The organism is Pseudanabaena sp. FACHB-1998, from assembly GCF_014696355.1.
Classification (GTDB): Bacteria; Cyanobacteriota; Cyanobacteriia; order Pseudanabaenales; family Pseudanabaenaceae; genus Pseudanabaena.
Genome location: NZ_JACJQA010000027.1, coordinates 1 through 115343, shown reverse-complemented (window position 1 = coordinate 115343; position 115343 = coordinate 1). Strand labels below are relative to the sequence as shown.

102 protein-coding genes (1 of these 102 running past the window's edge) are annotated in these 115343 nt (G+C 43.0%); 57 read left to right on the top strand and 45 right to left on the bottom strand.

All coding sequences use genetic code 11. The annotated features are described in order from the left end of the window. A protein-coding gene (locus H6F42_RS10770) for a tetratricopeptide repeat protein (RefSeq protein ID WP_190399358.1) crosses the window boundary here: on the top strand, positions 1-3600 show its 3' portion. Its footprint begins 987 nt before the window's first position; 3600 of the gene's 4587 nt are visible here — the last part of the coding sequence; its start codon lies off the left edge, out of view; the stop codon is at positions 3598-3600. Then, on the top strand, positions 3597-4115 hold the full coding sequence (locus H6F42_RS10765; protein WP_190399357.1) for a methyltransferase domain-containing protein: 519 nt from the start codon (positions 3597-3599) through the stop codon (positions 4113-4115). Before H6F42_RS10770 ends, H6F42_RS10765 begins: the two co-directional genes overlap by 4 nt. On the opposite strand, the gene alr is transcribed toward H6F42_RS10765, so the two are convergent. Then, positions 4092-5261: an alanine racemase gene (gene alr, locus H6F42_RS10760; RefSeq protein ID WP_190399356.1), complete on the bottom strand. Its 1170-nt coding sequence runs from the start codon at positions 5259-5261 to the stop codon at positions 4092-4094. The two genes, H6F42_RS10765 and alr, sit on opposite strands and share 24 nt — an antisense overlap. A 403-nt stretch (positions 5262-5664) precedes the next feature. Here alr and H6F42_RS10755 point away from each other — a divergent pair, with 403 nt between their 5' ends. Further along, positions 5665-7080, top strand: a complete 1416-nt coding sequence (locus tag H6F42_RS10755; protein ID WP_242018402.1) for a glycoside hydrolase family 10 protein — start codon at positions 5665-5667, stop codon at positions 7078-7080. A gap of 28 nt (positions 7081-7108) precedes the next feature. On the opposite strand, the gene H6F42_RS10750 is transcribed toward H6F42_RS10755, so the two are convergent. Then, positions 7109-9073: an ATP-binding protein gene (locus H6F42_RS10750; protein WP_190399354.1), complete on the bottom strand. Its 1965-nt coding sequence runs from the start codon at positions 9071-9073 to the stop codon at positions 7109-7111. A 76-nt stretch (positions 9074-9149) separates the two neighbouring features. On the opposite strand from H6F42_RS10750, the gene H6F42_RS10745 reads away from it, so the two are divergent. The 3 genes from H6F42_RS10745 (at position 9150) to H6F42_RS10735 (ending at position 11807) form a co-directional block, all read left to right on the top strand. Continuing rightward, complete coding sequence (locus H6F42_RS10745; protein ID WP_190399353.1) at positions 9150-10334, top strand: peptidylprolyl isomerase; 1185 nt, start codon at positions 9150-9152, stop codon at positions 10332-10334. A 132-nt stretch (positions 10335-10466) separates the two neighbouring features. Continuing rightward, on the top strand, positions 10467-11447 hold the full coding sequence (locus H6F42_RS10740; protein WP_190399497.1) for a PhoH family protein: 981 nt from the start codon (positions 10467-10469) through the stop codon (positions 11445-11447). 75 nt (positions 11448-11522) lie between these two features. Next, positions 11523-11807: a MoaD/ThiS family protein gene (locus H6F42_RS10735; RefSeq protein ID WP_190399352.1), complete on the top strand. Its 285-nt coding sequence runs from the start codon at positions 11523-11525 to the stop codon at positions 11805-11807. A 10-nt stretch (positions 11808-11817) separates the two neighbouring features. Here the strand turns inward: H6F42_RS10735 and H6F42_RS10730 are convergent, their stop codons facing one another. Then, on the bottom strand, positions 11818-12051 hold the full coding sequence (locus H6F42_RS10730; RefSeq protein WP_190399351.1) for a DUF2949 domain-containing protein: 234 nt from the start codon (positions 12049-12051) through the stop codon (positions 11818-11820). Between the two features lie 469 nt (positions 12052-12520). Here H6F42_RS10730 and H6F42_RS10725 point away from each other — a divergent pair, with 469 nt between their 5' ends. Next, positions 12521-14533, top strand: a complete 2013-nt coding sequence (locus H6F42_RS10725; protein ID WP_190399350.1) for a PAS domain-containing hybrid sensor histidine kinase/response regulator — start codon at positions 12521-12523, stop codon at positions 14531-14533. 178 nt (positions 14534-14711) lie between these two features. Here H6F42_RS10725 and H6F42_RS10720 read toward each other — a convergent pair whose 3' ends face one another. Continuing rightward, positions 14712-14975: a hypothetical protein gene (locus H6F42_RS10720; RefSeq protein WP_190399349.1), complete on the bottom strand. Its 264-nt coding sequence runs from the start codon at positions 14973-14975 to the stop codon at positions 14712-14714. 769 nt (positions 14976-15744) lie between these two features. On the opposite strand from H6F42_RS10720, the gene H6F42_RS10715 reads away from it, so the two are divergent. The 5 genes from H6F42_RS10715 (at position 15745) to H6F42_RS10695 (ending at position 21969) form a co-directional block, all read left to right on the top strand. Further along, on the top strand, positions 15745-16485 hold the full coding sequence (locus tag H6F42_RS10715) for a thioredoxin domain-containing protein (RefSeq protein ID WP_242018401.1): 741 nt from the start codon (positions 15745-15747) through the stop codon (positions 16483-16485). An 84-nt stretch (positions 16486-16569) separates the two neighbouring features. Continuing rightward, a complete protein-coding gene (locus H6F42_RS10710; protein WP_190399347.1) occupies positions 16570-17916 on the top strand; it encodes a phospholipid carrier-dependent glycosyltransferase in 1347 nt (448 codons plus the stop codon). Positions 17917-18082: 166 nt separating this feature from the next. Further along, positions 18083-19063 (top strand): J domain-containing protein, encoded by a 981-nt coding sequence (locus H6F42_RS10705; RefSeq protein WP_190399346.1) that lies wholly within the window; start codon positions 18083-18085, stop codon positions 19061-19063. Between the two features lie 50 nt (positions 19064-19113). Then, positions 19114-19596, top strand: coding sequence for a CRR6 family NdhI maturation factor (locus tag H6F42_RS10700; RefSeq protein WP_190399345.1), 483 nt, complete (start codon positions 19114-19116; stop codon positions 19594-19596). A gap of 402 nt (positions 19597-19998) precedes the next feature. After that, the gene (locus H6F42_RS10695) at positions 19999-21969 is read left to right on the top strand and encodes an amino acid transporter (RefSeq protein ID WP_190399344.1); all 1971 of its coding nucleotides are present in this window, start codon (positions 19999-20001) and stop codon (positions 21967-21969) included. A gap of 57 nt (positions 21970-22026) precedes the next feature. On the opposite strand, the gene H6F42_RS10690 is transcribed toward H6F42_RS10695, so the two are convergent. The 3 genes from H6F42_RS10690 to H6F42_RS10680 are packed head-to-tail and all read right to left on the bottom strand — an operon-like array spanning position 22027 to position 23982. Further along, positions 22027-22533, bottom strand: a complete 507-nt coding sequence (locus H6F42_RS10690; RefSeq protein WP_190399343.1) for a tetratricopeptide repeat protein — start codon at positions 22531-22533, stop codon at positions 22027-22029. Continuing rightward, the gene (gene mutT, locus H6F42_RS10685; protein ID WP_190399342.1) at positions 22533-22982 is read right to left on the bottom strand and encodes an 8-oxo-dGTP diphosphatase MutT; all 450 of its coding nucleotides are present in this window, start codon (positions 22980-22982) and stop codon (positions 22533-22535) included. The genes H6F42_RS10690 and mutT overlap by 1 nt, the downstream gene beginning before the upstream one ends. Beyond that, the gene (locus H6F42_RS10680) at positions 22975-23982 is read right to left on the bottom strand and encodes a cysteine synthase A (RefSeq protein ID WP_190399341.1); all 1008 of its coding nucleotides are present in this window, start codon (positions 23980-23982) and stop codon (positions 22975-22977) included. Before H6F42_RS10680 ends, mutT begins: the two co-directional genes overlap by 8 nt. A gap of 240 nt (positions 23983-24222) precedes the next feature. Between H6F42_RS10680 and H6F42_RS10675 the strand changes: the two genes are divergently transcribed. Then, positions 24223-24675 carry a universal stress protein gene (locus tag H6F42_RS10675; protein WP_190399340.1) on the top strand — a complete coding sequence of 151 codons (453 nt, stop codon included), beginning with the start codon at positions 24223-24225 and terminating at the stop codon, positions 24673-24675. 1 nt (position 24676) lies between these two features. Continuing rightward, on the top strand, positions 24677-24991 hold the full coding sequence (locus H6F42_RS10670) for a (2Fe-2S) ferredoxin domain-containing protein (protein WP_347272301.1): 315 nt from the start codon (positions 24677-24679) through the stop codon (positions 24989-24991). A 118-nt stretch (positions 24992-25109) separates the two neighbouring features. Here the strand turns inward: H6F42_RS10670 and H6F42_RS10665 are convergent, their stop codons facing one another. Beyond that, entirely contained in the window at positions 25110-25589 is a 480-nt protein-coding gene (locus tag H6F42_RS10665) for a single-stranded DNA-binding protein (RefSeq protein ID WP_190399339.1), read from the bottom strand. 291 nt (positions 25590-25880) lie between these two features. Here H6F42_RS10665 and H6F42_RS10660 point away from each other — a divergent pair, with 291 nt between their 5' ends. Both H6F42_RS10660 and H6F42_RS10655 read left to right on the top strand, forming a co-directional pair. Then, positions 25881-26471, top strand: coding sequence for a hypothetical protein (locus H6F42_RS10660; RefSeq protein ID WP_190399338.1), 591 nt, complete (start codon positions 25881-25883; stop codon positions 26469-26471). Positions 26472-26690: 219 nt separating this feature from the next. After that, positions 26691-27704, top strand: a complete 1014-nt coding sequence (locus H6F42_RS10655; RefSeq protein WP_190399337.1) for a zinc-dependent alcohol dehydrogenase family protein — start codon at positions 26691-26693, stop codon at positions 27702-27704. Between the two features lie 82 nt (positions 27705-27786). Here H6F42_RS10655 and H6F42_RS10650 read toward each other — a convergent pair whose 3' ends face one another. Together H6F42_RS10650 and H6F42_RS10645 are read right to left on the bottom strand one after the other, a co-directional pair. Beyond that, positions 27787-28164, bottom strand: a complete 378-nt coding sequence (locus tag H6F42_RS10650; RefSeq protein WP_190399336.1) for a response regulator transcription factor — start codon at positions 28162-28164, stop codon at positions 27787-27789. Between the two features lie 242 nt (positions 28165-28406). After that, the gene (locus H6F42_RS10645; RefSeq protein ID WP_190399335.1) at positions 28407-29558 is read right to left on the bottom strand and encodes an NAD-dependent epimerase/dehydratase family protein; all 1152 of its coding nucleotides are present in this window, start codon (positions 29556-29558) and stop codon (positions 28407-28409) included. Between the two features lie 367 nt (positions 29559-29925). Here H6F42_RS10645 and H6F42_RS10640 point away from each other — a divergent pair, with 367 nt between their 5' ends. After that, the gene (locus tag H6F42_RS10640) at positions 29926-31080 is read left to right on the top strand and encodes a hypothetical protein (RefSeq protein ID WP_190399334.1); all 1155 of its coding nucleotides are present in this window, start codon (positions 29926-29928) and stop codon (positions 31078-31080) included. Positions 31081-31437: 357 nt separating this feature from the next. Continuing rightward, entirely contained in the window at positions 31438-32079 is a 642-nt protein-coding gene (locus tag H6F42_RS10635) for a hypothetical protein (protein ID WP_190399495.1), read from the top strand. A 64-nt stretch (positions 32080-32143) separates the two neighbouring features. Here H6F42_RS10635 and H6F42_RS10630 read toward each other — a convergent pair whose 3' ends face one another. Further along, complete coding sequence (locus tag H6F42_RS10630) at positions 32144-32434, bottom strand: hypothetical protein (protein ID WP_190399333.1); 291 nt, start codon at positions 32432-32434, stop codon at positions 32144-32146. A gap of 27 nt (positions 32435-32461) precedes the next feature. Beyond that, positions 32462-33826: a DUF3084 domain-containing protein gene (locus tag H6F42_RS10625; RefSeq protein WP_190399332.1), complete on the bottom strand. Its 1365-nt coding sequence runs from the start codon at positions 33824-33826 to the stop codon at positions 32462-32464. A 186-nt stretch (positions 33827-34012) separates the two neighbouring features. On the opposite strand from H6F42_RS10625, the gene H6F42_RS10620 reads away from it, so the two are divergent. Then, on the top strand, positions 34013-34951 hold the full coding sequence (locus H6F42_RS10620; protein WP_190399331.1) for a MoxR family ATPase: 939 nt from the start codon (positions 34013-34015) through the stop codon (positions 34949-34951). 56 nt (positions 34952-35007) lie between these two features. Here the strand turns inward: H6F42_RS10620 and arsS are convergent, their stop codons facing one another. The 3 genes from arsS to H6F42_RS10605 form a co-directional block, all read right to left on the bottom strand. Further along, positions 35008-36000: an arsenosugar biosynthesis radical SAM (seleno)protein ArsS gene (gene arsS, locus H6F42_RS10615; protein ID WP_190399330.1), complete on the bottom strand. Its 993-nt coding sequence runs from the start codon at positions 35998-36000 to the stop codon at positions 35008-35010. A gap of 17 nt (positions 36001-36017) precedes the next feature. Continuing rightward, positions 36018-36461 carry an Hpt domain-containing protein gene (locus tag H6F42_RS10610; protein ID WP_190399329.1) on the bottom strand — a complete coding sequence of 148 codons (444 nt, stop codon included), beginning with the start codon at positions 36459-36461 and terminating at the stop codon, positions 36018-36020. Positions 36462-36790: 329 nt separating this feature from the next. Next, positions 36791-37948 carry an aminotransferase class I/II-fold pyridoxal phosphate-dependent enzyme gene (locus H6F42_RS10605; RefSeq protein WP_190399328.1) on the bottom strand — a complete coding sequence of 386 codons (1158 nt, stop codon included), beginning with the start codon at positions 37946-37948 and terminating at the stop codon, positions 36791-36793. A gap of 354 nt (positions 37949-38302) precedes the next feature. On the opposite strand from H6F42_RS10605, the gene H6F42_RS10600 reads away from it, so the two are divergent. From H6F42_RS10600 to H6F42_RS10590, 3 genes are all read left to right on the top strand, one after another. After that, the gene (locus tag H6F42_RS10600) at positions 38303-40318 is read left to right on the top strand and encodes an NAD(P)H-quinone oxidoreductase subunit 5 (protein WP_190399327.1); all 2016 of its coding nucleotides are present in this window, start codon (positions 38303-38305) and stop codon (positions 40316-40318) included. 245 nt (positions 40319-40563) lie between these two features. Further along, positions 40564-42012 (top strand): aminotransferase class V-fold PLP-dependent enzyme, encoded by a 1449-nt coding sequence (locus H6F42_RS10595; RefSeq protein WP_190399326.1) that lies wholly within the window; start codon positions 40564-40566, stop codon positions 42010-42012. Between the two features lie 247 nt (positions 42013-42259). After that, positions 42260-43195, top strand: coding sequence for an aldo/keto reductase (locus tag H6F42_RS10590; RefSeq protein ID WP_190399325.1), 936 nt, complete (start codon positions 42260-42262; stop codon positions 43193-43195). Positions 43196-43355: 160 nt separating this feature from the next. On the opposite strand, the gene alaS is transcribed toward H6F42_RS10590, so the two are convergent. The 8 genes from alaS to H6F42_RS10550 all read right to left on the bottom strand — a co-directional run bounded on the left by alaS (position 43356) and on the right by H6F42_RS10550 (position 51385). Then, positions 43356-45992: an alanine--tRNA ligase gene (alaS, locus tag H6F42_RS10585; protein WP_190399324.1), complete on the bottom strand. Its 2637-nt coding sequence runs from the start codon at positions 45990-45992 to the stop codon at positions 43356-43358. 362 nt (positions 45993-46354) lie between these two features. Beyond that, complete coding sequence (locus H6F42_RS10580; protein WP_190399323.1) at positions 46355-46837, bottom strand: SRPBCC family protein; 483 nt, start codon at positions 46835-46837, stop codon at positions 46355-46357. Between the two features lie 232 nt (positions 46838-47069). After that, positions 47070-47273, bottom strand: coding sequence for a type II toxin-antitoxin system RelE/ParE family toxin (locus H6F42_RS10575; RefSeq protein WP_190399322.1), 204 nt, complete (start codon positions 47271-47273; stop codon positions 47070-47072). After that, positions 47270-47512, bottom strand: coding sequence for a hypothetical protein (locus H6F42_RS10570; RefSeq protein ID WP_199288981.1), 243 nt, complete (start codon positions 47510-47512; stop codon positions 47270-47272). The genes H6F42_RS10575 and H6F42_RS10570 overlap by 4 nt, the downstream gene beginning before the upstream one ends. A gap of 562 nt (positions 47513-48074) precedes the next feature. Next, complete coding sequence (locus H6F42_RS10565) at positions 48075-49163, bottom strand: hypothetical protein (protein WP_190399321.1); 1089 nt, start codon at positions 49161-49163, stop codon at positions 48075-48077. 101 nt (positions 49164-49264) lie between these two features. Beyond that, positions 49265-49954 carry a hypothetical protein gene (locus H6F42_RS10560; RefSeq protein ID WP_190399320.1) on the bottom strand — a complete coding sequence of 230 codons (690 nt, stop codon included), beginning with the start codon at positions 49952-49954 and terminating at the stop codon, positions 49265-49267. Between the two features lie 38 nt (positions 49955-49992). Then, positions 49993-50448, bottom strand: a complete 456-nt coding sequence (locus H6F42_RS10555) for a DUF29 domain-containing protein (RefSeq protein ID WP_190399319.1) — start codon at positions 50446-50448, stop codon at positions 49993-49995. A gap of 85 nt (positions 50449-50533) precedes the next feature. Further along, positions 50534-51385 (bottom strand): ABC transporter permease, encoded by an 852-nt coding sequence (locus tag H6F42_RS10550; protein ID WP_190399318.1) that lies wholly within the window; start codon positions 51383-51385, stop codon positions 50534-50536. Between the two features lie 158 nt (positions 51386-51543). Here H6F42_RS10550 and hisA point away from each other — a divergent pair, with 158 nt between their 5' ends. Beyond that, on the top strand, positions 51544-52308 hold the full coding sequence (hisA, locus tag H6F42_RS10545) for a 1-(5-phosphoribosyl)-5-[(5-phosphoribosylamino)methylideneamino]imidazole-4-carboxamide isomerase (protein ID WP_190399317.1): 765 nt from the start codon (positions 51544-51546) through the stop codon (positions 52306-52308). Positions 52309-52416: 108 nt separating this feature from the next. Here the strand turns inward: hisA and H6F42_RS10540 are convergent, their stop codons facing one another. After that, on the bottom strand, positions 52417-54267 hold the full coding sequence (locus H6F42_RS10540) for a C39 family peptidase (protein ID WP_190399316.1): 1851 nt from the start codon (positions 54265-54267) through the stop codon (positions 52417-52419). A 104-nt stretch (positions 54268-54371) separates the two neighbouring features. On the opposite strand from H6F42_RS10540, the gene H6F42_RS10535 reads away from it, so the two are divergent. The 3 genes from H6F42_RS10535 (at position 54372) to petE (ending at position 55624) form a co-directional block, all read left to right on the top strand. Next, entirely contained in the window at positions 54372-54560 is a 189-nt protein-coding gene (locus H6F42_RS10535; RefSeq protein ID WP_190399315.1) for a translation initiation factor IF-2, read from the top strand. A gap of 86 nt (positions 54561-54646) precedes the next feature. Further along, positions 54647-55144, top strand: a complete 498-nt coding sequence (gene psbV, locus H6F42_RS10530) for a photosystem II cytochrome c-550 (protein ID WP_190399314.1) — start codon at positions 54647-54649, stop codon at positions 55142-55144. Positions 55145-55249: 105 nt separating this feature from the next. After that, positions 55250-55624, top strand: a complete 375-nt coding sequence (gene petE / locus H6F42_RS10525) for a plastocyanin (protein ID WP_190399313.1) — start codon at positions 55250-55252, stop codon at positions 55622-55624. 74 nt (positions 55625-55698) lie between these two features. Here the strand turns inward: petE and H6F42_RS10520 are convergent, their stop codons facing one another. From H6F42_RS10520 to metH, 3 genes are read right to left on the bottom strand one after another with little or no spacing between them, the layout of a single operon-like run. Next, positions 55699-56337 (bottom strand): DUF3226 domain-containing protein, encoded by a 639-nt coding sequence (locus H6F42_RS10520; protein ID WP_190399312.1) that lies wholly within the window; start codon positions 56335-56337, stop codon positions 55699-55701. A 3-nt stretch (positions 56338-56340) separates the two neighbouring features. Beyond that, positions 56341-57411, bottom strand: a complete 1071-nt coding sequence (locus tag H6F42_RS10515; protein ID WP_190399311.1) for an ATP/GTP-binding protein — start codon at positions 57409-57411, stop codon at positions 56341-56343. A gap of 17 nt (positions 57412-57428) precedes the next feature. Beyond that, a complete protein-coding gene (gene metH / locus H6F42_RS10510) occupies positions 57429-60989 on the bottom strand; it encodes a methionine synthase (protein ID WP_190399310.1) in 3561 nt (1186 codons plus the stop codon). Between the two features lie 155 nt (positions 60990-61144). Between metH and H6F42_RS10505 the strand changes: the two genes are divergently transcribed. After that, entirely contained in the window at positions 61145-62443 is a 1299-nt protein-coding gene (locus tag H6F42_RS10505; protein WP_190399309.1) for a DUF58 domain-containing protein, read from the top strand. 65 nt (positions 62444-62508) lie between these two features. On the opposite strand, the gene hemW is transcribed toward H6F42_RS10505, so the two are convergent. After that, entirely contained in the window at positions 62509-63684 is a 1176-nt protein-coding gene (hemW, locus tag H6F42_RS10500) for a radical SAM family heme chaperone HemW (RefSeq protein ID WP_190399308.1), read from the bottom strand. Positions 63685-63925: 241 nt separating this feature from the next. On the opposite strand from hemW, the gene H6F42_RS10495 reads away from it, so the two are divergent. Further along, positions 63926-66226 carry a caspase family protein gene (locus H6F42_RS10495; RefSeq protein ID WP_190399307.1) on the top strand — a complete coding sequence of 767 codons (2301 nt, stop codon included), beginning with the start codon at positions 63926-63928 and terminating at the stop codon, positions 66224-66226. Positions 66227-66458: 232 nt separating this feature from the next. After that, positions 66459-67724: a histidine--tRNA ligase gene (hisS, locus tag H6F42_RS10490; protein WP_190399306.1), complete on the top strand. Its 1266-nt coding sequence runs from the start codon at positions 66459-66461 to the stop codon at positions 67722-67724. Positions 67725-67819: 95 nt separating this feature from the next. Here the strand turns inward: hisS and H6F42_RS10485 are convergent, their stop codons facing one another. The 7 genes from H6F42_RS10485 to bfr (H6F42_RS10455) form a co-directional block, all read right to left on the bottom strand. Next, positions 67820-68161, bottom strand: a complete 342-nt coding sequence (locus tag H6F42_RS10485) for a DUF5615 family PIN-like protein (RefSeq protein ID WP_190399305.1) — start codon at positions 68159-68161, stop codon at positions 67820-67822. Continuing rightward, positions 68161-68487: a DUF433 domain-containing protein gene (locus tag H6F42_RS10480; RefSeq protein WP_190399304.1), complete on the bottom strand. Its 327-nt coding sequence runs from the start codon at positions 68485-68487 to the stop codon at positions 68161-68163. The genes H6F42_RS10485 and H6F42_RS10480 overlap by 1 nt, the downstream gene beginning before the upstream one ends. Before the next feature lie 180 nt (positions 68488-68667). After that, a complete protein-coding gene (locus H6F42_RS10475; protein WP_190399303.1) occupies positions 68668-68901 on the bottom strand; it encodes a hypothetical protein in 234 nt (77 codons plus the stop codon). Between the two features lie 211 nt (positions 68902-69112). Beyond that, positions 69113-69868, bottom strand: a complete 756-nt coding sequence (locus tag H6F42_RS10470; RefSeq protein ID WP_190399302.1) for a hypothetical protein — start codon at positions 69866-69868, stop codon at positions 69113-69115. A 14-nt stretch (positions 69869-69882) separates the two neighbouring features. Continuing rightward, positions 69883-70434 carry a hypothetical protein gene (locus tag H6F42_RS10465; RefSeq protein WP_190399301.1) on the bottom strand — a complete coding sequence of 184 codons (552 nt, stop codon included), beginning with the start codon at positions 70432-70434 and terminating at the stop codon, positions 69883-69885. Positions 70435-70944: 510 nt separating this feature from the next. After that, the gene (bfr, locus tag H6F42_RS10460; protein WP_190399300.1) at positions 70945-71412 is read right to left on the bottom strand and encodes a bacterioferritin; all 468 of its coding nucleotides are present in this window, start codon (positions 71410-71412) and stop codon (positions 70945-70947) included. Between the two features lie 71 nt (positions 71413-71483). Then, positions 71484-71948, bottom strand: coding sequence for a bacterioferritin (gene bfr / locus H6F42_RS10455; protein ID WP_190399299.1), 465 nt, complete (start codon positions 71946-71948; stop codon positions 71484-71486). Positions 71949-72321: 373 nt separating this feature from the next. Between bfr (H6F42_RS10455) and H6F42_RS10450 the strand changes: the two genes are divergently transcribed. From H6F42_RS10450 to H6F42_RS10420, 7 genes are all read left to right on the top strand, one after another. Further along, positions 72322-72495, top strand: a complete 174-nt coding sequence (locus tag H6F42_RS10450; protein ID WP_190399298.1) for a (2Fe-2S)-binding protein — start codon at positions 72322-72324, stop codon at positions 72493-72495. 88 nt (positions 72496-72583) lie between these two features. Beyond that, positions 72584-73024 carry a hypothetical protein gene (locus H6F42_RS10445; protein WP_190399297.1) on the top strand — a complete coding sequence of 147 codons (441 nt, stop codon included), beginning with the start codon at positions 72584-72586 and terminating at the stop codon, positions 73022-73024. Between the two features lie 76 nt (positions 73025-73100). Beyond that, entirely contained in the window at positions 73101-73595 is a 495-nt protein-coding gene (locus H6F42_RS10440) for a DUF393 domain-containing protein (RefSeq protein WP_190399296.1), read from the top strand. Continuing rightward, positions 73592-74065: a tryptophan-rich sensory protein gene (locus H6F42_RS10435; protein WP_190399295.1), complete on the top strand. Its 474-nt coding sequence runs from the start codon at positions 73592-73594 to the stop codon at positions 74063-74065. The genes H6F42_RS10440 and H6F42_RS10435 overlap by 4 nt, the downstream gene beginning before the upstream one ends. Before the next feature lie 147 nt (positions 74066-74212). Then, complete coding sequence (gene egtD, locus H6F42_RS10430; RefSeq protein ID WP_190399294.1) at positions 74213-75226, top strand: L-histidine N(alpha)-methyltransferase; 1014 nt, start codon at positions 74213-74215, stop codon at positions 75224-75226. 57 nt (positions 75227-75283) lie between these two features. Next, complete coding sequence (gene ovoA, locus H6F42_RS10425; protein WP_190399293.1) at positions 75284-76603, top strand: 5-histidylcysteine sulfoxide synthase; 1320 nt, start codon at positions 75284-75286, stop codon at positions 76601-76603. 59 nt (positions 76604-76662) lie between these two features. After that, a complete protein-coding gene (locus H6F42_RS10420) occupies positions 76663-77154 on the top strand; it encodes a DUF427 domain-containing protein (RefSeq protein WP_190399292.1) in 492 nt (163 codons plus the stop codon). Between the two features lie 28 nt (positions 77155-77182). On the opposite strand, the gene H6F42_RS10415 is transcribed toward H6F42_RS10420, so the two are convergent. Both H6F42_RS10415 and ftsH read right to left on the bottom strand, forming a co-directional pair. Next, on the bottom strand, positions 77183-78403 hold the full coding sequence (locus H6F42_RS10415; protein WP_190399291.1) for an acetate kinase: 1221 nt from the start codon (positions 78401-78403) through the stop codon (positions 77183-77185). 282 nt (positions 78404-78685) lie between these two features. Continuing rightward, a complete protein-coding gene (ftsH, locus tag H6F42_RS10410) occupies positions 78686-80548 on the bottom strand; it encodes an ATP-dependent zinc metalloprotease FtsH (RefSeq protein ID WP_190399290.1) in 1863 nt (620 codons plus the stop codon). A 205-nt stretch (positions 80549-80753) separates the two neighbouring features. Between ftsH and H6F42_RS10405 the strand changes: the two genes are divergently transcribed. The 8 genes from H6F42_RS10405 to H6F42_RS10370 all read left to right on the top strand — a co-directional run bounded on the left by H6F42_RS10405 (position 80754) and on the right by H6F42_RS10370 (position 92332). Next, complete coding sequence (locus H6F42_RS10405; RefSeq protein ID WP_199288980.1) at positions 80754-81008, top strand: hypothetical protein; 255 nt, start codon at positions 80754-80756, stop codon at positions 81006-81008. A 43-nt stretch (positions 81009-81051) separates the two neighbouring features. Then, positions 81052-81633, top strand: a complete 582-nt coding sequence (locus H6F42_RS10400) for a hypothetical protein (RefSeq protein WP_190399289.1) — start codon at positions 81052-81054, stop codon at positions 81631-81633. 50 nt (positions 81634-81683) lie between these two features. After that, positions 81684-82592 (top strand): DNA polymerase III subunit delta', encoded by a 909-nt coding sequence (locus H6F42_RS10395; RefSeq protein ID WP_190399492.1) that lies wholly within the window; start codon positions 81684-81686, stop codon positions 82590-82592. A 319-nt stretch (positions 82593-82911) separates the two neighbouring features. After that, a complete protein-coding gene (locus H6F42_RS10390; RefSeq protein ID WP_190399288.1) occupies positions 82912-83358 on the top strand; it encodes a hypothetical protein in 447 nt (148 codons plus the stop codon). A gap of 99 nt (positions 83359-83457) precedes the next feature. After that, positions 83458-84705 carry a sulfite exporter TauE/SafE family protein gene (locus H6F42_RS10385; RefSeq protein ID WP_190399287.1) on the top strand — a complete coding sequence of 416 codons (1248 nt, stop codon included), beginning with the start codon at positions 83458-83460 and terminating at the stop codon, positions 84703-84705. A 1022-nt stretch (positions 84706-85727) separates the two neighbouring features. Next, positions 85728-86882 carry a DNA polymerase III subunit beta gene (gene dnaN, locus H6F42_RS10380; protein WP_190399286.1) on the top strand — a complete coding sequence of 385 codons (1155 nt, stop codon included), beginning with the start codon at positions 85728-85730 and terminating at the stop codon, positions 86880-86882. 331 nt (positions 86883-87213) lie between these two features. Next, positions 87214-89295 carry a DUF3769 domain-containing protein gene (locus H6F42_RS10375; RefSeq protein ID WP_190399285.1) on the top strand — a complete coding sequence of 694 codons (2082 nt, stop codon included), beginning with the start codon at positions 87214-87216 and terminating at the stop codon, positions 89293-89295. A gap of 115 nt (positions 89296-89410) precedes the next feature. After that, positions 89411-92332, top strand: a complete 2922-nt coding sequence (locus H6F42_RS10370; RefSeq protein ID WP_190399284.1) for a response regulator — start codon at positions 89411-89413, stop codon at positions 92330-92332. Between the two features lie 85 nt (positions 92333-92417). On the opposite strand, the gene H6F42_RS10365 is transcribed toward H6F42_RS10370, so the two are convergent. Beyond that, positions 92418-92696, bottom strand: a complete 279-nt coding sequence (locus H6F42_RS10365; protein WP_190399283.1) for a hypothetical protein — start codon at positions 92694-92696, stop codon at positions 92418-92420. Between the two features lie 183 nt (positions 92697-92879). Next, positions 92880-94304 carry a serine/threonine-protein kinase gene (locus tag H6F42_RS10360; protein WP_199288979.1) on the bottom strand — a complete coding sequence of 475 codons (1425 nt, stop codon included), beginning with the start codon at positions 94302-94304 and terminating at the stop codon, positions 92880-92882. A 107-nt stretch (positions 94305-94411) separates the two neighbouring features. On the opposite strand from H6F42_RS10360, the gene H6F42_RS10355 reads away from it, so the two are divergent. From H6F42_RS10355 to H6F42_RS10340, 4 genes are all read left to right on the top strand, one after another. Next, positions 94412-98164 carry an N-6 DNA methylase gene (locus H6F42_RS10355; protein ID WP_190399282.1) on the top strand — a complete coding sequence of 1251 codons (3753 nt, stop codon included), beginning with the start codon at positions 94412-94414 and terminating at the stop codon, positions 98162-98164. Between the two features lie 16 nt (positions 98165-98180). Continuing rightward, positions 98181-99176 (top strand): LdpA C-terminal domain-containing domain, encoded by a 996-nt coding sequence (locus H6F42_RS10350; protein WP_190399281.1) that lies wholly within the window; start codon positions 98181-98183, stop codon positions 99174-99176. 22 nt (positions 99177-99198) lie between these two features. Next, the gene (locus tag H6F42_RS10345) at positions 99199-99408 is read left to right on the top strand and encodes a hypothetical protein (protein ID WP_199288978.1); all 210 of its coding nucleotides are present in this window, start codon (positions 99199-99201) and stop codon (positions 99406-99408) included. 355 nt (positions 99409-99763) lie between these two features. Continuing rightward, a complete protein-coding gene (locus tag H6F42_RS10340) occupies positions 99764-101521 on the top strand; it encodes a R3H domain-containing nucleic acid-binding protein (protein WP_190399280.1) in 1758 nt (585 codons plus the stop codon). 181 nt (positions 101522-101702) lie between these two features. Here the strand turns inward: H6F42_RS10340 and H6F42_RS10335 are convergent, their stop codons facing one another. After that, on the bottom strand, positions 101703-102155 hold the full coding sequence (locus tag H6F42_RS10335; RefSeq protein ID WP_190399279.1) for a hypothetical protein: 453 nt from the start codon (positions 102153-102155) through the stop codon (positions 101703-101705). 148 nt (positions 102156-102303) lie between these two features. On the opposite strand from H6F42_RS10335, the gene H6F42_RS10330 reads away from it, so the two are divergent. The 6 genes from H6F42_RS10330 to crtH all read left to right on the top strand — a co-directional run bounded on the left by H6F42_RS10330 (position 102304) and on the right by crtH (position 109992). After that, positions 102304-102477, top strand: a complete 174-nt coding sequence (locus tag H6F42_RS10330) for a hypothetical protein (RefSeq protein WP_190399278.1) — start codon at positions 102304-102306, stop codon at positions 102475-102477. Further along, positions 102447-103010, top strand: a complete 564-nt coding sequence (gene pyrE, locus H6F42_RS10325) for an orotate phosphoribosyltransferase (protein ID WP_190399277.1) — start codon at positions 102447-102449, stop codon at positions 103008-103010. Before H6F42_RS10330 ends, pyrE begins: the two co-directional genes overlap by 31 nt. 179 nt (positions 103011-103189) lie before the next feature. Then, positions 103190-104209, top strand: a complete 1020-nt coding sequence (locus tag H6F42_RS10320) for a nuclease-related domain-containing protein (protein WP_190399276.1) — start codon at positions 103190-103192, stop codon at positions 104207-104209. Positions 104210-104739: 530 nt separating this feature from the next. Beyond that, positions 104740-107655, top strand: a complete 2916-nt coding sequence (locus H6F42_RS10315) for a response regulator (protein WP_190399275.1) — start codon at positions 104740-104742, stop codon at positions 107653-107655. Between the two features lie 68 nt (positions 107656-107723). Further along, positions 107724-108287: a bifunctional adenosylcobinamide kinase/adenosylcobinamide-phosphate guanylyltransferase gene (cobU, locus tag H6F42_RS10310; protein ID WP_190399274.1), complete on the top strand. Its 564-nt coding sequence runs from the start codon at positions 107724-107726 to the stop codon at positions 108285-108287. Between the two features lie 190 nt (positions 108288-108477). Beyond that, positions 108478-109992, top strand: a complete 1515-nt coding sequence (crtH, locus tag H6F42_RS10305) for a carotenoid isomerase (protein WP_190399273.1) — start codon at positions 108478-108480, stop codon at positions 109990-109992. A gap of 48 nt (positions 109993-110040) precedes the next feature. On the opposite strand, the gene H6F42_RS10300 is transcribed toward crtH, so the two are convergent. The 4 genes from H6F42_RS10300 to H6F42_RS10285 all read right to left on the bottom strand — a co-directional run bounded on the left by H6F42_RS10300 (position 110041) and on the right by H6F42_RS10285 (position 111659). Beyond that, positions 110041-110265 (bottom strand): type II toxin-antitoxin system HicA family toxin, encoded by a 225-nt coding sequence (locus H6F42_RS10300; protein WP_190399272.1) that lies wholly within the window; start codon positions 110263-110265, stop codon positions 110041-110043. After that, positions 110262-110477 (bottom strand): type II toxin-antitoxin system HicB family antitoxin, encoded by a 216-nt coding sequence (locus H6F42_RS10295; protein ID WP_190399271.1) that lies wholly within the window; start codon positions 110475-110477, stop codon positions 110262-110264. Before H6F42_RS10295 ends, H6F42_RS10300 begins: the two co-directional genes overlap by 4 nt. 140 nt (positions 110478-110617) lie before the next feature. Continuing rightward, entirely contained in the window at positions 110618-111301 is a 684-nt protein-coding gene (rnc, locus tag H6F42_RS10290) for a ribonuclease III (protein WP_190399270.1), read from the bottom strand. An 85-nt stretch (positions 111302-111386) separates the two neighbouring features. Next, positions 111387-111659 carry an HNH endonuclease gene (locus H6F42_RS10285; RefSeq protein WP_190399269.1) on the bottom strand — a complete coding sequence of 91 codons (273 nt, stop codon included), beginning with the start codon at positions 111657-111659 and terminating at the stop codon, positions 111387-111389. A 407-nt stretch (positions 111660-112066) separates the two neighbouring features. Between H6F42_RS10285 and H6F42_RS10280 the strand changes: the two genes are divergently transcribed. Next, positions 112067-112630 (top strand): Uma2 family endonuclease, encoded by a 564-nt coding sequence (locus H6F42_RS10280; RefSeq protein WP_190399268.1) that lies wholly within the window; start codon positions 112067-112069, stop codon positions 112628-112630. Between the two features lie 31 nt (positions 112631-112661). Here H6F42_RS10280 and H6F42_RS10275 read toward each other — a convergent pair whose 3' ends face one another. Next, complete coding sequence (locus H6F42_RS10275) at positions 112662-114065, bottom strand: protein kinase (protein ID WP_190399267.1); 1404 nt, start codon at positions 114063-114065, stop codon at positions 112662-112664. 230 nt (positions 114066-114295) lie between these two features. Between H6F42_RS10275 and H6F42_RS10270 the strand changes: the two genes are divergently transcribed. Then, on the top strand, positions 114296-114592 hold the full coding sequence (locus tag H6F42_RS10270; protein ID WP_190399266.1) for a hypothetical protein: 297 nt from the start codon (positions 114296-114298) through the stop codon (positions 114590-114592). Further along, positions 114592-115242, top strand: coding sequence for an HAD family hydrolase (locus H6F42_RS10265; RefSeq protein ID WP_190399265.1), 651 nt, complete (start codon positions 114592-114594; stop codon positions 115240-115242). Before H6F42_RS10270 ends, H6F42_RS10265 begins: the two co-directional genes overlap by 1 nt. Positions 115243-115343: the final 101 nt, after the last annotated feature.

Genomic DNA, 115343 nt, shown 5'->3' with positions numbered 1-115343 from the left:
AGACAAGAACCGATAGACGATCTTAACGAACTCTTTTATCTAGCTACTAATGCAATATTTTCTAATTATCTAATTGAAAATACTAAGGATAATCATGATTTCTTTGGTAAGTTAGGAACTTATTATCAAAGAGAAATACGCAAGCAATTAGGCACATTTTCATCTTCTTTTCAAGCAAGTAGATTAGTCAATAAGTCTAGAAAATTAAGAATTGGCTATATATCTGATTGTATTCGCCGTCATTCTGTCGGTTGGCTTAGTAGGTGGCTTCTCACAAATCACGATCTTGAGAAATATGATATTTTTGTCTATTCCATCAATCCAACTGAAGACCATATTCATTATGCAATTAAGAATTCAGTCACTCATTTTCATAGCTTAGTAATAGATGATGAATCTAGGGTATTAGGTGTTCGTTTAGTTGCCGAACAGATTCAGAACGATGCCATTGATATTCTCATTGAACTTGATATGCTTACCAGCATTAATGTTCTAGCAGTCTTAGCTCTCAAGCCTGCTCCAATTCAAGTTAGTTGGTTAGGTAGTGATGAATCAGGCATCCCTGCTATTGATTATTTTATAGCAGATCCATATGTTCTTCCTCCACAAGCTGAATCTTATTACAATGCTCAGATTTGGAGGTTACCTCGAACATATATAGCTATAGAAGGCTTTGAAGTAGGAGTATCTAATCTAAAGAGAGAAGATTTAGGCATTCCTAATGACGCGATTGTATACTTATGCGTTCAAGAATGTCATAAGCTAAATCCAGATTTTTTGCGATTGCAGATGCAAATCTTATCTCAAGTTCCTAACAGTTTTCTGCTGTATAAGAATAAAGCCAAAGAATCAGATTTTAAGCCCTATATTTCGGAAATTGCAACTAGTGAAGGGATATCTCCAGAACGCATACGTTTGCTATCAAAAACTCCTACTGAAGAAGTTCATCGTGCTAACTTGATGATAGCGGATGTCATTTTGGATACTTATTTCTATAATGGAGCTACAACAAACCTTGAAGCTTTATGGCTAGAAATTCCCATAGTAACTAAAGCTGGAGAAATGTTCACAGCCCGTAATGGATTTGCCCTAATGACTAATGCAGGAATCTCTGAGGGAATTGCATGGACAGATGAAGAATATGTAGAGTGGGGAGTGAAATTAGGTAAAGACAAAAACTTAAGACAACAGATCTCACAAAAGATAAAAAATGCAAAGCGGACGGCTCCTTTATGGAATTCCAAGCAATTCGCTAGAGAGATAGAAAACGCCTATTCAGAGATGTGGAATAGGTATATAAATCGAGAAGTCTCAAAATTAGAAATGTTACCTGAGAAATGGGAAAGTGTCATTGAAGCAGAAGAAAATAATTATCGAGGTATTGCTCTTGCTCAAACTGGTGACCTTAATTCCGCGATTATCCACTTACAAAGAGCGATCAATCTCGATCCTGCCTATATTGATGCTTATTACAACATGGGGATCGCCCTTAATCAGATGGGCTATCTAGATCGAGCTGTAGATAATTTACAAAAAGCAATAGCTCTTAATCCCGAACACAGCAATTCTATTTATAACTTAGGCGTTATTATGATGAAACGCCACAAAGTGGAAGATGCAATTGAATGTTTCTTAAAAGTTATTGAAATTTCCCCCTTTGACCTTGATACTTATCTTGCTTTGGGTAGTGCTTATCTAGAGATCAACTCTATAGAAAAAGCTGCTAAAAGCTATCGTAATGCTCTGCGTATTAATCCCAAATCAGCTTCTGCTCATTGTAGTTATGCTGTTGCTTTATCTGCTCGAGGAAAGTTTCTTGAAGCTATTTCTCACCTACAAAAAGCTATAGACTTGTCTCCTGATATGGCTTTAGCATATTGCAATATGGGTTGCACTCTAGCTAAATTTAAAGACAGATTATCTGAAGCAATATACTATTTTCAAGCAGCTATTAAGTTAGATCCAAGCCTTGGCGAAGCCTATTGTTATCTCATTGATATATTAAACACACCTGACTCTCCGATAGGGAGGGATTTGCCTTTGCAGAAGAACCTTGTAGAGAACTTTATGAGGTACTCACAAGATGATCGAGTCAGAGCTTTGTCTAACTATATTTCTGTGTACTGTAAAGCTGGGTTAGGTTATTTGGTCGAAGAGTTAGTGATTGAGCTAGAAGACTACATATATAACAATTCTGACAATTTAACAAAAGCAGAAATTGCTTGTATCTATTATCAGTCAGCATTTTATATAGTTAGTTTGAGAGATAATTTGAAATTAAATAGCAAACTATTCAAGCTTATTGGAAGTCTTTATTTTGAGAAATTTATTAAACCAGCAAATGTTCTATGGAGGAAGACAAGAAAAAATATTTTTGAGATAGATTATCAGAATAATATAACTATTTCTGGATTTCGCGAATCATTACAATCCCATCAATTGAGGATTGGAATAGTATCTTCAGGTTTTAAAAGACATTCTGTTGGATGGTGCAGTTTAGACAGTATTAAGGAATTATCTAAGCTCACTCCTCACATTTTTCTGTATAGCCTTGATAAGATCAATCCAGATGAACGAACTAAGAAATTTATTGAATGTGCAGAGGCATTTTACTTCTCTGAAATCGACAAGCTTGAAAATGACAGGATAAATTCAGATTTTAGTTCTTCTTCAAACGTTCTAGATACGAATTCTACTCTAGAGCAGATGTATCGAGACAAATTAGATGTACTAATTGATCTTGATTCCATTACAATACCTGCTAATATTGAAGCAATCTGTTTCCATTCAGAGAGTACGATATGTGTTACTTGGCTGGGATTTGATGCTCCTTATATTACTTCTAACAACTATTTCTTGGGAGATTGGTACACTCATCCAAAGGACGTTGAAACATTTTATACCGAACAAATACTTAGACTTCCAGATTCCCATATGGCTGTATCTGGATTTGACGCTGTAGAAATAGATCGAGACTTATATAGAAATTCTCTTAACATTTCCCCTGAACAAGTTGTATATCTATATTCAGCTCCACCAAGAAAATTTAATCTAGAAAGTGCTAATTCTCATATAAAAATTCTTAAGAGAGTCCCAGATAGCATTTTATTGATTAGGTGTGATGGAGAAATTGAATCAATAAGAGCAATTTATCTCGAAATTTGCCAATCGTTACTAGTTGATTTTGATAGAATTCGCACAGTATTTCCTGCAGAAACAGAAGAAGAGCATCGTTCTATATATTCCTTAGCAGATATATACTTAGATGCCTATCCTTACAATGGTGGCACTCATAACTTAGAGTCTCTATGGTTTAACTTACCAGTGGTAACAAGAAAAGGAGAACAATCTTTCTCTAGAATGGGATATTCGTTTTTACAATCTCTTGGTATTAATGAAGGTATTGCAAATAATTGGGAAGATTATATTGAGTGGGGAGTTAAGTATGGCATAGATCCATTACTAAGAAATTCAATCAAAGAGAAATTGATCAGTTCTAAATATACTGAGTCGCTAGCTCCGTTATGGAATCCTCAAAAACTGGCAAGTGATATGTATAATCTATTGAACACCTTAGTTGCAGAAAAGAAAATCAAATGAAGTTACATATTGGTGGACAAGAAGCACATCCAGATTGGAAGATATTTGATATTGAAAAGCGTCCAGAAGTTGACTATATCGGGGATGCAGGTGATCTAAGTCAATTTGAAGATGAGTCAATTGACGCGATTTACACTAGTCATGTTTTAGAACATTTTCATCATTCCCTCTACAATGAAGTTGTATTCACTTTGGGCGAATGGCATCGAGTCCTAAAAAAGGGAGGACAATTGATGATAAGTGTTCCTGACTTGCGTACTTTAAGTTGGCTATATTCACGACCCGACCTAGATGTAATGACTCGAATACATATTATGAGGGTTATGTTTGGTGGACAGACTAATCAATATGATGTTCACAAAGTTGGATTTGATTTTGACATCCTTTGTATGTATTTAGCTGAGATTGGTTTTGAAGGCTGCAACAGAGTATCTGAATTTAATCTATTTCAGGATTGTAGTAATTACTATATTTTGAATACTCCAATCAGTCTAAATGTGATCGCTACTAAATAGTCTTCTATCTGTCAAATCAACTGTTTTGGTGATATTGATTCTTGGTAGGCGATGCTTAAAACCACACAGGATTTCCCAAGAGATTGTGCCTACTAGATTTGCCCAATCATCGGCAGTATTTTCGGAATCGCTGCCTAAAAAGGTGACTACATCGCCCACATTTATATTGGGGACATGACTCACATCGATCGCACATTGATCCATCGTAATTGTGCCAATTTGAGCAACTTTTTGACCATTGACGGAGACGCGAATCCGATTGGACAAGCCTCGCGGAATGCCATCAGCATAACCGATCGCTACAGTAGCCATTTTCATATCCTGCGGGGCAATAAAGGATTGTCCATAGCTGACGCTTGTGCCAGCGCTGATTTCTTTGACTTGAGTGATCCGAGCTTTTACCGTGAGGGCGGGGCGCAGATCTAGGTAACTTTGTAGATGCGGTGCGGGATAAAGTCCATAGAGTCCTAGCCCTGTCCGCACGATGTCGTAATGCAGATGCGGCTCGCTCAACATGGCAGCCGTATTGCAAATATGAATGCGGGGCGCATGAAAATCTTCGGCTTTCAGGGCGGTGATGACCTGCTCAAATCTTTGGGCTTGCAAATGCATAAAGCGGCGATCGCGATCATCGGCAGTTGCAAAATGGGAATAGATACTCGTAATTTCTAAATTGGGCAAGTGCTGCACTAACTGTACAAAGGCCATCGCCTCTTGCCAATTCACGCCTAGGCGTGACATTCCCGTATCGATTTTGAGATGGACAGAAACCTGTTCTTGAATTGTAGCAAGCACTTCATGATAGATCAGCGCTTGCTTAGGGTTGCAGATGGTGGGTTGCAAACGATATTCGGCAATCGCCTTAATCTCATCAATTCCATTCGTTGCGCCTAAAATCACAATGGGAGCCGTAATTCCTGCATGGCGTAACTGAATCCCTTCGGGAATGGTCGCTACTCCTAACCAAGCAGCCCCCGCCTCGATCGCTACTTGACTGACATCGATCGCTCCATGCCCATAAGCATCAGCTTTCACGATTGCCATTAACTCTGTTGGTGCAGTTAAGAGGGATTTCAATTGCTGCACGTTATGTTTAATTGCCGAAAGATCGACTTCTACCCATGCGCGGTGATTTTGCTTGAGCATTAAGGCGCACTCCTCATGCGATAAAACGAACTTATACCAAAACTAAAAATGGCGCTGCCATTTTTAGTTTTTAAAACCTTACTGGGTGTGGGTTTTAATTCAGAAAAGTGTGTCTACACTTTTCTGAATTGTTATTACTGATTGAGGTTTTAATTTTGCGTAGGTAAAATCAAAACCTCAATATTACTTGGATGTTTCGGCAAAAAGACGCTTGCTGTGATACCAAGTTCCATCACACACTCAAACATATACTCAAATTAATTAGTTCCCACCAAAAGAGTAGGCGCTATAATCTGAGAATTTGCTGCTTTACAATGAGAATAGCGATCAGTATTTTTACTTAGCTTAATTATTCATATTTATGCAACTAATGCAACTCATGAAACGAATTCTCTTAAGTTTCATGTCTCAAAATTGGAGGAAATTTACTTTGAAACAGCGATCGCGCAAACGTTTTTTGTCAGCATTTTTTGCTTTGATATTTGCGATTGCTTTTGCCTTCACATTAGTTCTGCATAGCTTTTTGCCTAGTTTTATATTCAATGATCAAGCTGATCAAGCGATCGCCCAAACCTCTCCCCAATCGCAGCGCAAGCAATCCCAGAGTAATTCTCAGCGCAATCAATCTCCACGTAACCAGCAATCTAAACAATCCCCATCATCATCGCCAAAAAATGCCCAGCTTTTACCCCAGCCATTAATCCCACCCCTTCCGCCTGTTAATCCAACCATTGTTAATAAGAAGCAGGAAATTCGAGGTGTTTGGCTTACCAGTAATGACTTTACAATGTTTAGCGATCGCAAGCAGCTTAGCGAAGCCCTCCAACAGCTTAAGCAGCTAAATTTTAATACTATTTATCCTGTAGTTTGGAACGGCGGCTATGTGATGTATCCCAGTTCCGTGGCTCAACGCGAAGGGATTCAGCCCTTTGTCTATCGTGGTTCCGAAGGACAGGATATTGTGGCGGATATCATCGCACAGGCTCACCAGCATGACTTATTGGTCATGCCTTGGTTTGAGTTTGGGTTTATGGCTCCCCCCACCTCAGAGTTAGCCCTCACCCATCCCAATTGGCTCACCCAAGAACGCAATGGCGACACCACCTCAATTACAGCCGCAGGGGAGGTAGCTTGGCTAAATCCTTTCCATCCTGAAGTTCAGAAATTTCTGACGGAGCTGGTGCTGGAAGCTGTGACTAATTATGATCTTGATGGCATTCAATTTGACGATCACACCAGTTTGCCGAAAACCTTTGGATACGATCGCTACACGCTGAGTCTCTACAAACAGGAAACAAAAAAAGATGCGCCTGCCGATGTCGATGACCCTGCTTGGGTGCGTTGGCGGGCAAATAAGTTGACAGCATTTATGGCAAATCTCAACAAAGCCGTCAAACAACGCAAGCCCAATGTAATTTTCTCGGTATCGCCCAACTATTATGAATTTGCCTATAAGCAACAACTTCAGGACTGGTTAGGCTGGGTTCGCCAAAATATTGTGGATGAATTGATTGTGCAGGTATATCGCAATGATCTTGATGATTTTCGTTCGCAGGTGAGTCGCGCGGAAATTGTGGAAGTCCAAAATAAAATCTCGACAGGTATTGGTATTTTGTCGGGACTACGCAATAGCAATGTACCCATGTCTCGGGTCTATTCTCAAGTAATCACCGCCCAAGAACGGGGATTAGGCATTTCTTTCTTTTATTACAAGAGCCTCTGGGGATATGGTCCCGAGTCAGTTAGCGATCGCCAAAAGGACTTAAAATATCTATTCCGCAGTCCCGCGCCAAGGCTATTTGCTAGAGGTTCTTTCTAAAATACTGCGGTGCTTTGTACGGTAGTATTTATGATTTTGGAGAACCAAGGGGGATTTCTATTCTAAACTCCGATCCTTTGCCTAAAGTCGATAAACATTCCAATTTGCCTTGATGCTTTTCGACGACAATTTGATAACTAATGGATAAACCTAAACCAGTACCTTTGCCCACTGGTTTGGTGGTAAAAAATGGATCGAATAGTTTTTTGCGAATGTCTTCAGGAATTCCATGACCATTATCGCTAATCCGAATTAATACAATTGGTTCGGCATCATCCGTATTGGGTGGTTTTAAGGCGGTAGTAATGCAAATCTCACTGTTGTCTAATTGCTGGGTCTGCTCATCGATCGCATCGATCGCATTGCTGAGGATATTCATAAATACTTGATTAAGCTGCCCCGCATAGGCATAGACCAAAGGAATATCGCCATATTTCTTGGTGAGATTAATCGCAGGGCGATCGCCAAAGGCTTTAAAGCGATTTTGCAAAATTAATAGGGTGTTATCCAAACCTTCATGGATATTGAAAGGTTTGCGACCTTCTTGATCGGTACGCGAAAAATTTCTCAGGGACAGCACAATTTGTCTGATGCGCTCCGCCCCAATCTTCATGGAACTCAACATTTTCGGCAAATCTTGTTGCAGAAATTCAAAATCAACTTCTTCTAAGAAATTCTCAAGCTCAGGAATTGTTTCTGGGTAATTTTGGCGATAAAGCCCGATCACCTCTAATAGACTTTGAACGGAGCGACTAGCGTGATTGAGGTTGCCATAGATAAAGTTGACGGGATTGTTAATCTCATGGGCTACACCTGCGACTAACTGCCCCAAGCTAGACATTTTTTCGGTTTGAATTAGTTGAGTTTGGGTCTTTTGAAGATCGGCGATCGCTTGTTCGAGTTTTAAGGCTTGGGCTTGAGCTTTGGCGGCATTGGCTTGGGCGGAGTCAAATAACTCAGCTTGGTCAATGGCGATCGCCAATTGGTTCGCCACCGATTGCAATAGCTCCACTTCATCGGCATTCCAAGGACGACTACCTTGGCAATGGGCGGCGACAATTACCCCTAACTTTTGCGATCGGGTTTTGATCGGTACAAATAACTGAGAAGTAAAACCCCGTTGCGACAAAAGATCACGGCTAGTATCATCTAAGGTCGAATTAGTATAAATCGATTGAATTTGGACTATTTCCTGTGTAAGTAAGCGTTTGCCTACGGAGGGCAATTGCGAAAGGGGATAGGTATGCACATTTACAGCCTGTGGATTTTGGCTAGTCGCAAAATGCACTAGTTGAAATTCGGGCGGCTCTGTATTCGGCACATACCAAAAGAAATTGCAGAGATCGATCAGCAATAAATCCTGCACCTCATTGACCGCCGTGGCAATGATCGTATTAAAGTCGAGGGAATTGCGAATTTGGCTAGCCAGACGACGGTTTAGCATTTCCTCTCGCCGCACCAAATCCTTATAGCTTTGGCGCGATCGCTCTAGTTCTCTTTCGGCACGCCGACGTTCCCACTGCTCGATTTTGCGATCGCTAATGTCATGAGCAACTATCACGATATTCTGCACATTGCCCTGCTCACTGCGAATTACGCTCCCTGAAGACTCTAGAAATCGCCAAGTTCCGTCCTTATGCTGCATCCGATATTCTAAAATCTTGCCCACTCCCGTCTGTAAAGTCTCGGCGGCAGCTTCTAAAACCTGTTTGCGATCGTCGGGATGGATTTTGTCGTAAGCCCATGTGCCTTGGAGTTCGGCGGATGTATAGCCCAACACTCGCTCGTAGGAAGGACTGTTATAAATGCGATAGCCATTGGCATCAACTACCGCAATCAAGTCGGCGACATTTTCCATAATCGAGCGAAACAGGCGATCGCCCTTTAAGGCGGACAGATCGGACTGGTCAGGATCATGGGTTTTTATTAAAATATCTGTCTTATGGTCGATACTTGCGTCCGTCATGGTGAATGTTTTGGGAGGGGACAGCATGAAATCAAGATAAGTTTGCCTAACTGTGCAACCAAATGCAATAGCATTTTAATTGGCTAGTTTAGTTTTGGGTGCAATGTTGAATCTTAATTTAGATCGTAATTTAGATCGATTGAATAATCGATTACCAAGCCAAAAAGTGCAGGAAATAGGTCTTCTATTCCATAAAAATTGGCTCAAACTAAGTTTTAAACCTGTAACAATTTTTGTCTCTATTGTCCTGTTGACATCTTTGATGATGGTATTGGCGATCGCGCCGCAACCAACTTTTGCAGCCTTACCAACTAAAAGCGCGATCAAAGATCCACGGATCATTTTGCGAAATGCCCTGCCCATTGATAGCGAATCCCTCCGCGATGTGCAGCACACCCTAGAGCAAATGCCCCGTCAAGCTAATCTCAAGCGGTGGAGCAATCTTAAAAAAGATGTTGAAGAAATTACCTCAAGCCTTAGTCAAAATCAAGCAAATTTAATTGCCGAAGCCAATAGCGATCGCAAGTCCGCCATTACCGAACATTTAACCAGTTTAAATACGGCTTTAGTTCCATTACAGGAAGCGATCGCTATCAAAGATCGCAATAGCGTCAAATCCCTTTCCGAAAAAGCCTTAGATTATGTCGGTTTAGTAGAATCTGACTTAATCAAAGAATTTCCCTTTGAAATTCCTGCCAAGTATGCCAGCTTACCCAAGTTAAAGGGACGCGCCCTAGTGGAGCTAACTACCGAGAAGGGCAGCGCGATCATTACCGTTGATGGCTATAGCGCCCCCGTCAATGCAGGACAATTTGTTGACCTCGTTCAAAAAGGCTTTTATGACGGCTTGACCTTTACCCGAGCCGATGAAAATTATTATCTCCAAACGGGCGATCCTGATGGAGCCGCCGATGGCTACATCGATCCCAAGTCTGGCAAGTCTCGCAATGTGCCGATCGAAGTCCGTCTCCCCGATCAAAAACTCCCCGTCTACGGCAAGACCTTTGAAGAAATGGGTTTATATGGTTCCTTACCCGTCCTTCCCTTCGCAGCCTTCGGTACTGTCGCGATGGCTCATCCCAATGATGATCCTAACGCTGGTTCATCGCAATTTTTTATCTACCTCTTTGAGTCAGAGCTAACTCCCGCAGGCTTGAACCTGTTAGATGGTAACTATACCGTTTTCGGTTATGTCACCGAAGGTAAGGAAACTTTGGATAAACTAAGATTAGGCGACAAAGTAATCTCCGCCCGTGTGATCAGTGGCGCAGAAAACTTAGTTAAGTAATTAAGCTTTTGAATTTTGACTTTGCCTATGACAAAGTCAAAATTCCCTATTAAAAAAGCTTGCTTCGCAAGCTTTTTTAGTTTTAAGAAGATGCAAAGCGCTATAAAGACTAAATTAAGGATAACTAACTTGATGGGTACTACCCGCAACGAACCATATATTTTCAGTTTGCCAACTCCTAGCAGCGCGATCGCCTTAGCAGGAAATCGTGAGGAAAATCTCAAGCTCCTAGCCGAAGAACTCGGCATCAAATTAGTACTGCGCGGACAGGATCTGATCATCGATGGTACGCCTGAGCAAATTAGTCTTTGTGAACAGATTATCAAGGCTCTCAAGCCTCTATGGAGTGATGAAAAAGCGATCGCCTCTGTCGATATTCGGGCGGCTCGCCAAGCGATCGCCGAAGAGCGAACTAGCGAATGGCGCGATCGGGCTACTATTTCCCGCAATCGACGGGGCGACTCTATCCAGCCACGCACCTATCGCCAACAGCAATATGTCAAGGCGATGGAAACCCATGATCTCATTTTTGGGGTTGGACCCGCAGGAACGGGCAAAACCTATCTCGCGGCTGTGGCTGCTGTCAGCGCTTTGCAAAGCAATAAATTTGAACGCATTATCCTCACCCGTCCAGCCGTCGAGGCAGGGGAAAGTCTCGGCTTCTTACCGGGAGACTTACAGCAAAAAATTGATCCCTATCTGCGTCCCCTTTACGATGCGATGCATGAAATGATTGGTGCAGAAAAAGTCCCCCAACTCATGGAGCGCGGCATTATTGAAGTCGCACCCCTTGCCTATATGCGCGGACGCACCCTTAGCAATTCTTTCATCATCGTGGATGAAGCCCAAAACACTACAGCCGCCCAGATGAAAATGGTCTTAACCCGTTTAGGCTTTAGATCGCGTATGGTCGTTACAGGCGACATCACCCAAATCGACTTACCTCGCCATCAAAAATCGGGTTTAATTATCGCTATGAACATCCTCAAAAATGTGCGGGGTGTCTCTTTTAATATCTTTGATAAAAACGATGTCGTGCGTCATCCCCTAGTGCATAACATCATCGCCGCCTATGAAGATGCCGAAAATAATCTCAATCAAGAAGCTAACTAAAAACAACTCCAAAAGCTGTAGCGCACGCTGCGCGTGCGCTACAGCTTTTGGATTCCATCGTGAACCTGAAAAGCTATGACTCATAAAGCCATTTCTGAAAATATCGGAACCAATATTCAAGTCACCGTTAAGCTATTTGCCATTTTTCAAGAAGCCTTTGCCATTGATGAACTGCAAATGAGCCTTGAGTCTGGCGCAATCGTCTCCCAAATCTTCGATCGCCTAGTTAGCCAGCAACCTCACCTCGAAAAATGGCGATCGCTGACCCGTTATGCAATTAACTTAAATTTTGTAAATCCCCACACTGTAATGAAACATGGTGATGAAGTAGCCCTGATCCCCCCCGTCAGTGGTGGCTAGAAGCTAGCTATTAATAGCTAGTATCCATCCGACCTTGTCCTGACCAGTCCAGCAAGCCACTGAACTGTTGTAAATCAATAAAGCTTAATTGTAGCAACACCATCAGCAAGGGGCCCTCTTGCCTCTCTTGCCAACGTTTAGCCACCGCTAATTGCTCACGGTCAACTACCGAAGCCTCTAGCAGGTGTCGTTCTAAATCTTCTTGGCGACTAGCGATCGCGTATGTCTGGGATTGATAACTCATTGAGATCAAATAACTATCTACTTAAGCAATTTGGATTAATAGCGTAGCGCACCTTACCACATCTATCAACGTCCGTCAAAGTTATTTTTTGTGACAGTCCCTAATAAAGAACAAAGGCGACCAAAGATTCGCCTTTGTTCTTTGTTTTTAAGCCCGTTTGTGCAGATAACCACTAAATCTCTAGCTGTGGTCACTTACATTAAAACAAACCAAAACCCAAGAAGCGAGTTGAGGCGCAAAGCACCGAAACTCGCTTCTTGGGTGGGAAGGGAGTTGCAAGAATGAGCTATAAATGCTGAGACATCTATAGTGAGCTATCAAAAAGACTTTGCTATTTTGAGGATTAGTATAAAATTTAAAAATACAAAAGGACTACGCCATTTTGCGCTTTGGTATTATTCCTAGAACGCTGTAAAAACCAATTTTGGTCATTTGTAAAAAATTGCAGTGCTACACCAAGTTTGACTACATGAACAATCCCCCAATCTCTGAAGGCAAGTCGGTAAAAGATAGCCCCTCTCTTCAGCAAGAACTTACGGAATTACGAACTGAAGTCACCAAACTTCAATCAGAAAATTGTGACTTGGAAAATTCTTTACTCACTGCAATTGAACATGGCGACCTCATCGAAGCAGAGTTGCTAGAGGTCAACAAAAGACTTAAAAGTGAAATTATTGAGCGCAAAATGGCTCAAGCCACTTTGCAGTCCATCTTAGAAATTGTCTATCGCGATAAAAGCGATCTCGAAATTATGTTGGCGACCGCTACCGAACATGGTGATGCGATCGAGTACGAACAATATAATCGCGCTGTAGAAACTATGCGTCAGAGTGAAGAGCAGTTTCGCGTCATTGCTGAGTCTACCAGCATGGCCATGTTAGTTAGCCGCCTTGCTGATGGTGTAATCTCCTATGCTAATACTAGCGCTGGTTCCATGCTAAAAAGGGAATCCCGCGAATTAGTGCAACATTCTTTAGCCGATCTTTTTTATCTCAAGAGTGATTGGGAAAGCTTGCAACAGCAATTTCTGCGAACCCAGAGTGTTCGCGATTATGAAATACGTTTATGTACTGTTAATAATGAACCCATATGGGTGCTAGCTTCTCTCCATTTACTATGGCTGAAAGGAGAAAGAGTTCTCTTAAGTACTTTCTATGATGTTACTCTGCTGAAAAATACGGAAATTGCCCTACGCATATCCGAAGCAAAGCTAAGAGAGCAAGCTAACTTATTAGAACAACGGGTTGAAGAGCGTACTCGCGATCTCACACAGGCAAAAGAAGCGGCGGAAACGGCTAGTCGCTCTAAGGCGGCTTTCTTAGCAAATATGAGCCATGAGTTACGAACTCCTCTCAATGCCATATTGGGATTTGCTCAATTGATGCTCTACGATCAAGAATTGAATGATCAGCATAAAACGGATTTACAGACGATTTGCAATAGTGGCAATCATTTACTAGTCATGATTAACGACATTTTGGAAATGTCTAAACTTGAAGCTGGTAGCGTGATGCTGCGCGAGAAAGAATGTTATCTTTACGAAATTATTGATACTGCGCGAGATATGCTCGCTCTCAAAGCACAGGAAAAAGAACTCCAATTTGATTTTTCTATTCATCCTGATATTCCTCCCTATATATATATTGATGAAGGGAAATTACGCCAAATCCTGATTAATTTAATTAGTAATGCGATTAAGTTTACGGATGTCGGTCATATCTATGTGCGAGCTTATCCTGAAGTAGTTCAAGATGCTGTCGCTAGAGGTTTTACTAATCAGCACTACATTTGCTTTGATGTAGAAGACACGGGTATGGGTATTTCGGAAGCGGAAGTAAAAACGCTATTTCAGCCCTTTGTGCAAACTGATTCGGGCAGGCGATCGCAAGAAGGCACTGGCTTAGGGCTATCAATTAGTTATAACTACGTGCGGCTGATGGGCGGACAAATGACTGTAAATAGTAAAGTAGGCAAGGGTTCTACTTTTAGTTTTCATATACCTATTAAATCTCTGGAGCTATTTAAAGAAGATCCCGCAACAAAATTATTCCATCGAGTCATTGGGGCGCAGTCTGAGCAAGCCTATCGCATCTTGATTGCCGAAGATATGCGTTTAAATCGGCAGTTATTAATGAGAATTTTGGCTCCCCTTGGCTTTGAGGTCAAAGAAGTTAGTAATGGTCAAGAGGCGATCGCGCTGTGGCAATCTTGGTCACCGCATCTGATTTGGATGGATGTCAGGATGCCCTTATTAAATGGACATGAAGCAGCAGCAGCAATTCGAGAACTAGAAACTAATCTAAACATTTCCCCATCCCAGAAAGTACAGATTATTGCTCTCACCGCTAGTCTTGAGGATCTAAGAGAAGAAGATCTCTATCTGCATGGTTTTAATGGATTTGTCGCCAAGCCTTTTTCGGAGGATAAAATTTTCACTAAAATGTCTGAGCATTTAAACTTACGCTACATTTATAACGATTAATATCAAATGAAGAAATGTCTACGCCATTTCTTCATTTTAAAAACCTTACTGGGTTTGGTTTTTAAATCACAAAAGTGTTGTCACACTTTCGTGATTTGGTATAGTCCAACCACACAAAATTATGGTCACGCTTTGGTTTTGCTAAAAAAGAGGTTGGTGCTTTGCACCAACCTCTTTTTTAGCGAACATAGGCATGGAATGGAGAATCTCTTTCTGTAAGAAGCGATCGCATCAATGCCGAATGGTAAATTGGGTTGCTCTGGTAATTCCCGTAAAGAACAATATCTGCCAAAAAACCATTTATTCCCTGTAAGTCTTCAATTCTCTCTACATATTTGCAAGATCGAATTTCAGGATTTTCCTTTCGCCAATTTAAATATTCGTTATAGCTGCCTGCTATAACAAGGGTTTCAGTATGGGAGTAAGTATCGTTAACGTACATTTTTTATATCTGCGAAGAGTTTAATTAAGTATCAAAACAATCGCCTCGGGCATATTCCTTACAAATGTTAGTATAACTTAACACAATTTATTATCCCCCACTATGGTCTATATCAACCATAAGGACTTTACCCAAAAAATAAGAGTAGCGGCGCTTCGCGCCACCACTCTTATTTTTTGCTTAGGACTTACGTTTCGGGTAGATGTAGCGCGAGCCAAGCGCGAGCCACATCTACCCGAAATCTAATAAATTTGTTAGCTTTGCGTAAGTCCTATTGCTATAGCAAGGTAAGTTTTGCTTAGGACATAAAACCCAAAAAGCGAGTGGCGGCGCGAAGCGCCGCCACTCGCTTTTTGGGTTTTGGTTTGTACTGGCTAACTCTTGCTTGGCTATATATAGCTGTTGCCATTCTTGTTAGGACACAAAACCAGAAGACGAGTTGCGGCGCGAAGCACCGCAACTCGCTTCTTGGGTTTTGATTTGTCCTAATGCAAGTGCCCACAGCTATAAGTAGCTGGACATAGTTAAAAAACTGAAACCAAAACCTGTAGCGAACGCGCAGCGTTCGCTACAGGTTTTGGGGTTTTATATTTAATTTCGCATAGCTACTTAGGAAAAAATAAAAAATAAGGATCAGTTTTGCTGAAAGTCAGACATATACTGACTTTCAGCAAAACTGATCCTTATGGAGAATTGCTAGTGTAGACTAAACGGAAAGATTCCACTTTTTATTTGTGATATTTTTGCAATGCGCTTCCAAACTTACTTATTGTCAGCTCTCTTTGCTCTGTTGCTGATTGTCTCTAGTTGTGCATCTTCTGGACAGTCTGCTAGCGCTCAACTATCTGATACTCAATTTGAGACCAAAGTTTTAGAGATTATTCGGAAAAATCCTCAAGTTATTCTTGACTCCGTGCAGTCTTATCAAAAATCACAGGCGCAAAAAGAAGAAGAAGCTCGTGACAAAATCTTGTCACAAGTGCGGCAAGAACCTCGCCTATTGTTGCGGAATTCTCCAATTACAGGTTCTAGTAGCCAAAAAATCATTTTTGCGGAGTTCTCAGACTTTGAATGTCCTTATTGCGCTAAAGCCCATGCTGTAGTGAAGGAATTCATGGCAAGCAATCAGAATGATGTGACTCTGGTATACAAACATTTCCCGCTTAAAGATATTCACGCTCAGGCGGAACCTGCGGCTTTGGCTTCTTGGGCTGCTTTACAACAAAATCGGTTTTGGGAATATCATGATGCTCTATTTGAGCAACAGAAAAAGCTCGGCGAAGATTTTTATGTGGAATTGGCAAAAAGCTTAAACCTAGATCTAGCTAAATTTAATCGCGATCGCCAAAGTGCCGAAGCAAAAACTGCAATCCAGAAAGATGTGGAACTTGGTAAGTCTATCGGCGTTAGAGGCACACCATCCTATTTAGTTAATGGGGTCTTCTTCTCAGGTGTACCTGACATCAAGGATTTGCAAGGATTAATTAATCAAATCAAGTCAGGCAAATAATTCTCTCCCCAAACCTTGGCGCAGGGTGCGCCAAGGTTTGGGGAATTTTGGTATTAGATAAATCTTTAAAATAAACCTTTCCTAATGAGCATTTGGAGAGAATCCAAAATTATTACTCCCCTTGCTCGTTTGAGCGATCGCCTAATTTGGCTATCAGAGCATCCTATTTTTGGAGTGATGGCGATCGCCTTGGTTGCCTTTGCCTCTCGCTTTTGGAATTTAGACGGCACTGCCGATATCGTCTTTGATGAGGTTTATTATCCTAAGTTTGCCCAAAACTATCTGCGGGGTGAACCTTTTTTTGATGCTCATCCACCTCTAGCCAAGTACATTATTGCCCTTGGAATTAAGATTTTTGGTTATGCTCCCTTTGGCTATCGCTGCATGACGGCTCTAGCTGGCTCCCTCTTGCCCTTAGTGACCTATGAATTTGTGTGGCAGCTAAGTAATCGTCGTAGTTGGGCTTGGCTAACAGGGTGGTTTGTCGCGATGGACGGGTTGCTCTTAGTCGAGTCGCGTTTTGGCTTGATCAATACCTATATTCTGCTGTTTGGGATGTTGAGCCAGTTATGCATGGTGCTAGCCCTTAAGCGATCGCGACAACGTTGGATATGGGCGATCGCTACTGGCTTCATGCTGGGCGCTTCGGTGAGCGTGAAGTGGACAGGCTTAGCTTATATTGTCGGAATTGTGGCGATCGCAGGTTATGCATGGTCACGCTATCGGCAGACGCTAAATTCGCCGCAAATTATCATTGGCTTGATCATTGTGCCGATCGCTTTTTATTTCGCGCAGTGGATTCCCCATTTAATGCTCAATCCTGAGCGAGACATTTGGGAACTGCACCGTCAGATGATCGGCTTTCATCAAAATTTGGGAGTTGGCAAGACTGAACCCGTACATCCCTACTGCTCGCCTTGGTGGAGTTGGGTGCTATTAATTCGTCCGATCGCCTACTTTTTTGAAGTCAGACCAAATAGCATGGTGGAATTTGTCCATGCGATGGGCAATCCTTTTTTATATTGGCTTAGCGCGATCGCTTTATTAATTAGCCTTACCTATCTAGTTGCCTCAAAATTTCGATTTCCGCCCCAATTCATTACCAATATCCCCCCTAGAGAGCGATCGCAATTATTCTGGTTTGCCTTTTATGGAGTGAGCAGTTTCCTTGCCCATTGGTTACCTTGGAGCTTAAGTAAGCGCTGCATATTTTTGTATCACTATATGCCAGCTTCCTTATTTGCCTTTGCCACCCTTGCTTTGCTGGTATCGCTCACATGGCGATCAACCTACGCAAATATCCGTGCGATCGGTTCGATGATTTTTGTACTTGTGGCGATCGCCTTTTTATTTTGGTTACCGCTTTATATCGGTTTACCGATCTCCTCTGGTTATATGCCCGTGTTAATGTGGTTACCTAGCTGGATCTAAAATTCAAGAGATTGGGTAGGCATTCCGCGCCGCAACTATCTCTTGGGTCTAACACATTCTCCTACAGCCATGTTTTAGAAGCTTTGCTAAGCAAAGCCCCTATATCTGGGTTTGGAGATTGCTATAAGGTAAGCTAAGTTATCTCCTTGTTTGCAGTTCGGGAAATATGCAAAACTTTCGCAATTACTATGAAATCCTCAGTGTGCCAAAGACGGCCACAGCAGACGAAATTAAGCGCTCCTATCGCAGGTTAGCGCGGAAATATCATCCCGACCTCAATCCCAATGATAAGGCAGCCGAAGAACGTTTCAAAGACATCGGCGAAGCCTATGAAGTATTATCTGACACCACCAAACGTCAACAATACGATCGCTTTGGGCAATATTGGAAACAAGGTGGCTTCCAAGGCTCAGGCGGCGGTGGACGCGCTCCATCTTCTCGCGAACCCTACACCCCAGATTTTGAGCGTGGTGGCTACACAGGTGACGTAGACTTTAGCCAATACAATGATTTCCAAGAATTTGTCGATCAATTACTCGGTAAATTCCGCACCAATGAACGCGCCCAAGAAACAGGCGGCTCTTCCTCCTCCTATCGCACCAGCACCCAAGCTCCACCTCGCCCCACTCCTCGTCGTGACTCTGAAGCTTTATTAGAATTGCCCCTTGAGCGAGCCTATGTAGGCGGTCGCGAACGTATCCGTTTAGAAGATGGGCGATCGCTAGAGGTAAATATGCCCGCAGGTGTTCTCTCTGGTCAAAGAATTCGCCTCAAAGGACAAGGCGCATCGGGCGGCGATCTCTATCTCAAAATCACGCTCAAGCCCCACACTTTCTTTACCCTCGAAGGATTCGATATTCGCTGTCAACTGCCCATTTCTCCTAGTGAATCTGTCTTGGGCGTACAAGTAGAAGTTCCGACCTTAAGTGGTTTAGTCAAGCTCACCATCCCTCCTGCGGTCAAGTCGGGTCAGCAATTGCGGCTATCAGGCAAAGGATTCCCTAAAGATAGTAGAAGCTTTGGCGATCAATATGTGGAAGTCCAAATCGTCGTTCCCAAAAATCCGAGCAATCGTGAAAGAGAACTTTACGAACAGTTGCTCAAAATTCAATCCTTCGATCCTCGCGAAAACTTACCCAAGAAATAACCATTAATGCGGCGCTCTGTGTCGCATTAATTATCTATTCAGAAATTACTATGTCTACGATCATTTACATCAATCAAGCCTGCATTGAGTCCCTTGATATCTCGCCTGTCAAAATTGCGGTTGAGAAGTTATTAGCCCATTGGGACGAAACACCAGAAAGCGATCGCGCCTTTCAAATCGAACTTGTCTGGGATAAGGAAGATGGAGACCCTCGCGAATTGTCAGAAATCTCGGAAGTCCGTCTTTGGTTTGTGCGCGTCGATGCCACCTATCCTTGGTTTAGCTATGTCCTCGATTGGCGATCGGAACTCAGTCGCTATGCCGCGATGCTAGTTCCCCACGAGTTTAAGCGCGAAGGTGATGGCTATGTGTTGCAATACAATCCTGAAGCACTAGAGCTTTTTGTAATGCAGAAGGTATTTACAATTTCGCTCTGGCTCAAGTCACGCGGCATTGACAGCACTGCTAAGTTACAACAAATGACTCAAAGTCTTGGGTATGAAATAGATTCAGAATTTTTTAGCTTTTTGTAAATAAAACCCGTAGGTTCCCCACAATGCCGAAGTTCCAAAAATAGATCTATCAGGAGACATGGAACTCAAATTTTATCGCCTTGAGAAAGTCAGGGAAGACAGCATTAAATTAAATGATGGCGAATAATGATGGCGAAGCGGCAGCCTCACTCAAAAGATGCACAGCCGTCGGCTCTGGTTAGCAATGTAAGGTTTGCTTAGGACATAAAACCCAAAAAGCGAGTGGCGGCGCTTCGCGCCGCCACTCGCTTTTTGGGTTTTGGTTTGTACTGGCTAACTCTTGCTTTGTTATACATACATTAAAAGAGCTTCGCCTCGTAAATCTCTTTTACACTAGGGTTTGCAAATTTCTCTAAAAACTGCCTTAGACTTAAGAAATATTCTTCCAAATAAGCTTACTTTATGGCTTCACCTGTCCCTTCTCAGGAATCCGAGTTAATCCAAAGCCTAAAGCACTGGTTGCTCTCTACAAATCAGCAGCACAGGGATCAATCAGACCCAAATCACGATCCAACCCCCAAACACAGCGAACACAGCGAGAAACATAGCTGGTGGCAGGTGATGTGCTTAACAGGCGTTGACTATTTCTCTACCCTTGGTTATCAACCGGGGATCGCGGCTCTTGCGGCAGGGGCTTTATCGCCGATCGCCACTTTAATTTTGTTGCTGCTCACCCTCTTTGGAGCGCTACCGATTTATCGTAAGGTTGCGGCGATCAGCCCTCACGGCGAAGGCTCGATCGCCATGCTCGAAACACTATTGTCATGGTGGCAGGGCAAGCTGTTGGTACTGTGTTTACTAGGATTTGTGGCGACAGATTTTATTATCACGATTACCCTATCCGCAGCCGATGCTACGGCTCATATTGTCGAAAATCCTCTAGTGCCTGAGTTTTTTCGAGGGCAAGCTGTACCCATTACCCTGATATTAGTGGCGTTATTGGGAGCCGTATTTTTAAAGGGATTTCGCGAGGCGATCGGGCTGGCGGTATTTTTGGTAGCAGGCTATCTATTTTTAAATTTAATAGTCGTTTTCGTCGGTTTGAGAGAAGTCGTAACCCATCCCGAAGTCATCGCCAATTGGCAAAAAGCCCTATTTGCTCAACATCAAAGTCCGTTCATGCTGCTAGGAATTGCGATACTCGTATTTCCAAAGCTCGCTTTGGGATTATCGGGCTTTGAAACGGGGGTGGCGGTGATGCCTCTCGTGAAAGGATACCAAGAGGATACCGAAGAACTTCCCAAGGGTAGGGTTAAAAATACCTATAAGCTTTTGACTAGTGCGGCTTGGATTATGAGCTTTTTCTTGCTCACCAGTAGCGTGGTTACCACGATGCTAATTCCGATGGCTGAATTCGAGGCGGGAGGTAAAGCCAATGGTCGCGCCCTTGCCTTTCTTGCCCATAAATTCTTTGGCGATATTTTCGGCACAGTCTACGATCTCAGTACCATCTCGATCCTGTGGTTTGCGGGAGCGTCGGCTATGGCGGGCTTGCTAAATATCGTGCCTCGCTATTTGCCTCGCTATGGCATGGCTCCCAACTGGACTTTGGCGGTGCGTCCACTGGTGCTGGTTTATACAGCGATCGCCTTTATTGTCACCCTAATTTTTCAGGCTAATGTCGAGGCTCAGGGCGGAGCCTATGCCACAGGCGTATTGGTGTTGATGACTTCCGCAGCCTTTGCGGTGACCTTAGCTTCTTACAAGCAGAAAAAAAGGTTTGAAGTTTGGGTATTTGGCTTAATTACCTTGATCTTTGTTTACACCACGATCGCAAATATCATCGAAAGACCAGAGGGCATCAAAATTGCAGGTATCTTTATTGCCTCGATCGTAATTACGTCTTTAGGTTCGCGAGTGTGGCGATCAACGGAATTACGAGCCGATCGCGTGGTGATGGACGATCTTGCGCTGAGCTTCATTGAAGTCGCACCCCATCAAACCGTGCGAATTATCGCCCACCGTCCTAATCGTGGCGATGAGCAGGAATATAGCAAAAAAGAGCAAGATACGCGCCTAGAACATCATTTACCCCCTGAAGATCCTTTGATTTTCTTAGAAATTCAGGTTTCTGACCCTTCGGAATTTGCTGGCTCTATTTACATCGAAGGACATCAGGTGGGGAGTTACCAAATTTTGCGCTCCCGAGGAGCAGCCGTGCCAAATACGATCGCCGCAATTCTGTTAGAAATTCGCGAACTTACTAAAAAGCTACCCCATGCCTATTTTGGCTGGGCGGAAGGCAATCCGATTCAATATTTGATGCGGTTTATTTTGTTTGGTGAAGGTGATATTGCCGTTGTTACCCGTGAGGTGTTACGCACCGCCGAGAAAGATCCTAAAAATCGTCCGGGAATTCACGTTGGCGGTTAATTTAGAGCGCAAAGCGCTCTAAATCAATGGCGGCGCGAAGCGCCGCCATTGATCTACTTATTTTGCCCAAAGGACTAAGAGCATTAGGCAAAAAGCAATCGCAAACCAAAGAAAATTATTTTTGTTATTAAAATTCGGCTTTTCGAGGGGAACTTCGCGAAAGGGTTTCTGCTCAACACTATCGCCCTTGCTGCGGGCGATAGGCTTAGACTCATAGGTATCAGGGGATTCCAAAATCGGAACTTCTGACACCACCCCTTCTAATTTGCTAAGTTGCGGAGCCGTCAAAATTCCCAACATATAGCGAGATGCCTTGCGAATATCGCCAACAGGATGCTTTTTGAGACTTCGACAGAGGGCGATCGCCTCCTCAGTCCGCCCAATCGCATCATAGGAATTAGCCAGCCATACCAAAATATCGCCGCCTAGCTTCGTCTCTAACATACTCAAGGGACGGGCGCGTTCTAAGAGGGCGATCGCCTGTTGATAATTCCCACGCTCAAAATTGCTAACCCCTTGCTGGTATAGCTCCGCCGCCACTTGTTCGGCACTGATATCTTCCATCAGTAAAATCTGCTCTCCTTTAAAGCTTGGACAATCTGATAATTCGCCGCAGGTAATTGATAGGTATCTAGATCATCGACCGATACCCAGCGCATTTCCGTACAGGCAAGCGCCTGCGGTTCGCCTGACACATGCAAGCAATGATGCACGATCAGGCTAACTTTGAGGGTTTCATACTCATGGTCAATGGTGATCAAATGCTCACCAACTTCCACTTCGATCGCAATTTCCTCTAGCAATTCTCGCTTAATGCAAGCAGCCGCATCCTCATTTGGCTCAATCTTGCCTCCCGGAAATTCCCAGTAGCCCGCCAATTCCCCCTCTGGCAAACGGCGATCAATCAAAATCCTTTGGCGATCGCGATCCCACACCACACCCACACCGATGCGGCGATATTTTTTGGGAGATATACTTGGATTTATTTCTGGACTCGCCTCTGAATTACTCATCAATAAACTCCAAGCCCTTAGCCACAGGCGTTAAACCCTTTTCTGCTAACCATATTGGATTATACATTCGGCTCTGATATCTACCACCACCATCACAGAGAATCGTGGCGATCGTATGCCCCTTACCCAATTTTCGCGCCAGCTTCACCGCGCCCACCACATTCAGCGCCGCCGAACTGCCAATAAACAAACCATCGTGCTTGAGCAAATATTGAGACATCTCAATTACCTGTTGATCAGTACCTCTAAAAGCACCATCTAACCTAGCCCGATTAAAATTTGCCGTGGCGCGATTAATCCCAATTCCCTCTGTAATCGAATTACCCTCCGCCTTAAACTCACCCATAGTCAAATAACTATACAAACCCGAACCCGTCGGATCGATTAAATAGGTCGCTAGGCTGGAGTTCTGCTCTTTGAGATAAGCCGTCACTCCGCCAATCGTGCCGCCAGTTCCCGAAGACATCACAATGCCATCTAACTCGCCACCCGTTTGTCGCCAAATTTCAGGAGCAGTGGTTTGATAATGAGCATCGGAATTAGACAAATTCTCAAATTGATTTGCCCAAAACGCATTTTCTATTTCTTCAGATCTTTTTCGCGCCACATGATAGTAATTATCAGGGCTAGAGAAAGGCGCAGGATTAGTCAGTTCCACTTCTGCGCCGAGAGTTCTCAATAAATCAATTTTTTCCTGCGATTGATTGCTAGGCATCACAATCACACTGCGATAACCACGCGCATTTGCCACTAGGGACAGCCCAATGCCCGTATTTCCAGCCGTTCCTTCAACGATCGCGCCGCCAGCTTTGAGGAGTCCTGCTTTTTCTGCTTCTAAAACCATAAACAAAGCGGCTCGATCTTTAACGCTGCCTCCCGGATTGAGAAATTCCGCCTTACCTAAAATCGTGCAACCCGTTGCTGCCGATAAAGACTCAATTTCAATCAATGGGGTATTACCCACAGAATTTGCAAAACCAATACGAATATCGCGTGTCATGGAATATTAAAAGAAATTAACTACAGCAAAGATTTACAACTTGTTTAACAACATCAGTATATTTGGGTCTGTAATTAAGTTATGCAGGAATCTCCATTTAGTTGAAAAATTGCCAACTTCTAGAGATTTCTCAACTAAACCCTAAGCTACCCCTCTATTTTGCAGGTATTTAGTAAATTTGGTGTTACAAATTTGCTAAACCACAGCCAAGGGGATAAGCTCTATTTTTGTGATAAATATATGAAGTTCTTAGTTGCAATTGATGGTTCGCAAGCTAGTGACCATGCCCTTGACACCGCAATTAGCTTTGCAGCCCCTCTCAAATCGGAAATCATTCTGTTAAGTGTCGTGGAACCTCTCAGCAGCTATGTCCCTGAAGTCATGCTGCCCACAGGGGATTGGGTTGGTTGGCGGGGTCTGCCCGATGTGGAGCTAGAACACAAAATCTTAAATGCGGGGCAAGCTTTATTGCAAAAAGCCCAAGACACCTGCGCTAAGGCTCAAGTGGAAAGCCGCACCCGATTGGAAACGGGACAACCTCGCGATGTCATTTGTCTGGTTTGTAAAGACGAAAATCCTGATCTGTTAATCGTCGGTTCACGGGGATTGGGTTCGGTGGAACGCCTCATGCTAGGTAGTGTGAGTGATTATGTGGTGCATCATTGCGTCTCTCCCGTTCTAGTTGTGCGCTAGAGTGGAAGCAGCGATCGCCACTACAGCCATTGTCCCAGTGCGTCGAGTACTTGTTTGTCAAAATCGAACCTGTGCTAAAGATGGCGCAGCTAAAATTTTGGCAACATTTCAACAGCAGCAAGTTGTAAATGTTACCGTAGAAGCCTGTGGCTGTTTGGGCTTATGTGGCTCTGGTCCAATGGTTGTAGTAGATCCAGATCAGGTGTATTACTGGCACGTTACCCCCAAAAAAGTCGCCAAAATCATTGAATTACATCTAATTGGCAATAACCCAATTCCCGAAATGATGCATCCCAGATTAAATCACCAAAATTAAGCACAAAGAAAAATTGCCCCCGAAGGGGGCAATTTTTCTTTGTGCTTTGAGTTATCCAAATAGAAATGGCGGCGCAATGCGCCGCCATTTCTATTTTCGGTTTTGAGTAACTAGAATTTTAAAAAGGAATGTCATCGTAATCTGGGGCATCCGCAACAGGCGATGCGACAGGAACATAGGTATTTGCCATCGGCACAACATTAGTCTGGGCAGCAGGTGGATTCGATGCCGCAGTTCTAGAGCTAGTTTTGGCGGGAGCCGAGGCGGAGCTAATGGGAGCAGTTGCAGTAGAACCACCCGATCCAAAGCCATGAACCCGTTGGGCGACTAGTTCAGTGCGCTTTTCTTTGTATGTGCCGCGATCTACAACATCCAGACGTAGACGACCTTCTACTACTACTTGATCGCCTTTGTGATACTTTTCCATAATCTCATCGGCTAAGTTGTTCCAGCCTACAACCTTGATGCGATAGGGTGCGTCCTCGCTGCGTCCGCCTGCAAATTGGACAAGAAATGAAGCGATCGAGCTTTGATTATCAGGAGTACGGCGTAGTTCTGGATCGGTTAGCACTTCTGCCATCAAGACAATAGAGTTCATAGGGGATATATCAAAAGCTTATGGCTAATTTGGATTAAGTAGCTAGGCGCAAAGTCCAAAGCTGTGGCTCACGCTGAGCGTGAGCCACAGCTTTGGACTTTGTCTTTTGATTATGCCCAGCTATTTAGATATCATAACGCGATCGCCCAATAGTTACCCAGTAGTTACCCAGTAATTTTCATTAATGTACGCATTTATAGCCCTTAGGGCGGCAAAATGAAAACTGCAATAAGTGCAAGATCAAGCTATCCTAAATCCTAAACTCAGGTCTATGTTCCTAGTCACGCCCCCATGCTGACCGTAAATGCAATTATCATAAGTACGATCATTCTCGATATTGGGATTCAGTCCGTGATTATCGACAGGATATTTCGAGCAAAACAAGGTAATAAGCGGCGCGAAGAAGTGGAAGAAGAAAATCTCACTCGTTATGAGTCCAATACGTCTAGTGATCAGCCTAAGGGCTGGGAATTTAAAATTTTGCGTACTAGTAGCGGCGGTTTTCGTAGTCGGCGCGTTTTAAGTAAAGTCTGTGCCGAAGAAGCTCAGGCAGGTTGGATTTTATTAGAAAAACTAGACGATCATCGTTTACGGTTTCGCCGCCCTGTAACTGCTCGCGATCGCGATAATCAATGCAAAATCGATCCCTATCGCACTCGCTATGGCATCTCCGAGATGGTCGAGACATGGACAACCATAATTGTTTTATTAATAATTATGGGTGGCGCTACGGTTCTGGGATTTACCGCGATGAATCGCTTTTTTGGTGATTGGCAAACCCGATCAGTCCAAAGTGCGCCCCGTTCTGGTGATAGTAATAATGCCATTCGTCAACCTCCTTCGCCCTCTGCAAAACCCACATCGCCCAATGTATCTCAGTAAAGATTACCAAAATATAAAATGGCTAAGGCTGAGCCATTTTGTATTTTGGTAAGTACCTCGGCTTAATAAAACCAAGAACCCAAATAAGCGGATTCGCCCGCTTCGCGGGCGAATCCGCTTATTTGGGTTTTATATTTAATTAAGCCTACCTACTTATTAGGGTTGTGCAGCGAGTCTCACAACCCTAATAAGCGATTAAACTCATTATCGAAGCGTCCTATGAAAGCAATTTTGATGACCGCAGCAGGTGAACCCAATGTGTTGCAACTTGCGGATATTCCGACACCAACAATTCAATCACCGACCGACATTCTGGTGCAACTCAAAGCGGCAGGAATTAACCCCATTGATACGAAACTGAGAAGCCGTGGCACATTTCAGCCCGATCGCTTGCCATCAATTTTAGGTTGTGATGGGGCGGGAATTGTGGAAGCGATCGGCTCGGAAGTGACCAAGTTTAAAGTAGGTGATGCAGTTTATTTTTGTAATGGCGGCTTAGGCGCACATCAAGGTAACTATGCCGAACTAACCACCATTGATGAAAAATTTGCGGCTCATAAGCCCGAATCCCTAAGCTTTGAAGAGGCAGCGGCGGCTCCCCTTGTATTACTCACCGCATGGGAAGCCCTTTACGATCGCGGCAACTTGCAACCCAATAGCGATCATCGTGGCGAGCGCACCGTTCTCATCCATGCTGGCGCTGGCGGTGTTGGTCATGTGGCAATTCAGTTAGCCAAACTGCGCGGCGCAAAGGTTTGTACCACCGTTGGCTCGGAGGCTAAGTCCAGATTTGTCCGCGATCTCGGTGCAGATTTGGCGATCGCCTATAAGCAAACTGACTTTGTAGAAGCAGCGATCGCTTGGACAGAGGGTGCGGGTGTGAGCCTAGCCTTTGACACTGTGGGCGGTAACCTCATTGAGCAAACCTTCCCTGCGGTGCAAGTTTACGGGGATCTGGTGACAATTCTTGAACCACCCACCGATATTAGCTGGAAGGTAGCTCGTACCCGTAATCTGCGCTTTAGTTTTGAATTAATGCTAACCCCAATGCTATTAGGCGCTGTTAGTTTGCAAGTCCAGCAAGCCCATATTTTGACGGAATGTGCCGCCCTTTTTGATGCAGGAAAGCTAAAAATCCATGTGAGTGAGGTATTTAAGCTAGCTGATGCGGCTAAAGCGCATCAGTTACTAGAATCTGGTTCCATGACAGGAAAGCTAGTTTTATCAATCTAGACAAAAAATAAATGCGGCGCGATGCGCCGCATTTATTTGTTGCTTAAATAAGAAAAGCGGCGCATCGCGCCGCTTTTCTTATTTAAGCAACACTTTTGATGGCTTCGACAAGACTGCGAGTACAAGCCCCTTTGTCACAAAATGCATCAATCGCCGCCCCATTCGCGATCGCTTGAGACTTGCCCCCATCGGCAGCCGAGTAGGCAACAATCTTGACGTGGGGATATTGAGTTTTAATATAGCTAGAAGCTGTCCAACCATCCATGATCGGCATATGCAAATCCATAACGACAACATCTGGTTCGTAGTTCTGCACTTTAGTGATTGCTTCTTTGCCATTAGTTGCAACTTCTACATCGGTGATGCAAGATTGTAAGGAAAGCGCTAGTTGTAAAGTACAACGGGTGAGTTCGTGGTCATCCACCACCAAAACGCGCAAAGTTTTTGTAGAAGCTGTCATGGTTGGTTCGGTAAGAAGATCTTGACAATTACTTTTTTATGTAACTCAAGATACCTCTTTTCCCGTTTAAAAGCTTCTATCGCAGGGACTAATACTAAACACAACATACTCCCTTGCCAATAAATAACTATGCGCGGCTTCGCCGCGCATAGTTATTTATTGGTTTTATATGCATATTTCTTCGGAGGGAAGGGAGTAAGAGAGGTATTGTGCAAAGCACAATACCTCTCTTCTTGGATTCACTAACCACGCCACTTCACTTTGGGCAGGATTTGCTTGTGATCAATGCGATCTTGATACTTAACCGCAAAATTGAGTAGTGAATCAAGCAATGCATCCGACAAGAAATGAGGTTGTAAGCCAAGATCGAGAAGGTTGGTATTTTTAGCATTAAAATAATGCTCCTCTAGCTCGACACGGGGATTCTCAATATTTTGCACTTCTACCTTTAAGCCAATCGTCTGCCCTGCCTTCTGCACCATCAGTGCTAGATCACGAATGGAAAATAGCTCGGTAAATTGGTTAAATACGCGCATTTTGCCAGCTTCCGCAGGATTAGCGATCGCTAATTCAATACAACGCACCGTATCCCGAATATCAAGGAAGCCTCTGGTTTGTCCACCCGAACCATAGATTGTGAGAGGATGTCCGATCGCCGCTTGAATGCAAAAACGATTTAAAGCAGTCCCAAAAACTCCATCGTAATCAAGACGATTAATCAGCAACTCATCCGTACCAGTTTCTTCAGTCAAGACACCATAAACTACGCCTTGATTGAGATCCGTTGCCCTAAGTCCCCAAGCACGACAGGCAAATTGAATATTATGGCTGTCATGAACTTTGCTGAGGTGGTAGAAACTTCCAGGTTGCTTCGGATAGGGAAGAGTATCCTTGCGCCCATTATGCTCAATGGTGATATAGCCCTCTTCAATATCAATATTAGGAGTGCCATATTCTCCCATCGTTCCTAGTTTCACTAGATGACACTCAGGGTTATATTCTTTAATCGCGTATAAAAGATTGAGCGTACCCACAACGTTATTGACCTGTGTGAGTACCGCATGTTCGCGATCGATCATTGAGAATGGAGCTGAGCGTTGTTCGCCAAAATGCACCACCGCATCAGGTTCAAACCGACGAAAAGCTCCCTGCAAAAATTCGTAATTAGTGATATCACCAATAAACAAGTCAATTTTTTGTCCTGAGACCGCTTGCCACTTATATATACGCTCTTGAATAGATGCGATCGGGGTAAGAGTAGCGACTCCTAGCTCATTGTCCCAGTGCCGGCGGATTAGGTTATCCAAAACGCCAACTTCATAACCTTTATTGGCAAGATGTAACGCTGTCGCCCATCCGCAATAACCGTCACCACCAATTACCAGTACTTTCATGAATTCTGTAGCTTAGAAAAAGTTTGAGTTGCAGTTTCAAGATCAACCCTATCAGGATTTGCAACATTTGTGATGCACAAGACCGAAATTTATTAGGCGCTATGTATTGCCTAACACTTAGTCCATCAATGTTTCATACTTTAGCCAGTGTAAGGAGTGGTGGTGCGCGGCAAAGCGTAACTATTCTTTTTGATGAGCTTTCGTTGTATATTCATTGGTTAAATAAGGGGAATGATTGAATACAAACCAAAGCACTCACGCAATTTAGCGGATCGCACCCTTTGAGCGGCGAGTGTAATCTATTGATTAAGATAGTTAAGAATAGTAAAAAGCTATTCACTAGTTAGCCTAGGACGATTAGTTAAGTATGCTTTCGATTGCCGAACTTGCCCATCAACGAGATCCTCAGGCGATCGCCGAAATTATTCGTCAGGAACTAAAGCTCCTTGACAGTAGCGCTCTGGAGGTTGAAGTAGCGATTGTCGATAGTAGTTTAGAGATACAAATTCGGACAGAGTCCGCCATTGACAAGGAAAAACTGCTGACACTAGTGCGTAGCGAACTGGAAAATTTGCATATAGAATCATTGGCTAAATTTAGGATTCACTGTTGGCGCAATGATGTTGAAATGCATGAACAGAGGCTACTGTGGACGGAGCAATTTATGCTAAATCTGTCAAAATCATCTTTAACTCAAACTCTAGAGCTAGACACAGACAAGGGAAATAATTTAGCGGAAACGCGATCGCTAAACTTGCCAAACTTACGGATGCCAGACCAGATGCCCGAAAGGCGACCAGAGGCGCAGCTATCTAAACAATCGGTATTGCAACAGGCGATCGCCCAAATAGCACCCAACAGTCAAACAGCGCAAACTAATCTATTAGCGGCGGAATCAGAAAATGCTAATGACCAAGTTACTCAATCTACTGATTCGACAAGTTCTTTAACTACCTCAAATTTTCAGGTAGGTCAGATGTCTGATGTTAACTACTGGCAGTTGATATTTATTGGTGCTTCCATTGTGCTGCTGGGGTTAGGGATTGGCGCATTTGTACGAGCAGTTACGGTCAAGCAGGATCAGGAGTTAGTCTCCTCAAGTGCTACATCTCCAATCACGAAGACTGCATCTACCACCAAAGTTAAAAATACTAATCAACCTAGTCCAACCGTTACACCAACACCCAGTAGCATTTCACCTAGCCCGAATCTGCTCTCTTCGACTGCATCTGCTTCACCTAGCCCAACGGATTTAAATAGCCCTGATTCCCCAAGTGCATCTCCGAGTACTACACAGGAAAATCTGGATGTAATTACTCTAGAAAAATTTAATCGTGTCCAGAAAGGCATGACCCTCGATCAGGTAGAAAATGTTTTTGGTACATCAGGCAAGGTAATTGCGGAAAATAGCTCTGGTGATAGTCTTGGCAAGGTTTATTCTTGGAAAAATCCCCAAGGCAGTAATGCAATTATTGAGTTTAAAGATGGTTTAGTCATCGCCAAGGCTCAAGCAGGTCTCTAAACAAGATAGTTGCAGAGCAACTATCTTGTTTAGAAAGAGGTGATTCACAGACAAGGTGCTTAAGCCCTTGTTCATTTGGATGGCGATCGCAATATTGTTATAAAATTATAAAAATTCCCCAAGCGTGAAAGTACTTCAGGGAATTAAAAACTAAATCCTACAAGGTTTTTATAGCTGCCGCCATTCTTGTATACAAAACCAAAAGACGAGTTGCGATGCGAAAAGTCACAACTCGCTTCTGGGGTTTTGACTTATCCTAATACAAGTGACCACAGCTATAGATTCAGTTTTTAGAGACAAAAAAGCATTGCTTTTTTGTCTCGGTATAACATATTGGCAAACTTGGGAGAAAAATTTTTGGGTATCGACTTACGCAGCTACGTTTATTTAGACAACTTACAAAAACAACATGCTGCTTACTTAGGAACGATCGCACAAGGATTCTTGCCATTGCCAGGTGATACCTCCCTCTGGATCGAAATTTCCCCCGGAATCGAGATTAATCGGATTACAGACGTAGCGCTGAAATCAACCTCTGTCCGCCCGGGGGTGCAAATAGTTGAGCGCTTGTATGGATTACTCGAAATTCATTCGGCAAGTCAAGGGGAAACCAAAGCCGCAGGTCGGGCAATTTTGGAAATGCTCGGTGTAAGTGAAGAAGATCGCATTAAGCCAAGGTTACTTTCCAGCCAAATTATTCGCAATGTTGACGCGCATCAAACCCAGTTAATTAATCGCTTTCGGCGCGGACAAATGCTGCTTTCGGGTCAGACGCTATACATCATGGAGGTTGAGCCAGCGGCTTATGCAGCCCTCGCCGCCAACGAAGCAGAAAAAGCGGCTTCGATTAATATTTTAGAAATTGTAGCGGTGGGTAGTTTTGGGCGCTTATATCTCGGTGGTGAAGAGCGCGATATTATGGCGGCTTCGACGGCGGTGCTACATACAATTAACAATGTTAAAGGTCGTGATGTTTACGGCAGCGATCGCAAAGAGTAAATATCCATAGCTATCCAAAGCACAACCATCAATCTGTAGTAAAAATTTGCAAAGCAAATTTTTACTACAAATCATCTTCCCAGCCGCAACATTTACATCGCCATTGCTCTGGCGGTAATCGCATCCGCGAAAAAGGGGTACGACATTCAGGACATTTCCCCGTAAAGATAGGATGCCATCCATATTCTGCTTCCATGTCGGGATCATAGCTTTGGGGATCGTCTGGTTCCCATAGCTCGGCTGAGACAAAATCCGCACAATGTCCCCATTCTGCCCCATAGGGATGCACCGCACAAACTAGCAGATTTGTGTGGGCATAAAAATTACAGCGATCGCATAGAGATATCTTAGGCATAACATTAGGGCATAGCAAATTTAGGCTTTAGCTAAAACGAGCAATTTCTACACCATTTTGGCGGATGACTAATTCTAGGGTAAGCGAACTGGCGGGGAAAATTGCTTCTTTAGCAACAGCCTTTATTTCGTAGGGGGATTTTAGCTCGCTCACTACTTTAAAAAGTTCGTTGAGAGCTTCGGGTGGGAAATTCCCCACCTTACCCGTTAAGGGATTCGCTAAAACCCCTTCTCGACGGGCGCGGAAACTCACTAACAAAAATAATTGCTCAATGCGAGAAGCAATTTCCTGTGGCGATAGGTTGGGGCTAAATTGCAGGGAAGCAATCTCATCTCCTTTCGCAAAAATCTGGCGATTGAGGGTGACATCAGCAGAGATGATAATTTTAGTTTCCCGCTTGAGGAAATTACCTGCCGACAGAATGCGAATTACATAGCTACGACCATCTTTAATGCGATCGAGTAGCCCCTCAATTTGAGCATCGGTAATTTTGATAACTGGATCTTTCGGTGCTTGATCGGGCAGAAAGTCCAGCAATTCACGGGCATTGATCTCCGCTTGCCTAATTAATTGAATGCCAGCTTGGCGAAGTTCGGTATTACTCAGATTGGGGCGAACGACTCCGAGCGCTAAAATTTGATCGGCAAAAATTGCCACATTGCCTTTGCGTAGAGCTTCTAAGCTAATAATTAACTGCTCACGGGCGGACTCAAGGGAAGCAATTTCCGCAGATAGCTCGCTTCTTTGTTTATCAATGGCAGCAAGCCTTTGCTCGGATTCGGTGACTTTTTGTTTAAGGGTTTCGCGATCACGGGAAATGCTTTCTAATTCGCTGGCAATTTTTAACTTTTCATCTCGCAGTTGATTGCTTTCCGTTTGCAGACTTTCCTGCTCCTTCGTCAAATTTTGAATGCGATCGCGTAAATCTGCTTCCTGTTGCGAGGCTTTTTGCAACTCCTCATCGGCTTTTTGAAACTTGCTTTCAACGGATTGCAGCAAAGCCTGAGTTTCAGATTGCTTTTTTACCGCTTGCACGAGGGATTTATTAATCTGCTCTAAACGCTGTTGGGCTTTTTCCTGTTCGCTTTTAGCAGCATTCAACTCAGTTTCAACTTTTTGTTTTTGTTGTTGGCTGCTCGCCAATTCAGAGCGAATGCTTTCAAGGCGAAATAAGCCATCCCTAAGCTGTCCACTCATCAGCAATAAAATTCCCAAGGTCGATGCGGAGATCATTCCCCCTGTGGCGATCGTGACAAGGGTTGCCGTGTCACGGGGGCGCAGGTTAAACATGCTAAGTCGCGCTTTGCCAACTTTAGTGCCAATGCGATCGCCTAGGGTTGCAATCATGCCACCTAGGATCAAAATCGCTAAAATCAGCGTATAACCAGCCATGCAACTCCTTACTCCTCACGGTTTTGATCTTAGCAGACAAACAGGAGCATTGTTTTGGGGAGAGCTTATAGCTCGCTCTCCAGCCCCCAAAAGAGTAATGGTGGCGCGAAGCGCCGCCATTACTCTTTTGAGGGTATAGTTAAGAAAAATATTGCACAACTCGACAGCACAAGCTCGATGGGGAACATGGAAAAGCAACTCAAAGTCCAGCAGTTAGTTGATAATCTGTCCAAAGCGATCGTCGGCAAAGAAGAAGCCATTCAACTTGTGTTGGTGGCTCTTTTTTCGGGTGGTCATGCCCTCCTAGAGGATGTTCCGGGGGTGGGTAAGACCCTATTAGCCAAGTCCCTTGCGGCTTCTATTTCTGGTAAGTTTCAGCGTGTGCAATGTACGCCCGATTTACTGCCTACGGATATTACAGGTACAAATATCTGGAATCCTCAAAAAGGGGAATTTCAATTTCTCCCCGGTCCTGTATTTGCCAATGTTCTCCTAGCCGATGAAATTAATCGGGCTACACCCAGAACTCAATCAGCGTTACTAGAAGTAATGGAAGAAGGGCAAGTCACCGTCGATGGTTTATCTCGCAAAGTACCATCACCATTTTTTGCGATCGCCACGCAAAACCCTATTGAATATCAAGGTACATTTCCTCTCCCCGAAGCACAGCTAGATCGGTTTGCCCTGTCCTTTAGCATTGGCTATCCCAACGAAGCGGAAGAATTAGAAATGCTCAAACGGATGCAGCTAGGCAAAATTGGCTCTACGCAATTAGAACCATGCATTACTCCCGAAGAAGTGCTAGAAATTCGCCAACTTTGCTCTCAAGTTCCCGTCAGCGATGCGACCAGTGAGTACATTGTCAATATCGTTAGGGCAACTCGCAATGATGAAGAAATCACATTAGGCGTGAGTCCTAGAGGTACTTCGGCAATGTTGCGATCGGCTCAAAGCTATGCCTTTATCCAAAAGATGTTGAATCCAAATCGCCAATCTGATTACGTTCTGCCCGATGATGTGAAGTTCCTCGCTCCCTATGTCTTAGGACATCGGATGATCGTCGCAGGTAGGCGATCGCCCAAGACAATTATTTTGCGCTTACTAGATGCCATATCAGTACCGTAAAGCCCAAAACACCAATTCGGCGCTTCGCACCGAATTGGTGATAAATAGAACCTTTTTTAGATTAACGAGCCACCGCAACTCGAACCACTACCTGCGGTGCAGCCATAGCAATAATTAGCAGTTTGAATTTCTTGAATAAGATCTAAACTTCCTAGTTCCAAAATTTTGGCAACGTTGAGAACTTCCCCATTAGGCGATCGCGCTGGTAAGTTTTCCATTTGATTGAAATCACAATCATAGATATTGCCTAAATAGTCCACAGACAAATGATTGCGACACATTAAGTAATCAAGAGTTTGAGCATTAAAATTCTCTTCTAGGAAAAGAGTATATTCCTCTTCAAGATGGCGATGTTGTAAATGGAACTTACTTCTGCCTATGGGAAGATTGGTAATTGTGAATAGATTATTGAAGACAATGCCAAAGTTTTCTAGCAAATGCTTTTTATATGCGTCTTGTAAGCCCTGTTGATTAGGCGCGAGGGAAAATTTCTGCGAGGTTGGGAGTTGTGGGTTATAGACTAAGTCAAGAATTAATTGGGGATTACTCCCATAGCCCAGCCGATTTAGCCATTGCAAAGCTTGGGTGGACTGATCGAAAACGCCTTTGCCGCGCATTTTGTCAACATTATCTTCTAAGTAGCAAGGTAGGGAAGCCACAACCCTGACTTGCTGTTCAGCAAAAAATTCGGGAATATCTTCGTAGCCCTTTTCAAAATAAATAGTCAAATTAGAACGGGCGATCGCTTCCTTACCATGCTGTCTAGCCGCTTTAACTAGTTCCCGAAATCCATATAGCATCTCTGGCGCACCACCTGTGAGATCGATTGTCTGAATTTGGGGAAATCGATGAATAATTTCAATTAACTGTTGACAAATCTCTGGAGAAATTTCTTCAGTTCGATGGGGACTAGCTTCCACATGACAGTGGGTACAGGCAAGATTACAAATCCGACCCAAATTAATTTGTAATACCGCAATCTGATGCTTTAGAAAAGGAGCTTTGAGCTTTTTTGAGAATGGGGTAGCGGCGATCGCATTAACTTGCATAGATTAGAGCTTTTGGGTCAATTTCTTTCCCATTCTGACATAAATTCAATAACTGAGGCTCTAATCTCCGTAAGTACGTGATCGTATTCGTTATTTAGCAGATTTACTAATTCTAACGAAACTAACATCTCTCCATTTTTACAGATTTTCTCTATATATTTACTGGCATAGGATAGTTTGATAGCACCGATACTAGCACTTGTCGATTTCAGAGAATGGGCGGCAATACCTAACTTTTTGCCATCTTGATTGTCAAAAGCAATTTGAATTGCCCTCAGAAGATCCTCAGCCGAAGTAAGATAAATAGTTACGAGGTCAGAAAATTCTAAATCATCATTAATGGATGATCTTAAACTACTAAATATCGATACATCGAGAGTTTTAGCTGTTATAAATTCTGGATAGTTGTGAACCAAATCAAATTCTTGAAACATTTCACGTCTCTCTAATTCTCCAAACATTTTCATTTCCTAAACCATAGAGATACAAACATCTATCTAATTCAAAAAGCAGACAAATAAACATTATTAAAATAAATTAGTTATTCATTCATTTATAGAAAATTACGCCTTTTCACAAACTAATTTCTATGATTAAAATAAAAGTTTTAAATATTATCCCCAACATTAATGTAACTGTACCCGAAATCTTTCCTCTTAAGATCTAAATCGTAGAGAAAGTCCAAAAAAGTTTGTGAGGCTTAATAAAAATCAATGCAAAAACCTATGGTCCACGCTGTGCGATCGCCACAGGTTTTTAGTAGGGGCGGTGGGACTGTGCCGCTACAACACTAGAGCTTGAGATTACGCAAATTTTTAACTGCTAGCTCAATCGTGCTGTCTTTCTTAGCAAAGCAGAAACGTAAGCCATTAACTTTGGCGCGATCGGGATGACTAAAGCAGGTTCCGGGTACGACCGCAACCAAGGCTTCCTTAGCTAATCGAAAAGCTGCCATATCGGCATCCTGTGCGATCGCCGAGCTATCAGTCCAAATATAATAGGCTCCCTGCGGCAATACTGGCGAAAAGCCCATTTCTAATAGGGCGGGATAAAGCATATCGCGCTTCCGTTTGTAATCTAGTGCCATATTAGTGAAATATTCTCGCCCAAATTGCATGGCGGTTAGGGCGGCGTATTGTAGAGGCGCAGGGGCGCTAATGGTGATGAAGTCATGAATGCGACGAATGGCGGCGGATAGCTCAGGACTGGCGATCGTATAGCCCAAGCGCCACCCCGTAATACAAAAGGTTTTAGAAAAGCCATTGACTAAAATCGTGCGATCGCGCATTCCCTCAATACTCATCAGGCTAATATGTTCTTGCTCATAGATGATGTATTCATAGATTTCATCGGTGATGGCATAGACATCGTATTGCAGACAAAGCTTGGCAATTAATTCTAGTTCTGTCCTCGTCCAGACCTTACCTGTGGGATTAGCGGGACTATTGATAATTACTGCCTTAATTCCTTTTTTAAAGGCAGGCTCGATCATTTCCTGCGTAATTTCCCATTGAGGCGGCGTAAGGGTAATAATTTCAGGGATACCTCCCACAGTCGCAAGGTTGGGAATATAGTTTTCGTAAAATGGCTCAAAAATTAAAACGCGATCGCCTTGATTAATCAAAGTCATCAGGGCAACATTTAACCCCTCAGTTGCACCGCAGCAAACTGTAATTTCCGTTTCAGGATCGACGGTGATTTGATTATCCCGTAGCATTTTTTCGGCGATCGCTACCCGCAGCTTTTCCCATCCCCAACTATCAGCATATTGATTAAGATCAGCCGCGATCGCAGCTCTAGCTGCCTCTTTTAGTGCTTCTGGCGCAGGGAAATCAGGCAATCCTTGCGCAAGGTTAATCGCTCCAAATTTTTCACAGTAGCGGGAAGCTTCGCGAATTTGTGATTCTTTAATTTGAATGGCGCGTTGTGACAGCGAAACAGTAGTCAATGGAATATCTCTAAAAATTTTTACGAAATAAAAAACGGTGTTTTTCACCGTTTTCACTATAGTCACAATTATACCGATTCTCAAAATATCAAAGCCATGGTGAGAATCTCTAGCTGCTGCCAATAAAACTCAATCAGCCCCACAGACTAGGCATCCCAGTAAATAATTAGATGTGGGCGGCGAAGCCGCCCACATCTAATTATTTACTGGGATAGGAGTAAAACTTAAGTTTTTATAAAATTCATTCTTAATGAGTAATAATGCTCATAGTTAACATATCTCGCTCAATCTGACTGTAGTAAACTAATCTGTTAACAGCGTCTCTACATTAAACTTAGCGTTCAAACGCGACCTATGGACTTTGCATATCAATACGCATGGCTGATTCCCGTGCTGCCACTCACCGCAGCACTGATTATCGGCATAGGACTGATTACCTTTAACAAATCCACCAATAAACTGCGATCGCTTTGGTCTACGCTCAGCGTATCCGCCATAGGCGCAGCAATGGTGCTAGCCATAAACATCCTTTGGAGTCAAATTCAAGGTCATGAGCCTTACCTCTGGACTTTTGAGTGGGCGCAAGCAGGCACTTTTCATTTGACAATGGGATTTGTGATCGATCACCTCACCTCACTTATGCTCGTGATCGTCACCACCGTCGCCTTCTTAGTGCAGATTTACACCGATGGCTACATGGCGCATGATCCCAGCTATGTCAGATTTTATGCTTACCTAAGTTTGTTTAGCTCCTCCATGTTGGGATTAGTCGTTAGCCCCAACTTGGTACAGATCTATATTTTCTGGGAATTAGTGGGGATGTGTTCCTACCTGCTCGTCGGCTTTTGGTTCGATCGCAAAGGAGCCGCCGATGCTTGCCAAAAAGCCTTTGTTACCAACCGTGTGGGCGACTTTGGTTTATTACTAGGTTTACTTGGTTTGTATTGGGCAACGGGTACGTTTGAATTTACAGAAATGGGAGAGAGACTAACTCAGTTAGTTGAGTCTGGTGGTTTGAGCGTAGCTCTAGCAACCCTCTTCGCCATCCTCGTTTTTATGGGACCTGCGGCAAAATCCGCCCAATTCCCTCTCCATGTATGGCTACCTGATGCGATGGAAGGTCCTACTCCCATTTCGGCATTAATCCATGCGGCAACGATGGTTGCGGCTGGCGTATTTTTAATCGCGCGCATGTTCCCTGTATTTGAGGAAATCCCTGCGGTGATGAATACGATCGCTTGGACAGGAGCCTTTACCGCATTTCTTGGCGCAAGTATTGCGATTACGCAAAATGACATCAAAAAAGGTTTAGCCTATTCCACTGTTTCCCAATTGGGTTACATGGTGATGGGTATGGGTGTGGGTGCATATGGTGCTGGACTATTTCACCTGATGACCCACGCTTATTTCAAAGCGATGATGTTCCTTGGATCTGGTTCCGTCATTCACGGAATGGAAGAAGTCGTAGGACATGATCCCGACCTTGCTCAAGATATGCGAGTGATGGGTGGCTTACGCAAATATATGCCCATTACGGCGATTACCTTCTTTATCGGCACACTTGCCATTAGCGGCATCCCTCCCTTTGCGGGCTTCTGGTCAAAGGATGAAATTCTCGCATCTACTTTTAAGGCAAATCCTGCGCTTTGGGCGATCGGGTTTGCGACGGCGGGGATCACAGCTTTCTATATGTTCCGTATGTACTTCACCACCTTTGAAGGAGAATTTCGCGGTACTGACAAGAAGCTACTAGCCTCCGTAAAAGCAGAAAATTCCGTTGGCAAAGAACCCATTGCTGGTGGTGATTCTCACAGTCATCATCATGCTAGCAAGCCCCATGAGTCACCCATTACGATGACTTTTCCTCTGATGGTTTTGGCAATTCCTTCGATGCTCATCGGTCTAGTGGGGACACCCTTGGGGAACTACTTTGAGTATTTTATCCATGCTCCCTCAGAAAAAATTACCGAAGTTCCTGCTGAGGGCTTTACGCCCGAATTTCTGTTAATGGGTGGTAGTTCTATCGGTATTGGGCTAATCGGTATTTCGCTAGCAATTTTGATGTATTTGCAAAAGAAAATCGATCCCAGTGCGATCGCTAAGTCCATTCAGCCTCTCTATAATTTCTCTAAGAACAAATGGTACATTGACGAGCTTTACAATGCTGTCTTCGTTATTGGCTCTCGCCGCCTAGCGCGTCAAGTGCTAGAAGTTGATGCCAAAATTGTCGATGGTGTAGTTAACCTTGCAGGTTTCGTCACCGTAGTAACTGGCGAAGGCTTAAAGTACTTTGAAAATGGCAAAGCTCAATTTTATGCTCTAGTCATCTTCATCGGTGTTCTCGGTTTTGTAATCGTCACTTCGATTTAGTATCTTGACTCTAGATAAAAAAATAGAGGATCGCAAAGCGATCCTCTATTTTTTTATCTACTCTTTTACCACCAAAAATGCGGTCATATCGCTGTTGCCATTTTTGTGAGGACACAAACCCAGAAGGGGAGTTGCGGTGCTTCGCGCCGCAACTCGTTTCTTTCCATTTTAGAAAGAGCAGGATTGATTTAATTTTCTGAGATAACATTTGAAATCTCTTGAAATAATTGCTAACCAACTATCGAATGAATCAAAATACTGTTCCTTTACTAGCTGCCGCCCAGCAATATTTAAATATCGATCATGCGCCTTTTTATATGCCTGGACATAAACGTGGGCAAGGAATTGATCGTGAGTTTATGACCCTTATGGGTGAAACCATGTTTCGCCTTGACTTGCCCGAACTTCCAGAATTAGAAGAAGCCGTTAATGAAGCCGAATTGCTAGCCTCAGAAGCGTATGGCAGCGATCGCGCTTGGTTCTTGACCAATGGCTCTACCTGTGGCATACAGGCAATGCTTTTGGCGACCTGTGGACAGGGGGATAAGGTTTTAATTGGTCGAAATTGTCATAAGGCGGCGATCGCTGGTTTAGTTCTCAATGGCGCGACTCCGATTTATTTGCCAACGGATTATTTGCCAGAATTTGATTTGGATTTAGGCGTAAGCCCTGAAACCTTAGAAGCTTTTTTAAATCAACATTCCGATGCAAAAGCCGTTCTGTTAGTTAGTCCAAATTATTTTGGTGTTTGTGGCGATCTTGCCAAAATGGCGGCGATCGCTCATTCCTTTAAGGTTCCTTTACTGGTAGATGCGGCTCATGGCGCACATTTAGGATTTCATCCTGATCTGCCCATCTCCGCCTTGCAAGCAGGAGCCGATCTCGTCGTGCAATCTACTCACAAGGTTGCGGGAAGCCTTACCCAATCTTCCATTTTGCACCTACAAGGCGATCGCATTGCCGCCGAGCAGGTAGAACGGGCTTTACAAATATTGCGATCGAGCAGTCCCAATTTATTACTTCTCATTTCCCTCGATGTCGCCCGTCGCCAAATGGCGATCGCAGGTAAAGCGATCTTAACTGAAACGATCAGACTCGCCCAAGAAGCAAGAATTCGTCTCAACCAAATACCCGATCTCCGTACTTTCGATCAGCTTCAAGTTCCTAACCTCGATCCAACTCGCTTAACCGTAATGGTTGATCATTTAGATATAACTGGATTTGATGCAGATGTGTATTTACATTCGCAAGTAGATGTGATGGCAGAAATGCCCACCCTGACCCAATTAGTATTTATCCTTAGTCTCGGCAATACTCAAGATGATATCGATCGCCTCATTAAAGGATTTGCTGAACTGGTCAGGACAAAAGGTAAAAGTAAAGAAGAAAAGATCAAAACTAGCATCAATTATCAATTACCAATCCCCAATCACCAATTATCAATTACCCCTCGCGAAGCCTACTTCGCCAAAAGTGATCGCCTACCCCTAGAACAAGCGATCGGCAAAATCAGCGCTGAGTCCCTATGTCCCTATCCCCCCGGAATTCCCTTACTCTGCATCGGTGAAGAAATTACGAGAGCGGTGATTGAGATATTGCAATGTATTTTGCGATCGGGTGGAATTATCAATGGTGCTAGTGATGAGAGTTTGGAAACTTTGCGAGTTATTACTTCCTTTCCATCAAAGAATTAGATGTGCGGCTCTTCGCGCCGCACATCTAATTCTTGGGTTTTAATGTCTATTTCTAGGCTGGAAAGGGAGTAATACTAATCCCTAAAAGTGTTGCCAAACTTTCAGAGATTAAAAAACAAACCCAGTAAGTTTTTTTAATTAAGAAATGGCTAGGCTCTTTCTTAATTAAAAAAACTCAGAAACCAATAGCAAGAGGCTTGCAAAGCAAGCCTCTTGCTATAATAGGCGAAAAATTCGTAAAGGAAATATGCAAACTATTAAACTCGGCATCGATGGACCCATCGTAACTGCTTTAGGCGTAGGTACTTGGGCTTGGGGAGACACACTATTTTGGGCTTATGGCAAGGACTTTGGCGCAAGTGATGTGGAGGGAGCATTTCAAGCTTCGATTGATGCTGGGGTTACTTTCTTTGATACGGCTGAAGTCTATGGATTAGGAGAGTCAGAACGCTTAATTGGGAAGTTTTGCAAACAAACCAGCCAACCTATTCAGATTGCCACTAAATATTTCCCCTTACCTTGGCGATGGAATCGTAAGGCGATCGCTGATGCTCTGACTGCTAGTCTAGAAAGGCTACAGACATCTCAAATTAGTCTCTACCAAATTCATTGGCCCCTAGAGTTTTTGATTAAGACCAAAGATTTTATGGAGGTTTTGGCGGATGAAGTAAAAAAAGGACGCATCCAGTCCGTGGGCGTGAGTAACTACTCCGCCGCCCAAATGGCTCAAGCCCATCAATATTTAGCTGCTAAAGGAATTCCCCTAGCGGTTAATCAAGTTCCCTATTCCCTACTCACCAGACAAATTGAACAGAATGGAGTGCTAGAAAAGGCTCAACAATTGGGAGTAACCATTCTCGCCTATAGCCCTTTGGCTCAAGGTTTGCTAACGGGTAAATATAATTTAGAGAGTATCAAAACTTTGCAAGGTGCAAGACGAGTTGATCCCCGTTTTAGTCCAAAGGGCTTGCAAAAGCTCGAACCTCTATTCTCTAATTTAAAAAATCTATCTGAGAAGTATTGCAAAACTCCCGCTCAAATTTCTTTGAATTGGTTGATCTGTCAGGGTAATGTGATTCCTATTCCAGGGGCAAAAAATGCTCAACAAGCAACCCAAAATGCGGGAGCTTTAGGTTGGTCATTAACTCCTGAAGAAGTTTCGCTTTTGAGACAAAGTTGTTAAATTAGCGGTTTTCATTTTGCCCATAGCAAAGCAAGAGTTAGCCAGTACAAACCAAAACCCCAAAAGCGAGTTGCGGCGCTTCGCGCCGCAACTCACTTTTGGGGTTTTATATCCTAAGCAAAACTTACATCGCTATAGGACAAAATGAAAACCAATCGATTTAAGAAAGTGCGTGCTTGAGTTGATGTTCCGCCGCTTCTAGGGCTTCGGGTAACTTGCTGGCATCCTTGCCGCCTGCTTGGGCGAGATTAGGACGACCGCCGCCGCCGCCGCCGCAAATTTTGGCGATCGCCCCGATAAATTTGCCCGCTTGTAAGCCTTTGGCATTTACTTCCTTACTAAAAGAAGCAACTAGCGTCACCTTGCCATCTTCGCTAAAGGAACCCAGCACAACCGCGCTATGTCCTAATTTAGCCGAAAGCTTCTCTGCTGCTGCTTTTAAGGCTTCGGCTTCAATGTCAGGAAGTTGCGCTACCAAGATTTTAAATTCGCCCACGGGTTCAGCTTCGGTCAGGAGGCTATCAGCCTTGACTAGGGCTAGTTGTTGCTTGAGAGCTTCCACTTCCTTTTGGGAATTTTTCAACTCGTGTTGCAATCCTGTAATCCGATCGCTAATTTCTTCAGGCTTAATTTTAAAGCGATCGCTTAAGTCCTTAGCGATATTGTCGCGCAGAGTGAGGTATTCGAGAACCGCTTGACCTGCGATCGCTTCAATACGTCGCACACCAGAAGCCACACCGACTTCAGAAATGATTTTAAACAAGCCAATTTCGCTGGTATTTTTTACATGTGTACCGCCACAGAGTTCCATCGACACGTTAGGAATATCGATGACGCGCACTTCTGCGCCATACTTCTCGCCAAACATGGCGATCGCGCCTTTAGCCTTGGCTTCTGCAATGGGCAATACTTCTATAACTGAGTCGTGGGATTCCGCAATCCAGTTATTGATTTGCAATTCGATTTGATGCATCTCGTCGGCGGTGACAGCACGATTGAGATTAAAGTCAAAACGGAGGCGATCGCTATCTACTAGTGAACCTGCTTGGGAGACATTAGGATCGACAATTTTCTTGAGAGCCGCTTGCAAGAGGTGGGTTGCGGTGTGGTGAGCCTGAGTGCGGCGACGTTCTGAAATGGCAACTTGAGCATTGACTGCATCGTCTACGGATATTTCACCGCGTTCGATCTGTCCAATGTGGATAAATAGATTGGCTTGCTTCTGCACATCACTGATTTTGGCGATCGCCGAACCAATAGCGAGATATCCCGAATCACCCACCTGTCCGCCTGATTCCGCATAAAAAGGCGTGCAATCTAAAACAATTTGGGCTTTGCTACCAGCGATCGCAGTTTTCACCAATTCGCCATTGACCAAAATCGCCTTAACTGTGGCAATGCTGCTAAGTTCGCTGTAGCCAAGAAACTCAGTTTTACCAATTTCCTTAGCAACATTTGCCCAATTATCTTTGGCTAATAAATCAATATCCTCATGAGCCGCTTGCGATCGCTCCTGTTGCTTCTTCATTTCCTCATCAAAGCCATCGGCAACAACGCTAAAGCCAACCTCTTCGGCAATTTCTTGAGTGAGTTCAAAGGGGAAGCCATAGGTATCGTAGAGAGTAAAGGCATCTAGCCCTGAAATGGTTTTACTAGTCTTAACTTCAGGCTTCGCGAGAATTTCCTCAAGCAGCTTCTCTCCCCGTTCGAGGGTTTGCAAGAAGCGAGTTTCTTCGATTTGAATTTCTTCCTTAATAACCTTCGCTCTTTCGCGAGTGTTGGGATAGACTGATTCTGAAAGGGCGATCGCCACCTCAGCGACCTCTGCCGCAAAAGTGCCAGCAATCCCGATCAAGCGTCCATGCCGCACGACCCGACGCAATAAACGGCGCAGGATATAGCCTCGCCCCACATTGGAGGCATTAATGCCATCCGCAATCATATGCACGACAGAACGCACATGGTCGCCGATCACCTTGAGCGAAGTCTTCACCTTCTCATCGCTCTGGTGATAGTCCCGCCCTGCAATATCCGCCGCTTTTTTGATAATTGGAAAAATCAAATCAGTTTCGTAGTTATTGGGAACGCATTGCAAAACCTGCGCCATGCGTTCTAATCCTAAGCCCGTATCAATATTCTGTTTCTTCAAAGGAGTGAGATTTCCTTCAGCATCACGGTTTAGTTCCATGAAAACAAGGTTATAAATCTCTAAGAAGCGCGAATCATCCTCTAAATCAATATGCGCGTCACCTAATTCGGGATGGAAATCAAAATAGATTTCTGAGCAGGGACCACAGGGACCCGTAGCACCCGAAGCCCAAAAATTATCGTCACCCATGCGTTGAATCCGATGGGCTGGAATACCGATCGCATCGCGCCAAATCGCAAAGGCATCTTCATCGGTATGGTAAACGCTGACCACTAAACGATCCGCAGGCAGTTGAAATACTTTGGTGACTAATTCCCATCCCCAAGCGATCGCTTCTTTTTTGAAATAATCGCCAAAACTAAAGTTTCCTAGCATTTCAAAAAATGTATGGTGACGCGCCGTTCTACCGACATTTTCGATGTCATTGGTGCGGATACATTTTTGAGATGTGGTGGCGCGAGGAACTTCAGATTCTTGCTGTCCTAGAAAAATCGGCTTAAATGGCAGCATTCCCGCAATGGTGAGTAACACCGTGGGATCGGCAGGTACGAGGGAAGCGCTAGGCAATACCTTATGACCACGCTCCTCAAAAAATTCGAGAAACTTGGAGCGGATTTCAGCGCCAGTAAGAGAAGGGAAGCTAGCCATAAAAGTTTGAATCAATTCAGACGAAGGGTAAGGAGTTAAGTAAACACGTAGGTTTGCGAGTTGCAAATTTGAGATCTCAGATCTAGGCGATCGGCAAACCTGTAAAAATTCTTACAAATTTTAACAATTTTCTGTCCTCTATTATAGCGATCCGTTAGCTTTGTCTAAAACTACTTATTGCCATAAAAGAAATAGCTCTAACAAATCAAAACCCACTAATAGCCAAGCATCAACCAGAGGTGTGGGTATCAGACTTAATTTAGCGCCCAAAAGATGAATCTAACGACAGCATGGCAAATCTGCCTTGCCCATCAACTCAAAGATTGTCAGCATGGAATTGATGCATCAGCGATCGCACTACATTAGCGCTCATGATCCTCAACGTACTTCTTTAAGTTTTTAAGACAAATCTCTTGAGCATTTTGAAATTGTTGTTGCACTAACAAACGAAAAACCAAATAAGCAAAAATATTGCGCGTCTCAAAATAGAAGTTCCATATAACCCTTGTTTTGGTATCTAGAGTTTCGTATTCCCATTTTCCAGAGGCTGACCGAACTAACCAAGAAAATGGTGGCTTAAATCCTTTAATCAACTTATATTCTTGCAAATTAGGTTGCTTTAGGGAGAGAATAACTTCTTCAATAGATGATCCATCGCTGTTATCAACAATTCGGATGCTTCCTTCATGCAGGGGGAATCCATCTACAGTTTTTGCACTCAAAATTGCAGGAATCCCCTTGTATCCAGTGAAAAACTTTGGCAGATTATGGCAATCTGTTGACGCATTAAAAACGTCTTCGATTTTTGCATTTACGATAAATTGCACACTTGTCTGTATTTGCATATTGAACCATTATGTAGAAAAACACATTCATCAATATATCTTCTAATTTAGCAGTTAGGGTGTGTTGGCGTAGCGTTACGCACAAACATTTGGTATGTACAAGGAAGGTTTATTTATATTGATATTAAAGAGGTGCGTTACATTTCATTAACGCACCCTACGCGATCTAGGGAAAATTTTTGTAGAATCCTTCATGACTTTCTATTTTGAGGATTTCAATAACTTCTCCATCTCAGAAAATTCCAATACGATAGCTGTAGTCAAATTTAATGCGATAGTATCCTGAGAAACCTTTTAGTGGTTCGAGATCGGGGATTTCTGATAGCGCTTGAGAAGTTCCAATTGCTTCAATACATTTTCTAACTTTTGCAAGAATTTTGCGATCGTTGATTTTGTCTAAATCTTTTTTGAAGCGTTTAGCGATTTGATATTTCATTGAGGCAAACTCTCTAAGAGAGATTGAGACTCTAATTCAGATAAAAAGCCTTCATTGCAGGAGTTTTCACAAGCTAAATATAGGATAGAGTCCTCTAATTCGGCGGAATTATTTTGAAATAAAAGCTGTAGAAAGCCTTGTCGAATTTCTAATGGTAAGGTTTGAAATAAGCTATAAAAACCTTTGCTAGTTAGCAAAGATTCTGTAATTTCTGCTTGGCTCACAATATCTGTTTCCATTTCTATACATCCATATACAGCTTATGCTTATAAAGCCATTAATCTTTCTGAGAAAATCAGCGATCACCATACAAATCAAGTAGCGTATGTTAGCGTAGCGTAACGCACTCAAATATTTTATATTAGATAAAGTCCGTTACATTTCATTAACGTATCCTGCGAGATCGCACTAAGAGACTGTTTGAAAAGTTTTCGCTCCATTAAATTACGATTAAAAGTCATGATTTAATATGATTTTACTCGTATTTTAGTTTAGGTGGATAAACGCAATCAATACAATAGGGCTAAATGTACTACTTTCAGCCCTATGGTGACATAGCTAAAAAAGATAAAGGCGTAAATAAAATATGTTTTTTGTATAGAACCCATTTGGTATCTCGCCTATATGCTACAAGCCTTTCAGGTATCTAGGTTTCGTCCGTTTTGGTACACAAAACCCCATGATCCTATTAAATCGTTGAATTGCCGAATTAACGGTGGGCTGAAAGCTATATATTTCGTTCAAAAAGATACCAAATGGGTTCTATAGATCTGAATACGCTCAAAACTTTTCAAACAGTCTCTAAATCTTAAAATCTGCTAATTTAAATATTTCTACTCCAAATTTTTGGATTAAACCAATTAATGGTGGAATTAATGGGGTAACTACTGAAAGAACATAGCGGCTAAGAGTTTGTAAATCAAAGGGCCACACTAGAAATTTATCGGTTAAAGTATAAAGTGATTGAAGTTCTCCAATTTTTGCAATTTCTTTTTTTAGTTCCTCGGCACTCAAAGATAAATTTGTATTAATCTGCATATAGTCATACTGAAACTGCTGTGCAATATTAGTCAGCATTCTATCTTTTGCTTCTTTCATCTGTTTGTGTGCAACGAGAAGAGGTCCGAAAAAACAAATAAGAGATATCAATATATAAATGGGAATACTCATATGTAGAATCCAGTATTTTTCAATCAATTCCTGCGTTATGACTCGATACTCTGTGAAACCAATCATTACACCAAAAACCCCTGCTAAGTAAGCTGTTTTAAGAGAATATTTACTCAGACAAGATAAACCACCGCAGCGATCTGGATGTAATGGATTAATCTTTAAATCTTTATTCTTTAACACTTTTTGAATTATCCAAATGTTTAAAGTAAGTCCTAGCAACAACATACTTGTTGCATATGTACTGAAGATTCCAAATAATGTACTAGCAATTTTTTGGAGAATTCCAGAACTACCCCAACTCTTTAAATCTGAACGAGACACAAAATATATTATCCCTCCCATCAAAGAAATAAGTATAGATATAAAATTTCTCCATTTTGTCTGATGAACTTTTAATGCTAGATGTATATCACTATCAGTAATTTCTATAGTTTGCGATGTGACAAACTCTTGTAATAAACGTTTAACCACATCAGATTCCCACAAGTAATAACCCAATAGCACTGGTTTAAATAAAAATTCCCAAACCCAAATACTTGGGTCTTGCCAAAAGCCTATTTGCCCATCTTTAGTAGATACCAGAGTATTTGTATACCAAGCAATTGTGACAAAAACAACAAATGTAGTTATGACTGAAACAACAGCAAAACTAATAGGATTTAGTTTACACTTGTTAATCAAAAAACTTGCTAAAGGATCGTTTTTATAGGAATGCATTGCAGTTCACAAATTGTCTTTGTCAAAGTATTCTTTCTTAAAATTATATCTTGGCATAACAACGTGACACTATTCAGAAATATCTTACTGAACTTATATATTTACTTCTTCCACATTGCAATTAATTCATTAACAAGCACTTGCAATTGTTTTGTAGGCTCCTCAAGATTAGACATTTGATAGCCGTGTATGAGCCGATCTCGTACAGTTTGAATTACTCTTACTTGATCAAACTGCTCCATCGAAAGCTCACCTTGAGAATATAAATGATTAATTAAAGAGTTAGCGGGAAAACGTTCAATCGGAATTGTAACTTGCATAGCCTGACGACGCATGGCAGCTTCCAAAACTCTCCATAAAGACAAAAAGGCAACTTCCACTTCGCCGATCTCTAAAAACTTTTGAGCCTGTTCTTGGCGTTGCAACATCTGTTTCCAAGTCAGCGATTCACTATCATTTTTGGGATCTTCCGAAGAGACATCTTCTCCAGTGATCAGTAAAAATCTCCAACCCTGATGCTGAGCTACTATTTCGGCAATCTCTCGATAGCGATCGACTGAGATTTTAGCAATTGAGTTTTTAAATTCAATTATGTAACCTACATCCGATCCCTTTCTCGCCATAAGATCTGGGCAATAATTTCTCAAATCAAAAGGAATCAAGGATTTAGAAGGCTCGATTACAACTTCAAATCCTTGCAATCTATATTTTTCTGCGATTCCTTGCAATCTATTTTGTTCTGAAAATTTAGTGTCTAAACCCTTTTCAACTAATTGAGAATCAACAGTCATAAGTAGTCCTCCAATGGCTTAGATTTTGAAACCAGAAATTAAACCCAGAAATCAACATTTAGCATTGTTTCGATATCCTGTCCAAACTGCCATGTATCAGGAAACTGATACCCTTTTTTTGAGTACTCATCTTTGACAGTACCTAAAGCCAAAAACCAAGCATCATTCAAAGAATCATCCCAACAAGCTTTTAAGCTAGGCGTATTTTTGAGTCTTAGGATGATGCGTCGGCGCTGCTCTCTAATCGTGTTTTCCCAGCCGTTAAAGCAATCGGGCATATCGACATAGATGCGTTTGAGTAAGTGGGCTAACAAAGTCTCTAACCTATTCTCCAACTCTTGCTTTTCAGAACGTCCCAACGCCTCGATCTCCTCTATCAAGTTCTCAAAGTCCACATGGTCAAAGTCTTTAGCTCTTATTTTGGCTACAGTTTCTTGAGTCCACAGCAAGAAATCTGACTCGTATAGAGATTTTTGCATGAGTGTTTGAGTCATTTGTTCTGCTCTCTACTTCTACAATTATTATAAAGGTTCGGATTGAGGCGATCGCCTTAACTATATAGTTGAGATAAAAATTTGATTAACCTTCAGTCTTCTTGCTGCTAAATCTCTGAGTCAAGCCTTCACCTACTAACGATAAACCGATCGCCATAAAAGTAATCGCTAACCCCGGGAAAATCGTTGTCCACCAGATATTTTCGCCAGTTGAGAGCGCATCGAGAGCTTGCTTGAGATCGTGACCCCATTCAGGCACATCTTCGGGAATGCCTAAACCTAAAAATCCTAAACCCGCGATCGTCAGAATCGCATCAGCAGCGTTGAGGGTGAAAATTGCGGGTAAGCTTTGGATCACATTGGGCGCAAGATATTTGAAGAGGATTGTTTTCGTGTCCGCACCGATCGCTTGAGCAGCTTCAATATAAACTTCGGTTTTGGTACTCACGGTTTGATTTCGAATTACCCGAAAATATTGGGGGATATAGGCAACACTGAGAGCGATCGCCGCATTCCAGACCCCAGCACCGACCACAAAGGCGATCGTTAGCGACAGCAATAAACCGGGCAAGGTGTACAGCGCATCCATGAGAAATACTAAACCTCGATCCAGCCAGCCGCCCTTGTAACCACTTAGCATCCCCAAGGGTACGCCGATCGCTAAGCTAATTACCGTTGAGGCGATCGTTACTTGCCATGCCACACCAGCACCAGCGATCGTTCTGGTAAATACATCATGCCCCTGTAAATCTGTGCCGAACCAATGTTGGGCTGAGGGAGGCTCATGGATACCATTGCTGAGAAATTCATTAGGATCGGTTAAAACGCCTACGGCTTGTAGAATCGGCGCAAGAATCGCCATCAGCAAAAAGACAACGCTAATCACGATACCAATAGACATTAACTGTTGCGATACTGACTGCTTAGGCGATTTCATAGGGGGACAAATATTAAATAAAAACTGAATAAAAACTAATTTAGTAGGTTTCGCGCCTATGGCACGAAACCTACTAAATTGGTTTTTCCTTGATTTGTACTATACCGCGATCGCTAAATCTAGTTAAAATTAGACTCCTAGGATCGTGGGTAAAAGTTATGGACGTAATTCCTGCAATTGATATTTTAGATGGGCGCTGTGTCAGGCTCTATCAGGGGGATTATCAACAGTCTGAAGTATTTGGTGAAGACCCTGTAGAGGTTGCTCAACGCTGGTACAGTCAAGGCGCTAAGTATTTGCATGTGGTTGATTTGGATGGAGCCAAGGAAGGCAAGCCCAAAAACTTGAAGGTCATCGAGGCGATCGCCCGTTCAATTCCGATGCGAGTGCAAATGGGTGGTGGCTTACGCGATCGCGAAAGTATTCTGTCAGTCCTGAATTCGGGCGTTAGTCGGGTGATTTTAGGAACGGCGGCGGTAGAAAACTCCCAATTGATCGCCGAGATTTGCGCGGATTTTCCTGAACAAGTGATGATCGGCATTGATGCCCGTGATGGCAAGGTAGCGACCAGAGGTTGGCTAGAAACATCGGAAGTCATGGCTGTGGATTTGGCAAAGCGGATGACTTCGTTAGGCATCGCAGGAATTATCTATACCGATATTCATCGTGACGGTACGATGCAGGGACCCAATATCGAAGCCTTGCGCCAACTCGCTGAAAATGTCGATGTGCCTGTAATTGCGTCAGGTGGAGTGAGTTCGATTACAGACTTGCTAAATCTTGTATCTTTAGAGTCGGTGGGAGTCACAGGCGCGATCGTCGGCAAGGCGATTTATACAGGTGACATTCAGCTAAAAGAGGCAATCCGTGCGGTGGGTAATGGTCGTTGGCAAGATGTAGTTGATGGCTCGGCGATCGCGTAATGTCAGGGAGTCGCTTCGCGACTCCCTGACATTACTAAGACAAGCGTTGCAAGGCAACGCTTGTCTTAGTAATGTCTTGATTTAGTTTCTAGCGCGAAGCTTTGTAAACTAGCGCGGCAAAATGAAATGCGCCCAAACATCGCCATCAACGCCGCACATATCACGCATATAAATATAGGGATAGCGCAAGCTCTTTCCTTCAGTTTGGCTATAACCTGTCAACGCATTGCCATAGGGATCATGGACGATAAAGCCCTGTTCATCAAAGCCAATAATGCAAATGATATGTCCGCCGTGGGTGAAGTAGCCGCCGATAACAACGGGGCGATTGGCGATGATTTCTTGGCGAATTTGTGACCATGTGCGAGATGTACTAAACTCACCACCAAAGCCATAGGCGCGATATAGCGCTTGCAAAGCCTGATTATCAGTTCTGGATTGAGCGCCATACTTGTTGATAATCCATTGGTACAGCTCGTCCTCAAGTTGCTGTTGCGGATTGCGCGATCGCTTGCCATGAAAAGCCAACACCATCGCGATCGAAGTCACATTACAAGTCACATAGGGATCGCGAGGATTGTCTAATTGCGAAAAATAGGGAACTCCTAAAACCTTTTGCCTTGGTGCAATTTCAAGGGGCTTCCCACCTTGCTGAAGCGTCACATGTCCCGCAAATATATAGCCCGAATTGCCTAAGGGTGGCACATCTTCGTTTAAGGTCACCTGAAAATGAATGTCAGAAAGACTAAAGCTATCGATGCCATAGATATCACCTGCGGTCAGAGGCGCAAGATCGCTCGGTGCTAATTGCCGCGAATCGATGGGGCGTTTTTTCAGTACCGTATTTTGCTTGATCGTCATGGTTTTCATGTCGGGGTCAAAGGCAATCGCCTTACCATTTTTGGTAATGCTGACATGACGCTCATAGAAAAAGCCCACATCACCAATGGGGGCGATCGCTGTAGCTAGCTTTACCCGAAAATGTCCATTCACCGCCGCATAGCCTGCAATGGCATAGCTAGTTCCCGCCTTGATCATTAATTTCTGATTGTCGGTCAAACTACTGGCATTTTGTGAGGACGCTTTTAAAAAAGTGTCCGTCTTCACCGTCAAAATCGCGCCCTTGATGGGAATATTACCCACCGTAGTTTTCGAAGAATCTAAGGTTTCACCTAATTTAACTAACTCTACGTGGGGCAGAAAAAAGAAGCCTTCCTGTCCAATTGGGGCAAGGGGTTGGGCTAGCTTGACCCGCACATGATTTTCGGTGATCGCATAGTCGCCATCCAATAAAAACTTCGTGCCAGCCTTCACTTCTACCTTTTGCGTAAGCGCCAAAGATAAGGAAGAAGCTGTCGAAACCTTAAAAATCGTATTTTGCTTCACCGTCAGCGTCACGGGTGCAACCAAATCCACATGGAGCGCATAGAAATAGCCAAACTCACCCACAGGGGCGATCGGTTGCTTGAGCAATACCTTAATATGTCCCGCGATCGCGCCATAGCGAACCACTTCAAAGCTTTGTCCTGCTCTGACATCGACCTTTCCCGCAGGCGGCAAAGTTGCCGAATCCGCAGGAGCTGACTTAAAACGAGTCGCCTGCTTCGTAATTAAGGTAATGGGCGGCTGCCTGACCAAAATATTTACAATCTGCTCGGTCAAAAGCTGATTATTAACGCCGATCGCCCTGACCCGCAAAAAGATTGCTGAAGCTTCAGACAAACCTGAAGCGAGCTTAGCTTGCCATGTCCGTGCAGTCGGATTAGTCACTACAGGGACAGGGATATCATTCGGCAAAGTTACCAGAATTTGTAAAACTTGAGAAAAGTCCGCCGTACCTGCGATCGCGATCTCACGATTGACTACGACTTCGCTAGGAGCCTGCGTAATAGTAAGGATTTGAGGCGCAGCAGAGGGGGCGCTACTATTGACAGGTGAATTACTAGAAGCGGCTGTCATTGCTGTTTACTTCACTGTTTATTATTTTTACTTTATCTCTCTCTAACGTTTGCATGAGAAAATAGCACAAACGTCTCTAGAATTAACTAGATAAGAGTATTGTTATGGGCTTTGCAGATTATTCGATCGCCGAGATTGCTGAAGACTACCAACTTAGTCTGGAGGAGGTCTTTAAACTATGCGATCGCCTTGGAATTGCGTACCAAGATGCAGAAACCAAACTTGCTTTGGAAGATGCTAAAGCCGTAATCATGGCATCTGAAGCCCAAAATTCGCAAAAACCAAAGGATTGATCGTGATTAGCTAATCGCAATAAATCTTTAAAATCAGACTAAATTCTTTTAGATAAACTTAGATTAACTAAATTATCTCCGTAATTATGAACAAAATTGCTTTTAAATATCTAGCTTTGGCGATCGCAGCCGTGATGTTCGCCTTTCAGCTTTGCACCCAAAGTGTAAGTGCAGCCGAAATCCCCATCGAACTGCGTACCGTGCCTCTTAACGAAAGTACCAATATTGTCTTGACTCAAAAAGACATTTCTAAGGGCAAGAAATTATTTTCTAATGCCTGTGCAACCTGTCACCTCGGCGGCGCAACCTTCACTAATCCTAACGTAAACCTATCTCCTGAGTCTTTATCTGGCGCTTACCCAGCCCGTAACAACGTTCTCGGATTAGTGGACTACATGAAGAAGCCCACCACCTATGACGGTGTTACCGAAATCTATGACGTTCACCCCAGCCTCAAGAGCACCGATATTTTCCCTACCATGCGTGGTTTGACCGATAATGATCTCAAGCTCATCGCTGGCTACATCCTCTACGAACCTAAAGTCAAAGGTATCGGCTGGGGCGGCGGAAAGGTATATTATTAAACAAATAAGTAGCTTTCTCTACGTGTTTTAGTCGGATTAATTCGAGTCGAGTCGAATTAATTTTAATTAGTGCAATTTCAGTTGAATTTTAGTCGGTAGTTAATTATGAAAATTTCTTCCCTAGCCAAAAAGATTGGTCTAGCACTAGCTAGCCTTGTGATTGTTGTTGGTAGCTTCTTCATGTCAGTATCTCCTGCTGCTGCTGATACCGTCACTGTCAAGATGGGTTCTGATGGTGGTCAGCTAGTATTTGAGCCTAAAGTGGTCACCATCAAGGTAGGCGATACCATCAAGTGGGTTAATAACAAAGCTTTCCCTCACAACATCGTATTCGATGGTCATGAAGAACTCTCTCACAAGAAGTTAGCTCAAAAGCCCAAGGTTGAGCTAGAGTCTACCTTTAAAGAAGCTGGTGAGTTCTCTTACTACTGCTCACCTCACCGTGGTGCTGGTATGCAAGGTAAGGTAGTTGTTCAATAGCAACTAATCCCATTTCAAAAAAAAAGAGGAGCAAATAATATTTGCTCCTCTTTTTTTTGCAGGGTAGCGATCGCTTACAACTCATACAAATCCTTAAACCATTTCACAAATTTCTGAGCGCGTGGATGATGAGGATCAAGAACCGTTTCTTTGACCGCTTGATGTAACTGTCGCCCCGGGGGATCTTGCCAAGCAAGCCAAGTGTAAATATTGGCTTTGTCGTATTGTACTTCTGTTAATTTAGCACCTCTATTTATAGCTTCTTGAACTGACGACTGGGCAAATTGCCATAGTGTTTCGGTTTCATTGGGAATCATATAGGCTAAAAAAGTTTCCAACATCCCTCGCTGAAAATTGTCAGGCATCAGCCAAACCCCAAATTTGAGGTCTTTTGTAACTTCACAGATTAAGCCGTCTTCAGATAATTCATTGGGTAAATTTGGAATACTTACTTGACATCGATTTTTAATGCTTTCCCATCGACCAAGAGGATTGTCATCCGCATCAATGATTACTCCCAGTTGGGATAAAGAAGATTCTTTTAAGCGGGTTTTAATCTGATTTAATAATTTAGAATATCCTCCGCATGAATGAATATCAGGAATAAGGGGATTGTCTTGAGTCCATACCACACCATTTTTTTCAATCAACTCAGGGATTACACGCTTATCGTCATCGCCTTCCACAAGTAATAGTCTTGTTTTTGTACTCATGGCTTAACGCACCTCGATCCCTTCTTCAGCAGCGATCGCAATTTCATCTTCAGTAAAGACAATACTGTGAGGTTTACCTTTCTCAATTCGATGAATGGTAATACCATCTTCACTAGGATTTTCAGCATTGGCAATATCCGCTAAGCTCTGCCAGCAATCATTGCTATGGGTAGTTGCAAAAATCTGAACGTTAAGGCGCTTTGCAGTTTCCCAGAGCATTTTCCACATATCAGACATCACCGTAAAGTGTAGCCCCGTATCAATTTCATCCACCAATAAAACTCCATCTTTCGCATTTACGATCGCTAAAGCAAGTCCTAACATTCGCCACATTCCATCGCCCATGCTGCCAATTGGTATGCGTTGATTTTCATTGACAAGTTGTACGATAAATCCGCTATGCACTCCTTCATATCGATATTTACTAGAACCAACATTTGCAATTCGTTTAATACGATGTTCAATTATTTTTAATGCCTCAATTACAAGATCTTCTTCTGGGGTAATTACTATGCGCTCAAACAATTCGATCATTTGTTCAGATGAGAAAGAAGACGAATTTACAAACCTAGTTTTTGGTTGTAGTCTACTAAAACTTTTTTCCCAATTAGCTTTTCTCTGGGAATCAATAACAATGATTCCGTCTTGGGAAATTGGTAGCCACAGGCTTGTATTTTGGACTTTATTTTCTACATCATCCCAATGTAAAACATATAATTCAGGAGATCCATCATCTCTATTTTTTTGACCCTTAAGAAGGGTTTGTTCTGATTTGCCAGAGCTATCTATACCAGTAATCGAAATTTGAAAGCCTTCGTCGATTTTGTGATTGTAAAAAAGATGGCGAATGGCAAGATGAGTATCATTGTTTTCACTGATATACTCACTGCGATCAATAGCAATATCACTCAATATTGCATGATTTGTTGGTAAAGCAATCAATAACTGAATAGCCTCTAAAATAGAAGTTTTACCACTGTTGTTAGTACCAACAATGAGATTTAACCTTCCTAGTTGTCCCATCTCAAAGGATGGGAAGCAACGGAAGTTTTCGATTTTGAGGGATTTCAGCATAATTAAATACCAATTTTTTAGGCACTGAAATATTTAGCCACAGGATGATGCACAATCAACGCAGTAGTTGACTGTTCGGGATAGAGTTGTTCGCTCTCATCCATTTCTAGCCCAACCCGCTTCGCATCTAGCAAATCTAAAAGCTTGTACTGATCCTGCATATTTGGACAGGCGGGATAGCCAAAACTATAGCGAGAGCCGTGATAGCGCTGGGCGAGAATATCACGAATATTATCAGGATCTTCTGCACCGAAGCCTAGTTCATGGCGAATGCGCGTATGTGACCACTCAGCGATCGCCTCTGCCATCTGCACCGCTAAGCCGTGAAAATAGAGATAGTCAGTATATTGATTTGCTTTAAATAGCCCTTGAGCAAACTCTGTAGCAATATGTCCAACGGTGACGGCTTGCAGTGGCAAGACATCAATGATTCCTGATTCCTTTGGCGAGAAGAAATCGGCGATACAGAGACGACGTTGGGATTTTTGGCGGGGGAATACAAAGGAATTGATTGGTTCAGCGCTCTTGATGTTGTCGATATCTTTAGGATCGTACACATAGACCGTATTACCTTCCGCCAATACAGGAAAATACCCATAGACTAGCGTTGGTTCTAGCAACTTCTCCTTAATTACCCGTTCTTTCCATGTTTCCAGAATTGGATAAACGGTTTCTTGCAGGAATAGATCGTACTCCTCACGAGACTGTCCTTGAGGCTTGCGGAATTGCCATTGACCAGCAAAGAGCGCTTGTAGATCAAGATTCCAAAATAGTTCCTCAATGGGAATATCCGCACCTTGCAGAATCTTGGTTCCCCAGTAGGGAGGATTGGGACGGGGGATATTGGTATCTACTGAATCCGATCGCTCAACATCTAAATAGCGCTCTGCAAGCGCCGCTTCTTTCCTAGCCTTATCCTCAGCCGCAGTCGTTACGTCTTTCTCAGAAGTATCAATAACAACGGCTAATTCTTCATCTAGGAAGCCTTTAGCATTTTCCCATTTACCCTCAGCCTTAGCGGGCATATATTTGTCCATGAAGTTGAGGTCAGAAAAGGCATCTTTACCGTAAATCACCTTGCCGTTATAGACATTCTGACAATCGCTGTAGACAAATTTGGGAGTTAGCGCCGCACCGCCAAGAATCACGGGAACGCTGATGCCACGATGATTAAATTCTTGCAAGTTATCCTTCATGAAGGCTGTGGATTTTACTAGCAATCCACTCATGGCAATACAGTCAGCTTTGCACTCTTCATAGGCTTTGATAATATTCTCCACCGATTGCTTAATGCCGATGTTTACGACTTTGTAGCCATTGTTGGAGAGAATGATATCGACAAGATTTTTACCAATATCATGGACATCGCCCTTAACTGTGGCAATCAGGAATACGCCTTTATTTGCGCCTTCTTCCTTCTCCATAAACTTCTCTAGGAAAGCAACAGCGGATTTCATGGTTTCGGCGGATTGCAACACAAAGGGAAGTTGCATTTGTCCAGAGCCAAAGAGTTCGCCAACTACTTTCATGCCATCAAGGAGGAATTGGTTAATGATGGTGAGCGGTTCGTAGGTTTTGAGAGCCTCAGTGAGCGCGTCATCTAAACCAATGCGATCGCCATCAATAATATGATTTTTGAGTTGCTCTTCGATAGGAGTGTCAGCTTTATCCACCTTGACACGCTTCGCCGAGACACCTTCAAATATTTTGGTAAACTCGCCAAGTGGATCGTAGATGCAAATATCACCATCAAACTGGCGCTCATCATAGATAAGCTGTCTTGCCACTTCTTTTTCGCGATCGCCAATTCGATTGAGCGGTACGATCTTGCTGGCATTCACGATCGATGAATCCATTCCCACTTGCATTGCTTCATGGAGAAATACCGAGTTAAGAACTACTCGCGAAGCAGGGTTTAGTCCAAAGGAAACATTAGAAACACCAAGTAATACATGGGTTTCGGGCATGGCTTCCTTAATGCGGCGGATTGACTCAATGGTAGCAGCAGCATTCTGGCGATCCTCTTCGATCCCTGTGGAAATCGGCAAAGCCAGCGTATCAAAGAAAATCTCACTAGCTGGCATTCCTAACTCTTCGGTGGCTTGTTTGTAAGCACGGGAAGCAATTTCAAACTTTTTGTCCGCAGTTCTTGCCATGCCATCTTCATCGATTGTGCCGATGACGATCCCTGCTCCGTATTGCTTAGCGAGGCTCACAACCTTACAGAAGCGCTCTTCACCATCTTCATAGTTAGTGGAATTGAGAATACATTTACCACCCGCAACTTTCAGCCCTGCTTCCATCTTTTCCCATTCAGTGGAGTCCAGCATCAGAGGCAAGGTCACGTTAGTTACTAGGCGCGATACTAGTTCGTGCATATCGCGCACACCATCGCGTCCCACGTAGTCCACGTTTACGTCGAGAATATGTGCGCCTTCTTTTACTTGCGATCGCGCGATCGCCACTAGCCCATCCCAATCCTCCGCATTGAGCAAATCACGAGTTTTCTTAGAACCGCTAGCATTTAATCTCTCACCGACAATGAGGAAAGAATTATCTTGAATATAGGGTTGAGAACTATAAATGGAAGCCGCCGAAGGAGTGACTAGGGGTTCGCGTTTTTTCGGTTTGAGGGTCTTTGCTGCATCGGCTAAAGCTTTGATATGAGCAGGTCTTGTGCCACAGCAACCACCGATAACCTGTACTCCTAAATCCTCAACAAAATGCGCTAGATGTCCTTTGAGATCATCGGGAGTGAGGCGATAAAAAGCTTGTCCACCCACGTTTTCAGGCAACCCAGCATTTGGCACGCAGGACACCACAAAGGGCGAATGAGCGCTCAAATACTGCATATGCTCCTTCATCAGGTCGGGCCCCGTCGCGCAGTTCAGCCCCAAGATATCGATGGGATAGGGTTCGAGAATCGTTACTACAGCAGAAATATCGGAACCGACGAGCATCGTGCCTGTGGTTTCCATCGTCACCGAAACCATCACAGGAATGCGCGGCTTGCCTTCGGCGGATTTCTTATCAAAAAATTCAGCGATCGCATTCAGGGCAACCTTAATTTGCAGCACATCCTGACAGGTTTCAATTAATAGTAAATCTGCACCACCATCATACAGCCCTTCGATCTGCTCGATAAATGACTGCTTCATCGTATCGAAATCGATATGCAGCAAAGTCGGCAACTTTGTCGTGGGACCGATCGAGCCTGCCACAAAACGCGGTTTTTCTGGGGTAGAAAATTCGGCAGCTACGGATTTAGCTAATTCTGTAGCTTTCTTACTAAGCTCATATGCCATGTGACCAAGGTCATATTCTGCTAAAACGATCGACGTACCGCCAAAAGTATCCGTCTCGATCACATCCGCCCCTGCCGCCAAAAAATCACGATGAACCGTCGCCACAGCTTCAGGTTTCGTCATCACTAAATACTCATTGCAGCCCTCATACTCTGCGCCGCCAAAGTCTTCGGCGGTCAGGTTTTGGACTTGCAAATTTGTACCCATCGCACCATCAAACACAATGACGGGGCGATCGCTGCTGTGAAGACGTTCCAGAAACAGGCTGGTCATGGGATCAATACCTTAAGCTAACAAAGTGACTCTAGCAAATTATTATAGCGATCGCCAACACTATGGAGTGGGGTTTCTGTTTTGCCTTGAAAAAATCGCACCACCTCATTGAGCTTAGATGATCGGCGATCGCGTTAGAATATTTTAAAAACGATATGGCAAATATCACAGGCGATCGCCAGAAATCAATCAAAAGGCAAAAGAAACCATCTAAGATCAAGCGCTTTTTTCGATGGTTAGAACGGCGATTTGCGACACCAGAATTTATTGGGGGAATGTATGGCTTCTTGTCGTTGTTCTTCTTTATGGCGGCGACCAATACATTATCAGGGTGGTTGTATGTCATTAGTGGGGTGAGCTTTGCGCTATTGATCGTCGGAGCCGTGATGCCCAAGCGATTACTAGCGGAAATAGTCGTCGTGCGATCGCAGGTTGATCCTGTGAGTGTTGGTGATGATTTGTGGGTAGATTTAATCATTCAGAATACAGGTAAAACCGAGAAGCGTTTATTAGAAGTTCGCGATATTTTGCCAGAAAATTTTTCCTATATTCCTAAACAGGACGAAATCATTACCTCCCAGCGTCAGCATCCTGACGAAGACAAAAAACTCCCTCAAAAAACTATCGAAGTAATCGCTCCCTATCAGCAATACCGATGGGCTTATGAGGCAAAAACCCATAAAAGAGGTGTATTTGATTTTCGCTCCACAGAAATTGCTACTTCCAGTCCTTTAGGATTATTTAGAAGCCGTCGCGCCTGTCCATCGGGTCAAAAAATTATTGTTTATCCTACCGTACTGCCTCTCGATCGCTGTCCTTTAGTGGATCAGTTAGGCAAAGATACCAGTCCGCGTCAATATAGTGATGAGCATAATTATAATAATGCGACAGAAGGTTTGACAAAAACCCTGCGTCCCTATCGCTGGGGCGATCCTACGCGCTTAATCCATTGGCGCACTAGTGCGAAGTTTGGGGAATTACGGGTGCGTGAATTGGAAGTAACTATTGGTGGGCAGGAAGTAGCGATCGCCCTTGATACTTCCGCAGGATGGCAACCTGAAGCCTTTGAAGAAGCAGTGGTAGCGGCGGCTTCGCTCTATTTCTATGCTCAAAAGTCTAAACTGAGCGTCAGACTTTGGACAACAGATACAGGAATCGTACAAAGCGATCGCACCGTCTTAGAAACCTTAGCTGCTGCGAAAATTGCCAATGATTCTATCGTACCTAATATTCTCAAAGAATTACCAGATCTGCCGGTGGTGTGGCTTTCCCATCGCAGTGATAGCATCGCTTATCTTCCCTTTGGTAGTCGCTGGATACTATGGCAAGCTGCCACAAAGGTGAATATTCCCAATCAGAGATCGCTAGGTTTAACGATTGAAACGATCTCTGATAATGAAGATGGAAGTTACAAGTCATTGCGATCGCAACTTCAGGAATATCTAAGTCTATAAAGAAAGTTCGCTAAGCAAATTTAATTATACGAAAACCTATAAAGAGAGGCGCGATGCGCCTCTCTTTATAGGTTTTCGTACAGATCGGCAATGATAATGTCAGAGAATAACCAGCCTTCGGGGGTTACTAGCATAATTCGCAGATCATCTGATTCTTGAACCAACTTAACCCATTGCTGATTTTGATAGGGATAGAGAATTTGTAAGGCGCAATCGCTTAGTTCTGTTCCGTAATTTGCTTGTAGCCCCTTTAGGCTTAATCCTTCGGCTAAACGTAAACCCTGCATGAGTGTATCTATTAATTCTTCGACAGGCTCTAGGATTGGTGCAGTAAACTTAATTCCTGACGTTTGCCATAGCGCGATCGCTTCTAAATATTCGCGCATTTTTCGAGGGCGATCAATTCTTTGGCGATTGATGTAGCTAGTTGCACCCATGCCCATGCCATAAAAGGGCTGATTATGCCAATAGGTCAAATTGTGCCTTATTTGATAGGAAGGTTTAGCGTAATTCGAGATTTCGTAATGCTCATAGCCCATAGATGTCAGCATCTCATGGGCGAAGATATACATCTCCACTGTTAAGTCGTCCGTTGGTAATGGCTTAGCTCCCGCTTGATAGCGTTTCTCAAAGGCAGTTCCCTCCTCAATGGTGAGATCGTAAATAGATAGATGGGTTGGCTCTAGGGCGATCGCTTCCTTAAGTGAAGTTTGCCAATCTGCCATCGTCTGATTGGGTAGTCCTGAAATCAAATCTAAATTGAAGTTCTCAAAACCCGCTTGTTTAATTGCAGATACTGCCTCATAAATTTCGCTGACGCTATGCCCACGCCCACAGAGGTCTAACAATTCTTGTTGAAAAGCCTGTGCGCCAAGGCTGATGCGATTAACCCCCAAACGGCGATAATCCCTCAAAGTTTCAAGGCTGACTGTCCCCGCATTAGCTTCAAGGGATATTTCGGCATTAGAGGCGATCGCAAATTCCTGTGCGATCGTCTCAAAAATTTGCGCGAGTTGCGATACTGACAGAAGGGAAGGCGTACCCCCACCCAAAAAGATGGTTTCTAAAGGTGCGCTCGGAGGAATCTCCTGAACTGTCAAAGCAATTTCTTGACACAGCACATCAACATATTGTTGTTTGAGCTTTTTGCCCCCCGTTGTAATCGCAAAGTCGCAATAAAAACAACGCCTTTTGCAAAATGGAATATGCAGATATAGGGATTTAGGAAAATTATGCTTCAAGGCAATGCAACTTAGTAAAGAACAGATTTTTTGTGGTGCGGCTTAGCCGCACCACAAAAAATCTGTTCTTTATATTACCCGAAACTATCGCGATCGCCAGAGTGACTAAGTAAAATTACTCAGTGAAAAAACCATCGAACAATTTGTCAAAAAAACTTCAAAAAAACTTAAAAGAGAGTCATTTAATCAGCTTTAATTAGAAGTGCGATCGTCAAACAGCAAAGGAATTCACGGCATAAATATGGGGATTGCACGGCGACAATTCTTGCAAGCGGGTCTGGCTAGTCTGATGGGCTGGCAATTTCTCAGCCGCGATCGCTTGGCATTTGCCGCAGAGCAGTATGCCCATCAAGCGAGTGTCTCGACACAGCGCAAACGAGCGCTCCTGATTGGCATTAATCAATACGATGCTAAAGAGGAAGTCCAGACTAATCCTCAGAATTTTTCACAAAATTTTTCACAAGGGTTTAATCAAAATGCCGTGACTAATGGATGGTTGCCCTTGCATGGTTGCGTCAATGATGTGGAGTTACAAAAAGAATTATTAATATATCGCTTTGGCTTTGCGCCACAGGATATTCTCACCTTGACCGATCGCGAAGCAACTCGTAGCAATATTGCCGAGGCAATTACCAGCCATTTGACGGCTCAGACCTTGCCCGATGATTTGGTACTGGTGCATTTTAGCGGACATGGTTCGCGCCTTGGCAATTACAATACGCTCGTACCCGTTGATAGTGGTTTACCGCAAAATCTCGATACTTTGCGGGATATTCCTTTGCAGGAGTGGCAAACTTGGCTAAATGCGATCGCCACAGATCGGATTTTATCGGTGATTGATGCTGGTTTTTATTATCCCAATACCTCCGCGATCGGTAACTTTCGCTTGCGATCGCGCATTGGGCGCAGTGATTGGCAACCAAATGATTTAGAGACGATGGAGCCGCAAGTTAAGGGAGCCACTTTACGGGCAGCAACGGGGGATATGCTCTGTGCAGATGCCCAATGGTCGGGCTTTAGTAGTGGCGCGTTTACCTATGCCCTCGTCCAGCAGTTATGGCAAATTACACCGCCCAAGTCGATTCAAGTAGTGATGAGTGATTTGGCAACTACGCTCGATCGCCGTGCTTTGCACAATGAAAATCTCAGTATTAACAAGCAAATTTCGGAGATGGTAGAAATTGATCCTGCGAAGCAAAAGGCGATCGCCACCAGTACCTTTGCGCCATTGTTGCCAATCCCTGACTTTGGTTGCGATGGCGTAATTACCAATAGCACAGGCGATCGGCGTACTGCGCATATTTGTCTGGCGGGTTTGCCGATATCTGTATTGAGCAACTATGCTAATGGTTCCATTTTGAATGTGATAGCTGCGAGTATTCCTAAAAACCTTGAAGAAGTAGGTTTTCTAGAAAGTTCTATCCAAAGTTCCATCCAAAGTTCTAATTCAACTTCTCAAAACATCTCAGCAGTTTCTATTCCCAAAGCTAATGTGCAATCCTTAAACGTAGTCCAATTAAAATCTCGCAATGGATTTAATGGCAAGGTGGAAGTATTAGGCGATCGCGTATTGCAAAGATTGGAAATAGGGCAGTTATTGCAAGAAGCAATGCGAGCGATTTCCCATAATGTCAAATTGGCGATCGCCCTTGATGTGGGCTTAAGCAAAATTGAGAGGGTTGATGCTACTAGCGCTTTTTCGACTCTGCCAAATATGTTTGGAGTGAATGCCAATGAGCAATGCGCGGATTGTTTATTTGGAGTGCAGTCGGCAAGCTATGGACTATTCACGGTCGGACATACGCCCATTCTCGGCTCCTTTGGTTCCGTTGGTGAGTCCGTTGGCGTAGCAATCAAGCGTTTGCAACCTTTTCTCGAAAGCTTACTCGCCGCGAAACTAATTCGCTGTACCGAAAATCAAGCATCCTCTCTTTTAGATGTGCGTACTACTTTTAGGGCGATGATTGGAGTTGATGGACGCTCGGTCACTATTGCCAGCAAAGCCTCAGCAAGGGGGGTGCAAGTCCCCAATAGTAATCTCAGTAATTCTATTCGGACTAAGCCTATCAATATCGGCGATCGCCTTGAATGCCAAATTGAGAACTTTAGCAATCAACCTCTATATATCAGAATTTTTTGTCTCGATCCCCGCAGTAAAATCTTAACTCCCAATTTTATTGCGACTCCCTATGCCAATGATGGAGTGATTCCTCCGTCCGAAACACTTACTATTCCCTATCCTAAATCGCCGATGAATTGGTCTGTGTCTGCGCCGAAAGGGATGGTCGATGTCCATGTGGTGATCAGCACATCGCCATTGTTACAAGTTGCCAAAATTCTTGAGGCATCACAGCGTCAAACCTCGTCTTTGAATGGACTAATTGCGATTCCCAATGCTTTACAAGTCGCTCAAGCCCTACTCATGGATTTAGATCGAGCGGGCAAACCCTCTGATTTCATGAATACGAATAATGCTAATGAAGCATGGATGCTCGATGTGCGCCAATGGGCAACTTTCAATTTTAGTTACGAAGTTGCTTAAAAAAGCCTATAGCAAATTAAGTTTTGCTTAGGACATAAAACCCAAAAAGCGAGTGGCGGCGCTTCGCGCCGCCACTCGCTTTTTGGGTTTTGATTTGTACTGGCTAACTCTTGCTTTGCCATAGGCTTTTGGTTTTTAACTAATAGTGAGTTATGCTTATTCATACCAATTTGGGCTTGATTGTCTAAGATCTCTATACTTTTCAACAACATCACCGAAGTTATTTGCATCCATGTCTTCATTACAGGTCACCCGCGGCACTCGCGATATTCTCGCTCCCGAAATTTATTACTGGCAGCAGTTAGAGACAACTGCGCGTCAAATCCTTAGCCAAGCCGCCTATACCGAGATTCGCACGCCTCTTTTTGAAGCAACTGAGTTGTTTGCGCGGGGCATCGGTGAAGCCACAGATATTGTTGGCAAGGAAATGTACACCTTTAACGATCGCGGCGATCGCTCTCTGACTTTGCGACCTGAAGGCACGGCTGGTGTGGCGCGATCCTATATCGAGAATAAATTATTTGCTCAAGGTGGTGTGCAGCGTCTCTGGTACATGGGTGCAATGTTTCGCTATGAACGTCCCCAAGCAGGTCGCCAGCGTCAATTTCACCAATTAGGGATCGAAGTATTAGGTAGTGCCGATCCGCGTGCGGATGCGGAAGCGATCGCGATCGCTAGTGATTTTTTGCAAGCTGTGGGTTTAACTGATCTTGTAGTTGATCTCAACTCGGTGGGCAGTGCTGAAGATCGGGTTGCCTATCGTCAAGCACTGGTGGACTATTTCACGCCTTTTGTGGAAGAAATTGATGCTGATTCTCGCGATCGCCTCACGCGCAATCCTTTAAGAATTCTCGATAGCAAAGACAAGCGCACTCAAGAAATTTCTCAAGATGCACCGAGCATTCTCGATTATTTAAGCCCTGAGTCCCAACAGCATTTTGAGCAAGTCCAAAGCCTATTAACGGATTTGCAGATTTCCTATCGCATCAATCCGCGTCTGGTGCGTGGCTTAGACTACTATACTCGTACCGCTTTTGAAATTCAGTCCAATCAATTGGGCGCACAATCGGCAGTCTGTGGTGGTGGACGTTACGATCGCTTGATTGCAGAACTTGGTGGCGCGGATGTGCCTGCGGTAGGTTGGGCGATCGGCTTAGAGCGTCTGGTCATTCTCATGCAACAGGTTGCCGAACAAAAACAAGCGGCGATCGATTTCTATGTCATTTCACGAGGCGAACAAGCGGAAGCTAAGTCTCTATCCATTGCTCAAATTCTTCGTAAGGCAGGATTTACAGTGGAACTCGATGTCAGTGGTGCGAAGTTTGACAAACAATTCAAACGGGCTAGTAATGCCAATGCAAAAGCTGCTGTGGTCATCGGTGATAGCGAAATCGAAGCAGGGCAAGTCCAAATCAAATGGTTAGAATCTGGTGAACAGGAAGCGATCGCGATCGCCGATCTCAGTGACAGTTTTGAGGTGCTAAGACAAAAGTTGTAGTTAGAGATTGCTATATTGCAGAACTTGAAGAGATGGGTGGCAGGCAAAAACAAGCGATCGCCTTGAATTTGCGTATACGATTCTCTAATTTGTGATTACTTGGCGGGGCGCACCACACTAATTAATTTCCCTGAAAACGGGTATTCTTTCAACAGAGCTTCATGAATGCGTTGTGCTAAGGCAAGTCGGTTCAAGTCATCTGTACAAATAACAATTCCTGCATGGGTTGGAAAAAGTCGATGCAATCGCTTAAAATCCTTTCGATTTAAGGTTAAAACTAATCGTTCGTTATCACTAGCAAAGGTAAGAACTTGATCGTCAGGGATTTTTAAGTTAGCATTTCCTGCTTCTTGAACGGTGAGAATATCATGCCTAAAATTCCGTAAATGTTCTACGACCTCAAAAGGAAACTGTTCATCAGCATATAAACGTGCCATTAGTCTTCTTCGTTTTCCTTAATAGCGAGTGCAATTTCTTCTGGATAGGCTGTAGCATAAACCCAAGCATTAGCGAGGTCAGTTGCTGAGAGTGTCGGATAATCTTTTAAAAGTTGAGATTCGCTAATACCTAAGTTACGCGCATTAACTAATACCCATACAGGAATGCGGGTTCTAGCTACGCAAGCATCACCTCCACAGACATTGGGCGTTTTCTCAATTCCCCTCCAAGGGCTGCTTAAACTCTGGACTAATATCTGAATTGCCTGTGCTTTTTCATTGGGGGTTAGGGCAAGTAGTTGTGGCTCTAGATTTTGAAGTGTCATAAAACTGCTACCAACTTAAGAGCATTAGGATAATCAATATTATAAAAGAACAATTTCTCTCAATAATTATGCAATATTAGAATTTACTGAAATTAAGATAAACTCAAAACAATATCAGAAGTTGACAAAAAGTATGTTCAGATATTGATGAAAGAATATAAAATTGCCTAGGTACTAAAACTAAGGATTGGCGGGAATGAGATAAGGAGCATAAACAACGCCACGATTTATGAAGCAAGTAAAATCGCAGTACATGTTGCCCACATAAACCCATTGGGAATCATAGCCAAATTCCTTATTACTCCTTGTAATATTTGTCCAGATTACTGTCCCATTATTAAGGGTACGGTTAATTGAACCATTTGGTGAATCTCTCACGTTTAATGGCGTTCCCGTTGGATCGTCAACAATCATTTTTCGGTATTGTTGTCCGCAATTATAAACATACCCTCTATCTAAATTCAGCTTGTAATCGGCGCAAGGGTCGGCATTGGCAGGGGTAACAAAAGTCGATATCGTACCTGCTGTAATTACTGCGGATATACCTAGGAATTTCAGAACAATCGCATTACTTGGTTTCATTAGAGTTCTCCTTTTAATGAATGTTAGGTAGACAAGTGATGCTTTACTCAAAAGGTTGGGGACTGTAGTACCAGTCGCAAAATTTAGCATCGCCACGACAATCGATGTAAATTCTCGGATCGAGTTTGCCGCGATCGCCTCCCAATGCAGGGTAATCTTGCGAACAAGTGGTATTCGACTGATTGCGATTACAGTTAGGTTCTTCAGGTGTCTCCAGTTGAAATTGAGATGGGATTTTGCCATATTTCCGAAAAAGTCCGCCAGTCGATTGAAAATCTTCCAATCCTTTGGTGTTGATTGTTAGATTTTCGTAAGAAGCATATTTCTCACAAGTCCAGTTGTAGGATACAGAACCGTATTTAGATGTCTCGCTGAAGATTTTACAATTTGTGCCGATGCCCGTTTTTTGTGGATTGTACAAATATGTATTGCCTGTATCTCCAAGTTTGCTAAAAGAACCTTTAATTGGAAACTGATTAGGTTCATTTTGAGTATGTTCGTTATTAAACCAAGTTGGGCATTCTTTAAGTTTAATATTGCGTGATTGACAAGTGATTTTAGAAGTCATCACCCATTTCGCTTTGCGATCGCCATCCAAACAAATTAGCGTGTGGGTTGAGCCGTAGCTAGTACTATTGCCGCCAGTCCAAATGTGTTCGATTTGCTGATTAGTTGAGCATTCAAAGAGGTTGTTGGATTTAACTTCTCGGTACATTACCGAGCCAGCAGCTAAAACTGGCTTAGCGGTCAGAGTAATGGCTCCTAAAGCAAGAATCGTTAAAATTGGAAGATTTTTCATTTTTCTGGTAATCACTATAGTGTGGAATCAAAACCCCATTGATATTGAGAAATTACACCATTGGGGGTCTGTACTCTTCTGCTGTAAGTCGCTTCCAGTTTCACTTGCTCTTCGGGGGATTGAACCGCGAAAATATTAATGAAAGTTCTCGCCGTGTTATCAGAGAAGAACCCAACATTTGCCGATCCTTCGATCCAATAAGCAAAGCTAACCATACCAACATTGTTGCAATCAGCCATAATCTGCGAAGCCAATGTAGCCATCAGTTTCGGCGAACTATATAGATTGGATATTTCACCTAGTACAAATATAACGCGCTCAGTTCGGTCTGAAGGATAACCGTAATAGCCGTTCTGAATGGTGTTTTTGTCAATCTTTACTTGTGGATTACCCATACCACCGCGTGGTGATTTCCAAGGAACGAAAAAGCCTCTTTGGGTGAGATCGTCTTTGACATTGGAGATCGCATCATCGCAACTCAATCTCGAATCGGGCGGCACATTGACGATCGCTTGTTTTTGATTGGCGATCGCTAAACTTGGAATAAATAAACCAGCGAGACTCAAAAAAATAGACAGCGGGCAGGAGCAAAGTTTCAGCATTGATTTAACTAACATTGCTAGGGTTTAACGAAGAAATTAACAACAATACCCTTTGATCGTTTACTTATATGAATTTAGATTATTCATATAAACATGGACATCCCCTGATGAAAGTGTTTGTCAAGTCTTTAAATAATATCTTTACCAATCTATAAACATATTAAATATTGTAAAAATCCCATTTCAACTTCTTCTCTTCGATTCCCTCTGGGGGTATCACAAGTGATCTCCAAATCATGAATTATTGATAAACGCTAGGTTGTTTACTTCCCAAAATATATAGCGGATGACTCGGACATCCTGATTTAGTAATTCCTAAACAATGAGGTTGAATATTCTGTTTAGATAACAACTCCAAAATAAGGCGATCGCACGGTAGAACTCAGTTTTATCGATGACCCCACCTTTTTTCATCAATCTTCTTACCCGAAAACTAAACAAAAGGGCAACACTCAGTGCTGCCCTTCTCTAATCTTAAGCTTGTGATTGCAAATAATTTTGCAATCCTAGTTGCTCGATCAATTTGAGTTGCTTCTCTAGCCAATAGGCATGATCTTCTTCCGTATCAGAGAGAATACCAAGCAAAATCTTGCGGCTGTGATAATCCTGTTCGCTCTCACAGATAGCGATCGCTTCCTTAAGATCGCCAATCACCTTGTACTCATAATTCAAATCATTCTGCAACATCTCTGGGACAGTTTTCCCAATATTGAGTCCATCCTGTTGGGATAGATCGGGAGTACCACCTAGAAATAGAATACGCTCGATCAATAAAGCAGCATGTTGAGTTTCATCCTGCATCTCATGGTTAATGCGCTCGTATAGCTTATTCAGCCCCCAGTCCAAATACATCCGTGAGTGAGTAAAGTACTGATCTCGCGCTGCTAATTCTCCACACAACAACTTAGACAATTGTTGCAAGACTTTCTCACTACCTTTCATAATATTCCTCAATTAATTTCTAAAGTAATCGTTCCAGAATTGATGACATATTCCATCAATTTTCCCAAAAGCTAAATCATTGACTGCAAGAAATTGGGTAAACCCGCATTCTCAATTAGCCAAATTTGCGATTCTAGCCAGTCAATTTGTTCTTCCGTCTCTTCTACTAGTTTGGCAAATAAGTCACGGCTAACAAAATCCTGCTCTGTTTCGCAGGTGACCACGGCTGATTGCAGTCCATCACGTATTTCTGTACATAGAGTCAGATCGTTGTTCAATAACTCAGGCACATTCTCACCAATCAACAACTTACCCAAATTTTGTAAATTGGGTAGTCCTTCCAAAAAAAGCACGCGCTCGATCAGATCATCAGCCTGTTTCATGGCTTTGATGGAGTAGCGATATTCGCGATCGTTGAGTTGATTTAATCCCCAGTTTTTGCACATCCGCGCATGGAGAAAATATTGATTAATCGCTGTCAGTTGTGTCTTAAGAGCTTCATTAAGCTGACGCTTTACATCTAAGTTGCCTTGCATTGCCAACTATCCTAATTTACTGAATGACCTTAGCTTATTTATAGCAGTTTTCAATAGTAATTCTCAATTATAGAAAGAATCTCTAGAGGCTTATTCCTAAAATTTTATATTCCTAAACCCTACAATCTGGTGTTTTGCCTACATAGTCATTACCATCTAGTAGCTACCCATCCAAGGATTAGCGTTGCGGCGCTTCGCGCCACAACGCTAATCCTTGGGTTTTAATGTCTATTTTTATACTGGGGCAAGAACGTAAATCCGTAATTTATACATACAGAAAAACAATACTGTACTTGACTAATTTATCACCATACAGAATAATGACAATTACTCGCAATAAAATCAATTAATTTTTAAAAGAGTTAATACGCACATGTACGTTTGTATCTGTCATGCTGTAACTGAAAAAGACATTCAAAAGGCTGTTGGTAATGGAGTTTCTTCGATCGCTAAGCTATCAGAAGTCACGATGCTAGGTACGCACTGCGGTTGCTGCACTCAGCACGCGCACCAAGTTTTAAATCAATGCACTAACAAGCCTGTTTAATTCAATTCTGGTGGTAAAAAGATTTTTTGCTTTGAGCAATCCTCTTAACACTATAATCTTGGCAGATTTTTAAAATGTTCTAGCCATTATGCCCCTTTCTGCCTCAGCTTCATCTCGTGCTGAATTACTCTCTGCCTTGCTACTAGAATTGATGGAAATTTTGCGCGATCGCCAAGGTGACACATGGTTAGCGATGGTTCGGATTGCGGCGGGGAAGTCGGCAACCATTGCGATCGATGATACTCGCTTGTATGTGGCAGCCGAAAATGGTGAAGATCTCCAGCTTAAAATCAGTGCTGCCGATCCTGATGTCGAGAATTCCTTTGAGAGTAAGGGAAATGCCCTAAAAGATGTCATGTTTGGGCGATCTTCCCTTGAGAAGTGCGTAGCCTCTGGCAAAATTTTTATTCGGGCTAGTTTTAGTGATTTATTAAAAATTCGTTCCGTAGTTGCGGCAGTGTTGCTAGATTCCGCGATCGAGCCAAGATTACTTAGCCTTTGGGAAAGGTTTGATCGCGAATGGCAATAGCAAGTTGAAGTCAGGCTGTTCCTATTTTATCCCCATAAAAATCGAGATAAAATAGAAATAGCCAAATCATCAGCTTATGAAAATGACATCTTCGCAGACGCTCCCAAAAATTCCTGATCGCACTAGCTCAACTTGGAAAATCAAATTGCTTTTTGATGGCGCTTGCCCTCTTTGTGTACGCGAAGTCAACTTCTTAAAGCGCAAAGATGGCGATCGCGGGTTGATTAAATTTGTGGATATCGCCACCGATGATTATGACGCTGCGGACAATGCGGATATTGACTTTGTCGCCGCCATGGGACGCATTCATGCAATCCTACCCGATGGCACAATTATTCAAAATGTGGAAGTATTTCGCCAAACCTATGACATCCTCGGCATTGGCTGGATTTATGCAATTACCAAGTTGCCTCTAGTCGGATGGCTAGCCGATTTTCTCTATGGAATTTGGGCAGACTATCGACTCTTACTTACAGGTCGTGCTGATCTAAAAACCATTGTCGCCGAACGTGAGCAACGCCTCAAAGCTTGTGATGAACGCTGTTCGATCGCCAATCAGGAAACATCATGATTATTGCTTGGTTGGCGATCGCGGTAATCTGCTTTGTAATTGGCTTTGCCCTGAACAAACTCTTTCCTGCGGACTATAAATGGTTTATGCGCTTGCGTCGTCCGCGATGGCTGACCTTTGAAAAAGCAATTCCTTTTATTTGGATCGCGATTTTTATTTGCGGAATTACCTCGGCGGCTTTCCTCTGGGAAGCGCAACCAGCAACCATTAGCACATGGTTGCTCATGGCGAGTTATGGGCTTGTCGAGATTGCGATTTTAGCCTATACCCCAGTAATGACCCGTTTACGAAATGTAAGGGTTGGCGCGATCGTGGGAGCGATCGGTTTTATATTGGGAGTAATTTTAACCGCTCAGGTTTGGCAAGTTTCCAGCTTGGCAGGATGGCTCTTAGTGCCATATTTGCTATGGAGTCCTGTGGGTACTTATGTAACATGGGTCATGGCAAGACTTAATCCACCCGAAATTTAGATAGCCCCCGTCCTTTATGTTAAACCCCAAAATAAATCTCAAAGAGAGTTACGGTGCTTTGCACCGTAACTCTCTTTGGGGTTAACCGTATTCATCCAAACAAGTTTATTCATCGTATTTACATCAACCATAGGAATTAAGCCGACCATGACAATTAAACATTTAAAAATTTTGCATCAACATAATGCAGACATAAATCAAACCTTTGAGAAGGATGGGCATGATGTGGTGCAGGGATTAACGGGAACTCTCAAAACCCTTTCTCCCAAATATTTTTACGATGATCATGGATCGGAATTATTTGAGCAAATTTGCGAACTTCCCGAATATTATCCAACCCGAACAGAAGCATGGATATTAAATCAATATGCTGACGAAATTGCCGCTATTACAGGTTCCTGTGAGTTAGTGGAATTAGGTAGCGGTAGTTCTACTAAGACCCATTATTTACTAAACGCCTATCAAAAAGTAGCGAATTCCCTAATAACATCAATACCCGATGCCTTTAGTTATATTCCCATTGATGTTAGTGGTGGTATTCTCAAGACGACAGTATTACATTTACAAGAAAAATATCCCGATCTCACCATTGAGGGCTTAATTGGCACTTACGATGAAGCTTTACTTTATCTGGGCAAAAATCACTCGCGATCGCGGATGATTTTCTTTTTAGGTAGTTCCATTGGCAACTTTAACGCAGTAGAATCCAATGAATTCTTAAATAAGGTTTCCCACGCTTTAACTCAAGGTGATTATTTTCTATTGGGAATTGATTTGCAAAAGCCCAAAGATATTCTCGAAGCCGCTTATAACGATAGTCAGGAAGTAACTGCTGCTTTTAATTTGAATATGCTTGCTCATTTGAACTGGCGCTTTCAAGGCAATTTTGATTTAAATCTATTTAAACATCAAGCCATTTATAACGAAATCGATCATCAAATTGAAATGTATCTGCACGCTCAAGCCGATCATCAAGCATCCCTAGATATTCTCGATCTCAAGGTGCAGTTTCAATCAGGTGAAAGCATTCTTACGGAGATTTCGCGTAAGTTTGATTTAGAGAAAATGCAAGTACAGTTGCGATCGCAAGGTTTAGAAACCATCAAAATCTGGACAGATCCTCAACAATGGTTTGGCTTAGTACTTTGTCAAGTTCTCTAGATGACTTTAAAGTGATGCTTCTCACCACTTTAAAAAATATTTTAATTAGGAAAATCTATGCACCCACCTAATCTCCACCATTGCGATCGCCAAGATATTCTTGCCTATTGCCAACAGGCTTGGCAAATCGAAGATCAACTGCTGAAAAGCTTAATTAGTCCCGAAACCTTCTATCTCAATCCTGATCCTTTACGCAATTTATTGATTTTCTATTTAGGACATTCGGCAGTCTTTTACATCAACAAATTAGTCCGAGTCGGATTAATTACAGAACGCATCAATCCCCATTTTGAGAGCCTCTTTGAAATTGGAGTCGATCCCGAAAAGCCCGATGAAATTGAGATTATCTTTGATAATCTGCGTCAAGCTGATGTGATAGAAGTTTGGGCATATCGTCAGCAAGTCTATGACCGAATCAGCGAATTTATCCATAATTTAGCGATCGCTTTGCCTATTAATCAAGAGCATCCGCTTTGGGCGTTAATGATGGCGATCGAACATCAGTATATTCATATTGAAACCTCTTCGATGTTGATTCGCCAATTACCTATGAATAATTTGCAACGTCCTCAAACTTGGGAATATGCCCCCGCGAATGGCTATACCAAACCCAATGAAATGGTTGAAGTTGCAGGAGGAATGGTGCGCTTTGGTAAGCCCCAAGACTCAAATATCTATGGCTGGGATATCGAATATGGCGATCGCACTGTGAATGTAGAGACATTTCAAGCTAGTAAATATTTAATTACCAATGCCGAATTTCTCGATTTTGTCAAAGATGGCGGCTACGAAAATCAAAACTATTGGCATGATTCAGCATGGGCTTGGAAAGTGCAGCATCAGATCAAGCATCCTAAATTCTGGATTCCTGATACTGATGGCTATAAATATCGCGCCATGTTTGATGAAATCGCGATGCCCTTTGATTTTCCTGTGGAAGTTAATCATCATGAAGCGATCGCCTATTGTCAATGGAAAGGAAGTAACATTCGCCTCATGACTGAAGCAGAATACCAGCTGGCGACTTATGGGACTGAGCTAATCTCATCACAGGCTGAAGAAAATTCTGGATTCAATCTCAATTTAAAATTTGCTTCTCCTAGTCCCGTAGGATATCTCGAATCAGCTAAGAGTCCATCGGCTCTCTACGATCTGCGTGGTAATGTTTGGGAATGGCTGAGCAATCATTTAACGCCTCTAAATGGCTACCAACCCCATTATCTCTATGAAAATTATTCCGCACCATATTTCGATACAAAGCATAATATGATGGCTGGCGGCTCATGGATTACCAGTGGAACAGAAGCTTTTCCCTACTATCGCAATTGGTTTCGCCCCAACTTTTACCAACATGCAGGATTTAGAATTGCTACATAGCATTATCATTTTGCATAGGGCAAAATGATAATGCAAAATCTTAAAGATAAATAAATACAATGCTGCAAAGAATCGAACCACAAGCAGGACAAGAATCGGTTTGGGACTATCCCCGTCCCGCCATTTGGCAGGATACTGACAAGCATATTCGCATCATTTGTAATGGTGTGTTGCTAGCCGAGACGACACAAGCTAAGCGAGTACTGGAAACTAGCCATCCGCCTTGCTATTACATTCCTATAGAAGATATCAAAATGGAATATCTGGTCGAGACATCTCGCCGCACTCGCTGCGAATGGAAAGGTATTAGCCAATATTATGATGTGGCGATCGCGGATAAATATATCCAAAATGCGGCTTGGCGATATTCTATCCCGACACCTAGTTTTGTGGAGATTCAAGATTCGCTAAGCTTTTACGGTAGCCTCATGGAGGCTTGCTATGTCAATGAGGAACTAATCACGCCCCAATCTGGTGACTTTTACGGAGGTTGGATTACCTCAGATATTGTGGGTCCGTTTAAGGGCGAAGTCGGTACTTGGGGCTGGTAATAGCCTAGATGCAACGCGATCGCTGCATCTATTTTGGGCTTTGGCGGTATCCATGGCACTCGCAGGCAATCTGCCAATCTTCTTGGGTATGAATTACTAGCACCCTCACCTTTGATTCCTCCGTAGCAATGTCAACATCCCTACCCCTTTGTTGATTTTTGAGATGATCTAGCTGAAGCCCTAAAAATTCAAAGTTTTGACAAGCTGCCGCTCTCACTTCAGGCGAGTTTTCGCCTACGCCAGCCGTAAAAACTAGAGCATCTAAGCCACCTAAACTCGCGATCATTGAGCCAATATGCGATCGCAGGCTATGCACGTAAACATCAAAGGCTAATTGCGCTTGTGAATTACCCTCAGCGATCGCTTGAAGAATGGGGCGCAAGTCTGGCGAAAGCCCTGAAATTCCTAACAAACCAGATTCGCGATTGAGTAAGCGATCGAGCTTTTCCACATCCATATCTGGCTGACGTAATAAATGAATGAGAATACCCGCATCAATGGAACCTGATCGACTACCCATCACCAAGCCCTCAAGGGGAGTAAATCCCATCGTCGTATCAATGCTAAGTCCATTCCGAATGGCGGCTAAAGAACAGCCATTACCGATGTGACAAGTAATCAACCTGAGGTCGGTAACTGGGCGATTGAGCAGCTTTGCAGCGCGATCGCGGCAATATTGATGGCTAATTCCGTGAAATCCATAGCGTCTGATTCCCTGATGGGTATATTTCATGGGAATAGCGTAGGTATAAGCCGCAGGTTCTAAATGAGCATGGAAAGCTGTATCAAATACAGCGATTTGCGGAACATTGACAAATATTTTCTCGGTGGTTTCGATGCCTTCTAAGTTGACGGGATTATGGACTGGTGCAAATACGGCTAACTCGGTGATCGTCTGTTTTACTTCAGCATCAATTAAAATGCTTTGCTGATATTTATTTCCTCCATGCACCACCCGATGTCCAATCACATCAATTTCCGAAGGACTATGAATAACTGCGGTTTCCCCTTCCCACAATGTTGCCAACATTCGTTGAATAATTTCAGTACGCGAATTAGCAACGACTTCTTCCTGTATATTCTTTTCCTGATGCAGTTTAACGGTAATTTCCGCATAGCCCGTATGCTTTGACCAATCGATCATTGCTTCCCAAATTGGCTCTGGTGGATTGTCAGGCAATTGGCTTCCTAAGTCGTAGAGACAACTTTTGAGACTACTTGATCCTGTATTGAGAACCAATATTTTCATTTATTTTTTCCCTAGCCAATTTCATCACCGCTATCGTAATACCAATTCACTAAAGTGTGGTCACACTTTGGTAAATTAACAACCAAACTATAGCTGTAGTCCCTTGCATGAGGACAAAGCAAAACCCAAGAAGCTAGTTGCGGCGCTTTGCGACGCAACTAGCTTCTTGGGTTTGCAGGACTGTCTATATAAATCGAGAAGAATTGACTTTTTTGCCAAAGTTGGGAAAAGACGCAATAAAAAAGCCGTGCTTTGCACGGCTTTTTTATTGGGTTGAGATTGTTATACGTTAACTTCAGCAGGTTTGACTTGAGATAGCAAACCAGTCAGGAACTCACCTTCAATAACTTCTGTTTCTAAGAGCTTTTCAGAGATCGACTCTAGCAAATCACGATTAGCATTGAGAATCGCTAGCGCCTTCGTATGGGCATTTTCAACAATGGTTTTGATTTCCTTGTCGATCGCTTCCGAAGTTGCAGGACTGACATTGCGAGCCATTTCCATACCACCGAGGAATTGATTTTGTTGTTTTTGGTAGGCAAGGGGTCCTAAAACTTCGCTCATACCGTAGCTAGTCACCATCTTGTCCGCCAGATCGGTAGCGCGTTGGAGGTCATTCGATGCACCCGTAGTAATGCTACCGAAGATGATTTCCTCAGCTGATCGCCCACCTAATAAAGTCGCGATTTGAGCTTCGATTTCTTCTTTGCTTAGCAGGAAGCGATCTTCTGTTGGCAATTGCAAGGTGTAGCCGAGAGCCGCCATACCGCGAGGCACGATCGAGATTTTCTCAACTTTGCCACTACTGGAGTTAAGCGCTCCCACTAGGGCATGACCAACTTCGTGATAGGCGACGATGCGCTTCTCGTTCTCATTGAGAACACGGCTCTTCTTTTCTAGACCAGCAACTACACGTTCGACAGCTTCCGCAAAGTCTTCCAGTAAGACAGTTTCGCGTCCAGCACGAGCCGCAAGCAGAGCGGCTTCATTTACGAGGTTAGCAAGGTCAGCACCTGCAAAACCTGAAGTGCGAGTAGCGATCGTTTCGAGGTCAACACTCTTGTCGAGAGTAACTTTTGCGGCATGGATTTTGAGGATTTCTAAACGTCCACTCTTATCGGGGCGATCGACTAATACTTGGCGATCGAAACGACCGGGACGTAACAATGCTTGGTCAAGGGTTTCAGGACGATTAGTTGCGGCAAGAACGATTACTGTCGTTCCATCTACTCCGAAACCATCCATTTCCGTGAGCAATTGGTTGAGCGTTTGTTCACGTTCATCGTTACCACCGTACATACCGCCGCTAGAACGAGCCTTACCGATCGCATCAAGTTCATCAATAAAGATGATACAAGGGGATTGTTTCTTGGCTTGTTCAAACAAATCACGTACTCGTGAAGAACCAACACCGACAAAGAGTTCGACAAATTCCGAGCCAGAGATACTGAAGAAGGGAACGCCTGCTTCACCAGCAACTGCCTTGGCAAGCAAAGTTTTACCTGTTCCGGGGGGGCCAACTAGCAATACGCCTTTAGGAATCTTTGCGCCGATTTTGGTGTATTTCTCAGGAGTCTTTAGGAACTGGACAATTTCTTGAAGTTCTTGCTTGGCTTCATCCACGCCAGCAACATCAGCAAACATGGTTTTGGTAGACTCACCTTCGACATAGACTTTTGCCTTACTCTTGCCAATCTGCAAGCCTCCGGGAGCGCCACCGCCACCGTTACGGCTAAAGAGTTGGAAGATACCCACAAAAATCAATGGGGGAATGACCCAGCTAAGCAATGTGCCGAACCAGCCTGATTTCTGCACAGGTGCAGCGGCAAATTCTACGCCACTCTTTTCGAGGCGTTCGGGGAGATTTAAGTCAAAGATTGGGGTGGTGGAAATAACATCACCGAGAATTTCAGGGGTGACACCCTTTAACTGATAGGTAATCTGGTCTTGACCGATGTATACCCTTGCTACATGACCTTCTTCGATTTCATGAACAAATAAGCTATAGGGAACTCGCGCCACTGGTGGGGCAAATAGATTTGGTAAAAAGATATTTATTATGAGCAATCCTGCACCAATCAGCAACAGCACATTGCCAATCAGTCTTGCACGCGATCGCTTGGGGTCTTCTTTTTTAACAGCCATTTTTTTAACTTTACGTTTTGTTAATGAAGTCATTATAGAAATGTTGCTTTGTAGGCGCTAGACGGTAAACGTAGGGATAGCCGCCTGTATCGCGAGATAGACAAAAGAATAAATGCGATCGCTCTGCACATTCAGTTGGTAACAAATCTAGGTAAAATCTGCATAGTGCCAGTTAAATCTAAGCCAGTTAATTAAACAACTCCCTATGCCAGAAGATAACGTCAACGAACCGCAGACCACTCAAGTGACCAACGAAGAAGCATTTAACGAGGTACTAAAAAGCGTAGAGATCGATCCTGCCTTGCTCGCTGAACTCGGCGAAGTAACCAATAATCCCGAACAGGCGATCGACACAGCGATTCGTCAATGGTTACAGCGTCGAGCCATCAAAGAAGCCGATCGCTCCCGTCCCCTAACGATGAATCCTGTTGTGCCACCACGCGGCGAGTGGAATGACTAGGCAAACAGCACTATAAAGCTTAACAAACTGATCCCAAAAATTTATGAATGAATTTTGGCCGCAAGACAAATTGATCTTGATAATTGGACTGTTTCAGTTTGGACTTATCTTTTTCATGTTCATGATCCTCAGCCTTAGCAAGCGCTATGTCAGCAATGACCATAGCTCTCAGGAATTACCAACCACTGCGATCGCGCCTAATCCCTCCGCAGCAGCAAGTAAGGTAACTAATGGCAATAATTTGCCTACCGCCCCTAACACCCTAACCACTAACGCCATTCTGTCAGCCAATAACGAACTAGCCCCCGAGTCCAATATTCCCACCAACTCCAGCGATCCAGATGTGAGCAATTCATCTTCAGCAATCCCCGATCCTAATTCAGAAACAGTTGCTAATTCTGAAATCGATTCGGCTTACAATGTGACAATTGCCCCAGAATTATTTACTGAACTGCTAGAGATTTCCAATAATCCTGCGGAAATGGTAGATGAAGCAATCCGATGGTGGTTGCGCCGCCGTAATTTAGAATCCTTGGACACCTCCCTCGATCTAGAAAGACGTTATCGCGTCGGTATGCGATCGCCTAATTCAAAAAGATCGCAGCAAGATCTTTGGAATGATTAGTGGTGAATGCTGTTATTAATGAAAATATTAGAACAAGTTCCCCCTTTGAGATGGTGGTCGGTCAGGAACAAGCGATCGCCCTCTTAAAAGCAGCTATTAAACGCGATCGCATCGCCCCAGCCTATTTATTTGCGGGAACGAGTGGGGTAGGACGGAGTAGAACTGCCGCCGCCTTTGCCGAAATTTTGCTAGGCGATCGCAAATCCGCCAATCGACTCAGCGATCGCAATCATCCCGATCTGCTTTGGGTGGAGCCGACCTATTTAGACAAGGGCAAAATGCTTACAGCAAAAGAAGCGGAAGCCGCAGGGCTAAAACGTCGCGCTCTGCCCCAAATTAGAATTGAACAGATCCGCGAAATTAGCGAATTTGTCAGTCGCTCTCCCCTCGAATGCAAGCGATCGGTCGTAATTCTCGAAGAGGCGCAATCAATGGCAGAATCAGCCGCCAATAGTTTGCTCAAAACCCTCGAAGAACCCCTTTATGCCACGATTATCTTGATCGTTCCCGATGCTGGCTCGATTTTGCCAACCTTAGTCTCCCGATGTCAGCGCATTCCTTTTACAAGGCTCAACCAAGCGCAGATGCAAGAAGTGTTAAGCCGTGAAGGACATAGCGAGATTCCGTCTGAAGTTGTGGCTTTAGCGCAGGGTTCGGCAGGTCAGGCGATCGATTCCTTTGAGCGTTTCAAAAGTATTCCCTCCGAATTATTAAGCTCCCTACGCCAAATACCTCAAGACGCAAAGAGTGCGATGGCGATCGCCAAACAAATCACCAAGGAATTAGAAGTCGATTTGCAACTGTGGCTAATCGACTATTTGCAAAATTATTTTTGGGAAAAGCAAAGATCCAAACCAGTTTTGCAACATCTCGACAAGGCGAAAGAACTGATCTCTCGCTATGTGCAGCCTCGCCTAGTCTGGGAGGTAACGTTACTCAAAATAGCTGGCAAAATTTAGCTGAAACAAACTTGCGTAGCAAGTTTGTTTCAGCATTGTTTTTAAAACCCAAAAGGCGAGTGGCGGCGCTTCGTGCCGCCACTCGCCTTTTGGATTTTGATAGCTATATTTGACAGGCTGTCTTTTGACTGTCTGAGCAAATACCGTCATGATGATCGCAGACTAAAATTCAACTCGACTTTGCGGCTAAGCCGCGTAGGGCATTAGCTGTAGCTTTGCCCTTATTTTTCGCGAATATTATCTCTGTCCGAACAAACAGAAAATCGACAATTCCTAATCTAGATTACAAGCCCCCTATTGCCTGTGGAGTTATTAAACCATGATCGAAGTAGCTTCTATTTTATTAAATCTAAATTTAGGGAACTCCCCTCAAATAGATTCCTACAGAGCAATAGAACCAGTTCACATAGCCCATGAGGTCAAAACCTCGCAGAATGTGGGCGGCACTATTCATATTGAGCCTAACGATCACCCTGTAGCTGGCAAAAAAACACGCATCTGGGTTGCGCTCACCAAGCGGGGCGGCGAGATTATTCCCTACGAAAAATGTAATTGTCAAATGGAAGTGCGATCGCTCACAGATCGCAGTATTAGATTTACGGTTAATAATCCTCTATCCATCCTTGATCGTTATTTAGGGTTACCTAGTTTAGAAGTGACATTCCCTCAAGTGGGTAGATACGAACTAAAGTTAAGCGGTTCACCTCTCAATAATCAAGATTTTGCGCCCTTTGAACTAACTTTTACGACAAATGTGGGTCGCTAGGTCTTATACCCAAAATGGCTAGGCCATTTTGGGACTTTAAATCCCTTACTGAATTTGGTTTTCAATCTTAGGCAAGCATCACGCGCTATTATGTGAAGAATGTTAGATTTATTGCTGGTTGCGGCGTTAGGATTTTTGGGCAGTTTCGGTCATTGCGTGGGCATGTGTGGACCTTTAACCGTTGCTTTCTCACTTTCAGGAAAAGATAAGACAGGCAAAGATCCGAACCGCAAAGATCAAGATAATTCGCCAAAACAGGAGCCAAAAGCTTCTCGAACTTGGCAGCAGCATTTATATTTTCATACCTTGCTTAATCTTGGCAGAATCGTGAGCTATGCTCTGACGGGGGCTGCTATTGGCGCGATCGGCTCTGTGCTGGTTGCCAGTGGACAGTTCGCAGGGATAGAGAGCGATTTGCGACGGTGGCTTGCCATTTTGACAGGAATTTTGTTGATCTGGATGGGAATTGCCAATATCAAGCCCGAAGGTTTACCCAATTTACCTTTTTTCAACCCCATGGCGATCGCAGGACTACACCAACGCCTCAGCAATGCGATGATGAAATTATCTTTCCATTCTCATCCGCTTACACCTGCTCTATTGGGAATGACTTGGGGATTGATTCCTTGTGGTTTTCTCTACACTGCCCAACTCAAAGCCGCCGAAACGAGCAGTATCCAAATGGGAGCCTTGACGATGCTCGCCTTTGGGTTGGGAACTTTACCCTCAATGCTAGGCATAGGAGTATTTGCGGGTTTACTGAGCCGCGATCGCCGTAGTCAATTGTTCCGCTTAGGCGGATGGATTACGCTCATTATCGGCATTTTAACGCTGATGCGTACTAGCGATATGGTGGACTACACAGGGCATAGTGGGTTAATTTTGCTAGTTTTAGCCCTTGCTGCACGTCCCCTCAGCCAGATTTCCAAGGCTTTTGCTTTCCTAATGCTCTATCGGCGGGCGATCGGTGTTGGTGCATTTATCCTATCTTTAGCCCATACTTTTCATAAAATTGAGCATACTTTTCAATGGAACTTTGATGCTTTATCTTTTATGATTCCCCAACATCAAATTTCCATTTGGCTAGGGGCGATCGCGATCGCCTTAATGACTCCTGCGGCTCTCACCAGTTCGGATTGGATGGTTGCTAAGTTAGGCAAATATTGGCGCTATTTGCATTTACTATCCTTACCCGCCCTAGTGCTTGCCTCGGCTCACACGATCGCGATCGGCGCAAATTATCTAGGAGGTGTAGACCTGACGCTCAAGAATTGGGTTTTCTCGATCGCTTGTGTTGCAATTACTCTAGTAACTCTCGTAATCCGATTTTTAAATATCCGCAGATAGCGATGGCTATCGCAAACCTCAAGCTCAATTCTCTTACAAAAATCAGAATTAGCAACCATACTTTGTTCTAAATTGTGATCAATCGCGATCGCCATAAAGCTCAAGAATTGCTAATAAGTCTAATAATTAAGCGATCGTCTAAATAATTCACAAAATTAATTTTGTGAATTTAAATCATTTTTATTTATTGAAACCAATTTTAAACATAACTTTTTTATATAGTTTCAATACAAGTAAACATAAAATTTATAAGACTTTTTCTAGGGTTTGATGGCAATTTTTTATCCACATATCCCGATTTTTCGATTTAGCCTGTGGAAAACCTGTGGAAAACTTTAATTTCTTTGTGGAAAAGTCTCTAATATCTGGGGATAACTTGGGGATAAATGTGGAAAACTTTTAATAGGTATTTATACCCTGTGGAAAACTAGTCACTTTTTCCACAGGGTTTTCCACAGGCAAAAAAGTCTAGAAGTATTATTCTATATACTTTTCTTAGAGTTTTCCACATTTTCCACAGCCCCTATTACTACTATTAATAAATTTATTTATTCTTTAAGAGTAATAATTAGTTCAAATGAAAAATTAACGAAAAATAAAATTATTTTTTTGACTTGTAAAAAATGGCAACGATGGTATGATTGGCTTCCACAAATCAAAAAACTAAAGAACCTTCAGTTGCATAGTTTGCTTTAAAGCTTTGTATTTCTAAATTTCGATAATTCAAAAACTTATTTACAAATATTTCATTTTTAAACATCTCTTGTTTTTTTAATATTCTAAAAACCTTTTTAAATTCCTTTTTTCCTTCCTAAAAATTCCTTAAAGTACTTGTTTTCCACAGCTTCTTAGACTTTTCCCCAATGGGTTCTCAAAACTTTTCCAGAGCTGACCAGTCTAAAGCTAGACTTTGCCGAGTTAGTTAAATAATTTCCCTAGGCTGGAAAGTGTCTCCACAATTAGCCATAATCAAGCAATCTCCTTAAATTTCCCAATCAGTTTAGAAAATTTGACCTCAAACTATGCGATTAGTCTGTCCTCAAAACCAACTCGCTGCCAACTTAGCCCTTGTCGGTCGCGCTGTCGCATCCCGTCCCACCCACCCCATCTTGGCAAATATCCGACTAGATGCGGATGGTTCTAGCCAAAGTCTTGGAATGACTGCCTTTGACCTCAACTTGGGGATTCAAGTTTCTTTTCCTGCCCAAGTGGTAGAGGCGGGAGCGATTACCCTGCCTGCTAAGCTGCTCAACGACATTGTTTCACGCCTTCCTGACGAAGACATCACCATCAGCGTAGACAAAGACAACACGATGGTTTCGATTGTGTGTGGCTCTGGGCGCTACCAACTGCATGGGCTACCTGTTGAAGAATTTCCTGAATTGCCTCAAATTGGCGAAGATGGCGAGAGAACCTATCTACCCGTAGAGTCGATGCTGAGTGGTTTGGCTTCGACTTTGTTTGCTACTTCAGCAGACGAAACTAAACGCATTCTCACGGGTGTACATTTGACTGCAAATGCTGATCTCCTCGAATTTGCGGCGACCGATGGACATCGCTTGGCGGTGGTGCAGACGGGATTTTTGGATGCGGATGAGCCGCCTGTTACTGGCGATACCGTATCCACGAATCTAGAGGTTACGATTCCTGCAAGAGCATTGCGCGAACTTGAGCGGATGCTTAATCAACAAACTGAAGGGGCGATCGCGGTGAATTTTGATCGCGCCAACATGATTTTCCAGAGTGCTAATCAAATTTTGATTTCGCGTCTGCTGGATGGCACTTATCCCAACTATCGCCAATTGATCCCGAATCGTTTTGAGCGTCAGGTCACCCTAGAGCGCAAATTATTTTTGTCTGCTCTAGAACGGATTGCGGTACTGGCGGATCAAAAAAATAACATCGTTAAAATTTCCATTGACTCCACGGGGCAAGAAATTTCTCTGTCCGTGGAGGCTCCTGATGTTGCCGCAGGACGTGAATCTCTCCCCGCCCAAGTGTCGGGTGAGGATGTGGAAATTGCCTTTAACGTCAAGTATTTGCTAGATGGGCTCAAGGCTCTACCCAGCAATGAAATTCAACTGCAACTTAATAACCCCACTAGTCCTGCGGTACTTGTCCCCATCGGCGCAACGAAGATGACTTATTTACTCATGCCCGTCCAAATCCGCAATTAAGGGCTAAGCTACAGCTTACATACCGCCTATTGAATCTTTGAGTGGTACAGAAATATTTTTGAAAGCCGCACGAAGTAAGGCTTTCAAAAATATTTCTGAGTTTTCAGTTAGCGTAAAGCGCTGTAACGCTATATTAGTGTCTGCCAGTTCACACCTCACATCACACAATCTAAGTGCTTTTGCAAAATAAATTACCAAAAACCTGTAAAGTTGCGCCCCCTAGGAGCGTAACTTTACGAGTTTTGGTTTGTAATTAATATGGTGCAATCTAGCTAAATATGTTCAGGCTAGCTTTGAATCGCGAGAACAGATCCTGTAGACTTAGTTGCGTATGGACTTTTTACCACCATCTTCATCACAGCCTCCTCGCAACTATGCCGAGGTAAAACAGGTCACTGCGAAGCCTTTGTCGCCATCCTCAGTGTCTAGTGCTGATATGGCTAGATTTTCGACAGAATTGCCCATTGAGGTGCGATCGCAGCTAGAACTTTTTTTTAAAGCTTTGCCTGAGCCTGAGACATTTGCCCGAAAGATTATGGAATTGTCGCCGATCGCTCAGGTTGGTCCCGTTAAGCCTAATAGTTTTCCCAAGCCGAAACCCAACGATCCGCCCCTGCGTGTAACTCCTCCTGTAAGGACAACACCGCCAACGGTTAGTGATCCTGATGGGAAACCAATACTGACGGATTTAACGCCACTGCGGCTTAAGGTTGTAAGCGATCGCCAAGAATATGACATCAATACACAGGTGTTTACCTCCGAGGGTAATGTCGAAATTAATTACAAGAAATCCCAACTAAAAGCCGATCGCGTGCAACTGAATACTAAAACTCAGGAAGTTGTGGCGGAGGGAAATGTCTTTTTTACCCGTGGCGATCAGAAAATACGTGGCACAAAACTAACCTATAACTATGGAGATATAAAAGGGGAACTTCTGAATGCTTCAGGCGCAGTCGATTTAGGTACTATTGTTAACTCAGAAGTATCGCGATCGCCATCAGAACTGGCAACTAACTCGATTACGGTCTCGGTGACAGGTTCAGGCGACTCGGCAGAGGGACAGGTGCGGCGGTTTGGCTTTGTGGCGGAACGCTTAACGATTAATGGCGATACTTGGACAGCCGAAAACTTGCGAGTGACTAATGATCCCTTTAGTCCGCCCGAACTAGAGTTGGTTACCAGTAAAGCCACCTTAACGCCGATTTCTCCTACCCAAAATCGCCTTGATCTCGAATCTCCCACCCTCGTCTTTGATCAAGGATTTTCCTTACCTATTCCTGTCAATACGATTACCTTAGATCGATTTCAGCGCTTTGCCCCGGCACTGGTGGGATTTGATCGCCGCGATCGCGATGGGCTGTTTTATCAACAAAGTTTTGATGTGATTACCCAACCTGATTTAAGCTTTCAGCTATCGCCACAATTGCTCTTACAGAGGGCTTTTTCTAGCCAAAAGGGATTATTAGGCTTTGATATATTGGGGGTCGTTGCAACTTTAAATGGAGCCTTTGATAACGGACAGAGGTTATCGGCAAGGGCTAGTTTTTCGGGGCTAGATTTCTCAAAAATTGATTCTCTGTTGAGGTTTAATGCTAGCTATGAAATCCCTGCTTTCGGTGACTATACCTTGCTCTCTCAATACGCCTTTCGCGATCGCGTATTCAATGGTTCGTTAGGCTTTCAAGATGTCAATAATATATTTGGATCAACCCTGATTTCTCCCAAATATGTACTCGGAGATTCGCAAATTTCTTTTAATTATCAATTAGCGGCTCAGGTCATTGGCGCAGTGCGCGACGATCTGCAACCTAGTACGGTCGGGACTTTGGTTCGTTTGCAAAGTGCCGCTGTCTTGAACCGCGTTTTTCCTTTACTGAGGGGGACACCTGCTCCTGCTGAGCGCGAATCGGGGCTTCGCTTTTCACCAAAAACTATTGTTCCTAAATTAGATGCTTTTGTATCGGTGCAGGGGGTTAATTCTTTCTATTCTAATGGGGCTAATCAATCGACTTTATTTGGAACTTTGGGATTATCAGGAGAAGTGGGGAACTTTGCGAAGGATTTTCTCGATTACACAGGTTTTACGGTCAGTTATACCCAAGCCTTTTCTAGTGGGCGATCCCCCTTTATATTTGATCGGATTGCGGATACTCGGGCGTTGACCGCAGGGATTGTGCAGCAAATTTATGGACCAATTCGTTTGGGCATTCAGCAAAGTTGGAGTTTGGATACGGGTAACTTGTTTGATTCGGTTTATTCTTTGGAATATGCTAGACGCACTTACTCGCTGTTAATTCGCTATAATCCAAATCAAGGTTTGGGTGAATTATTGTTTCGGATTAGTGACTTTAATTGGACTCGTCCGCCTGCTAATGTCACGACTGTGGAAAATGGAGTAGAGCAAAGAAATTAGAGTTTACTAGAGCAATTTCGCTAAAAAGTAAAAGATTGTCTTGCTTTTTCAGGAACATCCCCAAAGTAATGCAACATATTAGATATATAGTTACGGATAAGCTATAAGTTCTCCCATGACGAATCAACTTGCAAATCCCCTCATCACCCTGTTGATTGTCGATGACTCTGAAAGCGATCGCCAAACTTATATGCGCTTTCTGAAATCGGAGGAATATCGCACCTATCAATTTATCGAAACCGAAACCTTAGAGGATAGTCTGGAAATATACCGATCGCAGCCACTGGATATGGTACTGCTGGATCTGAATTTACCCGATGGCAATGGATTAGAATTTCTCGAAGAAATTCGTAGAGTGCGTGTAGGTCGTAAATTGCCTGTGATCATGCTTACAGGGCAAGGGGATGAAAAAATAGCGGTACGCGCCATGAAGTTGGGGGCGGCTGATTACTTAGTTAAAGATGCGGTTACGGCGACCTTACTCAATACGACCGTTAAGCAAATCCTCCATGAAGTGGAGTTAGGTTTACATCTTTCGCGATCGCAGCAACAGCTAGCGGAGGTATATCAATCACTACAGGATTTAAATGCCTCCCTAGAGCAGAAGGTGGAAGAACGCACCAGAGAGTTCGCCGCTAGGGAAGCGGAGAGTCGCGCTATTTTAGAAGCTATTCCCGATCTAATGTTTCGGATTGGAGCGAATCTCGTTTATCGACAAGTAATTACTTCGAGACCGCAAATAGAGCTATTTGCAGATAACTTTGATGTTATTGGTCATTCTATTTCAGATATATTATCGCCAGAGCTAGCTCAAAGGCAACATCACTACATGCAGCAAGCTTTGCAGACAGGTGAATTACAGGTGTTTGAGCAGCAAGTCACAATCGGCGATCGCCTTCAATACGAAGAAGTCCGAATTATCAAAAGTGGTGAGGATGAAGCTATTTTTATGATTCGTGACATTAGCGATCGCAAACTTGCCGAACTCAAACTCAGACAACTCAATCAAGAATTAGAAGATCGAGTCGAACAGAGAACAGCCGCTTTAAAGCTAAGTGAAAGTCGCTTACAAGAATCTCAACAGATTGCCCGATTGGGAAATTGGGAGATGGATGTAGTTACAGGGAAGATTGAATGTTCTCCTGAATTGTATAATATTTTTAAAATTAAACCCGAAGGGAAAGAATTATCCTACGAGATCCTCGCTTCTTATTATGCATCTCCAGACTATCAAGTTCGCCATGAGTTAGTTACTCGCGCCATTCGCTATGGGGAATCTTATCAAAGCGATTTTCAGATAATCCGAGCAGATGGCACGATGGGTTATATCTTTTCTAAGGCAAAACCAGTGCTGAATGAGGCGGGTCAGGTGACGCACTTAGTGGGCATTTCGATGGATATCAGCGATCGTAAATTAGCGGAAATTTCATTACAAGAATCCCGTAAGTTTATTCAAACAGTCATCGATACGATTCCCATTCCTTTGTTTTGGAAGGATCGAAATTCTATCTATTTAGGTTGTAATGCCCAGTTTGCCTCAATTTTTAGTTTGGATTCCACTGATGCGATGATTGGCAAAAATGATTTTGAGCTTTCTGCCACCGAAATTGAAGCGATCGCCTATCGTAACGATGATCGCGAGGTAATGGAATCAGGAAAATCAAAATTAAGTATAGTGGAAACCCTTACCCTACCCGATGGTAAACAGATTTGGTTAGAAACCCACAAATCTCCCCTGCGAGACTGGGCAAATAATGTGATTGGCGTGGTAGCCATGTTTCAGGATATTACCAGCCGTAAGCTTGCAGAAATTCAATTACAACAATCCAATGAGCAACTCCTTCATGCCACTAAGCTCAAGGACGAATTTCTCGCCAATATGAGCCATGAACTTCGCACACCGCTCAATTCCATTTTGGGAATGTCTGAGATTCTACTAGAGCAGATTTTTGGCGAGTTGAATCCTAAACAAAAAAAGACGATTAGTACAATCCAAAAAAGTGGCGAACATCTGTTATCACTGATTAACGATATTCTCGATCTATCAAAAATTTCCTCAGGCACGATGGAGCTTAATATTGAGCCTGTTTCCGTGAAAGTTCTCTGTCAGTCCAGCATCGTCTTTGTGCAGCAGCAAGCTTTTCAGAAAAAAATTAAAGTTTCTTATAATATTCCCAGTGATATCAACAATATCCATGTCGAAGAGCGGCGTATTCGACAGGTGTTAATTAATTTACTGACTAATGCCGTCAAATTTACCCCTAGCCAAGGAAAGATTAAGCTGCTAGTAGCCGTTGGTTGCGGCAATATCTGGCAAGGTGAAGCGACGATTCCACAGATTTGTAAACTTCAGCGATCGCCAATGATCTTGTTTCAAGTTGTCGATACGGGGATTGGCATTGCGGCAAAGAATTTACAACGCCTCTTTCAACCTTTTGTGCAAGTAGATAGCGCCCTCAACCGTGAATATGAAGGTACTGGCTTGGGATTAGCGCTAGTTAAAAAAATTACTGAACTTCATGGTGGGCTAGTTACGGCGGAGAGCGAAGTTGATAAAGGGAGTTGTTTTACGGTAGCTCTTCCCTATGAAATTGATTCTATGAGTTACAATTTCTCACCTATCGCCCCCAATCCTTTACCTGAATCTGCTTCAATTAGTGCGGCGACGGGAGCGATCGCGCCACTTATTTTACTTGCCGAAGATAATGAGATCAATATCGAAACCTTTAATGATTATCTCTTGGCTTTTAATTACCGTGTCATTATCGCCAGAGATGGGGAAGAGGCTGTGGCTATGGCAAAAGAACATCTGCCAGATATTATCCTGATGGATATTCAAATGCCTCAGATGGATGGACTTCAAGCGATCCGCTTGATCCGTGCAGATGTAAGGATTGCGGCAATTCCGATTATTGCGCTAACTGCTTTAGTCATGAATGGCGATCGCGAGATATGTCTAGCCGCAGGAGCTAATGAATATCTTGCTAAACCCGTGAAGCTTTTACAGCTTAACGCTTTAATACAGAAGTTTTTATAGCTCTATCTGTTGCCATTCTTTTTAGAACACAAAACCAGAAGACGAGTTGCGGCGCGAAGCGCCGCAACTCGTCTTCTGGTTTTGATTAGGAGGCGCGAGCCACGAAGCGATCGCTAGAATTTGGATGGCTTACTACCTCAAAAGAGTGATGTTTCCATGTCCGAGAGTTTAAAAAAGTTGGTAATTCAACAGTGCTTAGCGAATTATTGCTGGCAAGGGATAATTGTGGAGATGGTGAGTCTCTAGTAAATTCCTCTGAATCTTCTTCTAGTTCGCTCAAAATCTGTAAAGCTAGATGGAGATGAGCTTCTAGATATTTGATGCGATTTTGTAAGGCTTCAATGGTCGCGTCTGGTGTACTCATAACATAACCTCCATCAGTTAGCTAAAACTGATCTTTTTTCAATCCAAATCTATGAGACAGAGTCTACTTCGCTATAACCTAGATCATCCTCCTACGAAAGGATGATCTACAGCGCTTTGCGCTCAAAACTCAAACTACAAAGTGTGGCTTCGCTACATTTTGTAGTTTGAGTTTTGAGCAAAATTATTGACTCAAAAAGTCTAATATTTCTCCTAATATCCAATCCATTTCTTCTTTTTCCATCAAAATCGAATCAAAACGATGTTTGACTTCTCCTCGCCAAATGGCATAGTGAGTCGTTTTCTGCCCATTCTCACCCACAATCTCATCAAGCCCGATTCTGGTGATTTCTGAGTTATAGCCCCGTTCTCTACCTACCCTGATCCCCAATAGATGCCATGCAATCCGAAAGGTTTGGCGATCTATTTCGATTAATACATTGCCAATCAAGGCATAGACAAATAAAACGGCGCACATGAGCGACATTAACCCCACCACAAAAGCCGCAAATCCTAGAGGAATTTGGGAAAGCAGTCCCAAGGTATTGATGTGGGGAAGAATGAATTTATCTAAGCCCCAGTAAATCCCTGCGGCTAAGGCTCCAAATACCCATGTGAGTGGTCGATAGCCAAGGCTAGGAATTTTGAAAGTAAGGCGATCGCCTGTGCGTTCGTATTCAATTCGCGTATCTAGGGGCTTGAGTTTGCGAGCTTTTTCTACTTCTCCCGAGGCTTTCAAATTGGCAAGGTAACTATTGCCTACCCTATTACCTAATTGATTGCCTAATTGCGGCGTAAATACGCTCTTTCCTTCCAAAACTTCCAGCGCAAGACGTGCAGAGGTAAAGCGATCTTCGGCAACTGGGGCGATCGCTTGCTCTAGCCAATCCGCAAATTGAGGCGAGATATTCGTACAGGCGCGAACATCAATTTTCATGCGGCTTTGGGGCAAATCTGAAGGCGATCGCTGAGTTAGCAAAAATAGCAAAGTTGCGCCTAATCCATACAAATCGGAAGCACAGCTTGCCTGACCGCGAAACTGTTCGGGAGCCATGTAGCCATAGGTTCCGACAAAGGTACTACCTCCTGCGACTGTATTGCGGTAGATATCTTGGACTGCACCAAAATCGACAAGGGCGATCGCGCCATCGGGTCGCCGAATTAAGTTTTGAGGTTTCAGATCCCGATGGATGACTGGTGGTGTAAGTTCTTGCAGATAGCAGAGAATCTGCAAAATTTGGTTGGCTATGTCGATGACCGATGCTTCCGTCAGGCGTTGTGGAGCGAGAGTCGCTAGAGACTCACCGACTATTAGTTCTTGCACTAAATAAAATCGGCGATCGCTCTCAAGGTCAATATAAAAATAATCTAAATATTGGGGAATTTGCGGATGATGGAGACTGGCTAAAACCTTCGCTTCTCTTTCAAAGAGTTCAATCGCTTTCCATTGGCTAGCCTGTCGCAAAGAGAGTACTTTGATGGCGACATCGTGCTGACTTTGAATGTCGGCGGCGGCATAGGTAATTGCCATCCCACCTTTTCCTAGTAGGGAAGTAATCCTATAGCGATCGTGAATAATATCGCCGATATGATGCAGTTCTTCGATCATCTTTATTACTTTGAGGGCGTAACTTATACCTGTGCTATCGATTGGAGTTACAATTAACTGTAGCAGTTAAATAAAAACTAGATAAAATCAACTCACTACGGCATAACATGACTAGGTTTGAAGAGTTTGCATCTAATTTCTTTGAAATATTTATCAGAGATAAATCCAGTCAAAACTTTTATGAGGGTAAGACTTATTTAGAATATGTTGCCGAGCCTCAAACTAATGATGAAGATAATATAGTTGACACCAAGATTGTTTTGCCATTATTAACGACTTTAGGTTTTGAGTCTGGGGAGATTACCAAAAATCAAACAGGTGGGACTAAGGATAATTCACGTCCAGATTTTCAGGTTAAATTATCGGATGATTATCGCTGCTTTTTGGTTGAAGATAAGCATACTGCCTATGATCTGAGTAAACCTGAACCGTTGCAACAATTGGTAAGTTATGCGCCTAGTCGTGGCTATGGGTTGGGATTGCTTTGTAATGGTAGGTTGCTTTTAGGGTGGGATCTAGCCAATCCGACGATGCCGATTTTGGTTTTGCATTTAGATATTCAACAAATTGTGGAGACTTATCAAGGTCAAAACTTGCTTGCCAATTCACAGACGGGGATCGATGCTTTAACTTATGAGCAGTTGCAATCCTTAAAAGGTTTGTATCGGCGCTTTCATCGACAAAATTTTGAGGGCATTGATGTTTTAATTGCAGATATTGGTAAGTTACCTAGCGAATGGGAGCAGTCGGCTTATTCACAGACAAATAATCCTAATTTTGATGAATTATTAATTGAGGATTTGAAGCGAGGAATTGGATTGCTGGAGGAGGATGTTTTATATCAATTGGATTTGTTGTTGCAGGAATATGTTGACTACACCCAAGCGAAGTATTTGCCGAATGGGTCAGATCCTGATGATGTGCCGACGGAACCGAAAGTAATTACAGATTTACGCAAGCAGATTCTTAACTATTTGCGAGTGTCGGGGTTAAGTGAGGTTGATGATTATGATTGGGCTTCCGAGAAGTTGCTCGACTATGCTCAAAATTCAGTTGGTACGATTCGGCAATTAGCGGATAAGTTCTTGGCTCGTCTCAAAAAAGCGGAACAGAAACGCGAGTCTCAAATTAAGAAAAGTAATGGAATCAAGGCTGATCAATTGGATTTACTTTCGCCAATTTCAGAATCTAAGCAAAAGGAATTGGGAATTAATGTCAAGCGTCAAACCAAAATTACGAAACTAGATCCGAAACTACAGCAAAAGTTGCGGGAATATCAAGATCTGGTGATCGGTTGGCACGCATGGAGAGCCAGACAAAGTATTAAGCACGATCGCGCTATTAAGACACAGCAATTTTTTCAATCGTGGAAAGAATTGGTAACGAAAACAATTTTTCAAGATACGGACGATTTGAAATTAAAAGCAGAATTTGCGCGGCAAACTGCTTATGTGTATGTAATTCGCCTTTTGATGGTGCGGATTTGTGAAGATAAGGGGCTGATTAATCGTAAGTTTTCTGATGGTGGTTTTAAGAAATGGAAAGAGGTAGTTGAGCCAGAATATTTAGACTTTGCGAAAGGGATGTCGATGGATTATTTGTTGGAAATGTCCTATCGTTCGGCTCAAAGTATCTACGCGCATTTCTTTAGTAATGAGGATTTGTTTAACTGGTATCACATGAATCCCAATACTTTGATCAGGGTTTTACATATTCTGAATCGGTTTAATTTACAGGCGATCGATAGCGACATTATTGGTATGGTTTATGGTCGTTATGTAACTGAAGGTAAGCATGAGCAGGGGCGTTATTTCACACCTAGAAAGGTTGTGGAATATATGTTAGATAGTATTGGCTATACTTCTGATAATCCTGATATTCTGGATAAAAAATTGATCGATTTAGCGGGTGGTTCAGGAAGCTTTTTAGTCCACGCAGCAAGAAGGCTAATTGATTCCTATAGATCGAAAAAAGGTGAAATTCCGATTGGGAGTGTGCCTCTAATTATTCAGAAGGTGAAAACCTCTTTGTTTTGCATGGATATTAATCCATTTGCTTGTTATTTAGCCGAAACAAATTTATTAATTCAAGTGATTGATCTGCTTAAACAAGTGAAAGCTACAGGCAATCTTAGAGAATGTACGATAGATCGTTTTCATGTTTACAATACTGATTCATTATTGTTACCACAATCAGAAAATATTCGTTCAATTTTTCTCAATCCTGTCCTCGATTTAGAACTAAGCACTGTTTCAGAAATTAAAACTCTCACGGGTAAATTTGTAGATGGATTCGATTTTGTAGTGGGTAATCCTCCCTATGTTCGTGCAGAAGAACCTGATCAACTTGCATACAGACAGTTAATAGTTTCGCAGGGTAGATTTGAAACTTTGTATAAAAAATGGGATTTATTTATTCCATTTATTGAAATGAGCAAGCGATTACTAAAACCACAGACTGGTAGATTAGGAATCATTACTTCTAATGCCTATGAGAATGCACCCTACGCTGAACTATCTCGTCAAATGTTATGCAAAGAGATGACTTTGAAACAAATAGATTTCTTTGATAATGTGAGACTATTTTCTGATGCTGCGGTGAATAATGTGATTTTTATTGCTGAGAATAAAGCGCCTAGTTCTGAGAATAATTTAACAAGATTTTGGCATGGTGATGGGGAAAATTTGAGGAATCTTGCAAATCAAGACCAAGTTAATCAATTAGAACTAGGTGAAGAGATCTTTAGGCAGAAAAAGGTCGTCATTGATTTAGAGCAAACGATATTACTTGATGAGATTGTTTATATTAGTGAAGGTATGAACTTAGCTAGTCATGACAAAAAATATCCTAGTGAATTTACTAAAGATGATTTGATTTCTAACACTCAAGACGAATCACATCCTGTTAAATATATTGAGGGAAAAAATATAGGGACGTATCAAATTAACCAAGTTAGATATTTGGAATATGGAGAAAATTTACGCGCACCTTCAAGAATACGCAGACCAACTTTTCCAGAAATGTATTCATATAAACATATTGTTGTGGGGCATACAAGCGGTGCAACAATTGTCGATGCAGGATTCTTTAATCCCCATAGTGTAAGAGTTTTATTGCCTTGGTTTCATCTAATCAATATAGATAACAGATCTGTATCTCGTAGTTTGGTTGAAGCAAATAAAAAAACATCTCAAAGATTTTCTTTGCAATACATAATAGCAATTCTCAATTCTACACTTATTGACTCATTTATTGATGCTACGGGTGTAGGCACAAGAGATGAAACATTTTCTGATGATTTACGCAAAATTCCAATCAAAGATATTTCTTTGAGAAGACAGCAAGCATTTATAAAACGGGTTGACAATCTGATCGCTTGGAACTGGGAGATTTATAATTTTAGACAGTTGGGATATGAAATTAACTTTAAATACAACAATAATGAACCCAAAATAGAAGTAGATTTTTTAAAAGTACTACAACAAATTAATCCTAGTACTTGGAGCTTTTTAGATGCTGAGAACCGTAGATTTGAAGTGATTGGAGATCGCAACGAACAAATCACCAAAGTCAAAATCAAGGACGATAAGCTAATCATTGGAAGGAACTCTGAACTTTTACAGTCAGACAGCCCATTAGTTTTAGAATATTTAAAACAGTATTTGCCACAATTTGAAAGTCGAGGTCTAGCTTGGCAAAACCTGTTAACTGACGGCAAAATTCCCAAGACTGATAGTGATATTGCCAGTGTGTTTATAGAATGCGATCGCCTAACTGCCGAAATTAGGCAAAAAATAGAAGATATTCGCAATACCTATGAAGAGCTAGACGAGATGGTCAATAAGCTCTATGGGGTTTAGGTAGGAGTCAAAAACTATGGAAATTGAAGTTCTGCGATCGCACCAGTGGTTTAAGCTCATTTGTGGTGCGAGTTATCAACATTTACCCGCAATTCGGCATTTAGCGCTGATTTATACCCTCGCAGGAGCCGATTGTATTGATATGGCTCCCGATCCTGCGGCGATCGCTGCCGCTAGGGAAGGTATTGCCGCGGCAATGGATTTAGGCGCTACGCGATCGCCTTTGGTGATGGTTAGCTTTAACGATGGCGAAGACCCGCATTTTCGGAAGGCGATCTTTGATCCTGAGCTTTGCCCTGCTGATTGCAGCCGACCTTGCGAAAAAGTATGCCCCACCACTGCAATCAAATTTAGTAATGATTACAATGGGGTAATATCCAATCTTTGTTATGGGTGCGGTCGTTGCCTGCCCCTATGCCCAGTGCAGATTATCCACACTCGCGAACAGGTTTATATCCCTGAAGATATTTTTGATGAAGTACTTAACCAAAAAGTCGATGCGATCGAAATTCATACCCAACCCAATCGCACCCAAGAATTTGCCGCTTTCTGGCAACGCCTAAGCCCGATTATCCCCAAGCTCAAGTTAGTGGCGGTTAGCTTCCCCGATTGTGAAAATTTACATGATTATCTGCTCTCTTTGCTTGAGGGGATGCAGCCGAAACCGCGATCGCTAATTTGGCAAACCGATGGCAGACCGATGAGTGGTGATATCGGTGATGGGGCAACTAGGGCGGCTTTGCAACTGGGACAAAAAGTGCTGGATTTTCAACTACCCCTTGGCTTTGTGCAACTGGCGGGCGGAACTAATGCTAGTACTGTCCCCAAGCTCCGCCAAGCCTCTATCCCTGTCGCTGGCGTTGCCTACGGCAGTTATGCCCGTAAGATCGTCATGGATTTTCTCGAAGATTCAGGAGCCGAAATCCCCGATCGCCTCGAAGAGAAATCTTGTTTACTCTGGCAAGCCGTAGCGATCGCCAAGCAATTAGTTTCGCAAATTAAACAAATCTAAATAATTAAAGTATGGTGAAAATATGATCAACATTCAATTAGTTGAGAATCTTGTACAGGTTATTAGATCGCTTTCTTGGGAAGAAAGATTTTTGCTAGAGGAAAAATTGTTTTGGGAGTCCGCAGAGATATCAAGTAAAGAAATTGCAAAAATTGCGATGTTAGGAAATGCTTTTAAGTTTTTAGAAACAGAGCCAGATATTTATACCCTTGAAGATGGTCAGCCCGTATGATCTCTTTGCAAAAGGGTGATGTAATTGGCTTAAAGGTTGTTTCTAAAGTTCGGGTTACTAAGATTGTTACTCTTGAGCGGAAGCTAATTATCAGAAAGTTAGGCAAACTACAAAACTCTTACATTGCAAAATTGAATCAAACCATGATTGAGGCGTTTAAGTTGAATCCAGCTTCTCCCTCCCCTCTTAGTTGACCATTGCCTGAATAGCTACAATGGGGCTATCCCAACTTTTTTACTCTGGCAAGCCGTAGCGATCGCCAAGCAATTAGTTTCGCAAATCAAACAAGTCTAAAAGTTCTGCGAAGTAGCACTTTTAGCAATTAAACCTAACCGTAAAACCTTTAAAAAGCCTAATGGACTCCATCCGCAAGCAAGTTACAGACAACCTCGATCAACTTCTCGATATTCTGCCACCACGCATCAAAAATAGCCTTGAACTCTGCGGCGGGCTAGAACAACTTGTCGAAATTGTGATGGATCTAGGCAGGTTGCCAGAAGCGCGTTATTTTGACAGTACTAAATATTTAACCGATGACCCGATCACCAAAGAAGATTTAGCGATCTGCGTTAAGCAAGTGGGCGAATTTGGCGGCGATAATCGCGCAGGGATTGAGCGCACCCTGCACCGCATTAGTGCCATTCGTAATCGCAAAGGCGAAATTATTGGCTTAACCTGTCGGGTTGGTCGGGCTGTCTATGGCACGATCGCGATGATTCGCGACTTAGTAGAAACAGGCAAATCGATTTTACTCTTGGGTAAACCCGGCATGGGTAAAACTACGGCTCTGCGCGAGATTGCCCGTGTGCTTGCCGATGACTTGAATAAGCGCGTGGTGATTATTGACTCATCTAACGAAATTGCTGGTGATGGCGATATCCCTCACCCCGCGATCGGTCGGGCGCGTAGAATGCAAGTCTCTCAACCTGAATTGCAGCACCAAGTAATGATCGAAGCGGTGGAAAACCATATGCCTGAAGTAATCGTCATTGATGAAATCGGTACAGAACTGGAAGCTCTAGCCGCCAGAACGATCGCGGAACGGGGTGTGCAACTCGTCGGCACGGCACATGGTAATCAACTTGCCAATTTAATCAAAAACCCGACCCTTTCTGATTTGATCGGCGGTATTCAATCCGTTACCCTCGGTGATGAAGAAATGCGGCGGCGTGGCTTGCCTCAAAAGAGCATCCTCGAACGCAAGGCGCTACCCACCTTTGATATCGCTGTGGAAATGTGGGAGCGTTATCGTTGGGCAGTCCATGACGATGTGGCGGGAACCATTGATATGCTGCTGCGCGATCGTGACCCTGGTCGCCAAATTCGTTCCGTTAGCGACGGGGGCGAAGTAACTACCACTGAGGAGAAGCCCAAAAATCCTGAAGTGGTCAGAAATCCTGCGATTAAAGGGTGGCGAGCAACGGGTAAGCTCAAGCCCATTCCCCTTGATCCTCAAGTGCAAATGCGTCTAGAGTTAGCTGACTCCAGCAGCAAGGTTCCCGCGAGTACCGCTGCAAATCTCTCTAACAATGGCACGTCTAATGAATTGGAAGAGGAAGAATTTAACGAAACTGCGACTGTGTACGGCACGATCCAAGAGCGCTTCGGCACATTAAATGTCTATCTCTATGGAGTCAGTCGTCATCAAACGGAGCAGGTAATTCAATCCATCAATTTACCGATTGAAATTACTAAGGATTTGGATGAAGCGGATATTGTCTTGGCTTTGCGATCGCAAATTCGTACTAGTTCCAAAGTGCGTCAAGTTGCCGAGGCAAGGCAAATCCCGATTCACGCGATTAAAACTAGTACCCTTCCCCAAATCACTCGCGCTTTGCGGCGGATTTTGCATATCGACGAAAGCCCTGCGGATACGATTACCGACTTGAATATGTTTGCCTATGGTGATTCGGAAGATGAAATCGAAGCCCTTGAAGAAACTCGTCTAGCCGTTGAGCAGATCGTGATTCCTAAAGGTCAGCCCGTCGAGTTGCTGCCACGTTCTTCGGTAATTCGCCGTATGCAACATGAGCTAGTCGAGCATTACCAACTGCGATCGGAAAGCTATGGCGCTGAACCCAATCGCCGCCTCCGCATTTTTCCTAATGCATAATTAAAAACCTAAGAAGCGAGTTGCGGCGCTTCTTAGGTTCTTAGGTTGATTACCCAAAATAAAAGTGGCGGCGCGAAGCGCCGCCACTTTTATTTTTTTATCCTAAGCAGCCCTTTCATTGCTATGTAGGTAAAAATAATCCAGACTCAACACAAAAAACTTAATAGGGTAATTTAACCGATTACCACAGGGCAGGAACGGGTGCTGCTGGAGTCGCTGCTGGAGTTTCCACTCTAGGCGCAGGCACAGCAGGCTCTGGCTCTTCGGGAGCCGCACAAGCGTTAAATCCTTCAGCAAGCAAAGAGGAGCAATAGGAACTAGGTAAGTCACGGGTGCGAATAGTCGCATCACTAAGAGTTTGCATGTCCATCATGTCTCGATGAATTGCTCGTAAAGCATTTGACTGGCGCTCAATCCATTGATCCCTAAAAGTCGTTTGAATGTAGGGATTAGGCAAGTTAGGATCAGAAGTCATATCCAAGACTTTATTCTGTACCTGTGGATAGGTAGGAGGAAAGTTTCTCGGAAATTGATCTTGATCGGTGAGCAGGGGGTCGGCAAATGCAGCACCACTAGCGAGCAAAGTTGTTGCTGCTACGAGTGATGATGCTAGCCAAGAGAACCGAGTACTCATATAAATACACATCCTCACTATTGGACGCTGACTAATGTAGCAGATCCAGCCATAAATTGACTGATTTCCTAAAATTGTCAAAACCCCAAGTTAGGAATATTAGGGCAAAGCGTTGCTATTCCTACTTGTGGGGGAAGGGAGTAGCTACTTGGCAGTAAAACCAAAAGAGAGATGGGGTGCTTTGCGCCCCATCTCTCTTTTGGTTTTATTGAGCGACAGCTATGGCTATAAACTTAAAATTGCATTTACTAAAGTGCATTTACCTCAAAAATCAAAAGATAAATCAAAGTTGTGGAACATTCAAATCGCGAAAAATTATTAGACTTATTCTGTCGCCTTGCCTACAAAAGTGGTGACTTTACTTTATCTTCTGGTCAAAAAAGCACCTATTACATCAATGGTAAGTTAGTGACTCTACATCCCTTTGGGGGCTTGTGGACTGGTCAAGTTTTATTGTCGATGTTGCCAGAGGGAACGGGGGCTGTGGCAGGCTTGACTTTGGGGGCTGATCCTATTGTCAGTGCGGTGAGTGTCGTATCGGCTTATGAGAATAAGCCAATTCCTGCGTTGATTATTCGCAAGCAACCAAAAGGACATGGCACGGAAGCATGGATTGAGGGGCCACTGCTAGAGCCAAATACAAATGTAGTGGTCTTAGAGGATGTGGTGACTACTGGGCAATCGGCTTTGTTTGCGGTGGAGAAGTTGCGGAATGCGGGTTATACGGTGACCCATGTACTAACGCTAGTTGATCGCCAGCAGGGTGGTGCGGAGCTTTACGCGAAGGAGGGCTTACAGTTTGCCGCAGTTTTTCAGATTGGCGAAATTCAAAGCTACGCTAAATCGATTGGTTAATTAGCTTTCAATTGGCTCACCAGAAAAAAATTAAAAGTGTTGAAAAGCAACACTTTTAATTTTTTTCTGGATTTGAGTGAGAAATGACGCGATATGCTGTTTCTAATCTTGAGCTTGTAAAATGTAATGATGTCTAGATAGGAAATATCCTCTCTATTTAGGGGATATTGAGGGAAATAATGATTATTAAAGAATTAGAGCGTGCAGAAATTTCCGACAAATTTGGTCAAGCGGGACATTATGCTGAATCTCAGCTAGCTTTTTATCTAAAACGTGAATTTAAGGATGATCCGCAAATATTAGTTTTTAATAACTTGCGCTTTGAAAAGCAAGAAGATGCTTGTCAGCTCGATCATTTAATATTGCATCCCTACGGAATTATCATTATTGAAAGTAAGAGTGTAACTACCCGCGTAGAAGTAAATGAATTGGGGGAATGGAAACGTTGGTTTAATAATCAATGGCAGGGAATGCCTTCGCCAATTTTGCAAGCGCAGCGTCAAGGGAAGTTTCTTAAAGAGTATTTAGAAGATCATGTCGAATCTCTGCTGAATAAAATTTTGTTTGGAAGGCAAGCACATTTTACTAGAATGCCCATTGACATTTTAGTAGCAATTTCTGACTCTGGAATTATCAATCGTCCGCGAAATAATAAATTAGAAAATGTGGCAAAAGCTGATCAAATTTCTGAAAATGTAAAGGCGATTATATCGACCTATCGCAAGAAAAATAGTTTGTTGAGCTTGAGTTTAGATGTTGCTTATGAGTTTAATGCCGATGAAGTAATAAGGATTAGTAATTTTTTACTGTCACAACATAAACCAGTAAATATTAAATCTGCTAAGCAAAATTCAGAATCACTTCCCAAAAAGGATGTAAATTCTAAGGATTCTGTACAGATCACGGCAAAGGTTATAAATGTTGTTAATAAGCCAGTTATCAAGCCAATTGTTAAAAATAATGCAAAATTAGAGTCTGTAAATTTTCAACATAAATGTTCTCATTGTCAAAGCGGTAATATTTCCATTCTCTATGTTCACTCTTATTATTTTAAATGTCATGACTGTGGCAAAAATACATCTATAAAAAACATATGTTCAAGTTGTGCTGAAAAGACTAAGATTCGTAAGAATGGTTTACAGTTTTTTGTTGAATGTGAAAGATGTGAAACTTCAAAGCTGTTTCATACTAATAAGTAGCTAAATTTAGTTTTTAACTTACAAAATGGTCGCCATACTTTTGACGATTGTTACAAAAACGAAAGAGATATAGACTCTCTCATTTTTGTGTATTACAGATAAATTTTAAGAAATGGCAAAGCGCTGTAAGTAGAGCGAACTGTAAATTGGTATAAGAGATACAATCTCAACTATAGAAATCCTATTTAATTTGTGAGAAAGGCAAAGGGCGTAAGCCCCTTTTCATAAGCTTATGGTTATCGTGACTCATTTTAGAATGGCTATATAGCTAGCTCAGACAGCTTAAAAAAACTGTTTTTTTTAACCATTTAAGCTCTTAAATCATTTATAATTTTTATAGGGAATAATAAGTTTTTATATATTTAGGTAAATGTCCGTTTCATAACACAAGACATCTTTGAAAGTAAAAGAATCTATAATGGGGCATGATTCTCCAGCTAAAGTATCTTCGGGGGAAGGTTACAGCGTTGCTATTTGTTCAAGAATTAACGATTTAGCTATTAATTAATTACGGAAGACTGTACTTAAATATGACTATTAGCAGTAACACGGAAACTATTTTAGAGAAGATATTAGATCGTATTACTGATTTAACGCTTCAGATGCATAATACTTCAAATTTGGATGATTTGCTAGATATTACTGTACAAAAGACAAGGGGGATTTTGGAATGCGATCGCGTATTGATATATCAATTTTTACCCAATCATGATGGCGTAGTAATGGCAGAATCCGTAGGGGAACCTTGGATTCCCATTGCGGGAAATTTAATTAGCGATACTTGCTTGGCTCAAAACTGGAAGCAGCAATATCAAGAGGGGCGGATTAGCTTTATTGATGATATTGCAAATCATCCCACGCAGGAATGCTATGCCAATTTACTAACTAAAATGCAAGTAATGGCAAATGTTGTAGTTCCTATTGTAGGTATGAGGCAATCCTCATTAGAGTTATTTGGATTAATAATTGCTCATCAATGCGATCGCCCGCGTCAGTGGCAGCCCCATGAAATAAGTGTTTTAAAAAATATTGCGGCTCAACTAGGCAATTCTCTTAAAAATATCATTGAGAATATTACGGCGCGTAAAAACATGGAAGCAGCCTTGCGGGAGAGTGAAATTCGCCAAAGAGCAATCCTTGACACGTTTCCAGATTTGTTACTCAGAGTAAATCGTGAAGGATATTGCTTGGATTTTATGAATCAGGCTACTCATAAAAACGAATCGGAAAGCTTTGTTTCTATTCAAAATCATCTATCAGAAGTTTTACCCCCAGATCTTCTAGAAATGCAACTTCAGGCGATTGATAGAGCGATCGCGACGAAAAAACTGCAAATCTATAACCATCAATTGATGAAATTTGACCAAATCGCCTATGAAGAGATTAGAGTTGCGCCCATCAATGACAACGAAGCTTTGGTAATCGTGCGGGATATGACATCGCAAGTGAAGCTAGAGCAAAAACTTGAGCAGATCTCTCGCAATATTCCAGGCGTTATTTATCAATATCGTCTCCGACCTGATGGTAGTTCCTATTTCCCCTATGCCAGTCAGGGAATTCGCGATATTTATGGAGTTACTCCTGAAGAAGTGCGACAAGATGCATCTTCAGTCTTTCAAGCGATCCATCTCGATGACATCAATTTAGTCGGTGATTCCATTCAGGAATCCGCGCAAAATCTGACAATTTGGCAATGTGAATATCGAGTACGTTTTGCCGATGGACGCATCATCTGGTTGCATGGACATGCGACTCCAGAGCGTGAACCCGATGGCAGCACCTTATGGCATGGCTATATCAAAGAGATTACCAATTGGAAGCAAGCAGAAATCAATTTGAGAAAAAATGAAGCAAAACTACGCGAAGCCTACGCCGAACAGAATGCTCTTTTTGCGGCGATGTCTGATGTGGGACTAGTTCGGAATGCGTCAGGAAACTGCATTAAAGTAGTGCCAACCAATCTCGAAAATCTACTAGGTACTCCTGAGGAAGTTGTAAATAAGTCAATTGAAGAAGAACTACCTGAAACTGCTGCGAATACAATTAGAAGAGCCGTGAAGGAATCGTTAGAAACAAAAAAAATAGTCAGCTGTGATTACAGCCTCGTACTAAATGGTCGAGAAATTTGGTTTGCCGCTAATATTTCGCCTATCACTGATGATAAGGTTATTCAAGTAGCCAGAGACATTACAGAAAGGAAACAAGCGGAGTTGATATTGGCGCAAGCTAAGGAAGCTGCGGAATTAGCAACTAGATCTAAAAGTGAGTTTCTGGCTAATATGAGCCATGAAATTCGTACTCCCATGAATGGTGTCATTGGGATGGCGGAGCTATTAGCCACTACGCCTTTAAATTTTGACCAAAAAGACTATGTTCAGACGATTCAAGATAGTGGCAATATTTTGCTCTCCATTATCAATGATATTCTGGATTTCTCTAAAATTGAAGCAGGAAAATTAGAATTAGATAAGCGTCCTTTTGTACTTATAGATGCCGTGCAGTCTGTTTGCCATCTGTTAAGCAAACAGGCTACGGCTCAAGAGACGACCCTTGTTTTGGCGATCACCCCTGATGTACCCACCCAAATCATCGGTGACCTTGCGAGGATAAGCCAAATTTTGATTAATCTCGTTGGCAATGCCATTAAATTTACGGAAAAAGGTAAAGTTACGCTAACTATCAAAAGTCTGGCATCTTCTCAGATGTTACTATTTGCCGTCCAAGATACTGGGATTAGCATCTCTAAAGATCTGATAGATCGACTATTTCGACCCTTTGCCCAAGGGGATGCTTCCATTAATCGCAAATATGGCGGTACTGGCTTGGGGTTAGCCATTTGCAAGTATTTAGTTGGATTTATGGGTGGTTCCATTTGGGTGGAGAGTCGGGGAGAAATTGGCGGCGAACCACCTAGGGACTGGGAAAACCTCCAGAAGCCTGAAGAGCAAGGTTCTACTTTCTACTTTACGATCGCTTTATCAGATGTTACTAATGACGACCGCCTTCCTCTATCAATAATCAAAAAGAGCAACTATGATGTAGAACGAATGGCTGAAGCATTCCCTTTGCAAATTTTATTAGTGGAAGACAATCCTGTAAATCTAAAAATAGCTACGCTCATGCTCAAGAAGTTTGGGTATTCGGTGGAAACTGCTAGCAATGGAGTAGAAGCCTTACAAAAGGTTGCTACCAAAGCCTATGACCTAATTTTTATGGATGTGCATATGCCAGAAATGGATGGCTTAACGGCTACGAGGTTAATTCGACAGCTTCAGTCTTTGCCATCCCAACCGCATATCGTAGCGATGACGGCAAATGTGATGCCCGAAGATCAGACTAATTGCTTTGAGGTGGGCATGAATGACTATATGAGTAAACCCATTCGCAGTGAAGAAATTAAGCGGGTTTTGATATCAGTTAAAGACAAAGGACACGCAGTAAAATAAAGAATCAATTTTTGATGCTGCCTTGCAGCATCAAAAATTGATTCTTTAGAAACTTTAGTTATTTAATCATGATTACTCTCGTAACAGGCGCAACTCGCTCAGGCAAAAGCGAATGGGCGGAACTATTGGCAAAGCGATCGCAAAAGCCTGTAATTTACATTGCCACGGCTTCGCGCTACGCCGATGATGCGGAATGGGAAGCAAGGTTGCAAAAACATTGCGATCGCCGCCCCCCAGAGTGGCAAACTCTTGAAGTTCCGAGGGAACTAGCCCAAAGTCTATTTGAAATCAATAATCCCGTTATTAAATCCGAGCCATATCCCTATGTGTTGGTAGATTCGTTAGGAACTTGGCTAGCTAATCTATTGGAATTAAATGAAGAAGCTTGGACAAAAATAGAAAGAGAACTTTTGCAGGTCATCCAAACTAGTCAGGTTGATATCACTTTTGTGTCAGAAGAGGTGGGCTGGGGCATCGTGCCAGCCTATGAATTAGGTCGTCAGTTTCGCGATCGCCTTGGTGGTCTCAGTCGTAAAATTGGGGCGATCGCCGATGTGGTTTATCTAGTCACAGGTGGTCATGCCCTTAACTTGACTCAATTAGGCGAAAGATTAATAAGTACCTCGGCTTAAGCTGAGTCGCCTGCGAAGCGGGCGACTCAGCTTGTTTTGGTTTTATAGCTAAAACCCAATAAGAGAATTGCGGCGCGAAGCGCCGCAATTCTCTTATTGGGTTTTGATAAAGTCAGCCGAAGGCTGACTTTCAAAACTTGCAGCGCAAAGCGCTGTAATATTAATGAGAGGTCTTAGATTAAGAAATGTAATGGCGCAAACACTCGATGCGGATGTAATTGTGATTGGCTCAGGGATTGGTGGCTTAGTCACCGCCACCCAATTAGCAGTAAAGGGGGCAAAAGTACTTGTTCTAGAACGCTACTTAATTGCGGGTGGTAGTGGCGGCTATTTTGAGCGCAATGGTTACCGCTTTGATGTGGGCGCTTCGATGATCTTTGGCTTTGGCGATCGCGGCACGACCAACTTACTCACCCGTGCGCTTGCCGCCGTGGGTATGCAAATGGAGACCATTCCCGATCCTGTGCAGATTCATTATCATTTACCGAATAATCTCGAAATTGAAGTCCATCGCGACTATGAGCAGTTTCTTCAAGAATTAGGCGATCGCTTTCCCCATGAGCGTGAGGGAATTCGCCAGTTTTACGATGAATGTTGGAAAATCTTTAATTGCTTAAATGCGATCGAGTTGCTATCCCTTGAGGAATGGCGCTATCTAATGCGCGTATTTTTCCAGAATCCCTTTGCTTGCATTGGCTTAGCCGCCTATCTACCCCAAAATGCGGGAGACATTGCTAAAAAATATATTCGCGATCGCGAGTTACTGCAATTCATTGATATGGAATGCTACTGCTGGTCAGTGGTTCCTGCCGAGCGTACCCCCGCCATCAATGCAGGAATGGTCTTTAGCGATCGGCACTATGGCGGCATTAACTACCCCAAGGGCGGCGTAGGTAAGATTGCTGAAAAGCTAGCTGAAGGCTTGGACAAAGCGGGCGGTGAAATTCGTTATGGCGCAAGGGTAACCCAGATTATCCCCAAGGCAAAATCTAGCACAGGGGCGATCGGGGTAAAACTTGCCAATGGCGAAATTCTCTATGCCAAGAAAGTGGTCTCTAATGCCACCCGTTGGGATACCTTTGGAAACTTGCTCAAGGACGAACCCTTACCCAGTGGCGAAAAGGGATGGCAAGATCGCTATCAAAAGTCCCCTAGCTTCCTCAGTTTACATCTCGGCGTTGAAGCCTCCGCCATTCCCGATGACGCAGCCTGTCATCATATTCTGCTCGAAGATTGGAACGATATGCAGAAGGAACAAGGCACAATTTTCGTGTCAATTCCCACCCTACTTGATCGCTCTCTTGCGCCAGAAGGTTATCATATTGTGCATACTTTCACCCCTAGTTGGCTCAGCGAATGGGAAGGCTTATCACCATCAGAGTATGAGCTTAAAAAGAATGAAGCCGCTCAAAAATTAGGCGATCGCCTATTAGCAATTTTTCCTAAACTAGAGATTTGTCTAGACTATCAAGAAGTTGGCACACCGCGCAGCCATCGCCGCTTTCTCGGTCGGATGGATGGAACTTATGGTCCCATTCCCACGGGTAAGCCTTGGGGACTTTTAGGAATGCCCTTCAATAAAACTTCCATTCCCGATCTTTACTGTGTCGGCGACAGCACTTTCCCCGGGCAGGGATTAAATGCAGTAGCTTTTTCAGGCTTTGCCTGTGGGCATATCGTCGCCGCAAATTTAGGATTAGTCTAGTGAGAAAGATTTACAAAATGGCATTGCCATTTTGTAAATCTTTCTCACCTATAGCAAGTCTCTAAGTTCATCTCTTGTAATCTGACAATCTCTCAGAATTTGTGAAAGTAGTCCAGTTCCGATATCTTCACCAGAATGAACTGGAACTACTGTACGTCTGCCTTCCGAATGAATAAGAATATGATGACTCCCTTTTACTCGCACCACCTCGAAGCCTATTTTCTGGAGAGCTTTGATTAGTTGGTTTCCTGTCAATCTTGGCAGCTTGCTCATACTTCTACTAAAATTTTCTGTATACCTACAAATTCTGGAAATGGGCTGTCTTGGTTCTCGAATTCTAAGCATAGTTCTGCTGCCTCTTGGATACGTTCCATGAGAATATCAAGGGATTTTGCTTGGGTATGGCAGCCTCTCAAGTTAGGAATTGAGGCGACAAAATATCCATCAGAGTCTTTTTCGATGACAACGTTAAATTCTCTAATCATTTTTAACAAACTCGCTTATCTTGATTTACCTAAGTTGCTTTCAGGCTATTGCCCTAGTCTACTATAGGTTAACGAATATTATGGCGATCGCTAAAATACCCAAACCAGTCAAAATGCTAATTGCTTTTGGAATTGAGTATTTAAAGCAATCCTCGTTTTTTCAGTTTAGCTAGTGCGTCCGCAGCAGCTTCTTTTTCTGCATCTTTCTTGTTGCGACCCTTGCCTTCACCGTAAATTTTGCCGTTAACGTACACTTTCGACAGAAATTCTGGAGCGTGAGACATTCCTCCTACCTGTTCAGTTTCATATTTTGGAGGAGTTGTTTCTCCATTTGCTTGCACAAATTCTTGAAGCTTATTCTTGGAATCTATACTTGAGCGAACAACCATGACATCCTTGGGTACAGAGTCAAATAGTTGTTGTACTAGAGGGCGAAGTATATCGATATTACGTTGATTATCTAAGTAGTAAGCGCCAACAACTGCTTCAAATGTACTACTCAGAATATTAGGGTTGGTATAACCTCCTTCTCTTTTAGCTCCTTCTCCCAAACGAATTCTAAAATCAAGTCCGACTTCAGTGGCAAATCGAGCAAGCTGTTTTTCATCTACAAGCGCAGAACGTCTCCGAGTCATTTCATCTTCTGCCATTTCAGGGTTCTGCTCATATAGATATTCTCCACTAATAAAATTAAGAATGGCATCGCCAAGAAATTCTAATCTTTCATTATGTCCAGATTCATCGAAGCTTTCATTCACAAAAGATCGATGAGTAAGCGCACGACGAAGTAATTTTTCGTCATTAAAAATCAAAAGTTTATGCATTTTTGTTGAGTTTATTTGTTAGAAATATAGTTCTCGAAACCAACTAAAACCTAAATATAAAGTCTAGGTTTTAGTTGATCAAAAGTTATTTGCCAGATTTGTTCAAAGACGAACTTCTGTATCTTTGATCAGGTGGAAATAGGCTGTTACCGCGTGAGCCATTACATTGACAACAAGCAAGGCGTAAATTCTCTGGATTGTTCGATCCACCTTTACTTGAGGGGAGCAAGTGATCAAGGGTAAGTTGCTCAAATGGTAAATCTTGCCGACACCAAAAACAAACTAAACCAAAGCCCCAATCATTTGCAAGCAGACGTTTTACGGCATCTTTTTGCTTCTTAGTCATTTGCTTAGGCATTTTAAAAAACTCCGTTAAATAATGTTTAACAGGCTTGAAATATCAAATTGCCAGATATGTAGAAAAATCGCGTTTATATAGCGCGTCTCTTTAAAGTATTTGACCGTAAACGTCTTAAGCATAATACCTGTAAATATCAGTTCAGCGCATACTCAGTATGTTGAACCAGTACTTTAGTTAGAGGTGCAATCTGCATTTTCTAGCTAGTGCGGAGTCAAAACAACGATCATGCACTGAACTGAGAGACACAGGTGTTATGCTTAAGACGTATACCCAAATATTGAATATTTCAATCTTGAATTAATTAAACCAGTTCATATTTTAGTTTGTCAATGGTTTTAGTAAAGATTTTGCAAAACGCAAAATATAAATATGAATCGTTTATATTGACTTTTGAGGTTAAAAATATGATTGCCGTACCTGACTATCCCAAACTATCACCCGATGAATATTTTGAATGGGAAGCTAAGCAAGAAATCCGCTATGAATATATTAATGGTGATGTATTTGCGATGGCAGGTGGAACGATCGCCCATAGTCTGGTGGCGGCTAATTTAATTGCTTTGCTGCGCCCGCATTTGCGCGGCAAAAACTGTCGGGTGCTAGGTTCCGATGCCAAGGTGGGAATTTCGCCTAGTGGTGAGTTTTTCTATCCTGATTTGCTGGTGACTTGCGACGATCGCGATCGCAATTCTGCTAAGGCAGTATTTTATCCAAAACTAATCATTGAAGTTTTGTCACCCAGTACTGAGGCTTACAATCGTGGCGGTAAGTTTTCCCGTTATCGACAGTTATCGAGCTTAAGAGAATATGTTTTAGTCGCTTCAGAACAGATTAATATTGAAGCTTTTCGGCTGAATGAGCGGGGGAAATGGGAGCTAACACCCTATGAACAAGGGGACTTGGTGCAATTTACTAGTATTGATTTTGAGTGTGCGATCGCCGCAGTTTATGAAGATGTCGATTTCTAAATAAGAAAGGGACGCAAAGCGTCTTTCTCTCTTAATTTTTTGTTCTCCATTCATCTAAAAACTCATTAATTTCCTGCTGTAGCCATTCCTTTTCTACACGACTTAAGCCCGACCCAAACTTGTGCGAATAAACCCCTTGATTGAGACATACCTGCATCACAGGTTGGTTATTAACTTCATAGAAGCTCCTTAACTCAACGGGGCGTAAATCGAGAGTCTTGCCGTTGACTTGGCGCTTGATGCCTAGTACATCCCAGACTATACTAAAATGGCGATCGCCGATCATGAGATGGACTTTGCCAAAGACAGAAGATAGACCAACATAGGCGCAACCAACACCCACAAGCCAAAAGGGAATTGAAAATAAAGAGAAGACTCCAACCCTCGAAGCGAGAGAAGTCCACATTAAGAGAAACCCATTCCAGAAGATCGCAAATAACAAAATCCCGATCCCATCCCCCCGCCAGTAGGAGGGCGGAATATTAATTTCCAGAGAATGATCATTTTTTTTGAGGTCAATTCGACTGCCCAAAGGCTTTTCGTAGCGACGTTTAACGGGAGTGGGATTACCCGCCAGCGAAAGCTTGACTTCAATTTCACGGATACGGCGATCAAGGGAGGAAATTGCTTCCTTTCTTAAAGCGTTTAAAGCTTGTCTGGCATTGCTAAAGCGATCCTCGATCGCTGGTTCAATCATGTGGTCGATCCAATCGGCAAAGTGTGCGGAAATATTTACAGAACTCCGAAAATCTATCTTAAATTTCACTTCAGGTAAATCCGCAGGCGATCGCCCCGTGAGCAAAAACAAAATCGTCGCCCCCAAAGCATAGAGATCGGTTGCAGGAATCGCTTTACCGCGAAACTGCTCGGGGGGCATATATCCATAGGTTCCGACAATAGTACTACCGCTTACTTGTGTATTGCGATAGGTATCCTGTACCGATCCAAAATCTACGATCGCAATTTTGCCATTGGGTTTTAGCAGAATATTTTGGGGTTTAATATCGCGATGGATGATCGGTGGCTTGAGTTCATGAAGATAGATTAAAACTTCCAGCACTTGCTCCGCTATAGATTTGATATCCTCTTCCGTCCCATGCCAGCCCTCGACAATGGCTTGAGCAAGCGATCGCCCATCCACTAATTCCTGCACCAGATAAAAATCGCGATCATGATCGCGATCAATTTGAAAATAATCTAAATATCTGGCGATCGCAGGATGATCTAGTTGGGCTAACACCTTAGCTTCCCGCTCAAATAGCTCTAGGATTTTCCATTCATTAACGCGCCGAAAAGATAGGGTTTTGAGGGCTACGCAATCGCCAGTTTGCTGATCTTCAGCAGCATAGGTAATCCCAATGCCACCTTGACCGAGGATACTCGTAATACGATAACGAGATTGAATAGTTTCGCCGATCTGGTGCTGTTCTGTCACAAGCTTTTTCACCTCAACACAAATCTATTCACTATCTTATCTCTGTCGCTCAAGGTATAGCGCTTTGCGCCCAAAGAAATGAAAGGCGGTACGCAGTGCCGCCTTTCATTTCTTATCCTCAAGAAGAATGAGAGGAAGCGTTGCGAAGCAACGCTTCCTCTCATTCTTCTTGGTTTGGGTTTGAGCGCAAAGCGCTGTAATGTAAGTGACTACAGCTATAATTATTGACTATGGAAACCAATCATGCGCTGACGTTAATTTTGGGTGCGATCGCTGTCGGTACGGCAATCTGGGCAACATCGGCAATTTTAGAAATACTCGCAAAATTAGTGGGAAAATTTGCGATCGCCGCCATATCTTTAGTCTTGGTGGGGATTTATCTCAAGGTATATGTTGGTGTAGATATTTGGCAAAGCCTCATTGATTGCGGTGAAGTAATCGTGTCCGCCCTTGGACAAGTTGGACAGGCGATGGGTGATTTATTTTCGCAAGTAACTACAGCCGCCAGTGAAAAAATAAACTTTTAATGAATACTGTCCTATTTGATTTAGATGGAACCTTGACTGATCCCAAAATCGGGATCACCACCTGTATTCAATACGCCCTAGAGCAACTTGGCTACCAAGCACCCGAAACCGATGATTTATTGTGGTGTATTGGTCCCCCACTCACCGTTAGTTTTGCCCAATTAATGCAAATTGATGATCCTGCCTTAGTTGCGATCGCGATTAGCCATTATCGCGATCGCTTTGCGACGGTCGGGTTATATGAAAATTTGCTTTATCCCGATATCCCCAAAATCCTGCAAAGCATCCGCGATCATGGTTATCAAATCTTTCTGGCAACATCAAAACCCCATGTTTACGCTAAACGCATTATCGAACATTTTGCGTTGACTCCTTGGTTTGATGGCATCTATGGGAGCGAGTTAGATGGTACACGCAGTCACAAAGCCGAACTAATTAGCTATATTATCCAGTCGGAAAGCTTATCTACTAACCAGACAATCATGGTGGGCGATCGCTATCATGATGTGGTGGGCGCAAAGCAAAATCAACTTTTCGCGATCGGTGTGACCTATGGCTATGGGACAGAAGCAGAACTAAGCGATCATGGCGCAGATCTCATCGCTAACTCCCCTCTAGAAATAGCCCAAATTTTACAGAACTTCAAATAGAGAAAGGCGGCGCATTGCGCCGCCTTTCTCTATATAGCTGTTGCCATTCTTGTTAAGACACAAAACCAGAAGCGAGTTGCGGCGCTTCGCGCCGCAACTCG

Excerpts from the sequence above, each read along its gene's own strand:
- H6F42_RS10765 (WP_190399357.1), top strand. The coding sequence starts at position 3,597 with ATGAAGTTACATATTGGTGGACAAGAAGCACATCCAGATTGGAAGATA.
- alr (WP_190399356.1), bottom strand. The coding sequence starts at position 5,261 with ATGCTCAAGCAAAATCACCGCGCATGGGTAGAAGTCGATCTTTCGGCA.
- H6F42_RS10755 (WP_242018402.1), top strand. The coding sequence starts at position 5,665 with ATGTCTCAAAATTGGAGGAAATTTACTTTGAAACAGCGATCGCGCAAA.
- H6F42_RS10750 (WP_190399354.1), bottom strand. The coding sequence starts at position 9,073 with ATGCTGTCCCCTCCCAAAACATTCACCATGACGGACGCAAGTATCGAC.
- H6F42_RS10745 (WP_190399353.1), top strand. The coding sequence starts at position 9,150 with ATGTTGAATCTTAATTTAGATCGTAATTTAGATCGATTGAATAATCGA.
- H6F42_RS10740 (WP_190399497.1), top strand. The coding sequence starts at position 10,467 with ATGGGTACTACCCGCAACGAACCATATATTTTCAGTTTGCCAACTCCT.
- H6F42_RS10735 (WP_190399352.1), top strand. The coding sequence starts at position 11,523 with ATGACTCATAAAGCCATTTCTGAAAATATCGGAACCAATATTCAAGTC.
- H6F42_RS10730 (WP_190399351.1), bottom strand. The coding sequence starts at position 12,051 with ATGAGTTATCAATCCCAGACATACGCGATCGCTAGTCGCCAAGAAGAT.
- H6F42_RS10725 (WP_190399350.1), top strand. The coding sequence starts at position 12,521 with ATGAACAATCCCCCAATCTCTGAAGGCAAGTCGGTAAAAGATAGCCCC.
- H6F42_RS10720 (WP_190399349.1), bottom strand. The coding sequence starts at position 14,975 with ATGTACGTTAACGATACTTACTCCCATACTGAAACCCTTGTTATAGCA.
- H6F42_RS10710 (WP_190399347.1), top strand. The coding sequence starts at position 16,570 with ATGAGCATTTGGAGAGAATCCAAAATTATTACTCCCCTTGCTCGTTTG.
- H6F42_RS10705 (WP_190399346.1), top strand. The coding sequence starts at position 18,083 with ATGCAAAACTTTCGCAATTACTATGAAATCCTCAGTGTGCCAAAGACG.
- H6F42_RS10700 (WP_190399345.1), top strand. The coding sequence starts at position 19,114 with ATGTCTACGATCATTTACATCAATCAAGCCTGCATTGAGTCCCTTGAT.
- H6F42_RS10695 (WP_190399344.1), top strand. The coding sequence starts at position 19,999 with ATGGCTTCACCTGTCCCTTCTCAGGAATCCGAGTTAATCCAAAGCCTA.
- H6F42_RS10690 (WP_190399343.1), bottom strand. The coding sequence starts at position 22,533 with ATGGAAGATATCAGTGCCGAACAAGTGGCGGCGGAGCTATACCAGCAA.
- mutT (WP_190399342.1), bottom strand. The coding sequence starts at position 22,982 with ATGAGTAATTCAGAGGCGAGTCCAGAAATAAATCCAAGTATATCTCCC.
- H6F42_RS10680 (WP_190399341.1), bottom strand. The coding sequence starts at position 23,982 with ATGACACGCGATATTCGTATTGGTTTTGCAAATTCTGTGGGTAATACC.
- H6F42_RS10675 (WP_190399340.1), top strand. The coding sequence starts at position 24,223 with ATGAAGTTCTTAGTTGCAATTGATGGTTCGCAAGCTAGTGACCATGCC.
- H6F42_RS10665 (WP_190399339.1), bottom strand. The coding sequence starts at position 25,589 with ATGAACTCTATTGTCTTGATGGCAGAAGTGCTAACCGATCCAGAACTA.
- H6F42_RS10660 (WP_190399338.1), top strand. The coding sequence starts at position 25,881 with ATGCTGACCGTAAATGCAATTATCATAAGTACGATCATTCTCGATATT.
- H6F42_RS10655 (WP_190399337.1), top strand. The coding sequence starts at position 26,691 with ATGAAAGCAATTTTGATGACCGCAGCAGGTGAACCCAATGTGTTGCAA.
- H6F42_RS10650 (WP_190399336.1), bottom strand. The coding sequence starts at position 28,164 with ATGACAGCTTCTACAAAAACTTTGCGCGTTTTGGTGGTGGATGACCAC.
- H6F42_RS10645 (WP_190399335.1), bottom strand. The coding sequence starts at position 29,558 with ATGAAAGTACTGGTAATTGGTGGTGACGGTTATTGCGGATGGGCGACA.
- H6F42_RS10640 (WP_190399334.1), top strand. The coding sequence starts at position 29,926 with ATGCTTTCGATTGCCGAACTTGCCCATCAACGAGATCCTCAGGCGATC.
- H6F42_RS10630 (WP_190399333.1), bottom strand. The coding sequence starts at position 32,434 with ATGCCTAAGATATCTCTATGCGATCGCTGTAATTTTTATGCCCACACA.
- H6F42_RS10625 (WP_190399332.1), bottom strand. The coding sequence starts at position 33,826 with ATGGCTGGTTATACGCTGATTTTAGCGATTTTGATCCTAGGTGGCATG.
- H6F42_RS10620 (WP_190399331.1), top strand. The coding sequence starts at position 34,013 with ATGGAAAAGCAACTCAAAGTCCAGCAGTTAGTTGATAATCTGTCCAAA.
- arsS (WP_190399330.1), bottom strand. The coding sequence starts at position 36,000 with ATGCAAGTTAATGCGATCGCCGCTACCCCATTCTCAAAAAAGCTCAAA.
- H6F42_RS10610 (WP_190399329.1), bottom strand. The coding sequence starts at position 36,461 with ATGTTTGGAGAATTAGAGAGACGTGAAATGTTTCAAGAATTTGATTTG.
- H6F42_RS10600 (WP_190399327.1), top strand. The coding sequence starts at position 38,303 with ATGGACTTTGCATATCAATACGCATGGCTGATTCCCGTGCTGCCACTC.
- H6F42_RS10595 (WP_190399326.1), top strand. The coding sequence starts at position 40,564 with ATGAATCAAAATACTGTTCCTTTACTAGCTGCCGCCCAGCAATATTTA.
- H6F42_RS10590 (WP_190399325.1), top strand. The coding sequence starts at position 42,260 with ATGCAAACTATTAAACTCGGCATCGATGGACCCATCGTAACTGCTTTA.
- alaS (WP_190399324.1), bottom strand. The coding sequence starts at position 45,992 with ATGGCTAGCTTCCCTTCTCTTACTGGCGCTGAAATCCGCTCCAAGTTT.
- H6F42_RS10580 (WP_190399323.1), bottom strand. The coding sequence starts at position 46,837 with ATGCAAATACAGACAAGTGTGCAATTTATCGTAAATGCAAAAATCGAA.
- H6F42_RS10575 (WP_190399322.1), bottom strand. The coding sequence starts at position 47,273 with ATGAAATATCAAATCGCTAAACGCTTCAAAAAAGATTTAGACAAAATC.
- H6F42_RS10570 (WP_199288981.1), bottom strand. The coding sequence starts at position 47,512 with ATGGAAACAGATATTGTGAGCCAAGCAGAAATTACAGAATCTTTGCTA.
- H6F42_RS10565 (WP_190399321.1), bottom strand. The coding sequence starts at position 49,163 with ATGCATTCCTATAAAAACGATCCTTTAGCAAGTTTTTTGATTAACAAG.
- H6F42_RS10560 (WP_190399320.1), bottom strand. The coding sequence starts at position 49,954 with ATGACTGTTGATTCTCAATTAGTTGAAAAGGGTTTAGACACTAAATTT.
- H6F42_RS10555 (WP_190399319.1), bottom strand. The coding sequence starts at position 50,448 with ATGACTCAAACACTCATGCAAAAATCTCTATACGAGTCAGATTTCTTG.
- H6F42_RS10550 (WP_190399318.1), bottom strand. The coding sequence starts at position 51,385 with ATGAAATCGCCTAAGCAGTCAGTATCGCAACAGTTAATGTCTATTGGT.
- hisA (WP_190399317.1), top strand. The coding sequence starts at position 51,544 with ATGGACGTAATTCCTGCAATTGATATTTTAGATGGGCGCTGTGTCAGG.
- H6F42_RS10540 (WP_190399316.1), bottom strand. The coding sequence starts at position 54,267 with ATGACAGCCGCTTCTAGTAATTCACCTGTCAATAGTAGCGCCCCCTCT.
- H6F42_RS10535 (WP_190399315.1), top strand. The coding sequence starts at position 54,372 with ATGGGCTTTGCAGATTATTCGATCGCCGAGATTGCTGAAGACTACCAA.
- psbV (WP_190399314.1), top strand. The coding sequence starts at position 54,647 with ATGAACAAAATTGCTTTTAAATATCTAGCTTTGGCGATCGCAGCCGTG.
- petE (WP_190399313.1), top strand. The coding sequence starts at position 55,250 with ATGAAAATTTCTTCCCTAGCCAAAAAGATTGGTCTAGCACTAGCTAGC.
- H6F42_RS10520 (WP_190399312.1), bottom strand. The coding sequence starts at position 56,337 with ATGAGTACAAAAACAAGACTATTACTTGTGGAAGGCGATGACGATAAG.
- H6F42_RS10515 (WP_190399311.1), bottom strand. The coding sequence starts at position 57,411 with ATGCTGAAATCCCTCAAAATCGAAAACTTCCGTTGCTTCCCATCCTTT.
- metH (WP_190399310.1), bottom strand. The coding sequence starts at position 60,989 with ATGACCAGCCTGTTTCTGGAACGTCTTCACAGCAGCGATCGCCCCGTC.
- H6F42_RS10505 (WP_190399309.1), top strand. The coding sequence starts at position 61,145 with ATGGCAAATATCACAGGCGATCGCCAGAAATCAATCAAAAGGCAAAAG.
- H6F42_RS10495 (WP_190399307.1), top strand. The coding sequence starts at position 63,926 with ATGGGGATTGCACGGCGACAATTCTTGCAAGCGGGTCTGGCTAGTCTG.
- hisS (WP_190399306.1), top strand. The coding sequence starts at position 66,459 with ATGTCTTCATTACAGGTCACCCGCGGCACTCGCGATATTCTCGCTCCC.
- H6F42_RS10485 (WP_190399305.1), bottom strand. The coding sequence starts at position 68,161 with ATGGCACGTTTATATGCTGATGAACAGTTTCCTTTTGAGGTCGTAGAA.
- H6F42_RS10480 (WP_190399304.1), bottom strand. The coding sequence starts at position 68,487 with ATGACACTTCAAAATCTAGAGCCACAACTACTTGCCCTAACCCCCAAT.
- H6F42_RS10475 (WP_190399303.1), bottom strand. The coding sequence starts at position 68,901 with ATGATTGTTGACGATCCAACGGGAACGCCATTAAACGTGAGAGATTCA.
- H6F42_RS10470 (WP_190399302.1), bottom strand. The coding sequence starts at position 69,868 with ATGAAAAATCTTCCAATTTTAACGATTCTTGCTTTAGGAGCCATTACT.
- bfr (WP_190399300.1), bottom strand. The coding sequence starts at position 71,412 with ATGAAAGGTAGTGAGAAAGTCTTGCAACAATTGTCTAAGTTGTTGTGT.
- bfr (WP_190399299.1), bottom strand. The coding sequence starts at position 71,948 with ATGCAAGGCAACTTAGATGTAAAGCGTCAGCTTAATGAAGCTCTTAAG.
- H6F42_RS10450 (WP_190399298.1), top strand. The coding sequence starts at position 72,322 with ATGTACGTTTGTATCTGTCATGCTGTAACTGAAAAAGACATTCAAAAG.
- H6F42_RS10445 (WP_190399297.1), top strand. The coding sequence starts at position 72,584 with ATGCCCCTTTCTGCCTCAGCTTCATCTCGTGCTGAATTACTCTCTGCC.
- H6F42_RS10440 (WP_190399296.1), top strand. The coding sequence starts at position 73,101 with ATGAAAATGACATCTTCGCAGACGCTCCCAAAAATTCCTGATCGCACT.
- H6F42_RS10435 (WP_190399295.1), top strand. The coding sequence starts at position 73,592 with ATGATTATTGCTTGGTTGGCGATCGCGGTAATCTGCTTTGTAATTGGC.
- egtD (WP_190399294.1), top strand. The coding sequence starts at position 74,213 with ATGACAATTAAACATTTAAAAATTTTGCATCAACATAATGCAGACATA.
- ovoA (WP_190399293.1), top strand. The coding sequence starts at position 75,284 with ATGCACCCACCTAATCTCCACCATTGCGATCGCCAAGATATTCTTGCC.
- H6F42_RS10420 (WP_190399292.1), top strand. The coding sequence starts at position 76,663 with ATGCTGCAAAGAATCGAACCACAAGCAGGACAAGAATCGGTTTGGGAC.
- H6F42_RS10415 (WP_190399291.1), bottom strand. The coding sequence starts at position 78,403 with ATGAAAATATTGGTTCTCAATACAGGATCAAGTAGTCTCAAAAGTTGT.
- ftsH (WP_190399290.1), bottom strand. The coding sequence starts at position 80,548 with ATGGCTGTTAAAAAAGAAGACCCCAAGCGATCGCGTGCAAGACTGATT.
- H6F42_RS10405 (WP_199288980.1), top strand. The coding sequence starts at position 80,754 with ATGCCAGAAGATAACGTCAACGAACCGCAGACCACTCAAGTGACCAAC.
- H6F42_RS10400 (WP_190399289.1), top strand. The coding sequence starts at position 81,052 with ATGAATGAATTTTGGCCGCAAGACAAATTGATCTTGATAATTGGACTG.
- H6F42_RS10395 (WP_190399492.1), top strand. The coding sequence starts at position 81,684 with ATGGTGGTCGGTCAGGAACAAGCGATCGCCCTCTTAAAAGCAGCTATT.
- H6F42_RS10390 (WP_190399288.1), top strand. The coding sequence starts at position 82,912 with ATGATCGAAGTAGCTTCTATTTTATTAAATCTAAATTTAGGGAACTCC.
- H6F42_RS10385 (WP_190399287.1), top strand. The coding sequence starts at position 83,458 with ATGTTAGATTTATTGCTGGTTGCGGCGTTAGGATTTTTGGGCAGTTTC.
- dnaN (WP_190399286.1), top strand. The coding sequence starts at position 85,728 with ATGCGATTAGTCTGTCCTCAAAACCAACTCGCTGCCAACTTAGCCCTT.
- H6F42_RS10375 (WP_190399285.1), top strand. The coding sequence starts at position 87,214 with ATGGACTTTTTACCACCATCTTCATCACAGCCTCCTCGCAACTATGCC.
- H6F42_RS10370 (WP_190399284.1), top strand. The coding sequence starts at position 89,411 with ATGACGAATCAACTTGCAAATCCCCTCATCACCCTGTTGATTGTCGAT.
- H6F42_RS10365 (WP_190399283.1), bottom strand. The coding sequence starts at position 92,696 with ATGAGTACACCAGACGCGACCATTGAAGCCTTACAAAATCGCATCAAA.
- H6F42_RS10360 (WP_199288979.1), bottom strand. The coding sequence starts at position 94,304 with ATGATCGAAGAACTGCATCATATCGGCGATATTATTCACGATCGCTAT.
- H6F42_RS10355 (WP_190399282.1), top strand. The coding sequence starts at position 94,412 with ATGACTAGGTTTGAAGAGTTTGCATCTAATTTCTTTGAAATATTTATC.
- H6F42_RS10350 (WP_190399281.1), top strand. The coding sequence starts at position 98,181 with ATGGAAATTGAAGTTCTGCGATCGCACCAGTGGTTTAAGCTCATTTGT.
- H6F42_RS10345 (WP_199288978.1), top strand. The coding sequence starts at position 99,199 with ATGATCAACATTCAATTAGTTGAGAATCTTGTACAGGTTATTAGATCG.
- H6F42_RS10340 (WP_190399280.1), top strand. The coding sequence starts at position 99,764 with ATGGACTCCATCCGCAAGCAAGTTACAGACAACCTCGATCAACTTCTC.
- H6F42_RS10335 (WP_190399279.1), bottom strand. The coding sequence starts at position 102,155 with ATGAGTACTCGGTTCTCTTGGCTAGCATCATCACTCGTAGCAGCAACA.
- H6F42_RS10320 (WP_190399276.1), top strand. The coding sequence starts at position 103,190 with ATGATTATTAAAGAATTAGAGCGTGCAGAAATTTCCGACAAATTTGGT.
- H6F42_RS10315 (WP_190399275.1), top strand. The coding sequence starts at position 104,740 with ATGACTATTAGCAGTAACACGGAAACTATTTTAGAGAAGATATTAGAT.
- cobU (WP_190399274.1), top strand. The coding sequence starts at position 107,724 with ATGATTACTCTCGTAACAGGCGCAACTCGCTCAGGCAAAAGCGAATGG.
- crtH (WP_190399273.1), top strand. The coding sequence starts at position 108,478 with ATGGCGCAAACACTCGATGCGGATGTAATTGTGATTGGCTCAGGGATT.
- H6F42_RS10300 (WP_190399272.1), bottom strand. The coding sequence starts at position 110,265 with ATGAGCAAGCTGCCAAGATTGACAGGAAACCAACTAATCAAAGCTCTC.
- H6F42_RS10295 (WP_190399271.1), bottom strand. The coding sequence starts at position 110,477 with ATGATTAGAGAATTTAACGTTGTCATCGAAAAAGACTCTGATGGATAT.
- rnc (WP_190399270.1), bottom strand. The coding sequence starts at position 111,301 with ATGCATAAACTTTTGATTTTTAATGACGAAAAATTACTTCGTCGTGCG.
- H6F42_RS10285 (WP_190399269.1), bottom strand. The coding sequence starts at position 111,659 with ATGCCTAAGCAAATGACTAAGAAGCAAAAAGATGCCGTAAAACGTCTG.
- H6F42_RS10280 (WP_190399268.1), top strand. The coding sequence starts at position 112,067 with ATGATTGCCGTACCTGACTATCCCAAACTATCACCCGATGAATATTTT.
- H6F42_RS10270 (WP_190399266.1), top strand. The coding sequence starts at position 114,296 with ATGGAAACCAATCATGCGCTGACGTTAATTTTGGGTGCGATCGCTGTC.
- H6F42_RS10265 (WP_190399265.1), top strand. The coding sequence starts at position 114,592 with ATGAATACTGTCCTATTTGATTTAGATGGAACCTTGACTGATCCCAAA.